Origin of the sequence: Azospirillum sp. B21 (genome assembly GCF_008364825.1) — a bacterium.
GTDB lineage: Bacteria > Pseudomonadota > Alphaproteobacteria > Azospirillales > Azospirillaceae > Azospirillum.
In genome coordinates, this window is the sequence record NZ_VTTO01000018.1 from 1 (window position 1) to 115,343 (window position 115,343).

Consider the following 115,343-nt stretch of genomic DNA (forward strand, 5'->3'; position numbering starts at 1 on the left):
CCTCGTCTTCGTCATCAGACACCTTCCCGCTCCACTCGGAGCTTAGCTGTGGTGTCCACCGAAGCAGGGCAAGATCAACCGGGCCTCAGGGTGATCTGCGGCGATTGCGTGGAACTCCTCGCTTCTGTGGCGGCGCAGCAGGGTGACGGCGTGGAGCTGGCCCAACCGCGTGGCGCCGGCTGATCGGGACCTTCTTGCGCGGCCGTGCTATCGGCCGTGGCGAGACGGTGCTGCGGTCTTCCTGCAAGCCCGTCCGCAAGGACTCCGGGGCGGCGTTCCGGAAAGCTCGGTTCGCCCTCGCGGCAGAAACGTCTCCGCGGGCACCGGTGCTCCCTGTGTAGGGGGCCGAGTAGCAGCGGAACAGAAAACCTAGGTAAGGCCGCGGCGGATGCTGGCTGACGGCGTTACCATTCAGGCGTCCTCATAGGCCAAGGCCACCGGACTGCGTAGTGGCCGCAGTTCACCCCGAGCCACCGGCTCGGGCAGGGTGAAGGCGTAACGGCCGAGCATGTTGATGTGCTCATGGGCGAGCGGCGACAGGCGGGCTACGTCCTCGTTGCGAACGTCGAAACCTTCCATTCGCAGTTGGTCAAGCGCGGCGTCCATGTAAATCGTGTTCCACAGGATGGTGGCGTTGACGACCAGACCAAGGGCGCCGAGCTGGTCCTCCTGACCTTCCCGGTAGCGCTGACGCAGTTCGCCCCGCTTGCCATGGAAGACGACGCGGGCGAGTTGGTGGCGGCCCTCGCCACGGTTGAGCTGGGTGAGGATGCGGCGGCGATAGGCTTCATCGTCGATGTAGGCCAGCAGATAGAGCGTCTTGATGATCCGGCCCAGTTCCTCCAGCGCCCGTGCCAGCCGGGTTGGCCGGTCGTTCGTCTGGAGCGTCCGCATCAGCCCGCCGGCCTGCACGAGGCCCAGCTTGAGCGAGCCGGCCAGGCGCAACAGATCGTCCCAATGCTCGGCGATGAGGCCCGTCCTCACCTTGTGCGCGGCCAGCTTGTCGAGGGGGCCGTAGTCGGCCGCCGGATCTGCCCGCCAGAATCGGGCGCCGCCGACATCGGCGATCCGCGGGCTGAACTGGTAGCCGAGCAGCCAGAAGATGCCGAAGATCACGTCCGTGTAGGCGCCGGTGTCGGTCATGATCTCGGTCGGCTCCAGCTCGGTCTCCTGTTCCAACACGACGCTCAGCAGCACCAAGCTGTCGCGCAGGATGCCGGGCACGGTGATGGCGTTCAGGCCGGTGAACTGGTCGGACACGAGGTTATAGTAGGTGACGCCGCGTTCGGAGCCGAAGTACTTCGGGTTGGGGCCGGCGTGGATGGTGCGCACCGGTACCACGAAGCGCAGCCCGTCGGCGGAGGCGACATCGCCGCCACCCCACCGCCGCGCCAGGTCGATGCCGTTCTGGGCGGCGACAAGGCGGGCATTGGCCAGGGTCAGGGTTTCTGCCCGCAGATAATTCTGCCGAACCCAGCTCAGGCGCGACCGCCGGAGCGCCGGCAGGTCCGGGCGCACCAGCGGTTCCAGGCCGGTGTTGCACGCCTCGGCCAGCAGCATGGCACACAGCGTCGTCGGCAGGTCCTGCGCCCGCGCCTCGGCTTCGCTGGCATGGGTGAAGGCGCCAGCGAAGCCGGTCCGGGCATCGATTTCCAGCAGCAATTCCGGCAGATCGACACGCGGCAGGCGCGCTGTCACGGCGTCCCGCAGAGCGACGAGGCTGGCCGGCTCGTCGAGGCGGTCGAGGCCGGTCAGCACCAGGTCCTCGTCGGTGCCATTCCGTTCGATGCGGATACCGGCATTTTGAGGAAGGTTGTCGGTCACCGTTCGGAACGCCTGATCGAGCCGCTCGGTCAGTTGACCGATCTCTTCGCCCGCATTCTGCGACTTTCCCAGCGTGCGGCAGACGGTTGGCCGCGCGGCCTCCCAAGCGGCGCCGTCGAGCAGGCCGATGCGGGGATCGGCGAAGCGCAGACTCGGCGTCGCGAACACGTCACGGCGCCGAAGCGCGCCGCGCAGTCGATCGACCAGACAGAGGGTCCAGGCGCGCCGATCGAGAACGCCGTTCCGGGTCACCCGGCGTTCCCAAGACTTCGGCACGAACTCCGTGGGCCACGGCGCAACGCGGGCGCCGCCGTCCTCAACTGTCCGGAGGTGCTGCAGGGCCTTCAGTACCGGGCGTCCGGCCGGCATGGCGCCCAGGCCGACCACGCGCACGAAATGTGGCAGGAAACGCCGGATGCGGCGGTGCTGCGCCAACAACTCGTCGAAGTAGGGATCGTCCGGCGGCTTGGTCAAGCCGTCCACCTGTGCTACGGCGGCTTCCAGGGCAGCTTGCGGGACGGCCGCGAAGACCGCGGCTCGCAGATCGGCATCGCCGACAGCATCGTCGAGCACCAAAGCACAGACCCTGCTCAGGGTGCGCGCGGCGGCGTCGAGGTCGCCCAGGCTGCGCAACCGCGCCTCCCGGCCCTTGCGGACAGCATCGACGAACATTCGGGTGACGAGCAGGTCGAACAGGTCGAGCACATCGTCCTGCGCGCTTGCCTCCAGCGCCCGGAGAAACGCCAGCAGGGTGGCGGCGCGGCGCTCGTCCGGCAACCGGGCAACCGCCTGGGCCTTGGCGACGCCGGCGAACCGCGCCAAAGCCAGGATGCGGGTTTTCGGCAGATGGTTGGTGAGCGGCAGACCAGCCACGAGGTGCCGCACCTCGTCGAGGCGCTCGATCGCGCGCACCAATTCATTGGTGCTTTGCAGGGTCGGTCCCGAGCGGAGCCGGTCCATTGGGCTCTGTCGCTCCCCCTCCGGCACCACCAGTAGGGCGTCGAGCCGCGCCTTCTGCTCGAGCGTGATCCGGGCCGCCAACAGGCGCCACAGGCGGCTATTGGCACGGGACCGTACCCGCGCGACGGTCCGTTCGAGTACGCTCGCCCCCGGCAGCAGCACCTTGTGCGTTACCAGCCAGGCCGTCGCTTGGTCGAACAGGGCCGTCGGCCGGTCGGTCCCCGTCCAGCACAGTGCGTAGAGCCAACGCTGGAGGCGCCATTGCGCGGCGGAATTCGAAAAATCGCGGTAGCCATAGCGTTTGCGGATTTCAATCGGGTGTCGCCAACGCCATTGGCTGGCCTGGTATGCGTCGAGCGCTCCGTTGACGGGCACGCCAAGTTGGTCGCCAAGGAAGCCGACCACGCCCGGCGGTACCTTGCATGGATCTTCAAGAAACGTTCCGAGAAACCGCACCGTGCCGAGTTGAACGGCGCAACCGAGCCGCATGTGGGGGCCGCGGTGCGCCAATATGAACGCGTGATCCGCGTCATCGAGGTGGAAAAACCGGGCCAGCTGCTCGGCGGACACATCGGCCGGAAACTGGCCGTACCGCCCTTCCTGTTCCGGGGTGAGAAAGCTGACCGGCATCAGGTTCGATCGGTGCCGGCGAGCACTCGATAGACGGATGCGCGCCCGATCCCGAGCCGCTGGGCGATGGCGGTTGGTCCCAGCTTCTCTTCGGTCCGCAAGCGCCAGACCTCCGCCGGGTCGATCGACGGCTTGCGGCCCTTGTAGACTCCCTTGGCCTTGGCGCGCGAGATGCCCTCCATCTGGCGCTCCCGGCGTAGGTTGGTTTCGAACTCGGCGAACACGCCGAGCATGTCGAGAAATGCCTTGCCGGCCGAGGTTGAAGTGTCGATGGGCTGTTCGGTCGCCTTCAGTGCCACGCCCTTGGCGCGCAGCTCGTACACGATGTCCTGGAGATCCTTGATCGACCGTGCCAAGCGATCGACGCGGGTGACCACCAGCGTGTCACCGGGGCGGAGGAACTGGAGGAGCAAAGCGAGTTCCGACCGGCCGGCGCGGGTCGTGCCACTCGCCTTCTCCGAGCGTATGACCTCGCACCCGGAATGGCGAAGCGCCTCTTCCTGGATTGCGACGTCCTGATCCAGCGCGGAGGCGCGGGCGTAACCGTAGACCGCCATGAATCGTCTCGTTTGCCTTTAGACCAGCAGACGGTAGCGTCTCGCTTCCACGAAATCCATCCAAATGAGACGCTGAGGATCGTCTCACGGCACCGTATCTTATGGGTATACCCTAACATTACATTGAGATGGCGATGACGCTCGCTTGCTGTACGGGTCATCTGGACACTCGGTATTCATGATATTAATGATAACAGCACCATCATATTCTTGTTGACCGCTGAATATGATATGAATTATATCATTACCGCATGGCGGTGGTAGCGCCTGGCGCGCAGCTGATAGTCGCGCAAGAAACGTCAGCAAAGAGGGCTGCCTTCACCTTGGGCGGTGACCTTTTCCCAAACGCAGGGTGAAGCGTGACAGCCCGGAAAGACGGCACCCACTCACATTCGAGGCCCCCATCATGTTCTCGTTGGATCGCTCACTCCTGCCTGCAGCCAATCAATTTCTCGCCGATCTTGATACGCAATGGCGTGCCGCGACCGGCCTCAACAGCAGGGCCGATTACTCGATCAACTATTCTCCCATTTGCCCTTGCCCTCTGATGGTCCTCGGCCTCAATCCGGGCGGCTCCGCAGACAATTTTCAATTGGTCGATGTCGCTGTGGGCGGCAGCGAGTACATCGAGGGCTATGGGCCGACTTCGCAGAACATCGGTCGCCTGCTTCAGCGAGCACTGGGTGTTTCATCGCCCGAGGGAATTCGGACCGTGCAGGGCAGCAATGTGATCTGGCGCCGGTCCCCCAACATGCAAAGCCTGGGCATCCGTGTTCCTGTAGCCGCCAAGGAAACCGCTCCGCATCTGGCTCGGCTGATCAGCTATATTGGTCCTCGCGCCATCTTGTTTGGCGGCAAGGCCGCCTACGATGCTTTCCTTGGTGCCCACAAGGCTCGTGTCGTGACACAAGGCGAAACCATCCTGGGGCCGAATGGCAGCAGCCAAGCCGTTTACTTCGGCCACAGCGCCTTGTCGCTGCCGTACCTATCAGGCAACGTCGAGGCATTCATCGTCCTTCATCCCTCCAAGGGCCTTCGAGACCCCGCCGTCAACCGTTTGAAGTTCCACTTTGCTCGCCTATTTGCCGCCTGAGGAGACAGCCGTAATGATCCGCCGCGAAGACTATGTTCGCGAGTTGCAGCAGGGAATTCTCCTGATCGCTGACCACCTCGCCCGACTGAAAGGGGAGGATGCCGCCGTTGCTTTCGCGGGCTTCCCGGCAGAAGGGGATTATGCAGACGATCAGCCGGAAAAGGTCGACCTGACCCAGTTTGGGAACGGTATGCCCCTGTTGCTCATGTACGACTTCGCCATGGGGTTGTGCGCCCTGGAGCCCAGTGGGGACTTTGAGGAATCGGCTTTGGCGTCTTTCATCGATCTGGTTCCACGGACTAATGCTTACGGCGAGCCCGCGGCCTGGCCCGAGGACCCACTGACGGCCCAAGTGCTGGACATGTTCCGGGCTCGGCAAAAGCTATCGGACCCGAACCAGCGATCAACCGCCGTGTTTTCCGTCCGAGAACTGGCGCTACTGGCCGATATGAGAGAGGGCGCCGTTCGAAATGCCCTGAGTGCCAAAGAACTGGCATCCCACCGCGAAGACGGCAAGGTGGTGGTCAATTGGGCCGAAGCTGCGGCTTGGCTACTAAAAAAGCGGGGTTTCAGACCAACGCCTGACACCACTTCCCATTATATCGAGTTCGAAACGGCTTCATCGCTCACACAGCTGCTGGCGGCTCTGGCGGCGTTCCCTGGTGCTGAAGGCAACCTGCCTACGGAGTGGCTGTCCGGACGGTGGTCTGGAAATTTGAGTGAGGTGCAGGCAGTAGCGCACGCCCTCCGCATCGACCCGGAAAAGCTGGCCATCCATATGAGCCGCCTTTGGGTGCGCGAGCAACAGTGATCGGGTGATATCAGGCGGCAGTGTAGTGGCAGAGCAAGCAAGGATCTTCGCCTAGGGCAAACTCCGACTGTGCCTCAGGGAAAAGCTCCAGATGCCAATAATACCCCTTACCTAGGTTTTCTGTTCCGCTGCTACTCGCATCCCGAAACCTACATCCGTCTTGGACTGCCCTGGTACGAGATCTACGACCGGGATGTCCCCGGAGTAAGCCCATCTCCACCTTGCGGGTCCGGAGCGGTCGACGTACCGGACGGGAAAACGCAATCCGTTTGAGAGGACGACGTCGTGCCGGATGATCCTGAAACCCAGTTGCGCCGCGTCGTGCCGGATGATCCCGAAACCCAGCTGCGCCGCGTCGCGGCGGATATGCAAAGCCGCTTCACGGTCAGCACGCTGACCGTATGGTTGCAGCAGCGCCTCGGGCAGCAGTTGGGAACGCTGACCTCGTCCGGTGATTTCGGCCAGATTTGCCTTGATGTGGTGCAGAAAGCGGAGGAGCAGAAATGGCTCGACCGCCTGCTGATGTCCCTCATCCTGGCGGCGCCGAACAGGGAGTCAGCACTTCAGGCCCTGCTCAGCGCTGTCGATTCTTTCGCCAAGGTGGATCTCATTAGGAATCTGCAGGAGGCCTTTCCCCGCGTCTGCCGGATCAAACTGTGGACCCCTGAGGGCGACGTGCACGGAACCGGCTTCCTAGTCGGCCCGGATCTGGTGCTCACCAACTACCACGTGGCACAGCCGCTGATCGAGCGCCCCGAAGACGTCGAGCCGGACGACATGGTGATCCAGTTCGACGCCGTCGAACCGAATGCCGAGAGCGCGGATATCGTCCACTGCCGGCTGCATCCGGAGGGTTGGCACGTGGACTCCAGTCGCTATCATGCGCTGGACGACCAGCCGGACGATCCCGGTGATTCCTACGAAGTGCCCGACCATACCGAATTCGCCGACCATCTCGACTATGCGCTGCTGCGCCTTGAGAAGACGGTGGGGTCCACCGTCAGCAGGCTCTTCAACAGGGAACGCGGATGGTATTCCCTGCCGGAAAAAAGGAGCGCTTCGCCGATCAGGCGACGATCATCATCGTGCAGCATCCGCAGGGAGATCCGCTCTGCATAGCGTGGAGACCAGGCGGGGTCGTCGGAGTGAACAGATCGCACACGCGGGTCGCATATGCGGTCAACACGAACAAGGGCTCTTCGGGTGCTCTGTGCTTCGACAACAACGGCGCCCTGGTCGCTTTGCACAACCTTGGCATCGAACGGCGCTACAATCGCGGCATTCCCATCAGCATCATCCGTGCATGCATGAATGGTCGGGGCAATCTGCCTGCCACGCCCTGTGTCCCGGCGACGCGGTCCGCCTCCTCCCCGCCGGCGCCGCGGCTGGATAAGTTGTCAATGGTCGGCGGGCTGCCGTTCGTCGGTCGATCCAAGCTGCGCATCATCCTGTCCGACATCCTCACCGGGAACGGACGCAACACGCTGATCGTGACCGGACTTGCCGGCAGCGGCCGCTCCTTCACGGCCAGGGCTCTGGTCCATCTTCTGCGCCCGGACAAATTCGATGTGGTCCGGCTCTCCTGCGCACCGCCGCACGGGCGCGATCCGGACAGCATCATCCAGCAAGCCGCACGCCAGATCGCCCTGCCCCTGGACGGCCTGCCGCCGGAGCCGCAAAACCGCCAGGATGCCCGCTGGCTGTCCGAACTGGCCGACTGGTTCGCAGGTCAGGTTCGGTGGCGGAATGGCCCTGAAGACAAACCGCTCTGGCTGGTCATCGACGGCTGCGACAAGGTGCAGGACAGCGACGATCTGAACGCCCTGGCCAACAGCCTCATGCAAGCGGCGATCGGACACCCGACCCTGCGCGTCGCGCTGCTCGGCTATACCGGAGACGTCAACCCGGACATCGTGGACGACGTCGAATTCGACGAGGTGCGAGTGGCCGAACGCGCCGACGTCGAGACCTTCTTTCAAAACCTGCTGGCGTTGAACGGGCGGCAGGTGACCGACGACACGCTCGCGGCCATCGTGGACAAGGTCCTGACCGCGGCTGGGAACGCCGCCATGGCAAAGCTAACGGCCGATGACATGGCTTCCGCGCAGGTGGGCGCCGTCATGGCGACGGTGCACAATCACTATTTCATGGGCGAACTTCGAAACGCCCTCACTGAAACCATACGGCTGCTGGGCATAGGAGAGGCGCGATGAGCCGCCGCACGACAACGGACCTGTCGCCGAACGATGTGGCCGTGGCACTCGCCACGCTTCCCCAGGCAATGCGCGAGAGGGACGCTAAGAAGGCCAGCGCTTATGCCGCGGCCGCAGCCGTCCTGTCCTGGTTCGATCCGGCCCGCCACGGGCAGCGGCCCCATCCACCATAGCGACCGTGGATCGCAAAACGTTCCGATTTGCTAAACCGAGCGTCTCACCGAAGCTGGGGTCGAGCCCTCCGTGGGCAGCGTCGGCGATTCCTACGATAGCGCGTTGGCCGAGACCATCAACGGTCTCTACAAGACCGAAGTGATCCGGCGCCGCGGGCCATGGCGCACCAGGGAGGCCGTCGAGTTCGCCACCCTGGACCACCCTGGAGTGGATCGACCGGTTCAACCACCGGCGCCTCCTCTGACCCATCGGCAACATTCCTCATGCCGAGGCCGAAACCCGCTACTATGTACAAACCGAGGACGTCGCTATGGCGGCGTGACTCAACACAAATGGCCTCCAGGAAACCCGGTGCGGTTCATATCTTTCACGCTGTTCGTCTGTCCACATCCACCAGCCCTCCTGTTGCCAACAACAGCAGGATCGCCATCTCGGTCAAACAGGCTTTGAACGGCTCCGTCAGTTTGGGATGACGATCCTGGCCTTGATCTCTAGACTCCCCTCATGGATCAGGCCGGGACGGATTACGGCGACGATCTTGTTCATGTTGCCCTTGACCGGAGCGCTGTAGTCGCCGACTTCGTCGAACTCTGGATTTCGGACGCTGCCAACCTCCGGCAGGATCAGTTGCAGCCTGCCCTGGGTTTGTGATTCCAGCCACGAAGCGATCCGGCGATAGAAATCCATCCCTTCCCGTTGAGGGAGATATTCCTTGACCAGCCACTCTCCAAAGCCTAGCAGGGAGTCGCCGGTCGACACCAGTTCGCGCAAGGTGATGGGATCGGCCGGCCGGCCGGTCAGTTGCGTAAGATCCGCGCTCCATTGACGCAGAAGTGCGTTTTTCCACTCTTCCCCCGGAGCGGAAGCCGGCTGAGGATGACTTGAAGGTGGGGGAGCGGACGCGGCAGGGCGGTCGACCTCCGCATTGGGCGCCACGGGAACAGCCTCGGAGGGCGACGAACGCCTCTGGACGACAATCCTGCGTTCCTGACGGGGCGCTGGCGCGGGGACGCCGGACTGAGACCTAATCAAGGCCACGAATTCTGAGGTCTTCACCTTGAGTTCATTCTGGCATTTATTGATAGCCGCCCGGTCCTCCTGGCGCTCTCGGTCGATTCGCTCTAGATTTCTCTCCAGATCGATTTGGAAGCGATCGATGGAATTCAGGGCGATCTGCATCGAGTTTCTTTCTGTAGCGACCTTTTCGAGATTATCTTTCAGTAGATCGATCTGGGACTGCATGTTTTCTATCAATAGCGTAAAGTTGTAATCAGGGGCGGCTGGCTGAATAGGAAAGGGATTTGGGACAACTTCTGAATTCAAATTGATGACACAGTCGGAGTCAGATGAGCCAGCTCTATCGCTGAAGCGACCCGTATATTTGTGGCGGATACCTTCCCTGTTGCGGATAATAATTACAACGATAAAGGAAAAAGCTCCAACAAGCAACAAAGCTACTATATAAACACCGCTTCCCCCTTTATTTCTTTCAGATATTTTTTGAGTTAGATCAACAATTTTCCTTTTCTGTTCATCAATCATGCTTTTCATGCTATAAATATCATTCCTTACTTCATAAATTTCTTTATCGATCATGAGCCTCATTTTGATTTCTGTTTGGTCTGCCTTCTGATCCGCAGTAGCTTTTGGTAGAATTCCGCGCCGCATCAAGAGAGAGGAGAATTCTCTGGAAAGAGTTTCATAATGACCAAACCTTGTGGAAGATGATTGATTCATTAGTGGAAGCGCAAACTTAAAATCGTCTTTGCAACTAGGGACTCCAATGCAGACAAAATATTTAATTGCAGCCTCTTCTTCTTGGTCGAGATTTTGGGCATTTTTGTTGGTGTCGGATAAGATCCTATCTGTCCGATATATTTTGTTACCGTCTCCAAATGCAGAAATACTTTGGTTTTTACATAAAAAATCGATTATGACTTCAATGCCAGCATCAAAGTCATCTAAATTTTGAATGTCAGAGCCGATAAACTTTAGAAATTCTACCGCTTGATCGGAAAGCTTTTTTGAGTCTGCTCCCTGAATTGTTACAATTTTTTGCTCGATCGGCAACTTATTTGGATCGATTGCCTCTTTTAGAAAATCGCTAAAGCTATTTATTTTGGCGCGATTGTTGCCCGCAACTGAATAAGAGACACCAAATGAATAGATCGTCCAAGGTTTACCATCTTCCACTGAGGTGCGCACGACCACCGTACGATAGATTCCAGCCTTTCCTGGGCCCGGGCAAACGCCCGGCTGGCCCGGCGCCGGCGGCCAATAATAGGTAAAGCTGTACAAGGTCTCCTGCGCGGCTCTGGCTGGAGCCGCGATCGGCAGCAGCAGCGCCAAGGCAAGAAGGATGCGCATCGGAAGCCACCGGCCGCAGACTGGCCACACCATCACTCGCACTCCTCCCCGGACGCACCGGCACTGCAGGCACCAGCGACAAGGGCGATGGAACCAAGCTCCACCATCTCGAAGGTTGAAGGATCGTTGACGTCTCCGTCCGGGGCGGGCCAGCCCAGGCTGACGGTCAGGCAATGCTCCCGGCGTGCTTCGATCAGCACATGCAGGTTTTCCGACTGCTGCACTGTCAGCTCAACCCGATTCGACACGACATATTCCTGGCGGAACCGGGATTCCTCAAGGTCGCCCTCCCGTGTCGCCACTCCCAGTTCGACCCGGCGATCGAGGTTGCCCGGCGGAAGCGGGCGGTGCACCGCGCAGATGCCGTCCGAAGGCGTCGGATAGCCGTCGCAGAGCTTGAGAAAACGGCGACGGCCGGATCGCAGGTCGAGGTCGCCGAGGATGCCGAACAGCGTCGACGCCTCCGAGCGGAACTGCATTCCAGTGGTGTTCAGCACAAGCTCGGCCAGATAGAGGGCGCCCAAGCTGGTGATGTTCTTCAGGAATTCGGTATCGATGAAGCGGAGGTCATGTGCCCTTTTGCCGAGGGCGGCGGCAACATGCCCGCGGATCATCTGCCTGACCAGGGGGAACAGGCTGCCGCGCCCAGAGACCAGAACATGGAGCACCTGCCCGCGCGGGCCATCCGACGGCAATACATTGCTCAGGGTCTGGCGCATCGGCGTCGCCATGCTCGCCCAGAAATCCGCAACGAATCCCGGGAGATCGAGTCCGAGACCCTCCGGCCCCCAATGGATCTCCAGGGTCTCTCCGTCGACCGTGACAAGCGCCAGCGGCGCACCGTCAAGCATTTCCGCCGCCAGGATCGAACCCTGGTATGTCGAAAGCCATTTTACGACCGCCTCGTCCGCCGGATCGATCGGGTGCCCCTCCCCGAACTGCTGGACGAATGCACTCAACATTGTCAGGAACGGCCCGCCCTTATAGCCGTTCTGAAGAGAGCGCAAAAGCCTGGCCACCGCCCGTCCATTGCGCGCCGCGGTCGCGTTCACGCCGCCAGGCGGGATTTCGTCCCATGGCAGATGAATCGGCACGCGGAAACGCTGGATGCCCCGCTTCTGAAACCAGAGGTCAAGGCTGATCGACAGATGGCGGAACAGCAGCGCCGCGATGCCGTTGCCGCACAACACAACCGAACCGTCCGTCGCAACCTCGCGGACGGCAATGCGCGACCGGTCTGCCACTTCGATGGTGAACATCGACAGGTCGGTGCTGCCACCACCGACGTCGTAGGTCAGAACATGGTGGGTCCCGACGAAAGAGGAGCCGAGTACGCTACCGTCTAGCGCATCCTTCTGCACCGCCTCCAGATGCGGCAGTGGCTGGGCCAGGATCAGCGGCGACCAGCTTTCGGATACCAGAACCTCGCGCCCACCCCCCGAGCCGATCCCCATCGGCGCCATGCCGGCCTTCCTGAAGGCGGCGAACAGGCCGGCTGTCGCCGGGCTGCTGAAGCGGGCCGGACGGGTCGGATAGGCCCGCTCGACGCTGGCGGCGATGCTGGGATGCTCCTCGATCCGCTCCTTGAGCATCTGAAGATAGTCGGCGGCGATGTCGATCCAGGACACGGAGTCCCCGTTCGGCAGCGACAGCATCTCCGCGGTGCCGATGCGCCACTTCAGGTTGTCAAGAACGATGATGGATGCGCCATTAGGCGATTCCGCACGCCGCCGCGCCTCGTTGCCGATGTAGCGCGTCAGCGTGTTGGCGTCGGCATCATAGGCGTAGGCGATGGTGGTCGGCACGAAGGCGTCCGTCGGCTCCAGCGACAGGACCCGCGGTGGCCCGGCCTCGTCATGGCGTAGATAGGCCACCGCCGTCGCGGAGGTTCCAAAATCGATGGCGATATAGCCGTTGAACGGCTGGACGGGCCGCACCTCGACCGCCACGGTTCGTTTTGGAACGGAGAATCCCTCGTCGAGAAATCCGAGTTCGACCTCGCAGAAATAGGTCCGCGGAGCGAGCATGCCGCCGTTGCCCAAGCGCAGGGACAGCGGCAGAACCACCGTGCGCTCCTCGCCGGGTTCCAACGCGGCGTCAGCACCCGTGAATTCCAGCGTGCCGGCGATGCGTTCGGATCCAGCGTTCAGCCGCGCTTCCAGCGTGTGGAGCGTGCACGCGGTGCCGCCGTGATTGGTCAGCGTGATCGGCAGCCGCGCCGTTCGCCCGTTCAATCCGGTGATGCGGTTGGGAATGCTGAACTCCGGCTTTGCCGGCGTCTTGAACCGCATCAGCAGCGGCAATCGGATCGGCTCGCCGCGGTTGCGCAGCCGGATCGCCAGCATGACCCGCATACCGCCGGGCATCAGGCGGAGCCGGCCGATGTGCGACCCTTTCAGAACCAGCGACGCCTGGAAATCGTCGCCGGCCGCCAGCCGGGAGGGTATGGGCGGCAGTTGCACGAGCGGCGGAGCGTCCCAGCCGCTGATCGCCTCCATATCGACGTCGATGTGTTCGATGGGAGCCAGTGCGCCGGCCCTCAATTGCAGCCTGATCGGAACCGTCGCCTGCTCCTGGGACAGCAGGACCGGTTCGACCGTATCCTCGGCCAGCGCCAGCATTGGATCGGACAGGCCGAAATCGAGATCGCACAAGGTACGCCGGTCGTCCCGTCCGGGGATCCGATGTTCGATGCGGCCCTTCCAGAGCGGCGTGGCGACAACGGAAGGCGGCAGTGGAATATCGCAATCCATACAGTCGCCGCGCGTCGACAGCAACCCGTCGGGCAGCTCCCTCCGGTACAACTCCTGCTCGCTTGCCCGGTCGATCAGAACAATCACCGTGCCAGCGGGATCCACGGGTCCGTCGTTGGTCAGCATAACCGTCAGCACGGATGGATGCGCATTCGGTTGGCCGGCATAGGTGTATTGCGGTGTGGCGCGGGCGGTCAGCACGATGAAGCTGCGCCCGCAGTGGCCGCAAAAGCGGTCACTGCTGTGCCTGCGCCAGCCGTGGCAATCGGGGCAGATCAGCATCGTCACACCAGCACGGTCTTGGGAACGGGAAGGCAGCGGAAGCCCGATCCCTGCGGATTTTCTTCCGACCAGTGGTTCAGCGTCTCGCCGGCCCTCTTGATGTACGGCTCGATGCCGGGGTTGGCCATCTCCTGCTCACGGGCCATGGCGTTGAGCACGGCGGCGAAGCCGGCATGGCCAACCGGGTTGTTGCGTGCGGAATAGTAGAGCAGGAAAAGCCAATGGCCGAGTTCCTCGTCGGTCAGGTCACCAAGCCGTTCCGCCGTGGCGGCGCGGATCGCGTTGGCCTGCTCGAATCCGTCCGCCGAACAGAGTTTGCGAACCGCCAGCGAGAACACGCCGAGCGGCAGCGTCTCGTTGAAGAAGCCGCGCTTGTCGGCGAAGAAGAATTCGGTGACGCCGTGGCGGCTGCCTGGCGCATTCCGCATCCGGCCGATCACGACCCCAGCGAGAATGCCAGCTCCCAGTGTTTCCAGCGCCGTCAGATAGCTGTCGACCTCCTCCTGCCTCTTGAGCAGCAGATCCTGGAACTTCTCGAAATTCACGTCGGTATGAAGCGCAAATCCCCGCTGCAGGTGAGGGAAGTAGCTGGCGTTTCGGTAGCGGTCGAGGTCCGGAATGGCCATCAGCGGGAAGGCCGCCAGTTCGCTGCTGACATAGACGCGGTCCGGGGTGCTGTCGGCGCCGGCCAGCGGCTCCTTCCACTTCTTGCCGAGCGTCCGCTCGAAATCGGTTCGAATCTGTGTCGGCGTTTTCTTGCTCAGCGCGACGATGACTTTCTCTTGCACATTCCTCATCGAGACGGTGTCGTTGATGAAATGCGTCGCGTTGTCGAGCCAGGGCTGACCGTAATCCAGCAGGCGCTGTACCATCGCAATGTATTGCGGGGAGTCGGGAGGCGATTGCCGGCTCAGCCGTTCGACGACATCGACGGTGCGGTCCTCCAGATGGCGGGTGACCGAACGGGTAAAATCCAACAGTTCCTCGATCGTCCGCCGGTTGCCTTCGGTCTGGAGCACCTGCCGCATGTCCCAAAGGCTGCGTGGGCGGCCGGGTTCGGCATCCTCGAAGAAGCGGCGATCCAGATCGGCCAGCGCTCCCCCGTCGATGCGCCGCCCGTCGGGCATCACGTAGAAATCCTGGAAATCATGCTCTTCGTAGAGGTTCTGGTAGATCGCCGAGGATTGAAGCCGCCGTAGACCATCGACGCGCGCGGCAATGGCCGCCCGCAGATCACGGTCGAGCAGCCGTTCCAGGTCAGCCAGTTGCTTCAGCAGCCCAGTCTCGATCAGTTGCTCCTGTCCCTTCGCGTCCCGTGTCAGCGTCCCGCGGCCAATCAGATCGGCCAGCCGTTCACTGATCTTCGCACCGGCGGTGCATACCTGGGCCCGCAGTTCGAACACCGCGCGTTCCTCGGCGAAATCGAGAACCACGTCGATGATCGTGCGGCGCGTGCGCTGACCGGTGCAGTCGGCTAGCCACCCCAGCCGTTCGGCAATGTCGCGCATGGCTCCGGCAGCGCGGGTGCGGGCACGTTCGGCAAGCTCCTCGAAGTCGCGCCGCTGCTCGTCGAGCAGGACGGCGACACGGCGCAGAACTTCCCGGGCGAAGGGAATGCGCTGGGCATGGGCTGACAGGATCTCCCGTACCATGCTGTCCAGTTCGCTCGATACCTTGGCGAACAGCTGATCGCTGTGCTGTTGGGTGACCAGGCGTGACAGCAAACCCCAGCGCGATGGGTCGGGATTGGCGATGTCAAGCTGCTGGACGAGAATCGTGGAGTTCAGCCAGCTCTGCAGGCGCTCGCCGATGTCCGGCTGCGCCGCCCCCTGAAGGAATGCAGCCCTCCCTGTCTGGAAGGTCTGACGTAGAGTCTCCTCGACGGTCTGGCCCTGGCCGACGCCGATCAGTTCGCGATAGAAATGACCATCTCGGCCGCGGTCGCCAAGACGAAGGCGCGGGAGATACTGACGTGTGACCAGATCGTCGAAATTATTCGGTATCTCCTTAAAATGTAACCAGTGCTGGACAAGGTCAACGGCGAGCTGGTGTCGGACCAGTGTCGCGATCCTCTGCACCGGAATGTGGAGTTTGCTCAGGCCAAGGCTGGAATAGCGGCAGGAGAACTCCTCGGTGAAGGAGCGGTCGCCCCCGCTGACGCTGGTGTACTGGTACTTCACGATACCGGTGAGATAGTCGTCGAAATTCGACCGCTTGCTTTGCCCTTCCGCCGCCAGCGGCTGGGTAGCGCCGCCATAGCGGATGAACAGGGTCTCCGCCAGCATCTCGCACAGGGAATTCTTGTCCTTCAGGGCCAGCGTGCCGCCGGAACCGCGCGGCTTATTCCCGACCAGATAGGCCGTGCTGAACGCAGGACCATCCAGGTGCTGGTTGCTCTCGTACTGCTCGCGGGTCCAGGCGACGGGGAAGCGATGCGCCCCGCCGGTGGTCTTGGCCAGATTATAGTGCTCCAGTTCCATCAGCGCGGCGTAGGAATTGCCGAAGATCCGATGCTGGAAATCGCTGCTGAACACGGAGGGCAGCAACATGATCGCCTGAAGGCCGACGTTGGGATCGGCCTCCTTCAGGGCGAAGGCCAAGTCAAGGAACATGCCGCTGCCGGTGCCGCCGGCGACCGAGAAGATCAGCCAGGTCTCTACCTTCGAGGCATCTACCTGGATGCCGTAATCGGTCATCAGGGTCGCGTGATGGGCCGCATCGCGAATCTGCGCGTACTTCTCCCGGACGCGGCTCATGATCTCCTTGTAATAGTGGAAGAAGGCGAGCTTTCCGAAGCAGCGGATGGCGCCGGCGCCGTTTTCGATCCGCCCATGCTTTTCGAGCGACGGATCGAACCATGAAAAGATGTGCGGATGGTCGCTTTTGTGTTCGTAATAGTTCTGGAGATCCGCCGGGCGCAACTCGGTGTTGACCCGCTCGGTGGCTTCGAAATCGACCTCCTTCAACAGGAAGTTCATGTCTTCGCCGTCGAGCGTCAGGTTGCTTGGATCGGTGTCGATCCAGATGTGCCCGATGTGCGGCAGCGTGGCCTTGCCGTACTGGTCAAAGAACATCCGCCGCAGATTGAGGAGCACCTGTTTGCCCGTTCCACCCACGCCGATCAGGAGGACCGGACGCTGCTGGCGCAGGCTGTTCACGGTTTCGTCAGCCATTGCGTAAGAACTCCTTCATTGCTCGCTTATGCGACACCGAAGACGGGCAGCAGGGTGAGGACCAGGACCACCAGCAGCAGCGCCGCGATCCACAGCAGCAGTGCCTGCTGCATGAGGATCGTGGCCATGCAAGCGATGAGGATCAGCGGGACGAACGTCGTGAAATAGCCGATCCCGATGGTCGGCATGGCGAAGTAGGCGGCGGCGGTCACCGTCGTCACGGTCCACAGAATCAGCGTGTTGGACAGGATCTTAGGGTGCACACCTTGCTGTACCTGGCTCTTGAGCGCCATGAAGTACAGAAGCCTGAAGAAGAAGACGGCAAAGACCGCCGCCAGGGCGAAGATCAGAAGTCGGGAGGCCACCGGCAACCCAAAGGAGAAGTCGAACCAGCGCTCCAGCCCCGATAGCCCTCGCGCGGGCAAAAGCCGGACCGTGGACCCATGGTCGCCGAAGGGGGACTGCGACGCCGCCTCCCCGATGCCGCCCCCAGTACCGACGAGGATCGCCGCAACGGAAACGAGCCATGGCTTCATGTGAAATCCTTCCATTCTCTGCGTCTCGCCTTTTTCGTTTCGGACATCCGGGGCATGGGGGCGCCGGGTTACACCGCCCTACCAATCCTGCCCGCCGTGTCGGGGTCCGTTTTTCGATCCGTTCTTTTGCTTCGTGACCTGGAAGCTGTAGGTGTCGCGCATCTCGCCGTCCCTCCAAGCGACGCGGACCATCCCGCCAGCGGCTGATCGCAGCTGCGAGCCCAGGATGCGGCCGCCCTGGGCACGGACCAGCAGAGCGCAACCCAGCCAAGTCAGAGCAAGCGAGCAGCGGCCGTCGTCGCTCTGCACCGGGCTGGTCGAAAACAGGCCAAGCGTGACCGGCTGGGGCTTCGCCATGCCGGAAGCGACCTCGAAATGGCGCGGCTTGCCGGCCTGCCGGAGCAGCCAGGCGAGCGGCAGCAGGACGAAGATGGCGGCGACGACCAGAAGTCCCAGCGCCACGGTCGAGTAACGCAGTTCGATCCACACCCGTCGGCGGACGATCTCATCATCCAGGCCGTCGGCCGGTACCATTCCCTGCACGAGTTCCTGAACGCGGTAAAGGCGCCGATGGATTTCCCGGTTGTCGCTGCCCAACCCCTCGGGCGCCCCGTTGTAGCTCCACCGCTCTGCTTCTGGACCGACGAACAGCACGCCCTGCCGGTGGACTTTCGAGTGGACGACGATCTCTCCCTGGATCGTCGTGGAGGTGCTGAAGGCCAGTTCGATCTGCCGGGCGAGTGAGACGCCGGAAAAGAACCCGATCGGCGCGATCTCGAATTCGACGTCGAATTTCCTGCCCTCCCGCGGACGAAAGTTGGCCTGTCGCGGATTGACCTTCGCGGTGATGAACTGCTGGCTCGCAAGGTCGGCATCGCTCTCCAAGGCGATGCTGGCGCTCAACTCGGCATTGCGCATTTCGAAATTCGGTCCCGGAGTCACCTCCGCCTGGAAGGACAGCTTGACGCCCTGGTTCATCTCCAGGCCGCCGATGATCAGCCCCCATTTCGGGTCCAGGCGAATGTCAGCCCCCGATCCGGATTCGATCTTCAGATCAATGGAGGGCTTGGACTTGTCCCAGCTTTCCCCGAACGGCATGATGCGGATCAGCTCATGCTCGATGTTGTGCCTTTGGAGAATTCCACTGACCATCCGTTCAAAGGCGAAACGGTCGCTTTTGTCGGCGCCCACCCTGTGAATCACGTAGAACGCGATGGCTCGCTCACCGGCATAAGTCGCTCGCGGGCTGTTCTTGGGGGCGGTCACGGTTCCCTGGAACGGCAGAACGGCCGGGATCAGCGTGACACCTGCGATCTTCTGCGTGTTGCGCAAGAGATTGTAGAAGCGCTGCTGTGCGTCCCACGATACGCTGTCGCTCGTATCGGCAACGTTGTCGGTGACCATCACCACTGCATCGCCAGTATCCGGCACGTCCAACCACTGCTGCAGCGGCACATCGAGCGCCGTGTTGTCGTAGATCGGCGTGACGTCCTTCAGCGGCCCCCTGATCTTGACCACCGAATTGCCGAACTGCCATTTTTCCGAAGCACCGCCGTCAAGTTCCTGCAGCACAGCCTTCCATGGGCTGTTGAGAAGCTTGGCGTGGTAAAAGCCAGTCATCGATTTCGATGCGTCGAGCAGCACCGCATATTTCGCCACAGGCTGCGCCGACACCGGCGACGTGCTGGCGAGCAGCAGGAATGCAACGGCAAACCGCCAGAGCCTCCGGGCCAGTCCCCATCTTCCCATTTCAGGGCTCCCCGACGGATTCGGTTTCTGCGACGCGGATAACCTGGAAGCGGTGGTCGCGCCCGGCCTTGGTCGCCACCACCATGGTGCCGGCAATCAGAAGCGGCGGCAGGCCGCGCGACGGAACGCCCTTCATGCGGACGCTGACGCTCGGCTCGATTCCGCCGTTGCCGTGAGCCGGGCGTTCGAAGAACCGCAGTTCTGCACCATGGTCCGCCGCCATCGCGCTGGCGCTCTGAAGAGGCCGGATGGCGACAAGCCAACCCTGCGCAACCAGGGGCGGGATGTCAGTCGCACCCTCCAAGACCGCCGGATTGCCACGGGGCTGACCAGCGGCGAATTCCTGGATACGGTCGCCGGTGCCGACGAAAATGCTGCCGGATTCCATGCCAGCCGTGATCCAGCCTGACCGGCTCAGGCGCGCCAATGCCCGGGACTGCACCGTATCGCCGATGCGCACATACCGGGCCACGCCACCCTCGCCGACGTCCCTCCCTTCCGACGGCACGATCAGCGCGGCTTCCGTGCGGTTGGAGACGATCGCCAGCGGATCGAACAGCCCATTCGCAAGTCTCGTCCGCCAGGGAAGGCTCACTCCCCCGAGCGGTGGCAGGGAATGGCTGGAAATCTCAATGCCGGCAGAGCGGCGGGCGAGTACGAGTGATTTGTCGGCAAGCACCCAGAGGGCGCCGTCCTCCGGGAATCCACCAATCCACGCGCCGTCATCCTCTTCCAGCCTCATTGGGATTTCCGAGACCGGACGCCAACTTTCGCCCTGGCCGTTGCCGGCGAAGGCGGTCACTTCGCCGCGCGGCCCAGAGACGACGAGCAGAATGCCCCCCTTGCCATCGACGCCGGCGCCGTGGATTCGCCCTCCCTGTACCGGCACCTGTAGCGATACGCGTTCGAACGGTTGCCGCCCGCCATGAGCACGGAAGACCTCCACGCCACTTCGGGTCACGATGAACAAGCCGTCTTCGGTCAACAGCGGTTTTGACACCCAGCCGCCGGCATCGGGAAGATCGGTCGCCAGCGTCCGGCTGCGGCCGACGAACAGCGACGAGGCCTCGATGAGGTCGAGACGAACCGGCCCTGACTCCCGCATGCTGAAAGTGAAGACGCCCGCGGTGCCGCCGCACCATAAAAACGGGCTCCAGCCGTTCGGAAGGTTCAGCAGAGAGGATAGAACGAGCGTCCGCTCGTCGGACGTTTGGAAACCGTCCCGGATCGTCTTGCGCGGCAGCAGCCTGGATGCGTATCGCGGCAGCGGCATGCGCGCGCCGCATTGAACACAGAAGCGGGCCGCAGAACGATTGCTCTGACGGCAAGCCGGGCAGCTTATGATGGGGCCGCTGCAGGTCTTGCAGATTTCGACGCTGCCGCGGATTGGTTGGAAAGCATGTCCATCAGGATCGAAAGGATGTGGGCAAGCACTCAATGACCGCCCTCCCATGTTGTCGCGAAGGGAGTGCCCCCGCGATGATCGGGCCAGTGCGCGGCGATTGGAAAAAGAATACATATAGATGATTTTATAAGCTTCATGATTCCGTCGCCATGCGCGGTCGATTTATGCTGAAACTGAATATACAGAATGGTAGGCATATGCAAGAGGAACGAGCAATGAGTACAATTGAATGCTTTAGAATATCTTGTTTGTGGACGAACTAACAAGCCAATGATCTGTGTTTTTTTAGATTTCATTTCGATTTTCCGCGGAGGATTGGATGGCAAGGCCGAAGTCTGGCTGGGAATCGGGTACGGCGATCCGCCTTCGCTGGCACCGCATCTCGGAAATTCTAGGCATTATCGCCGCGATCTTCCTGATGGTCCGCTATGACATTCTGGTCCCGGAACTGGTGACCATTTTCGCTCCATCCTGGTGGCCCGCGCTCTACGGAACCCCGGTTCCCGAGACCGTCGGCCTCAATGCCAAGATCGTGTTCACGGTAGCCAATCTCGTATTCTTCTTGCTGCTGGCAAGACGAACCGCCGGCCAGATGAAGGTTTGGCGGACGCTGCTTCATGCCAGCAAGCGGTTCATGCCGCCCGGCTGGCCCGGGGCGAGGACCGCCTCCAACACGTCGGAGCGGGTGCGGCTCGCGCAGGAGACGCTGAGCAAGGTCGAGGTTTCGTGCATCCAAGGTGGGCCGACTTCCCTGCCCTTTGCCAACAAGGTTTACGACCTGTCAGCCGCGATCGGCATGCCGCATTCGGATGCCCAACGGCCAGCACAGTCGTTGAAGAGCATCTCACCCGAGATATCGACCGTTCCGGCGCTACGTGCACTCGATCACTCGCTGGTCGTCGCTCTGCTGTTCTCAGGCATCATCGGCACTTTTTTCGGGCTGATGGAATTCTTGAAGAATCCAGAGTTGGAAGCCCTGGTCGGAAGCATGAAAGGCGCCGGCGGGGGGTTGTCCAACATCAACATCGCTCATATACTGCACGGCTTTTCTGTCGCATTCTCGGCGAACCTCGTCGCTTACTTCCTCTATGTCTTCGGACGGCTGATGCTCGATCTTTGCGAGGAGGAATTCGAAGCGGCCTGCCATGTGTTTTCCGAAACAGTCAGTGAGCCGGTGCTTCGACTGTTCCCCGAGGATAACAGCGTCGGGGTGGTGTCGCTCGATCCGGAATCGGCCGCTCGGCTTGGAGAGGCGGTCGAAGCGATCTCCGCGGTGCTCCATGCGACGAAGCCGATGATCAGCGGGATGAGCGAAGTAACCGGTGTGATCACCGCTGCCGGAGCAGCGTTGGCCGCAGCCGCAGTCGAACTGCGCAGGCTCTCGGGAGACATGGCCGAGCATGCCGAACAGACGATCGCGGCGACGAAGGAGGCGACAGAGCATTGGCGGGCCTCGACCAGCCGGTTCGACGAAAGCGCCAGTTCACTGGCCAAGGGCAACAGCCAGATGGCCGAGTCCTTCGCCGCCGCGGTGGAGCGGATGGATTCCTTCGAGAAAGCCACCGCCGGCCATGTCGAGGGCATCATCGCAGGCATGAAGGTCGCCGCCGAACGCAATGCGGAAGTGCTGGCCGAACATGCACAGCAGATCGGTCACCGGATGGAAATCGCGGCGGGCGACCTGCTGCGGCATATGGACGAGGTGGGGACGGCGCTGAAAACCCAGATCACCGATTATGCCAAAGTTGCCGCCATCCTGGATGAGACCGCGAAGCAAACCCAGGAGGGCCGCTCGTCGCTCCGCAACAGCATCACCGACCTGAGCAATCTGCTGACGACGGAGAACAAGAAGGTGGTCGCCGTCATCCAGGGCCTGGGCGCTGGCGAGACCGCGCGCACCGAGCGGCTGACCGCGGTTCTGGCCGACATCCAGCGCCAGTTGGCGGGAATGCGTAGCCATGACGACACGCTGAGACAGGTTCTGGTTGGCGCCCCGCCCGACGATCTGCCAAGCGTGCTCCTGGCACTGCGCAGGGCGCTTACCGACGTCGGACGAATGGTCGCGACAGGCAGCTGAATCGGCATAAGGAAGGCGCGATCATGCTGAAGAGACAGGGCACCCACCGTACGGACGAAATCGCCATCGTCGATGTGGCGATGGCCACACTCGGCCCGGTGGCCTTGCTGATGATGGTCTTCATGGTGCTGGCGGCAAAGACGATGGCATCATCCGTGGCCTGCGATATCCCGACGGAGCAGGAGGTTGCTGCCGCAGCCAATGCGCTGAAAGGATGGATGGGTGAATATGCCAAGGAAACCGCCGACCATAAATCCAAGCTGAGGGCCACCTGTCCGGCGATTGTCCCTGTCGAGCCGCCGGCCGTTTCCGCCGACCTCTCCGTCTCGCCGTTGAAGCCCTTTTGCGCCGCCAACCAGAATGAAATCATTTCCAGGGCAGGTCTCTCGCGCAGCGATGTCGAACATGTCCTGACGGAACGCGCAGGGGTGGACAATGCGGTGCGGCAGTGCTTCGGCAATCCGCAAAATGCGCAATGCAGGAAACCGGACGCCAGCCAGTCCAAAGCCATGGCGGCGGAAGTAACAGCGCTTCGCACCCAGGTCCGTCAGCAGACCGAGCAACTGGCACACGCCGCGCGCAACCTTTGCGGCGAGTTGCCGACACTGCGCCCGGCCGATCTGAAGCAGATCATCCTCCCCGAAAGCCTGCGTCGGCTCTGCCACTCGGAGGTGGAGCAGGTGATGACCGATGCCGGCACGACGCTCGAACAGGTCGGACGCGAACTGGCGATGCGCGATGCAATGCAGGCGGCGCTCCTGACTTGCTGGACAAGAACGCCCGGTCTGGAAAGCTGCCGCCCGATCGCCGCGGACGCTAGGTCGGGGGAGATTGACAGGCTTTCCCGTTGGGCGGAGCAGACCAGGAGCGGCAATGCCGCGCGGATCGCCCACATCCAGAGGGATTGCCCGCAGCCGATCCCGGCACCGGAAGCGGCCGGATTGCCCGGTTTCCTGCAAGCAATCTGCCCGGGGGACCTTGCCATCCTTCTGTCGCAGTCAAGGCTGACCTGGTCTGAGGTCGCACAACTGGAGGCTCAAAGCCGGCGGACGCTGGAACTCGTGGAGCAATGCACGGCACCGCAGAGCGAGAAGGTATCGGACAGATACTTCCGGTTCGAGTTTGAATCCTGCAACGATAGGCTTGCCAACGGCATTGATCCCGTTCCCCTGTTCGCCGACGAGGCGGCCGAGATCGCGAAGGCCTTCCGCAGTGGCGTCTACAATCGAATCGACATTTTCGGCCATACCGACCGCAATGCGGTCATCGGCCAGTGCAGGAACGGGGCGAAGAATAACATCGAGCTCAGCTGGACGCGCGCTCATTACTACAGAGAAGTGCTGACCTGGACGTTTCGCAACGATCCGCAATATCGGGACATCGTAGAGAGGCTGGATAGGAAAGAACTGAAGATGTACGAGATCGGCGTCGGCGAAGCGGAGCCGATCGACCAGGCTCCGACCGCGGCAGCCGACAGGCTGAACCGCCGTATCGAAATCCGGTTCGTCGCTGACCGCAGTGCGCCGTGGGCACCATGACGGCGGCAATCCTCATCCCGGTGAATGTTCCAGGCGGCTGGGCAAGGATCGAAGGGGAGGAACCCTATCCCCCTCATTGGCGGCGATGCCCCTCCTTCGCGATCTACGGGGTACGAAGCCATGCCGGGGCGCAGAATGCCCAGCCCTGGCTTACGGTCGAGCAGATGCTGACGGTCTGCGCCGATGGGCGCTACGAGATGGCGCGGCAGTGCGATCCGCATCGGCTTCGCCGTCCCGAAGATATCCTCGGGCCATCGGTGAGCGGGGCTTATGGCCGCATCCCAACGGCACTTACCGCGCAGGAGGCGGAATTGCTGTGCCGATTGGCCGGAGGAACTTTGGCGGACGAGATCCAGGCGCGCATCCTGTGCAGCCTGTACCGCCCGCTCGGCATGACCGTTCCCGCCTGGACGCGGAGTCCCTGGTCGGACTGGAGTGACCACCTGATCGCCTATGGAATGGTCGAGGGCATGACGCAACCCAGATGGTTCGCAGCCGAAGACCGCTGCCTGCCCATCGACGACCCATCGGGTTGCCGGCGGGTGATGATCGAGGCCGGAACTCCATTCAAGCGCCTGTCGGGCTGGGCCGGCGTTTCCAGCGCCGCGGGACCGGACGACCGGATGCTGGGCGCCGCGTGGCTGGTGACGAACGAATGATTCGCTTGGTTTGGACATTTTCCAGAAGGCTTTTAAACCGCCTGCAGCACCTGTTCCGGGAACAGCCCCCTCTTCCATCCATCGACGAGGCGGTCGTCTGCCCGACCTGCCTTTGTCCATCGGATCGCAGACATCTGAAGGCTCTGTGTTCGCCGGATTGCGACAGGAAGTCCGCGCAACCAGTCTTGCTGTATGAACAGCGCCTCCGCCTGACCGAACCCTGGGGCCAGTCCTCGCCATGCGATCGCGAGCACTGCCGGAGGATTCTGACGCGGGCGACCATCGGGGCGTGCGACCGGCCCCTGTCCCATCCGGCCGTGTTGCCGCGCAAGCGCCTGAAGCATGTCCTCGTGCTTGCACTTGATGGCCATGACGCCACCATGCTGGCGACGCAGGCGGCTTTGGCGGTCGCTCTGTCGAAAAGCGGACTTCAACCGGCGACCCCCGCCACGTGGTCGATGTGGCGGGAGGCACGGCTTGCGGATCGTTTCGTCATCCCGTCGCCGGAGCGGATGCCAGGCCTGCGGGAACCCATCGCTTTCGGCCAAATGCCCTCAGACACCGATGACGCTGGATTGCGGGTCTATCTGCATGGATGGTCAATGAAGGAACTGGTCGAAGAAAACGGGAACCCAACACCAGATGCCTGCACGGAAGCGTTGACCGTTCCCGCCTTGCAGCGCGCGTTGTCCGCCGACTGGATCGTATTCGCCTGTTCGAGCAACGATCTCTTCCCACTGGCTGCCCGCGAGGGACTAAAGGCGACGGTCGCCGCTTTCGGGAAGCGATTGCACGGCATCATTGGGCGGATGCCACACCAGACGCTTCCCGGACTGGCGACCATCGTGGGAGACGCCACATCGCTCTATCGCCGTCTCGGCACCGGCACCGTGCCGCTGTCGGACCTTACCCCAGCGGAATGCCCGAAGGTGATGGAGCAGTATGTCCGCCGTGCCCTGCGGATGGACGAGGTCCTGGCCCCGGTGCTGAACATCGGATGGACGGAAAAGCGCCACTTGCTGTGGAACAGTGACGCGCATGGAGTCGATAGCCTATCGCCGTGGGTTTCTGAATTGCTGGGGAGGCAGGGATGAGCGGCAAGGAAAAATTGTCCGTCAAGCGGCGCGCGCATGAGTTCATGCTGCGAACAATTGGTGGCTGCATTGCCAATGAATGGCGAAAACATGGGGACTTGGATCCAGATCATATACGGTTGAATGTATGTATATTTTTCCAAATAATCATGCCAATACCTACAGCGATATTAGCGGCAGTACTTTGTATTCTAAAGTTTGTTGATGATGGGGAGGTCATGATTTTTGGTATTGGCTTTCTAGGAGTTGTATACACAACAACATTAGCAATTTTCAAAGCAAGCATTGGCAGTGAATTAGAATTTTTAAGGTGCGGATCAATAGAACCAGATAATTCGAACTATCACATTGAAATCGTTAATGACAATCTTAGGGCAATTTGCGCAACTTTTGCGGCATCTTACTTCTTAATAATTATAGTTTTGTTCTTATTCGGTGAATTTCTTGGTTTAATCTTAAATTTATTTACTGGGCACCTCATACCAATATTCAGCATCGTTATTGTAGCCGTTGTCTTACAGCACGCTACCATGGCTTTGGTCTATTTTACCAATAATCAATTTGGATGGCGCGCTTTCGGACTGGACCGAATATTCCGCAAAATTACGGTCTGGGAGATTGCCTTCCTTTATCGTCTCGCATTTTATGGCCTGCGCTTGGTAAACATTTGGCCCACGATCCGCCATCCCACGGCGCCGAACAGTTTCGGAAATCCGTTCCGTCACGACGATCATGCCCCGCGACAATGCAGTGCCTGTAAGCAAGCCCTGGTCAGCAACTGGCCCAACCCGGATCGACCCTGGATTGAGCGTTGCGCGGCATGCGGCACGCTGCATCCCACTTGGATTCGTCTGGACGAGAACAGGACAGGAAGCCACCATCCACAGCTGCCGGTACACCTTGTCGTGCCGCAATCGATCCTGTTTCTCGTCCCGAATGCCAACGCCGGTGCGGTACTCCGGCGCCAACTCTTTGGGAACGGAGCGGAGCGGAACGGTCGGCAGAACACCTTTATGCTGCTGGCGGATGGCGGTTCGCCCAGGGGAGCGGCGGTGCAAATCCATGCAGCGGACGAGGGACTGATCTGGTCCGGCCAGTTCGATCTGATCATTGTTGTTCCTCCCAAGCCGCGGCCCGGCAACCCTCTCGCCCGGCCTGAGGACGACCTGACGGCGCTGCTGTCCTGTATCATGTTCCCTGCCGCTCCATGGTCGAAACGGCGGCCGAACGCCAGCCGCCATGTGCCGGCCACGTCGCCACCGGGCTGGCTCCGCGCTTTGTCCAGGCGTATCACGCAGCCGCCCGCGCAATACAAGCCCCATGAACTCGATTGGCTGTATGCCTCCGTGCCGATTCTTGCAGTCTGGGGCGATGCTCCAGACCAGGAGACCGTCGCCAGCCAATTCGGCCGGATCGAGCGCGTGTCCTCGCCTGCCGACATTGCTGCCCTTTTGTCCGAGGGCCGCCGAAATGCCCAAGCGACCGTCGTAGAAACGGAGAGCGTACAGGAGCCGGAGGCCGTGTCCTGATCATGAAAGTGGAGTTGGAATGGCGCCCACGCGCTGGCAATGCTGCGCTGGTGCTGAAAAAGAGCGGTCTTTCTCAGGACAAACTGACGGTCTATGTGTTGGATCCCGCCCCAGCCGATCATGACCGCCGCGATAATCACAGGCGGCTGATCGAGTCGATGATCTATAGCCATACAGACGCCGCACAGCCCGCCTGTCTGTGCCTGCTCGGCAGTGCCGGCCCGCCGCTGTTCGGCGTTCCGGGCTCCGCAGCGGTCGCTCAACGCCTTTCCCTGGAGGTGCTGCTCAGGAATCCTCCCGCCTTCGGACGCTGGTGGACCCCTACACGGGAACGGATCGAGGAATTGCAGAAGGAATTCTCAAGGTTCCGACTGATAATCCGAATATTATTGAACCACCACCAGTTGCTGCCGATCGACTGGGACGGCTTTTCGTTCCTGAATACCGACGCCGACATCGTCATCGTGGCGGATGCCGTTATCCCGGGGACCATCGGCTGCAAAGTGATCTCATGGCCCGAGTTCCACGCCTCGATGATGCGGAGCGATGTGATGCCGCCAACCGGATATGCGCCCCGTATCACGATCCACGGGTCCCCTGACACTGCGCTTGCCCTCGCGCCGGACGCGCAAGCCCTCGGATGGAGGATGGACACGGAAAATGCTCGCAAAGTCCTGCTTCATCACGATTTCCGTATGCCCCAGGGCGCAGCGTCGATCACGCTGGCGATACTGGAGGGAGGGGCCTGCGGCCCGGGGCCGTTGCCCCATGCCGTGTTCGACAGGTCGGCGGACAGGGAAAATCGGTGATGCCCTGCTGGCGTGGTCGTATCTCATGACGTGGTGTAGGAGCTGTCGGGAAGCGGCCTGCCGAAGCGCCTCCTCAGGCCCATCGGCAACATTCCTCCCGCCGAGTCCGAAGCACGCTATTATGCTCAAACCGAAGACGTCGCCATGGCGGCGTGACTCAACACAAATGGCATCCGGCAAGCCCAGTGCGGTTCATTCGGCGCCAGCATATTGAAAAGACTTGGGGTTTTTGTTGAAGCGGGGACCCGGCCGGCGCCGGGCTGGTCCCCGCGTATTGATAGAAGGTTGGTGTGTTCACCGAGGTTGCATCAGTCTTGAAAAGGGATCCCGCTTCCAAGCCGGTTGACAGGGTTCCGACCTTGGCGCTATTCGCCCGTCAAGGAGGCGCAGCACGGTTCCGACTGTCCGGCGCTGTGCCTCACTCATACACGACGCCGCGTGGGCCGGTATCTCCCAACGCCATTTTGACGAAGGCGTCTGCCGTCAGGTCTGCGTCGAGCAGCGCGCCATGATGGGCGAAGCGATCACTCCGGTCGAGCCACAGCCGATCACACAGCGCGTCGAGCGAGCCGGAAGCGCCGGGGAAGACCTCGTGCGACATCTCCTTGGTACAGATGAATCGGTCCGCTGAGAACGTGTCGCTCCCCCATGCGGCGCGTCCGCAACGCGCGAACTCGTAGTTCAGGAAGTCCATCTCGTTCTCATATGCATGCGCCACCAGAAGATCCTCGCCCAGAAAGGCGAGAAGCGCGTCGGCCACCTCGGGAAAGCGGGGCGCCGCCTTCAGGTCGGCGGGCTTGATGCCATGCACCTTGATGGCGTCGGGATGGAGAGGGGCGTCGGGGTTGACCCGCGACTCCCAGCTGCGCGCTTTCCTCCAGCCATCGCCCTCACGGATGATCTCAAGACACCCGATTTCGATGATGATGCCGGGCTGACGCAGGCCCTTGGGCGCCTTACGGATGTCCTGGAGGCTCGGCAGACGCCGTCCGGTCGTTTCGATGTCGATCGCGACCAGCCGGTCACGCCCTTCCCATGGCTGCATGCTCATTGAAATCCAATCTTTCATCGGTGGAGCCGCCTGTGGCACGGATGTGAAAACAGGACAACGCTCCGTCACGCCGCTCAGAGTAGCATGTCGAGTGCGTCGGCCGCTGATCAGCTTCGCCACGGTGAGGCAACTAACGAGCGTTGTCAGAGTTTGCAACAGAGCCCTCCCAGGTATCGGACCAGGCGATCTTCATCATCGGTGCAGCGGTGATGGCCGACGGCGGCATCCCGGTCGGGATGGGTCCCGTCCGGGCTGACCAATGCGCATTGCCGCGTTCGAGCTTGATCCCGCGCGACTTCGGAGCCGATCATGCCACGGAGAGCGCCGCGCCCAAGGCAGAGTCGGCAACGCTGCTCCCATGAACCGCGTTATGAGGAAGAGACGTGCAGCCAACGATAATCGAGATCTCCGAGCAGAACACGGCGTTAGCGGTGCCCGCCCTTCAGGTATTGTGGCCGAAATATGAAGCTGCGGAGATGATCCGCATCGTCGACACGGTGCTACGGCCGAACGGCTATCGTCTTTTCGGCATCGTTCCGGCCGAAGGCGAGCCGGCCGCCTGCATTCTGGGATACCGCCTGCAGCATTCCCTGTGGCTGGGAAAATCCTTCTACATCGTCGACATGGCCACGCTGCCGGAATGGCGCGGACACGGCTTCGCCTCCCAACTTCTGGACTGGGCGGTGGAAGAGGCCGGGCGGCTCGGTTGCGACGCGCTCCATCTCGATTCCGGGGTCGGTCCCGACCGGAGCGACGCGCATCGCCTGTACATGTCGAAGCGCTTCCAGATCGGCTGTCACCATTTCGTACGCAAACTCCGGTAGTTCCCTGGCTCCATTTCCCAACACCGCTGAATCCGCCATGCCGCCCGGCTCGACGGTGACGGTGCGTGAAATGGAGCCAAGCACCTGCCCGGCACCGATCACTCGGCCGCCATACGTTGCATCGGCGTGGAGTGGAACTGTGCCAGCAGATCGTGCAACTCCGCTTCCGCCTGTGCCATGGCCTTCTCCTTCACATGTCCATAACCGCGAATGCGCTCGGGAATGCTGGCGATCCGCACCGCCGGTTCCAGCGTCTCCGGGGCAAGGCTGGCCAGCATCCCGAGGATCGCCCGTTCATAGACATCGACCAGCCGGCGCTCGGCCCGGCGCTCGGCGGTGCGGCCGAACGGGTCGAACGGCGTTCCGCGCAATTTCCTGAGCTTCGCCAGCATCTGGAACGCGGTCAGCATCCAGGGGCCGTAAACGCTCTTCTTCAGGCGGCCGGTCTGCGGATCGCGGGCGGCGAGCATGGGAGGAGCCAGGTGGAAGCGGAGGCGGAAACCCGTCTCGAACTGCTCGCCCAGCCGCGCGAGAAAGGCGCCGTCGGTGTAGAGGCGGGCGACCTCGTACTCGTCCTTGTATGCCATCACCTTGTAGAAAGAGCGCGCCACCGCCTCGGTCAGCCGGACGTTGCCCGCGGCTGCGGCCACCTCGGCCTGGCGGACCTGATCGACCAGCCGCCGGTAGCGCTCGGCATATGCGCTGTCCTGGTAGGCGGTCAATTCCCCAACGCGGCGGGAGATCAATGCATCGAGGTCGGCGGGTGGGGCGGTTTCGGCCGGGGGTATGCCCAGGAGTTCGACTTTCTGCGCCGGCACCGCATCGGGATCGGCGGCGGCCCGCCGGCCCCAGGCGAAAGCTGCCCGGTTTGCGGCGACACCGGTGCCGTTCAGGACGATGGCCTCGTCGATGGCCGAGGCCGACAGCGGGATCAATCCCTTCTGCCAGGCATAGCCGAGCAGGAACAGGTTCGCCATGATCGCGTCGCCGAGCAGCCTGGTGGCGATGGCGGTGGCGTCCAGCGCATCGACCGCCTCCCCTCCCCCGCAGGCGTCGGCGACCCGGCGGACCAGCAGTGGCAGCGGCAGTCGTTCGTCCGGGTTGCGGGTGAAGGCGCCGGTGACGGTTTCATGGCGGTTGAGCACCGCACGGGTTCGGCCCGCCCGCATGCGGCTCAGCCCGTCCTCGCCTGCAGCGACCAGCAGATCGCAGCCTAGCACCGCATCGGCCCCGCCGGGCGCGATGCGGGCGGCGTGGATCTGATCGGCCAGGCGCGCCAGCACGATGTGCGACATCACCGCGCCGCCCTTCTGCGCCATGCCGGTCTGGTCGAGGATGGAACAGGCCATCCCCTCCAGATGCGCGGCCATGCCGAGGATCGCACCGATGGTCACCACGCCGGTGCCGCCGACCCCGGTGACGAGCAGGCGGTAGGGCTGGTCCAGGGCCGGCAGCGCCGGTTCGGGCAGGGCATCGGCAGCGGCGTCCGCACCGGCGGCGGGCGCTGGGGCCAAGGCCGGGCGTGACTTGCGCAGCGTGCCGCCTTCCACCGTCACGAAGGAGGGGCAGAAGCCGTTCACGCAGGAGAAATCCTTGTTGCAGGAGGACTGGTCGATCGTCCGCTTCGTCCCGAACTCGGTGTCGACCGGCACCACCGACAGGCAGTTCGACTGGGTCGAGCAGTCGCCGCAGCCTTCGCACACCCGCTCGTTGATGACGACCCGGCGGCCGGGGTCCGGCATCCTGCCGCGCTTGCGGCGGCGGCGCTTTTCCGCGGCGCAGGTCTGGTCGTAGATCAGCGCCGAAACGCCCGGCACCTCGCGGAACTCGCGCTGCACGGCGTCGAGTTCGTCGCGGTGATGGATGGTGACATAGGGCGGCAGGCCGGACGACGACCCGTACTTTTCCGGCTCGTCGCTGACCACGGCGATGCGCTGCACCCCCTCGGCGCGCACCTGCCAGGCGATCGCCTGCGGGGTGAGCTGGCCGTCGTGGGACTGGCCGCCGGTCATGGCGACGGCGTCGTTGAACAGGATCTTGTAGGTGATGTTGACGCCGCCGGCCACCGCCGCGCGGATGGCGAGCAGCCCGGAATGGAAGTAGGTGCCGTCACCGATGTTCTGGAAGATGTGGCGGGTCGACACGAAGGGCGCCAGTCCAACCCAGTTGGCCCCCTCCGCCCCCATATGGGTGTAGGTGGCGGTGTCGCGGTCCATCGCCTGCGACATCCAATGGCAGCCGATCCCGGCATGGGCCCGCGAGCCCTCCGGCACCCTGGTCGAGCTGTTGTGCGGGCAGCCGGAGCAGAAATAAGGCGTGCGCTTGGCCACCGAGCCGCCAGCGCGGGCGGTGCCGGGAGTTTCAAGACGCGCCAGCGCTGCGGCATCCACCTCCACGCCGCAGCGGGCCAGCCGCCGGGCGATGGCCCGGGCGATCTCGGCGACCGACAACTCGTCGTGGGAGCGCAGCATCGGCGCGCCGGAGTCGTCGCTCTTGCCGGTCACGCGCGGGCGCCTGTCGGCGGGCACGCCGTAGAGGATGTCTTTGATCTGGCCTTCGATCAGCGGCCGCTTCTCCTCGACCACCAGGATCTCGTCGAGGCCGGCCGCGAAGGCGCACAGGCCGTCGGGCTCCAACGGCCAGGGTACCGCCACCTTGAAGACGGCGATGCCGAGCGCCGCCGCCTGCCCTTCGCCGATCCCGAGTTCCGCCAGCGCCTGCCGGACGTCGAGATAGGCTTTGCCGGCGGTGACGATGCCGAAACGGGCGCCGCTCCCGCCCAGCGCCACGCGGTTCAGGCCGTTGGCGCGGACATAGGCCAGCGCCGCCGGGATCTTGTGCAGATGAAGACGGGCTTCCTGCTCCTGCGGGCTGTCCGGCCAGCGGATGTTGAGGCCGCCGGGCGGCAGGACGAGATCCGCCGGCTGGCGGATGACGGGAAAGGCCGGGTCGAGGGTCATCGAAACGCTGCGGTCGGTCAGGTCAGCCGTCACCTTCATGGCGGTCCAGCAGCCGGACAGGCGCGACAACGCCCAGCCGTGCAGCCCGTATTCGATCATCTCCGGGACGCCGGCGGGGCTGAGGATCGGCATCATCGCATCGACCAGGGCATATTCGCTCTGGTGCGAGGTGGTAGAGGATTTGCAGGTGTGGTCGTCGCCGGCCAGCACCAGCACGCCGCCCCGCGCCGCCGAACCGGCGAGGTTCGCATGGCGGAAGGCGTCGCCGGTGCGGTCCACCCCCGGCCCCTTGCCGTACCACAGGCCGAAGACGCCGTCCCACTCCGGCTGGTCCTGCAGATGGATCTGCTGGCTTCCCCACAAGGCGGTCGCGGCCAGATCCTCGTTGACGCCGGGAACGAAGCGGATGTCATGGGCCTCCAGGAAGCCCCGCGCACGGCCCATCTCCATGTCGATGGTGCCCAGCGGCGAGCCCCGGTAACCGCTGACCAGCCCGGCGGTGCGCAGGCCGGCGGCACGGTCGCGCCGCTTCTGGAGCAGCGCCATCCGCACCAGCGCCTGCGTCCCGTTCAGGAAGACGCGGCCGTGCTCGGCCCGATACTTGTCGTCCAGCGTCACCGCGCCCGTCATCGCCACGCCGTCCGGCATGTGCGCCCTCCCTCGGTGTCATTGTGCATTCTGAAGTGTACACACTTTCACGGAGGGGGCAAGTGCCGCCTGGGCCGGCTCAGCTTGCGATGCGGCCCATGTAGATCCGCGCCAGCCCTTCCTTCATGGCGGCCACGGCGTCGGCGACGCTGATGCCGATGTGGTCCGACATGCAGGACACCGCCCGGTCGCGGTCGCGGGCCTTCAGCGCCTCGGCGATCGCCAGATGCTCGTCGAAGGTGGTGGTGCGGCGCAGAGGGTTCTCGATCTCGATGCGGCGGACGAAGCGGATCCGCGCGTTGATGCTCTCCAGCATGCGGACGAGCTCGGGGTTGCCGCCCATCGCGGCGATGCGGATGTGGAACTCCTCGTCGCGGCTGGTCAGCTCCTCGGCATCCATCGCGGCGCGGTTTGCCCGCACGCCGTTCCAGAAATCCATCAGTTCGGCGATGCGGACGTCGCTGGCGCGTTCGGCCGCGAGTTCCACACTGAGCCTCTCCAACGCCGCGCGCACCTCAAACAGGCTTATGATCTGCTCGGCGTCGAAGGGGCGGCAGTAGAAGCCCTTGTTCGGCACCAGCGTGATCAGTCCTTCGATCACCAGGCGGTTCAGTGCTTCGCGCACGGGCGTCCGGCTGACGCCCAGGGTGGCGGCAAGCTCCACCTCGTTGATCCGCTGTTCAGGCCGGAACTCGAAATTCACCGCCATGCGCTGGATTGCTGCATAGACGCGGTTCACGCTGTCGGCGGCGCGGGGTGCGGGTGCCGACTTGATGGGCTTCTTGCGCGGGGTTCCCGCCATGATCGTCCTATGTGTTTCCTGCAATGCCGGTGGAACAACACCCGGATAGCGATACCGGTTTCCGACGGCGAAGTCCCGGCGACACACCTTGGCGGTGCATCGCGCGGGACCATAGCACCGACGGAATATGCAGGCCAGTATACACAGCTGCGACCAAAGCGGTTGCAGGCCGGGGGTCAGTGCACCGGGCCAGCCCCCAGATAGAGGTGCCCGACCGTCTCGTCCTCCAGGATTTCCTGGGCCGTGCCTTCCCGGTGCACCCGCCCCATGACCAGCACATAGGCGCGGTCGGAGACCTCCAGCGATTCCGCCGCGTTCTGCTCGACCATCAGGACCGAAACGCCTTCGCGGTCGCGGATGCGGCGGATATGGGCGAACAGCTCGTCCATCATCAGCGGCGACAGGCCTGCCGACGGCTCGTCGAGCAGCAGGTGACGCGGTCCCGGCATCAGCGCGCGGGCGAGCGCCAGCATCTGCCGCTCGCCGCCCGACAGGCTGTCGGCCCGCGCCCCGGCCTTGCGGCCGAGGTTGGGATAATGCTCCAGCAGTTGCTCCAGCCGGGCCTTGCGGGCGGCGGGCTCGACGAACTGGCCGCCCAGCTCCAGATTCTCGCGGATGGTGAGCGGGCCGAAGATGTTGTCGAGCTGCGGCACATAGGCGACGCCGCAGTCGCGGATGCGCCTGTGGACCGGGATTCCGGCGAGATCACGGCCGTCGGCGACGACGCGGCCGGCACGCGGGCGGAGCTGGCCGACGACGGTCTTCAGCAGCGTCGACTTGCCCGACCCGTTGGGGCCGAGGATGGTGACGATCTCCCCCGGCTCCACCGTGACGGACAGGCCGTTCAGGATGTCGGCGTCCGGCACATAGCCGGCGCGCACCTCATGCACCGAAAGCGTCATGCTCTGGCTCCGCTCGATTTGGCGCCGGCCGTTCCCCCGGCAACGACCCGCAGTGGAACGCCGGGGCGGCGGCGGCCGAGATAGGCCTCGACCACCTGCTGGTTGCCGCTCAGCTCGTCGGGCCGGCAGTTGGCGATCACCGCCCCCTTGTCCAGCGCGAGGCAGCGGTCGCACAGGTCGCCGATGAAGCCCATGTCGTGCTCGACGATGACCAGCGCGGTGCCGCCCTCGCGGATGCGGCGCAGATGGTCGGCCATGCGCCGGCGCAGCGACGGGTTGACGCCCGCCGTCGGCTCGTCGAGCAGCAGCACCGCCGGGTCGTCCATCAGCGCCGCCGCCAGCCCGAGCAGCTTCTGCTGCCCGCCGGACAGGCCGCCGGCCGGATGGTCGGCGAGGCCGGCGAGGTCGACCTCCGCCAGCAGGCCCATCGCCTTGTCGAGGAAGGCCGCCTCCTCGCGCCGCACCGCCCCCGGCGTCAGCAGCGACCGCCAGGGCGAGGCGCCGGCCGGCAGGCGTCCACCGGCCAGCATCACCTCCAGCACCGACATCCGGGCCGGGAGCTTGGGCAGCTGGAAGGTGCGACGCAGGCCGAGCCGGCTCGGCTGCCAGGCGCGGCGCGCGCTGACGGCGGTTCCGTCGAAGCGGATCTCGCCGCTGGTGGGGGCGAGGAAGCCGCTCAGCAGATTGAGCAGGGTCGTCTTGCCCGAGCCGTTGGGGCCGACCAGACCGACGATCTCGCGCGCGCCGATCTCCAGACTGACATGGTTGACCGCGGTCAGCCCGCCGAAGCTGCGGGTGACGTCATGGGCGCTGAGCATGGAGCCTCCGCAGCCGTTCGGGGACCAGCCCCTGGGGTTTCAGCATCAGGGCGGCCAGCACGATCGAGCCGATGGCGAAGACGCGCAGGCTGCCGGTCAGGTCGGACGGGAGGGCGACGATGTCCTTCAGGAACGGGATGCCGGCGTAGAGCGTGGTGACCAGCAGGGCGCCGACCACCGCCCCCGCGACATTGCCGAGCCCGCCGAGCACGACCATCGTCCAGATCAGGAAGGTCTCGAAGGGCAGCAGCTGGTCCGGTCCGATGAAGGCGAGGTAGAGGGTGTAGAGCCCGCCGGCCAGCCCGGCCATCGCCCCGCCGATCGCCAGCACCTTGACCTTGCAGGCGACGATGTCGTGGCCGAGCGCGGTGGCGAGGTCGGGGTTCTCGCGCATCAGCCGCAGCACGCGGCCGAACTGGGTTTCCCCAAGCCGCCGCGCCGTCAGCGCCGTGGCGAGCAGGAGCGCCGCCGCCAGCGCCAGGGTGGCCAGTGCTCGCGCCGGGCCGTCGAGACCGGGGAACAGGCCGGTGATGCCGCCGATGCCCTGCGGCCCGCCGGTCAGCCAATCCTCGTTGAGGGCGACCAGCCGCACCAGCTCGGCCACCGCCAGCGTCGCCAGCGCCCAGTATTCGGCGGCGAGGTCGCGCCCGAGCCGGCCGATGGCGAAGCCGCCGAGCGCCGCCGCAGCCATGCCGGCGAGCAGGGCGGCCGGCCAGGGCAGCCCGGCACGGGTCAGGATGGCGACCGCGTAGGCGCCGATGCCGAACAGCGCGATCTGGCCGAAATTCAGCAGGCCGCTGGTGCCGGCCTGGAGGTTGAGGCTGACCGCGGCGATCCCGAAGATCGCCGACATGATCAGCACATGCAGGCAGAACTCAAGCACGGCGCCCTCCCCGGCTCAGCAGCCCTTCCGGGCGGTACACGAGGGTCACGACGATCAGCGCGAAGCCGATGCCGGTCAGGTAGCCGAGCGGCAGATAGCGCGGCCCCTCGCCCGCCAGAAGTCCGAAATCGATGCGCATCACCAGCGTCTCGGCCAGCGCGATGGCGAAGGCGCCCATCACGGCGCCCGGCAGGCTGCCGAGCCCGCCGACGATGGCGGCGGCGAAGACCGGCAGCAGCAGCATCTGCCCCATGCCGATGTCGAGTTGGGTGACCAGCGCCAGCAGGATGCCGCCGGTGCCGGCCAGTGTGCCGCCGAGGAAGACGGTGACCAGCGTGACGCGCCGGGCGTCGATGCCGGACGCGGTGGCAAGCGCCGGGTTGGCTGCGATGGCGCGGATCGAACGCCCGAGCGGGGTCAGCCGCAGCATGGCGAAGAAGCCGATCAGGCAGACGGCGGTGATGACGATCGCCGCGATCTGAAGATCCGACAGGATGGCGCCCCACAGATCGTGCGGCGGGGTCAGCGGCGTGTCGAACTGCTGCGGCCGGGTGCCAAAGACGGCCTGGAGACCGGCCCGCAGCATCATGGCGATGGCGAGCGAGCCGATCAGCGCGCTGGCCGGTCCGACGGCGGCGAGCCGCTCGAAGGCGAAGCGGTGCAGCAGCATCGCCGCCAGCCCGGCGGCGAGCGCCCCGGCGATGGCGGCGCCGACCAGCCCGCCGGCGGGAAACAGGGCGGCCACGGCCAGCGCCACCGCCGCGCCGAGCGGCGCCATCTCGACATGGGCGACATTGGGGAAGCGGCTGACTCCGTAGGACAGGCTGAGGCCGAGCGCGATCAGGGCGAGGTCGCTCGTCCGGATCAGGGTGTCGATCAGTATCTGGATCACGGGCGTGTCTCCGGTCGGCCGGATCGGGGCTCCCGGCCGACCGGGAACCCCTGTTTGCGGAAGGTCCGGGCTGGAGTGGCGGCTCCTACTTGGCCGCCGTCTTCAGCTCGCCGCTCTTGTAGGAGACGACGATGTAGGGCTGGGTCTTGCGCTGACCCTGGGCGTCGAAGGCGATCGGCCCGGTCGCCCCGGCATAGTCGCCGAGCGCGGCCAGCGCGTCGCGGATCTTAGCCGGTTCGGTGCTGCCGGCCTTGTTGATCGCGGCGGCGGCCATCATCACGGCGTCGTAGGTGTAGCCGCTGAAGGTGGTGGCGAACTCCTTGCCGAATTTCTTCTGGTAAGCGTCGCGGTACCATGCGCCGTCGGGACCGACATAGTTGACCTCCATGCCCATCTGGCCCTCGACCGTTTCCGGCCGTGAGTCGGCGGTGCACATCGACAGGTAGATGCCGAACCACGGCGTCTTCGACAGGCCGAGTTCGAAGGCCTCGCGGTTGATCGTCGCCGCCTCCTGGCCGTAGCCGGAGTAGATGATGACGTCGGGCTTGGCCGCGGCGATGCGCTGCAACTCGCGCCGGTAGTTCGACTGCCCCTCGGTGTAGAGCAGGTTGGCAACCATCTGGCCGCCCAGCGCCTCGAACGCCGCCTTCGTCTCGGTGTAGACGCCCTGGCCATAGGCGTTGTTGGGGGCGAGGAAGACCGCCTTGCGGTGGCCCATGCCGTAGACGGCCTCTGCGGTGAATTTTCCGGCGACGTCGTCCAGCCCGATGGTGCTGAAGGACCGGTCGCCGATGGTCTTGATCACCGGCGAGGAGGAACCGGGATTGATGTGGACGATCCCCTCGCGCTGGAGATACTGGCCGACCGGGATGGTGTTGCCCGACGAATACTCGCCGATCACCACCGGGGTCTTCGACACGGACACCAGCTTGCGCGCCGCGTCGATGGCGCTCTGTGCCCGCCCGCCGGAATCCTCGACCGCGACCGCCAGCTTGCGGCCCAGCACGCCGCCATCGGCGTTGACCTTGTCCACCGCCAGTTCGATGCCGCGGCGCTGGTCCTCGCCGATGGTGGCGCTGGCGCCGCTCAGCGGCAGGACGGCGCCCAGGGTCACCGTGTCCTGCGCCCGCGCCGCGCCGCCACCCAGCAGCGCCAGCGCCATCGCGCCCAGCAGCGCCCCATTCGCGGAACGCCGGGTCAGGCCGCTGCTCATGACCCGGGGCAAGCCATTCATCCTCGCCATCGCACATCTCCCTGACGGTGAACGTTAATCTGAATGACAATCTGTATACACTTAAGCGTATCGCCACGCTCATTGCCCCGTCAACGGAATTGTTCGTTAGGCAATCATTTGTGCAACTGCACAAGATTTAGGCCCGATTTATAGGCGATGCAGCATCGGAGAGAATTCTGTGGACTATTCTGTATACAGTTACGTATCGTGCTTGGGAGAAGCGGTGCCGCCATCCGGTCCGCAGGCGTTATAGGAGACAATCATGAGCATCCAGCGTATCGAGGTCGGCCCGCGCATGAGCCAGGCCGTCGTCTGCGGCGGTCTTGTCTACACCGCGGGCGTGGTGGCGCTGCGGGCGCCGGGCGCCTCCGTGGCCGAGCAGACCACCGACATCCTCGGCCGGATCGACGAACTGCTGGCCGCTGCGGGCACCGACAAGACCAAGCTGCTGACCGCCACCATCTGGCTCGCCGACATCGCCGGCTTCGCCGAGATGAACGGGGTGTGGGACGCCTGGGTGGCCTCCGGCAACACGCCGGTGCGCGCCTGCGTCGAGGCCAAGCTCGCCGCCCCGCAGTTCACCGTCGAAATCCAGGTGACCGCGTCGCTGTGACCGCCCCGGCCGGGGAAGCGTGCATCCCAGGGAGGCTTTCATGAAGGTCATCGTGATGGGCAGCGGGGTCGTCGGGGTGACGACGGCCTACTGCCTTCTCAAGGACGGACACGAGGTCACCGTCGTCGAACGGCATGACGGGGCGGCCGACGAGACCAGCTTCGCCAATGCGGGGCTGGTGGCGCCCGGCCACGCCTACACCTGGGCGTCGCCGAAGGCCCCGAAAATCCTGCTGAAGTCGCTGTGGCGCAACGACCAGGCGCTGCGTTTCCGGCTGCGGTTGGATCCGGCGCTGTGGTCCTGGTCGCTGAAATTCCTCGGCAACTGCCGGGCGGATCGGGTGGCGGTCAACACCGCCCGCAAGGTGCGGCTCAGCCTCTATTCGCAGGACATGCTGCATGAGGTGGTCGAGGACACCGGGGTCGCCTTCGACGGCGCCAAGGGCGGTCTGCTCTACCTCTACCGCACCCCCGCGGCCTTCGAGGCCGGGGTCGCCAAGATGAAGATCCTGACCGACAACGGCCTGCCGCTGGAGGTGGTGGACCGCGACCGCGCCGCCGCCATTGACCCGGCCCTGCTGCCGACCAAGAACCGCATCGTCGGCGGCATCTATGCGCCGTCCGACGAGAGCGGCGACGCCCGGCTGTTCACCCGCAACCTCGCGGACTGGTGCGCGGAGCGCGGCGTGCGCTTCCTCTACGGCACGACGATCCGCGGCGTCGAGACCGCCGCCGGCGAGGTGTCCGGGCTGCTCACCGACAAGGGCAGGCTCACCGCCGACGCCTATGTGCTGGCGCTGGGCTGCCAGAGCGCGGCACTGGCGAAGCCGCTCGGCCTGTCGCTGCCGATCTACCCGATCAAGGGCTATTCGGTCACCGTGCCGGTGGCGGGGCGCAACAACACGCCGCGCATCGGCGGGGTGGACGAGGAGAACCTCGTCGCCTACGCGCCGATGGGCGACCGTCTGCGCATCACCGCGACCGCCGATTTCGCCGGCTACGACAAGCGTCACAGCCCGGCCGACTTCCAGACCATGCTGGCGGCGGCGCGCGACCTCTTCCCCGACGCGGCCGACTACAGCCGGCCCAGCTATTGGGCGGGGCTGCGGCCGATGACACCCGAAGGGACGCCGATCTTTGGACGCGGGCGCCAGCGCAACCTGTTTCTCAACACCGGGCACGGCCACATGGGCTGGACCATGTCCTGCGGGTCGGCCCGGATCACCGCCGACCTGATCGCCGGCCGCACTCCGGCCATTCCGCTCGACGGCATGCAGGCCGTCCACTGACAGACGCGCGGGCGGCGCCGCGTCCATGGCGGCGCGCCCACGCCAATGGGAGACCTCCCGAGATGGATACCAACATCACCGTTGACGAAGGCGGCGGCGTTTCCCCGGCCGCCACCCCAAACGCCGCCCCAACCGCCACCGTGGTCCTGCCCTTCGCGACCGACGGCGGCCTCGCCGCCCGCGCCGCCATCGGGCTGCTGGTGCTCGCCACCGACCAGACCATCGAGCATGAATGGCGCTTCCTGCTCGGCCAACCGGGGGTCGCCGTCTACAACGCGCGTCTGTGGAACGACAAGGAGATCGTGCCGGAAACGCTGGCCCGGATGGAGCAGGACATCGCCCCGACGACCCGCCTGATCCTGCCCGAGCTGCCGCTGGACGTGGTGGCCTTCGGCTGCACCTCGGGCAGCATGGTGATCGGTCCGGAGTGCGTGCGCGAACGGATCCGCGAGGCGCGGCCAGGCATCGCCACCACGACCCCGGTCGAGGCGGTGGATGCCGCCCTCGCCGCCCTGGGCGCGCGGCGCATCGGCCTCGTCGCGCCCTACCAGCGGAGCGTCGGCGAAGCGATGCGGGATTACTTCGTGAAGGCCGGCTATCGGGTGCCGGTTCTGGCGATCTTCGACGAGCCCGACGATACGGTCGCGGCGCGCATCGCTCCGGACTCCATCGCCGCCGCGGTCGAGCAGGCCGCCACCCACCCGGAGGTGGACGCCGTCTTCGTCTCCTGCACCAGCCTGCGCGTCGCCGAGGCGGTCGAGGCGCTGGAGGCGCGCACCGGCAAGCCGGTCACCTCAAGCAACCACGCGCTGGCCTGGCACAGCCTGCGCCTTGCCGGCGTCATGGATCCGCTGGATGACCGTGGCCGGCTTTTCCGCACACCCGCATCGGCCTCTCCGGCGGCATGAGGCATGCCTGCCCAGGCACCCCGGCGACCTACGCGACGATGCCCGCATCATGAAGGCGGCCGATCTCCGCGGAAGGCAGCCCCAGCAGATCGGCCAGCACCGCGTCGGTGTCCTGCCCCAGACGGGGGGCCGGGCGATGATCGGTGCGCCCGCCCATGCCCGGAAAGCCGAGCGGCGATCCGGGAACCAGCAGCGACCCGACGCCGGGCTGGTCGATTTCACGGAAAAGCGGGTTGGCGGTGGAGCAGCGTGCGTCCTCGGCGACGAGCTGGCCGAAATCGCGGTAGGGCCCCCAAAGCACGCCCGAGCCGGCGAACGCGCCCTCCACCTCCGCCAGCGTGCGCGCGGCGAACCAGGGGGCGAGCACGGCGGAGATCGCATCGCGGGCCTGGAAGCGTCCGCCTTCGTCATCCATGTCCACGCCCATCAGCGGGCCGATCATCGCCAACCTGTCGGCCAGCCCGGTCGCTTTGCCGAGCGCCTTCCACTGTCGGTTGGAAATGGCGACGACCATCGCGCGCCGCCCATCGGCGGTGGGGAAGTCGCGGCCATAGGCGCCGTACAGGTCGTTGCCCATCGGCTGGCGCACGGTGCCGTTCACCCGGACGTCGGCGAGGTAGCCGAGATTGCCGACGGTCGCCAGCATCACGTCGGCCAGCGCCACCGTCACCTCCTGCCCCCGGCCGGTGCGGCGTCGATGCCGTTCGGCGGCCAGCAGCCCGGTGGCGAGGTAGAGACCGGCCGCCACGTCCCAGGCCGGCAGAACATGGTTCACCGGTTCCCCTCCCCTGCCGGTCGCCATCGGGAATCCGCCGGCGCAGTTGACCGTGTAATCCACCGCGGCCGATCCGTCCGGATTGCCGGTCAGCCGCATCATGATCAGGTCGTCGCGCTTGGCGGAAAGCGCCTCGTAACCCATCCAGCCGCTGGCCGGCAGGTTGGTCAGCAGAAAACCGGCATCCTCGCCCGACGCGGTGATGATGGCCTGGGCGATCTCCCGCCCCTCCGGCTTGTCGAGCGCCAAGGTGACCGACCGCTTCGCCTTGTTCAGCGCCGTCCAATAGAGGCTGGTGCCGTTGGGCGCCAGCGGCCAGCGGCGGTGGTCGATGTTGCCGCCGATGGGGTCGATGCGGATCACCTCCGCGCCCAACTGGGCCAGGGTCATGCCGCCCAGCGGAGCCGCGACGAAGGCCGAGACTTCGACGATGCGCAGATCGGAAAGTAGCGAGGACATGGGAGACGGGTTCCGCTCGCGGTGGATGGAGAGGGGGATGGGACTGAGTCAGATCGGAGCGCGGACGCGCCCCGACCTTGCACGACCCATCCTCACACGCACCGGCCGCCGTCGATCTCCAGCACCACGCCGGTGATGAAGGCTGCCTCGTCGGAGGCGAGATACAGCGCGGCGTTGGCGACGTCGGAGGGCTGGCCCAGGCGGCCGAGCGGCACGATGCCCAGCATGCGCGCCCGCTTCTCCGGAGTGTCGCCGCCCATGAAGGTGGCGAGCAGCGGCGTTTCGGTGGCGACCGGAGCCAGCGCGCAGACGCGGATGTTGTCGGGCGCCAGTTCCAGCGCCAGCGACTGGGTGATGTTGTGTACCGCGCCCTTGGTGGCGTTGTACCAGACCAGGCCAGGACGCGGACGCAACCCGGCGGTGGAGCCGAGATTGAGGATCACGCCGGACTTCTGCGCCCGCATCGTCGCCACCACCGCCTTGGAATAGAGGTAGATCGACTTGACGTTCAGGGCGAAGACGCGGTCGAATTCCTCTTCGGTCACGGTCTCGAATGGGCCGTTGGCATGGGTGGAGCCGGCATTGTTCACCAGGATGTCGAGGCGCCCGAATTTCTCGACCGTGGCGGCGATGGTCATCTCGACATCGGCGGTTTTGGTGACGTTGGCGGCGATGCCGATGGCGGCCTCGCCCAGCCGCTCCGCCACCGCACGGGCGGCGTCGCCGTTGATGTCCACGACCGCCACGCGGGCGCCCTCGCGCACGAAGGTCTCGGCCATCGCAAGACCCAGGCCCTGCGCCGCCCCGGTGATCAGGGCAACCTTGCCGTCCAGGCGCTTCGTCATTCTCGGTTCCTTCCCCAGGGAATTATGTGGTGATGGGGGGAGGCTATCCGCGCCGAACGGGCCGTGCTATGGACCATCCGTCATAACTGCTATCAGCAACCAAAGCATAACGGGGTGGAACACGGCCCCAGGCGCCTCCAAAAGTCTCCTTCAAAGCGCGCTGTCCTCCCCCGCGCTGCCGGGAGCGACGACCTTGCCCTTCAGCACGCCGTTGGCGACGCATTTGACGACTTCGACATGGATCAGCCGCAGCAGGGCGCGAGTCGCCTTCGATACCGGCTGATGCAGCGGCGTCGCGGTGACCAGCATGGCATGCATGTCCTTAGACGTGATCTCGCGCGCGATCAGCCGGCCCTGGCGCACCTCGCGGTGGACGGCGCCGAAGGGAAGGATGGTCGATCCCATTCCCTCCTCCACCAATTGCTTGATGGCGGTGACGGAGTCGATCTCCATATCGACCTGCAGATCGATGTCGGCCCGGCGCACCGCCGCATCCACCACCCGGCGCAGGCCGTTTTCCAGGCCGGGCAGCACGAAACGCAGGTCGGCCAGCATCTCCACCTCGACCGGCCCGTCGTTGCCGGCACCGGCGTCCTTCGCCGACTGCACCAGGAGCAGGTTCTCCACCAGCAGCGGCGACGACAGCATGCTGCGCCCGCGCCGGGCGTCGTAAAGGACGGCGAGGTCGAGGCGTCCGCCCTCCACCCATTCCAGCAGCGTGCCGCTGAACACCTCGTGGATGCGCAGCGTGGCGTCGGGATAGTTCTCGTGGAACCGGCGGGCCAGCGGCGCCCCCAGCGTTGCGCAGATCGATGGGGGCAGACCCAGGGTGACGGACCCGGTCAGCCGTTCCGACTGGTCCTGGATCTCCTCCTTGATCTCCGACAGCGCGCCCAGCAGATGGCGGACCACGTCGTACAGCTTGCGCCCTTGCTGGGTCAGCGACACGCCGCGTCCATGACGGTAGAACAGGCTGGTGCGCAGCTCGTGCTCCAGCTTCTGGACCTGCCGGCTCAGCGCCGGCTGCGTGATGCCCAGCTTGACCGAGGCCTTGGAGAAGCTGCCAAGATCGGCCACCTGAACGAAATAGCGCAGTTCCAGAAGTTCCATCGCGGGCGGCCTTGTCCTTTCAGTCCTCCCCGTCGGATAGCGAATACGCCGGTATGATACAAGCGTGGTCGCGACAGGTCAGTTCCGCCCGCCCGGCACCCCTCAATTGCGGCGCGACAGCAATCCACGTGCGACCACCTGGGCCTGGATTTCCGCCGCTCCTTCGAAGATGTTCAGGATACGGGCGTCGCACAGCACCCGGCTGACCGGATATTCGACGGCGTAGCCGTTGCCGCCATGGATTTGCACCGAGTTGTCGGCGTTCGACCAGGCGACGCGCGCAGCCAGCAGCTTCGCCATGCCGGCTTCGATGTCGCAGCGACGGTCGCTGTCCTTCTCCCGCGCGGCGAAATAGGTCAGCTGGCGGGCGATCATCGTTTCCACCGCCATCCAGGCCAGCTTGCCGGCGACGCGCGGGAAGGCGGCGAGCGGACGGCCGAACTGGACGCGCTCCTGGGCATAGCGCAGGCCAAGCTCCATGGCGTTCTGCGCCACGCCGACGGCACGGGCGGCGGTCTGCACGCGGGCGGATTCGAAGGTCGCCATCAACTGCTTGAAGCCCTGGCCCTCGACGCCGCCCAGCAGGTTCTCGCGGGGGACGGCGAAGCCGTCGAAGCCGATTTCATATTCCTTCATGCCGCGATAGCCCAGCACCGGGATCTCGCCGCCGCTCATGCCCTCCGCCGGAAAGGGATCATCCTCGGTGCCGCGCGGCTTCTCGGCCAGCAGCATCGACAGGCCGCGATAGCCGGGGGCGTCCGGATCGGTGCGCACCAGCAGCGTCATCAGATCCGACCGGCTGCCATGGGTGATCCAGGTCTTCGCCCCGGTGACGCGGTAGAGGTCGCCGTCCGGCACCGCGCGGGTGCGCAGGCTGCCCAGGTCGGACCCGGTGTTGGGCTCGGTGAACACGGCGGTCGGCAGGATCTCGCCCGACGCGATGCGCGGCAGCCAGCGCGCCCGCTGTTCGGCGGTGCCGCCCATGCGGATCAGTTCGGCCGCGATCTCCGCACGGGTGCCGAGAGAACCGACGCCGATGTAGCCGCGCGACAGTTCCTCCGTCACCACGCACATGGCGAGCTTGCCCATGCCCAGCCCGCCGTCCTCCTCCGGCACGGTCAGGCCGAACACGCCCATCTCCGCCATCTGCTCGACGACGGCAAGTGGGATCAGCTCGTCCTTCAGATGCCAGTCGTGGGCATGCGGCTCCACCGCGTCGGCCACGAAGCGGCGGAACTGGTCGCGGACCATGTCCAGCGCCTCGTCCTCTAGGGCCGCGTCGCCGAAGCCGCCGCCATGCAGCGCATCGGTCAGCAGTTCGGCGATGCGCAGCCGCAGGCCGGAGGCGTTGCCGGCGGCGATCAGCCGGCGCACCGCCTCGGTGCGGAAGGCGTCCCGCTCCGCCTCGCCCAGCCCGAAATCGGCGGGCCGGACGATTTCGCCCTGGCTCATCGCCAGACCGCCGTCGAGCTGGGCCAGATACTCGCCAAACGCCGCCTGGAGCATGGCCGCTTCCAGTTCGCCCAGCCGGCCGGCGTGATCCAGCCGGTCCGCCCAGCCCCGCATCTGGCGCAATGCCGCGGCATAGGTCGCGACCCAGGCGAAGCCATGCGCCGCCACCTGATGGCGGTCGAGCAGTGCGGCGTCCACGCGCCCATCCGGCGCCACCAGCGCCGCGACGCCGCGCTCCGCCGCCTCAGCCAACTGCGCCACCGCGTCGAGCGCCGAGGCCGTGGCCTGCAGCAAGTCGGGAAGCAGATGCGGATGGGCTTCGGACGGGCTGACGGTGCTCAAGGTGGAAGACATCGGCGCGTTTCCCCGGTGTTCGTTGTACGGTGTTTGCTATCAGGTCAAACTGTCGCTGAAGACGGGCGGCTCGTCACTCCGCTGCCGCTTTTCCGCGGGACGGCAGGGAGGCCTCGATTCCGGCGGCGGCCACTCCGGCGAAGGCCTGCTCAACCAACCGGCGCTGGTCGGCGTCGTGATCGCCGTGGAAGCTGCCGGCGGGAGAGGCCGCCTCGGCACGGGCCACGCAGGCGACGCGCGGCTCGGCACAGCCGGCAGCCCCCCGCAATGCCTCCAGCCGGCGGTCGAGGTAGGTCCAGGCGCCCAGGTTTTCCGGCTCCTCCTGCACCCACAGGCAGGATGCGTCCGGCCAACGGCGGAACAGAGCCGACAGTTCGGCCTCGGGCAACGGATACAGCATCTCCAGCCGCACCACCGCCACATCCTCGACACCCAGGGCGGCGCGTTCCCGCTCCAGCTCATAAGCCAGCTTGCCGCTGCACAGCAGGATGCGACTGACGCGCTCGCCGGCGGTGACGACGACCGGCTGGAACCCGGTGCCGGACGCGAAGTCGGCCAGCGCCGACACCGCCGCCGGCAAGCGCAGCAGGGTCTTCGGGCTCAGCACCACCAGCGGCTTGCGGTCGCGCCGCAGCATCTGCCGGCGCAACAGGTGGAAGTAGTTTGCCGGGGTGGACGGATGCGCGATGCGGATGTTGTCGCGCGCCGCCATCTGGAGGAAGCGCTCCGGCCGGGCGGAGGAATGCTCCGGCCCCTGCCCTTCCAGCCCGTGCGGCAGCAGGATGACGAGGCCGGAGGGCTGGCGCCACTTGTCCTCCGCGCTGACGACGAACTGGTCGATCATGATCTGGGCGCCGTTGGCGAAATCGCCGAACTGCGCCTCCCAGATCACCAGCGCGTCGGGCCGCTCCAGGCTGTAGCCGTATTCGAAGCCGAGCACGGCATATTCCGACAGCGGGCTGTTGACCACGTCGAAGCGGGCCTGGGTGACGCCCAGATGGTTCAGGGTGACATGGCGCTTCCCGGTGACCGCATCGGTCAGGGCGAAATGCCGGTGGGAGAAGGCGCCGCGCACCACGTCCTGGCCGGTCAGCCGCACCGGCACCCCGTCGGCCAGCAGCGTGGCGAAGGCCAGCGCCTCGCCGGTCGCCCAGTCCAGCGGCTCCTCGGCGCGGCGGCGGATGACGCGCTCCACCTTGCGGTCGACCGTCAGTCCGCCGGGGATGGCGGCCAGCGCCGCCAGCAGGGCCTGCAGCCGGTCGGGACCGATGCCGGTGTCCGGTTCGACGGCAGCCGATCCGCCGGAAGCGAACGGCGCCCAGCGTCCGCCTGGGAAGCCGTCATGGTTCGGCCGGTGATCGGCGGCGGCGGCAAGCGCCTCCTGGAAGCGGGCCTTGTGCCCGGCGGCAAGCGCTTCGACGGCGCCCTCCCCGACTACCCCTTCGGCGGCCAGACGCCCGGCATAGAGCACGCGTACGGGCGGGTGGGCGTCGATCGCCGCGTAGTCCAACGGCTGGGTGAAGCGCGGCTCGTCGATCTCGTTGTGACCGTTGCGGCGGTAACCGACGAGGTCGATCACCGCATCGCGCCCGTGCGTCTGCCGGAAAGCGACCGCGAGGTCGGCAGCCTGCAGCGCCGCGTCCGGATCGTCGGCGTTGACGTGCAGGATAGGGCTGTCCACCGCCTTCCACAGCCCGGTGCAATGGAGGGAGGTCCGCGCCTCGTCGCGTTCGGTGGTGAAGCCGATCTGGTTGTTGACGATGATATGGATGGTGCCGGCAACGGTGAAGCCGGCGACGCCGGACAGTTGCAGCGCCTCGGTCACGCTGCCTTGGCCGATCACGCTCGCGTCGGTGTGCAGCAGCACGCACAACACCTGGCGAGCCTCGCCGCCCTGCTCCCGGACCAGATCCTGACGCGCCCGCGCACGGCCCAGGGTGACCGGATTGATCGCCTCCAGATGCGACGGGTTGGGGGACAGGGTCAACGCCAGTGTTCCTTCCCCGAAGGACAGGCTGCTTTCCACCCCCATGTGATAGGGGACGTCGGCGGGAACCGGCGGGTCGGCCTGGAAGGGATGCATGCCCTTGATGCCGGCAAAGAGTTCGACCAGCGGTTTGCCCAGCACATTGGCCATCAGGCTGAGCCGGCCGCGATGCATGGTTCCGACCTGCACCTCGGTGACGCCCGCAGCAGCCGCTGCCGCGAGGATGCGGTCCAGCAGCGGAATCAACGTCTCCATTCCCTCCGCGCCGAACCGCTTCTTCGTCGGGTAGCGGGTGCCGAGCAGCCTTTCGAATTCCTCCGCCGCGCTCAGCAGCGACATCGCCCGGCGACGTGCCTCCGCCGATGGGGCGGCAGCGGTCCCCTCATAGGCGTCGCGCAGCCAGGACCGCAGAGCCGGATCGTCGATATGGGCGGTTTCCAGCGTCAGCGTGCCCTGATAGAGCCGGCGCAGCCGCAAGGTCTCCGCATCCTCGGACGCCGGCCCGGCGGGAGGCGCGGTACGGCCCAGCGGATCGAGGGCGGCGGCGGCATGGCCGCGCTGGCGGATTTCCTCCTGCTGCAGCGACAGCCGATCGGTCGCCGGCCCGCCGGATGCCGGCAAGGCCGGAGTGACCGCGCCCAGTTCGTCCAGGATCTGGAAGACGGCGCGCCAGCTCACGTCCACCGACGCAGGATCGTCGCGGAAGCGCTCCTGCAACGCTTCGAGATAGGCGGCCCCGGCGGCGTTGAGCGGAGAGGACGGCCTAGACATGGCGCTTACCGTTCATGCGGTTGAACATCCGTCGTTTGAGGCGGTTGGGAACAGTTCGCCACAGACTATCGATCGGCCGCCCGTCGCGGAGCGCATGGCGTGCCTGTAACAGATATTCATTGCGGGCATAGCAAACCGTCAGCACCCACCCCGGTTTCGCAGGGCACCGCGGGGCTCGGCCGAAACAGTTTGTGTGGCTGATGGCTTGCTTGGCTTATGGCTGGTATGCCCACGAAACACATTCCTCTGTGCGGCCGCTTGCTCCACTGTCAGGGTCACCACATGGACCCGGCCGTTGTCGGCCAGTTGCCATCGTCCCCAGGAACAGACACCGCCAATTCCACGGACCCCGCGAGCAAGGAGACGTCGCCCCCGCCGTCAGTCGTTAGAAAACAGGATGTCAATCTGCTCCTTGCCGAACAGACGGATGTCTTGGCGACGACAGCGGCCGCGGAGGTTCAGCCGATATCGTGCCGTCACACAACAAGAACTTCGGGAGGAACAACAGCATGAAGCGCCGTCAATTCTTCAAGGGTGCCGCCGTCGCCGCCGGTGCCTCCACGCTTGCGGCCCCGGCCATCGCACAGTCGGAGCCGACGATCCGCTGGCGCTGCGTGTCCAGCTTCCCGAAGAACATCGACGTGCTCTATGGCAGCGCCGAGGTGATGGCGAAGAACGTCGCCGAGGCCACAGACGGCAAGTTCCAGATCCAGGTCTTCGCCGCCGGCGAGGTGGTCCCGGCGCTGCAGGCGCTGGACGCCGCCAGCAATGACACCGTCGAGATGTGCCATACCGCGTCCTACTATTATGTCGGCAAGGATCCGGCCTTCGCCTTCGGCTGCTGCCTGCCCTTCGGCCTGAACACCCGCCAGCAGAACGCTTGGTTCTATCACGGCGAAGGCGGCAAGCTGCTGGAGGAGTTCTATGCCGGCTACAACCTGAAGGCGCTTGCCGGCGGCAACACCGGCTCCCAGATGGGCGGCTGGTTCCGCAACGAGATCAAGAGTGTCGAGGACCTGAAGGGTCTGAAGTTCCGCATCTCCGGCCTGGGCGGCCAGATCCTGGCCAAGCTGGGCGTGGTGGCGCAGCAGGTCGGCGGCGGCGACATCTACCCGGCGCTGGAACGCGGCACCATCGACGCCGCGGAGTTCAACGGTCCCTACGACGACGAAAAGCTCGGGCTCTACAAGATCGCGCCCAACTATTATTATCCGGGCTGGTGGGACGGCACCTCGCTCCAGCATTTCTTCATCAACACCAACCGCTGGAACAGCCTGCCGAAACACTATCAGGCTGCCCTGACCGCGGCCGCGGCGCTGGCAAACGTCGACAGCGTCGCGCGCTACGACGTGCTGAACCCGGCGGCCCTGAAGCGCGTGGTCGCCAGCGGCGCCAAGCTGCGCGCCTTCCCGCAGGACGTGCTGCAGGCCAGCCACAAGGCGGCGATGGACCTCTATGACGAGCTGTCGGAAAAGAACCCGGCCTTCAAGAAGTTCTACGAGAGCTACCGCCGCTTCCAGAACGATTCGAACCTGTGGCTCCAGGCATCGGAATATGCCTACGACAGTGCCACCCTTCGCCTGACCCGGCGCTGATCCGCCGTCTCTCCGTGCGATATCCCAGCCATGACCGGGTGGCGGCACAGCCGCTCCCGGCCGTGGCGTCGTCGCGGCGTTCGCGACCGGTCTTCCGGGAGAAGCTGCCCCCATGACGAGACCACCCCCCTCCCCCCTGATGACGGCCCTCGTGCGGGCTTGCCAACTGGTCGACACGGTCACCGCGTGGCTGGGCAAGACGATATCCTGGCTGATCCTGCTGGCGATCCTGGTGTCGGCCGTCAACGCCGTCGTCCGCAAGCTGTTCGACGTCAGCTCCAACTCGTGGCTCGAACTGCAATGGGTGCTGTTCGCCGCCGTGTTCCTGCTCTGCTCCCCCTGGACGCTGCGGGACGACGAACACATCCGCATCGACATCGTCAACGCGATGCTGAGAAAGCGCGCGCGCGACGGCATCGACCTGTTCGGCCATATCGCCTTCCTGCTGCCTTTCAGCTTCGTGATGATGATCACCTCCTGGCCCTTCGCACTCGCCTCCTTCACTATCGAAGAGCAATCGATGAACGCGGGCGGCTTGCCGCAATGGCCGGCGAAGCTGCTGATCCCCCTGGGCTTCACCGTACTGTTCGTCCAGGGCCTGTCCGAGCTGGTCAAGCGCGCCGCGATCATGGCCGGCCATCTGGAGGATGCCAATCAGCGGGCCGGGGGTCATCAGGCGGCCGCCGAGGCCGAGGCCGAGCGGCTGCTCGCCGCCGAGCGCGAGCGAACCGCCCATCCCGACACCCTTCCCAGCCGGTAGACGCGCGATGAGCACGACCTCCCCCTCCCTTTCGACGCGCACCGCCCGGCTGTCCGTCATCTCCCTGCTGCTGCTGGCCGCCGTCGCCGTGGCGCTCTATGTGCTTCCGGTGCCGGGGGCTGGCGCGCTCGCCGAACAGGATGGCTGGCGCGGCTGGTTCGGCCACAACATGGCGCCGATCATGTTCGGCGTGCTGGTGGTCATGCTGCTGCTGGGTTATCCGGTCGCCTTCGCGCTCGCCGCCAACGGCCTGCTGTTCGGCCTGATCGGCATCGAGCTTGGCCTGTTTCGCCCCGACCTGTTCCAGGCCCTGCCGGAGCGCGTCTACGGCACGATGAACAACGACGTGCTGCTGGCGGTGCCCTTCTTCACCTTCATGGGACTGGTGCTGGAGCGCTCCGGCATGGCCGAGGATCTGCTCGACACCATCGGGCAGCTGTTCGGTTCGATCCGCGGCGGCCTGGCCTATGCCGTCATCTTCGTCGGCGCCCTGCTGGCGGCGACGACCGGCGTGGTCGCCGCCTCGGTCATCTCCATGGGGTTGATCTCGCTGCCGATTATGCTCCGCTACGGCTACGACCGCCGTCTGGCATCCGGCATCATCGCCGCGTCCGGCACGCTGGCCCAGATCATCCCGCCGTCGCTGGTGCTGATCGTCATGGCCGACCAGCTCGGCCGCTCCGTCGGCGACATGTACGAGGCCGCCTTCGTCCCTGGCCTGCTGTTGTCGAGCCTGTACGCCCTCTACGTCTTCGTCGTCTCCATGATCTGGCCCAACTCCGCGCCCGGACTCCCTCCTGAGGCCATCGCCTACCGCGAGCCCAACGGCGCGCGCGGCGTCTGGCAGCTCGGCATGCTGGCGCTGTTCTCGGGAGCCGTCGCCTATTGGGTGATGGGCCGCACCGATGTGAAATCCGGCGCCGACTATGTCGTGCTGCTGCTGTCGGTGGCTGTGACTGTGGCCTTCCTGGCCGCCACCTTCAACCGGACCTTCGGCGCGCGGCGTCTGGTGCTTCAAACCGCGGTGACGGCGGTTCTGACGGCGGGAGCGGCGTGGCTGACGCTGAACGGCTGGTCCACCCTGGCCCTGATCGGCGATTCCGTCGCAGCCGGCGCGCTCTACGCCCTGGCCGTGGCCTTGGTGGAGCGGGCCAGCGGCCGGCGGCTGATCTCCCGCATGGCGGAACAGGCGACCTTCGTCATGGTGCCGCCGCTGGCGCTGATCTTCCTGGTACTCGGCACGATCTTCATCGGCCTCGCCACCCCGACCGAGGGCGGCGCCATGGGTGCCGTCGGCGCGCTGTTGCTGGCGGCGATGAAGAAGCGGCTTAGTCTCGACATGGTGCGTCAGGCCACCTACTCGACGGCGAAGCTGGCGGCCTTCGTGCTGTTCATCCTGATCGGGGCGCGGGTGTTCTCGCTCACCTTCTACGGCGTCAACGGCCATGTCTGGGTCGAGGAGCTGATGGTCTCATTGCCGGGCGGACAGATGGGCTTCCTGATCGCCGTCAGCGTGATGGTGTTCCTGCTCGCCTTCTTCCTCGACTTCTTCGAGCTGGCCTTCATCGTCATCCCGCTTCTGGCTCCGGCGGCCGACCGGCTGGGCATCGATCTGGTGTGGTTCGGCATCATCCTGGCGGTGAACATGCAGACCAGCTTCATGCACCCGCCCTTCGGCTTCTCCTTGTTCTTCCTGCGCTCGGTGGCGCCCAAGCTGCCCTACATCGACCGGGTGACGAAGAAGGAAACCGCGCCGGTCCTGACCAGCCAGATCTATTGGGGGGCGGTGCCCTTCGTCGTCATCCAGCTGGTGATGGTGGCGCTGGTGATCGCCTTCCCGCAGATGGTCATGCATTACAAGTCCGCCGCGGTCAAACTGGACGACAAGCAGATCGAGGAGCAGTTCCAGGGGCTGGGCAACAGCCTGGACGACGACATGCCGCCGCTGGAATTCAAGTGAGACAAGGAGGAATGACACCATGCGCATCGCCGTCGTAGGAGCCGGCGCCGTGGGCGGCGCGCTGGCTGGGTATCTCGCCGCGACCGGCTGGCACCAGCTGTCGCTGCTGGCGCGCGGGGAGCATCTGACGGCGATCCGCGAGCGCGGGCTGACCGTCCAGACGCCGAAGGGAACGTTGACGTGCAGACCGCAGGCCAGCGACTCCGCCGCCGAACTGGGCCCGCAGGACGTGGTGATCGTCACGGTCAAGGGGCACGGGCTGCCGGCGCTGGCGTCGTCCTTTCCGGCGCTCTGCGGCCCGGACACGCTGGTGGTGGCGGCGCAGAACGGCGTCCCCTGGTGGTATCTGTACGGCGCCGGGGACCACGTGACGCCGGAACCGCTGGACGTGGTCGATCCCGGCGGCGCCATCTGGTCCGCGATCGGGCCGGAGCGGGTCGCCGCCTGTGTGATGGAGGTTCTCCCCGCCCGCATCGTCGAGCCGGGCATCGTCGCCCACACCGCCATGCCGGTGCTGGCCTTCGGCGCCCCCCGGCCCGGAGACCATGCCGCGAAGCTGGCGGCCCTGGTCGATTCCTTCAACGCCGCCGGCGCCACCGCCCGCCTTCCCGGCGACATCCGCGTCACGCTGTGGAACAAGCTGATGCTCAACATGGCCGTCGGCCCGACCAGTGTGCTGACCGGCGCCACCATAGGCGCCATGGAACAGGCCCCCGGCATGGCCGCCGTCCAGGGCCGGCTGATGCGCGAATGCCTGGCCGTGGCGCGTGCCTGGGGCGTCGACCTACCCGACGACATCGACGAGCGGCTCGGCCGCGGCAGCGGCGTCCCCGGCCACAAGCCGTCGATGCTGCAGGATTTCGAAGCGGGACGGAGCATGGAGATCGACCCCATCGTGACCGCCGTCCTGGACCTGGCCCGCCGCCGCGGCGTGGCGGTGCCGACCATCGAGACGCTGTGGGCGCTGACCGCCCTGAAGGAGCGGGTGGCGCGCGCCGGCTGAACCCGCCCGCCGCCCCCGCCTCGAACGAACAGATTTCCGGAGAAGACTCGACATGTCCCCCGACACCCGCCCGATCACCAACTTCATCGCCGGCAGCTGGCGGCCGGGCCGCGACCGGCTCGACATTTTCAATCCCTCGGATCTCGACGAGTTGGCCGGGTCCTATACGCTGGCCGGGGCCGACGACGTGGCGGAGGCGGTGGCCGCCGCCCGCAGCGCCCAGCCGCAGTGGCGCGCCGCCACGGTGGAGCAGCGCTCGCTGGTGCTCGACGCCATCTCCCGCGCGCTGTTCGACGGCAAGGACGAACTGGCACGGATCGCCGCCGCCGAGGGCGGCAAGACCATCCCCGATGCCCTGGGCGAGATCGTCCGCGCCGCCCATCTCGCCCGCTTCTTCTCGGCGGAGGCGTTACGGGCGCCGGGCGAGACGCTGGGCTCGGTGCGGCCGGGGGTCGAGGTGGACGTGACCCGCGAGCCGGTCGGCGTCATCGGTCTGGTGACGCCCTGGAACTTCCCGGTCGCCACGCCGATGTGGAAGATCGCCCCGGCGCTGGCCTTCGGCAATGCGGTGATCTGGAAGCCGTCGGAAAAGACCCCCGGCATCTCCATCGCCGTCACCCGCATCATCGCAGCGGCTCTCGAAGCGCACGGCATGCCGGCCGGCCTGTTCAATCTGGTGATCGGCGCCGGTCCGAATGTCGGCGCGGCGGTGGTCGATGCGGTGGACGCGGTGTCCTTCACCGGGTCCGTCAACACCGGACGGCGCATCGCCGTGCGCTGTGCCGAGCGGATGATCCGCGTCCAGCTCGAATTGGGCGGTCAGAACCCGCTGGTGGTGCTGGGCGACGCCGATCCGGAGCGCGCCGCCGAGATCGGCGTCAACAGCGCCTATTTCCATGCCGGTCAGCGCTGCACCGCCACCGGCCGCTTCATCGTCGAGGACAGCATCCACGACGCCTTCGTCGCCGCGATGGTGGAGCGGATGGCGGCTCTGCGCGTCGGCCACGCCCTGTTGCCGGAGACGCAGATCGGCCCGGTGATCGACGAGTTCCAGCTGACCAAGAACCTGCAATACATCGACACCGGCCTGAACGAGGGCGCCCGGCTGGCGTCGGGCGGCACGCGCCTGGAACGGCCGACGCGCGGCTACTTCCTGGCCCCGACCCTGTTCACCGAAACCAGCAACGCCATGACCATCAACCGCGAGGAGGTGTTCGGACCGGTCGCCAGCGTCATCCGCGTCAGGGATTACGAGGAGGCGCTGGCCGTCGCCAACGACACCGATTACGGCCTGTCGTCGGGCATCATCACCAACTCGATGAAACACGCCCGCCATTTCCAGGCGAACATCCAGGCCGGCATGACCATGCTGAACCTGCCGACGGCGGGCGTCGACTACCACGTTCCGTTCGGCGGCCGGAAGATGTCGAGCTATGGCCCGCGCGAGCAGGGACGCTCGGCCATCGAATTCTACACCATCATCAAAACGGCCTACCGCGCGCTGTGACGCGGGCCCGAAGCCCAGGGAGAGCTCCCTTGCCGAACGACATTCAGACCAGCGGGCAGACCAGCGGGCAAACCGCCCTCCGGCCGGACTTCGAGACGGCCGTACTCGCCCCGATCCGTGCCATCGTCGGCGACCGCGGCCTGATCACCGATCCCGACACCATGAAGCCCTTCATGGAATCCTGGCGCGACGGCTGGGTCGGCCGGTCGCCCGCCGTGGTGCTGCCCGACAGCACCGAGGCTCTCGCCGCCGTCGTCCGCGTCTGCGCTGAAACCCGCACCCCGATCGTGCCCCAGGGCGGCAACACCGGATTGACCGGGGCCAGCCAGCCGCATGCCGACGGATCGGAGATCGTCATCTCCACCAACCGGCTGAACCGCATCCGCGAGATCGACATCGACAACGACACGATGACGGTGGAGGCCGGCTGCATCCTCGCCAACATCCAGAACGCGGCGCGCGACGTCGGGCGGCTGTTCCCGATGAGCCTCGCCGCCGAAGGGTCGTGCCAGATCGGCGGCAACATCGCGACCAACGCCGGCGGCGTGCAGGTCGTGCGCTACGGCAACATGCGCAACCTCGTGGCCGGGCTGGAGGTGGTGCTGCCCGACGGCCGGATCTGGGACGGGCTGCGCGGCCTGCGCAAGGACAATGCCGGCTACGACCTGAAACAGATCTTCATCGGGTCGGAAGGCACGCTGGGCATCGTCACCGCCGCGGTGCTGAAGCTGTCACCGCTGCCGCGCGCCACCGCCACCGCCCTGGTGGCCGTGTCGGCCCCCAGCGACGCCGTCGATCTGCTGACCCGCGCCAAGGGCGTGGCCGGCGACCGCATCGTCACCTTCGAGCTGATCCAGCGCGCCTGCATCGACGTGGCCCGCCGCCATGTGCCGGATGTGCCCGATCCGCTGCGCGACCGCTATCCTTGGTACGTGCTGGTGGAGCTGGCCGATCAGGACTCCGGCAACCGGCTGGCCGAAATGCTGGAAAGCATCCTCGAGGCGGGGATGGAGGCCGGCGAGGTGCTGGACGGCGTGGTCGCAGCATCGAAGGCCCAGGCCGATTCGCTGTGGCGCATCCGCGAAGGCATCCCGGAAGGGCAGAAGCGTGAGGGCGTGTCCTTCAAGCACGACGTTTCGGTGCCGATCTCCCGCGTTGCGCGCTTCCTCGACCGCACCGACGCGGCGCTGGAGCGGGCCTGTCCGGGCATCCGCCCCTTCTCCTTCGGCCATCTCGGCGACGGCAACATCCATTACAACCCGATCCAGGCGGAAGACGGCGACCCGGCCGAATGGCGGGCGAAGCTGGCGACGGTCAATGCCATCGTCCACGACATCGTCGTCGATCTCGGCGGATCGATCTCGGCCGAGCATGGCATCGGCCGCCTGCGCATCGACGAGATGCCGCGCTACAAATCCCCGGTGGAATTGGAGATGATGGCGACGCTGAAGCGTGCCTTCGATCCGCACAACATCATGAATCCGGGAAAAATCCTGCATTCATCCGGAGTGGCGCCGTGACGTTTGGTCATTTGAAGGACTGGATTGGCCGGGTGGAGAGGCGGACGGACACCGCCGCCGCCGCACCGCTGGCCGGGCTGGCGGCGACGCTAGACCACGACACCCCGCCCTGGCCGGCGGGGGAGTTGCCGCCGCTCGGCCACTGGCTGCATTTCCTCCCCAACACGCCGCAGCGGGACATCGCCGAGGACGGCCACCCGCGCAAGGGCGGTTTCCTGCCGCCGGTGCCGCTGCCCCGCCGGATGTGGGCCGGCAGCGACATGCGCTTCCTAGCGCCGATCCCCATCGGTGCGGAGATGCGGCGAACCTCCACCATCGAATCGGTGGAGCACAAGGCCGGCCGGTCGGGCGAGATGGTGTTCGTCAGCGTGATGCATGAGATCGCGACCGATGCCGGCGTCGCCATCCGCGAAAAGCAGGACATCGTCTACCGCGAAGCCGCCAAGCCGGGCGAGGCGGCGCCCCCGGCATCCGCCGATCCGCTGCCCGCGGCCGACTGGACCGGCAGCGTTACCCCCGATCCGGTGCTGCTGTTCCGCTATTCGGCACTGACCTTCAACGGCCACCGCATCCATTACGACCGCCCCTACTGCCGCGAGACGGAAGGCTATCCGGGGCTGGTGGTGCATGGACCGCTGACGGCGACCCTGCTGATGGATCTGGTGCTGCGCAATCTCGGCGACCGTAGCGTCGCCGGCTTCCGCTTCCGCGCCCGCCGGCCGCTGTTCGACACCGCGCCCTTCACGCTGAACGCGGCGGAGAGGGGGGATGGCGAGATCCATGGATGGGTTGTCGGTTCGGACGGTCAGGTCGCCATGACGGCCGAATTCGCGGTCACGCCATGAGCGAAGCGGTTCGAGACGGAGAAATTGCCGGCCAGCGGCCCCGTCGCAGCTGGCTGTTCACCCCGGCGACGCGCCCGGACCGCTTCGACCGTGCCGCGCGGTCCGGCGCCGATGTCCTGATCATCGATCTGGAGGACGCCGTGCCGCCTGCCGACAAGGCGGCGGCGCGCGATGCTGCGTTGACCGCCCTGGCGGCACCTGCCGCGCCAATCCTGCGGGCGCTGCGCATCAACGCACCGGTAACGTCCGAGGGTCTCGAGGATTTGCTGGCCCTGATGCGCCGCCCGCAAAATGGCGGGCCGGATTTCGTCATCGTGCCGAAGGTCGACAGTGCCGAGATGATCCGCTGGGTCGACACGCTTCTGAGCGGAGCGGGCGGGCCCTTGCCGCTGGTGGCGCTGATCGAATCCGCCCATGGCGTCGCGGCGGTGGAGGACATCGCCTGCGCATCGCCCCGGTTGGCCGCCCTGTTCTTCGGTGCCGCCGACCTGTCCGCCGAGTTGGGCTGCGCCACCGCGTGGGAGCCGCTGCTGTCCGCGCGGTCCCGGCTGATCAATGCCGCGGCGCTGGCGGGCATCGAAGCGGTGGACTCCCCCTTCTTCGATCTGACCGATAACGCCGGGATGCAGCGGGAAGCCGCCGCCGCACTGGCACTGGGATTCGGGGCCAAGGCGGCAATCCATCCCGGCCAGATATCCACCATCAACGCGACATTCACCCCGACCGAAGCCGAGATCGCCCAGGCCCGCCGCATCGTGGCGGAAAGCGCCAAAGGCGTTTCGGTGGTCGATGGCCGCATGATCGACGAAGCGATGGCGCGCAAGGCCCGCCGCATCCTGTCCCGCGCCACATGTGCGGCCCAGCCGCAAGAGGACCGACTGCCATGAAAATTCTCGTCCCCGTCAAGCGGGTCGTCGACTACAACGTGAAGATCCGCGTCAAGGCGGATGGCAGCGGCGTCGAGACCGCCAACGTGAAGATGAGCATGAACCCCTTCGACGAGATCGCCGTCGAAGAGGCCGTCCGCCTGAAGGAGGCCGGCAAGGCGACCGAAATCGTCGTCGTGTCCGTCGGCCCGACCCAGGCGCAGGAGACGCTGCGCACCGCTCTCGCCATGGGCGCCGACCGCGCCATCCTGGTCCAGACCGACGTGACCACCGAGCCGCTCGCCGTCGCCAAGGTCCTCAAGTCCCTGGTCGAGAAGGAGGCGCCGGGACTGGTGATCCTCGGCAAGCAGGCGATCGACGACGACTGCAACCAGACCGGCCAGATGCTGGCCGCCCTGCTCGGCTGGGGCCAGGGCACCTTCGCCTCGAAGGTCGTTGCCGGCGACGGCACGGTCGCGGTTACCCGCGAGATCGACGGCGGCCTGGAGACGGTGGAGTTGAAGCTGCCGGCGGTGGTCACCGCCGACCTGCGCCTCAACGAGCCGCGCTATGCCTCACTGCCCAACATCATGAAGGCGAAGAAGAAGCCGCTGGAGACGGTTTCGCCGGATGCGCTGGGTGTCGATGTGACGCCGCGGCTGAAGACGGTAAAGGTCGCTGAGCCGGCGAAGCGTCAGGCCGGCATCAAGGTGCCGGACGTCGCCACCCTGGTCGACAAGCTGAAGAACGAGGCGCGGGTGATCTGAGGACTGGTTGCACCGGGTGCCCCCTCCCTAACCCTCCCCCGCTCTCGCGGGAGAGGGAACTCCGCCGCTTCGGCATTTACGTCACGCCGACAAGCGTCCTACCCCCTCTCCCGCAAAGCGGGGGAGGGATGGGGAGGGGGCAATCCGGAGCCCGCAGCCGATACCTCGCCACCCGCCAACCAAGGACCCGCCCCATGCCCATCCTGATCCTCGCCGACCACGACAACGCCAGCCTCAAGCCCGCCACCGCCCATGCGGTGACCGCCGCCGCCAAGCTCGGCGGCGACATCCACATCCTGGTCGCCGGCCGCAATGCCGCCCCCGCCGCGGATGCCGCCGCCAAGCTGGCCGGCGTCGCCAAGGTGCTGCTCGCCGACGACCCGGCCTACGAGCACGCTCTGGCCGAGCCGGTGGCGGCCCTGCTGGTGTCGCTGGCCCCCGGCTACAGCCATGTCCTCGCCGCCGCCACCTCCACCGGCAAGAACGTGCTGCCGCGCGTCGCCGCCTTGCTCGACGTGGCGATGATCTCCGACATCACCGCCGTGATCTCTTCGGACACCTTCGAGCGGCCGATCTACGCCGGCAACGCCATCGCCACCGTACAGTCGGCCGATGCGGTGAAGGTCGTCACCGTCCGCACCACCGCCTTCGAGGCTGCCGCCGCCACCAACGGCGCCCCGGTGGAAAGCGTCGCCGCCGTGGCCGACCCGGCCCTGTCGAGCTTCGTCTCGGCCGAGCTGTCGAAGTCGGAGCGTCCGGAGCTGACCTCCGCCCGCATCGTGATTTCCGGCGGGCGCGGCATGCAGTCGGGCGACAACTTCCACCTGCTGGAGGCCATCGCCGACAAGCTGGGCGCTGCGGTGGGCGCCAGCCGCGCCGCCGTCGATGCCGGTTTCGTGCCCAACGACTATCAGGTCGGGCAGACCGGCAAGATCGTGGCGCCGGACCTGTATGTTGCCGTCGGCATCTCAGGCGCGATCCAGCATCTGGCCGGCATGAAGGACAGCAAGGTGATCGTCGCCATCAACAAGGACGAGGAGGCGCCGATCTTCCAGGTCGCCGACTACGGCCTCGTCGCCGACCTGTTCAAGGCCCTGCCGGAGTTGCAGCAGGCGCTGTGACGCGGGACAAACGCACAAGGGCGTGCTGCCGCATGCCGGTAGGCCGGGAGGACGTCATCGGGCATCGTCACGTAGACAGCGGGGTTGGCGATCGTGACAAGGCTGATGCTGCGCGCCGTCTTCCGGCTGGCGCTACGCAGGACCGAAGGTCTGATCCCCTCCGTCCTGCAACTGCTCGGCCTCGGATGCCCGAACTCCATTCGCGTCACCTGATCGGCAGTGGGGCCGGGCGATTTCCACACCTCGACGCCTCGCTGCAAAACGCCGGGCGCTGCGTCAAAAGGCCGACAGGGATTCCTGAAGGAGAGTGCTACTAAGTGTCATCGCGCCACGGTGCGTCCTGAGTTCCTGCCCTGTCCTGGTGGGAAGGATATTGCGTGTTCAGACACTCACTGGCCCGGCTGGTGCTCGCCCTGCAATGGGCGTCTATTCTGGCATTGGGCCTGATCACCAGTCTCCTGGCGGGGCAGGAATGGCTCGCCTATCTCGACGCGCAGCGGATCGTCGGTTTGACGCATGCCGACCGCGTCCTTTTCCAGTCGATGACCGGTATCCGCTACGAGGTCGGCGTGACCGGCGTGGCGGTGCTGACGCACGACGATGCACGCGCGCTGGTCCATGAATCCTATCGGACGGTCGATGCCTACTACAGATCGGCGCTCGCCTCTATTGGCGAAACCGGCATCGAGGAACGGGATTCGATGCTCGAGGCGGCCCGGCAATCCTACGCCGCTCTCGAGCGCACGCGTGTCCTGATCGCGGAGCAGCTGCGGCATCCCCTGACGGACCGTGACATGGCCCCGGCGGAACCCTGGCGTCAGGCGATGTTCGATGTGGTCGGTCGGCTCGGCGATGCCTCCATCGCGGTCGGCAACACTGTGCGGATGCTCGACCCCACCATCGCCGAACTGGTGCAGGTGCGGCAGTCGTCCTACGTCATTCGCGAACGGTATGGACGCCCGTGTTCCACCTTCCGGCCCAACATCCAGCGCAATGTGCCGCTCGATCGCGGTCAGCTGGAGGCATGGAGGGAGGATGTCGGTGCCTACACGTCCCGCTGGCGGGATCTTGAGACCATTCTGCGACGTCCCGGAGCGCCTGCTCAGCTGATCGAGGATGTTCGGGCCGGCCGCCTCATCACGGAGGCGGTGCAGGCACGGATGGACGAGATCCTCCACGGATTGAACGGATCCGGGGGGCCGGCCATGCCGGCTGCCGAATGGTCGCAACTGTGCGTCTCCGCCTACGACGCAATCCTGACGCTCGGCGAGCATGCGCTCGACCTTGCCATCGCCCGCGCCGACGAGCGCAAGGCGGAGGCCTTCCTGATGCTGGTGGGCATGGCCGGGCTGGCGGTGACCAGCCTCCTGCTTGGAGGATTGTCGATCGTCGTGGTGCGGCGGCGTCTGTCGCAGCCGATGACGACGCTGGTCGCCACCATCGGCCGGCTGTCGCGGCAGGAGTTCGACGCACCGGTGCCCGCGACCGGCTATCCGGACGAGACGGGGGTGATGGCGGGCGCGCTGGAGGAATTGCGGATCGGCGCACTGCGGGCGCAGCATCTGCATCGCCTGCTCGACGAGGCGCGGGACGGTGAGATCAGGCAGGCGAACGAACTCAACCGCGCCAAGACCGCCTTCCTTGCCACCATGAGCCACGAGGTGCGGACTCCCCTGAACGGCATCCTGGGCATGGTTCAGTTGCTCGAGGACAGCCCGCTGACGGACCGGCAGAGGCAATGGCTCGACGCGATCTCGAAGTCCGGCTCCCTTCTGCTGGCCGTCCTCAACGATGTCCTCGATTTCTCGAAGATCGAGGCCGGGCGGATGGAGTTGGAAGCCATTCCCTTCAGCCCGGAAAGCCTCCTGCAGACCGTCACCGCGACCATGAAGCCCCAGGCCGCTGCCAAGGGCCTGTCCTTCCATTGCGAGCATCCGCCCCTGCCTGCCTCGCTGCTGGGCGATCCGGCGAAGCTCGGTCAGGTGCTGCTGAACCTTGTCAGCAACGCCGTGAAGTTCACGCACGCCGGCGGCGTCACCCTGAGCGCCCGGTGCCTGGAAGAGGCTGCCGGATCGGGTCGGGTTCGCCTGGAATTCAAGGTTGTCGACACCGGCATCGGTATGACGCCGGAGGCGGTCGGCCATGTGTTCGACGCCTTCGCGCAAGGCGATTCGTCGATCACACGGCGCTTCGGCGGCACGGGGCTGGGCCTTGCCATCTGCAAGCGCATCGTCGGGATGATGGGCGGCGACATCGCCGTGACCAGCGTTCCAGGCCGCGGCAGCACCTTCACGGTCGTGCTGGAGGTCCCGGAAGCGGTAACGGGCCCCGGTGTTGCAGGCCTTCCCGCCCTTGCCGAGCCGCTGCCCAGCCTGTCGATCCTGCTGGCCGAGGACAACGAGGTGAACGCCGCCGTTGCCGTCACGATGCTGGAGCGGATGGGGCACACGGTCACCCATGCCGCGGACGGCTGTACCGCGGCGAAGCTGGCGGCTGAGACCGACTATGATGTCGTGATCACCGATCTCGCCATGCCGGGTCTGGATGGCGTCGGGTTGACGCGCTGCATCCGTGCCCTGCCGCACGTGACGCGTCGTGAGGTGCCCGTCGTGGCGCTCACCGCCGACGTGGCGACCGACCGCCTGCAGCATTGCCTCGCCGCGGGCATGACCGGCTATCTGGAAAAGCCGTTCCGCCGGGATGACATCGAACGGGTACTGGCGGAGTCCATCGGCGCCCTGGAGGCGATCTGCCGGCCACCGTCCGAGACCACCCTGACGCTGCTGGAAGAGCGCGCGAACGATCTTGGCGAAGAGCTTGCGGGCCGGATCGTCGAACTGTTTGCGACAACCGCTCCGGCCCTGTCCGCCGAGGCGGCGGAAGCCGCCAGGATCGGCGATGCCGGGGCGTTCGGCGACGCGGTGCACAGGCTGAAGGGAGCGGCCGGTCAGGTCGGCCTGCGGACACTGGCGCAGTTGGCACGGCAGGCGGAACAGGCGGCGGCCAGCCATCCGGAGCGCATTCGCGACTGTGCCGAGGCGATCACGGCGGAGGTTCCGCTGGCCGTGAGGGCGCTGCACGATGCCTGGGTCGACGTGCTCAGCGAACGGGCCCGGCGAACCGGTAGCCCACCCCGTGTTCCGTGACGATCAGGTGCGGATCGGCCGGATCGGCTTCGATCTTCCGGCGCAGGCGTGCGATCAGGACATCCACCGTTCGGTCGTTCGGCGGTCCGTCGCGATGGCTGATCTGGTCCAGCAGGGTGTCGCGCGACAGCACCTGTCCGGGATGGCGGATCAGCGCGGCGAGCAGTTCGAACTCGCCACGGGTGAGCCGGACCTCGTGCCCATCGGTGGTGGTCAGGATGCGTTGGGACAGGTCGAAGGTCCAGTTGGCGAAGCACCGCGTGAGGTTGTGCCGCTCCGGCCGGAAACCGTCCGTGCTGCGCCGCAGGACGGTGCGGACCCGCGCCAGCAGTTCGCGCGGTGAAAAGGGCTTGGTGATGTAATCGTCCGCCCCCAGTTCCAGCCCGAGGACGCGGTCGATTTCGTCCGACCGGCTGGTCACGAAAATGACCGGCAGACCCGAGCGACTGCGCAGTTCCCGGATGATGCTCAGCCCATCCTCGCCGGGCAGGCGGATGTCCAGCAGAACCAGATCCACCCGTTCCCGGCTAAGGACGCCATGAAGACCACGTGCATCCTCCACCGCGGTGATCCGGTAACCCTCCCGTTCAAGATACCCGGCAAGGGTTTCACGGGCGACCGGCTCGTCCTCCACAACAACGAGATGAAAATCATTCATACTCAACATCCCTGGTGCGCCGTCTGCGACATATCGTCCTGTTAATATCCTGTTCGCAACCTGACGAACGCGTATTCATACCAGCCGGATATCTCCTGATCCAAGTATTCCGCAACTGGCGGACGGAACAGGAGAGCCGAAATGTTTGGTCGGACCTCACGACTACGGAAATGGCTGAAGAAGCCTGTCGGCGTCGGAGCGATGGTTGCGGTGGCGGTGCTGTCTGCCGGCGGCGCCTTGGCGGCGTGGGGGACCTTCTCGGTCGTCATCGAAAAAACCAACTCGCTGGAGTTCTGCGTTTCCTGCCACTCGATGCAGGCGACCGTCTATCAGGAGTATCAGAACTCCCCCCATTTCAAGAACGCGTCGGGCGTGCGCGCCATCTGTTCCGACTGCCATGTGCCCAAGCCCTTCATCGACAAGATGATCGCCAAGGTCACCGCGGCGAAGGACGTCTATCACACGGTGCTCGGCACGATCGATACGCCGGAGAAGTTTGAGAAGAACCGGCTGCACATGGCGAAGACGGTGTGGGCCAAGATGGAGGCCACGGATTCGCGCGAATGCCGGTCGTGCCATTCCCAGGACGCCATGGACGTCCATAAGCAGCGCCCGAAGGCCCAGAGCCTCATGGCGAAGGGGATGGAGCAGGGACAGACCTGCATCACCTGCCACAAGGGCATCGCCCACAAGCTTCCCGACATGTCGAGCGGCTACCGGGCGATGCTGACCGAGTTGAAGGACGCAGCCCCGGCCAAAAGCGGCTCCGCCGGCACGCTCTATGCCTTCGAGAGCACCGAACTCTACAGCGAACGGCCCGAAGGGACCCCCGGCAAGGGTGACGGCACCGTCTTCCCGCTGACGGAGGCCAAGGTTCTGGAGCGCCAGGGCGACTTCGCCAGGGTGGAGGTCCAGGGCTGGCTGCAGGAAGGCGCCGGCCGCCTGCTGGTGGCAGCCAAGGCCCGGCGCATCTTCCAGATCACGATGACGCCGAAACTGGCCGACAGCGTCGCCAGACAGGGCGAGGCGGAAAGCGATCCCGACACCGGCCTGTCCTGGCAGCAGGCCAGCGTGACCGGCTGGGTGAAGAGCGCGGCCTTCACCGCCGACCGCACGGCACTCGATGCCTATGGCGCGGAGATGGCCGGCGCGGCTTGCGGCTCCTGCCACAGCCAGCCCCATGCCGACCATTTCCCGGCCAACCAATGGATCGGGATCATCAAGGACATGAAGGACAGCACCGCGCTCAGCGCCGAAGACGTGCGGTACCTCCAGTCCTACCTCCAGCGCCAGGCAAAGGACATGGCGAAGCACGGCTCCTGAGCCTGGGCTGCGCCAAACCCACCCATCAAGACGGAGACAGACGCCATGTCCGCCCGGTCCCTTTCCGCCACCGAACTCGCCGACATCTGCGGCGAACTTGCCGGCATCTTCGGGGCGCCTCTCGAACTCGAAGACATCCGCGCCCTGCGCCGGCACGGCAGCTTCGGGCCGCTCCAAGCGCTTGGCGCAGACCCGCTCTACGCGATCGATCTCCGGCGCGCGCTGGCCGCGGTGCTGGCCCCGGCTTCCGACGAGGAGGCGGTTTCGCTGCTCAACAGCAGCTACTGCCAGCTGTTTCTCGGCATCGGCGGAGCCGCCGGCGCTCCTCCCTTCGAATCTGCCTATCGCGGTACCGGGCGCCTGTTCCAGGGGCCGGCGGACAGCATGGCGGAGCTTCTCGCATCCTGCGGGCTGCAGCCGGCGGACGGCTTCGCCGAGCCGACCGATCATGTCGCCATCGAACTGTCCGCCTTGGCCCTGCTGATACGGCCCGGCGCCGGCATGCCCGATATCGCCGACGGGCAGGCCGTTGCCTTGCGCGAGCGTCTGGTCGAATGGGTCCCCACCCTCGCCCGGGCCTGTGCCCGGTTCGATCGTTCCGGCTTTTACGCGCCGCTGGCGGCCCTGCTCACGAACCTGCTCGAAGACGGCACCCTGGCTCTGGCCACCTGACCAGCCGGCCTTCCGACCGAGTCTTTTGAAAAGGAAAATCTCTCATGATGGAACAAGACACACTGCGCATCTCCCGGCGCCGGTTCCTGCAGACGACGTCGGCGGCCGCGGCACTCGGCAGCCTGTCGGGAATGCCCTTCGGGCTGTCGAAGGCCTTTGCGGCGCCCGCGAGTGCGGCCGTGGCGGACGGCGAGTATCTCCAGGCTTCGCACTGGGGCGCCTTCTGGGCCAAGATCGAGAAGGGCCGCTTCGTTTCGTTGCGCCCGTGGGAGAAGGACCCGCACCCCAGCCCGCAGCTGCTGGGCGCCTGGGATCAGGTCTATTCGCCGACGCGGATCCGCTATCCGATGGTCCGCCGCGCCTGGCTGGAAAAGGGGCCGGGGGCCGCGCCGGAGACCCGCGGCGCCGGTGATTTCGTCCGCGTGAGCTGGGAGAAGGCGCTCGACCTCGTCGCGGGCGAGATCAAGCGGGTGCAGACCGATTTCGGTCCCTGGGGCATCTACACCGGCTCCTACGGCTGGGGTCCGATCGGCCGCGTCGGCAACCCGCAAACGATGCTGAAGCGCCTGATGAACCTGACCGGCGGCAGCGTGGTGTCGTCCAGCAATTACTCGAAGGCCGGGATCGAAGCGATCATGCCTTATGTGGTGGGCTCGATCGACGCCGAGGGGCCGCAAACCAGCCACCAGACCATTCTCGACAACACCGACCTGATCGTCTTCTGGGCCTGCGATCCGCTGAAGAACAACCAGATCTCGGCGGCCATTCCCGACCATGGCGAATATGGCTGGTTCGAAGCCATGAAGAAGGCCGGGAAGAAGGCCGTCTTCATCGATCCGGTGCGGACCGAAGGCTGCAAGATGCTGGGGGCCGAATGGCTGCCGGTGCGGCCGCATTCCGACGTCGCCCTGGCGCTGGGCATGGCGCACACGCTGCTGGTCGAGAACCTGCACGACAAGGAGTTCCTGGAGAACTACACCTTCGGCTTCGATCAGTTCGCCCAGTATCTGCGCGGCGAGAAGGACGGCACGCCGAAGACCGCGGATTGGGCCGCCTCCCTGTGCGAGCTGCCGGCGGACACGATCCGCGACCTCGCCCGCCGCCTGACCAAAGGACGGTCGATGCTGGTCAGCGGCTGGACGCCGCAGCGTCAGCAGTATGGCGAGCAGTTCCCCTGGGCCTTCGTGACGCTGGCCGCCATGGTCGGGCAGATCGGCCTGCCGGGCGGCGGCTTCTGCCAGCGCTACCACCTGGACAATGCCGGCACACCCAGCGCCAACGCACCGGGTCTTGCCGGTTCGCTGCAGATCGGCAAGCGCAAGGAGATCAAGCCCTGGCCGAAGGAAAAGGGCACCACCAGCATTCCCTGCGCCCGCGTCGTCGACATGCTGCTGAATCCGGGAACGACCTACCAGCACAATGGCGGCACCCACATCTATCCTGAGATCAAGCTCTGCTATTGGGCGGGCGGCAATCCGTTCCACCACCATCAGGACCGCAACCGCATGGTCGAAGCCTGGGCGAAGATCCAGACCTTCATCGTGCAGGACTTCCAGTGGACGGCGACCGCGCGGCATGCCGACATCGTGCTGCCGGCCACCACCAGCGTCGAGCGCAACGACATCGAGCGGGTGGGCGTGGTCGCACGCAAGGCCGTCGTCGCGATGAAGCAGCTGATCGACCCGGTCTTCGAATCGCGCAACGACTACGACATCTTCGTCGAACTCGCCAAGCGGCTGGGCGTCGAGCCCGAATTCTCCGAAGGCAAGACGGAGCTGGAGCGCGTCCGCGAGATCTATGAGGACGCGCTGAAGCAGGCGACCGCCAAGAAGATCCCGATGCCGGATTTCGACACCTTCTGGAACAAGACCGGCGTGGTCGAATTCTCGACGCCGGATTCGGCGGTGCGGCGCACCAAATACGCCGATTTCCGTGAAGACCCGGTCATCAACGCATTGCCGACGGCGACCGGCCGCATCGAGATCTACTGCAAGGCCATCGAGAAGATGGGCTATGACGACTGCCCACCGCACCCGACATGGCTCGAACCCAGCGAATGGCTGGGCCAGCGGGAGCGGAAATACCCGCTGCACGTCAACTCCAGCCATCCGCAGTTCCGTCTGCACTCGCAGCTGAACGGCACGAAGGTGAGGGAGCTGTATGCCGTCGGCGGGCGCGAACCCTGCCGGATCAACAGTGCCGACGCTGCAGCCCGCGGCATCAAGTCCGGTGACGTCGTACGGGTCTTCAACGGCCGCGGCCAGTGTCTGGCCGGCGCGGTGGTCTCGGACGATATCCGGCCGGGCGTGATCGAACTGCAGGAGGGCGCCTGGTACGATCCGGCCGAGGGCGGCAAGCCCGGCACCCTGTGCAAGTACGGCGATCCGAACGTACTGACGCCGGACATCCCGACGTCCAAGCTGGGACAGGCCACCTCTGCGCACACCTGTCTGGCCGAAGTCGAGCTCTACAAGGGCACGCCTCCGGCGGTCACGGTGTTCGACACGCCGAAGGACGCGTAATCACCGTCCGGCAGCTGGCAGTCCCATTTCGCAAAGGGCTGCCGGCTGCCGGACGGACCATTCCAGGGGCCATCCAGGCCGAGGGCCCTACCATGGCGCGTATGGTATTTCTCAGCGATACGGAACGCTGCATCGAATGCAACGCCTGTGTCACCGCCTGCAAGAACGAGCATGATCTGCCCTGGGGCATGAACCGCCGCCGCGTCGTGACGACCAGGGACGGCAAGCCGGGCGAGCGGTCCATTTCGATATCTGCATGCACTGTTCCGATCCGCCCTGCCTCGCGGCTTGCCCAGTGAACAGCATCTATCGAACCGTCGACGGGGTGGTTCTGCACGACAAGGACCGATGCATCGGCTGCACACCGGCCGAGCGTCGCCGCCTGGCCGACTGCGGAGCGCTCACCCGCGGCGATCACGTGCTGCGTCACCGCGCCGTCCTCACCCGTCACCTCCACCATTAACCCGCCACTTCATCGCACACCCGGTTCGCTGCCTGCCGGACGCGCCGTATCATCCTCCCCCCAGGTTTGCGACGGTCTCTTGGGGAATTGCCGCCCTTCAGCGGAAGACGCGCGACAATGCGCCGTCGATGGCCGCGACGATGCGGTCGATGTCATCGGCGGTGGCGATCAACGCCGGGCTCAGGCACAGCGTGTTGTTCAGGCCGGGAAGCGAGCGGTTGGTGGCGCCGATGATGACGCCGTTCGCCATGCAGTCGGCGACCACCGCCTGCACCAGCCTCTCCTCCGCCGGTTCCTTCGTCGCCCGGTCCTGGACCAGTTCGACGCCGCAGAACAGCCCCTTGCCGCGCACGTCGCCCACGGCCTGGTGGCGCTCCGACAGCTCCCACAGGCCGGACATCAGCCGCTCCCCCATCGCCTGGGTGTTGGCGAGGAGATTTTCGTTTTCGATGATGCGCATGTTCTCCAGCGCCGCCGCCGGCCCGGCGACGCAGCCGCCGAAGGTCGAGATGTCGCGGAAGAAGGACATCGGGTCGGAGGGTTCGTCCTTGAACAGCTCGAAAATCCGCTCGGTCGTTACGGTGCAGGAAATCGCCGCATAGCCGGAAGCCACGCCCTTCGCCATGGTGACGAAGTCCGGCTGCACGCCGTAATGCTGGTAACCAAACCACGTGCCGGTGCGCCCGAGACCGCATACAACCTCGTCGATGTGCAGAAGCACCTCGTGGCGGCGGCAGATGTCCTGCACCTTCTCCCAATAGCCCTTGGGCGGGGTGATGACGCCGCCGCCTGCGGTGATCGGCTCCAGGCACAGCGCGCCGACCGTGTCGGGTCCCTCCCGCAGGATCACCGCTTCGATGGCGTCGGCGGCCAGCTCGCCGTAATTCTCCACCGCGCCGTACTGGCTGCGGTATTCCAGGCAATGTGGCACCTCGACGAAGCCCTCGGGGAAGGGACCGAACTGGGCGCGGCGCTGTGCCTGCCCCGCCGCCGCCAGCGTGCCGAGCGTGGTGCCGTGATAGTCGCGCTCGCGGTAGAGGATCTTGGATTTGCGGCCGCCATGGTGCCGGTGCGCGATCTGGCGCACCATCTTGAACACCTTCTCGTTCGCCTCCGAACCGGAGTTCGAGTAATAGACCCGGCTCATCCCCGGCATCTTGCCGATCAGCTTTTCGGCGAAGCGGGCGCCGGCGATAGATCCGGCAGAGTTGGCGAAATAGTTCAGCTTGACCAGCTGGTCGCGCACCGCGTCGGCGATGCTGGCCCGGCCATAGCCGACATTCACCGTCCACACGCCGCCGGACACGGCATCGAGATATTCACGCCCGGCGGCATCCCACACCCGCATTCCCTTGCCTTCGACAAAGATGCGCGGGTCGGCTGTTTCGAAGCCCTTGTGCTGGGTCAGATGGTGCCAGACATGGGCACGGTCGGCCTCGATCACATGTCGGATGTCGTTGACGCGTGACACGTCGTTCCGAAGGACGTCATCCATCGGTCATCTCCTAGGGGTCGGATGCGGTGCCGGTTACGGCGGGATTAGGAAAGCGCGTCGCGGTGGATCTTGAACGGCGCCCAGGACTGGCTCACCGGCATGATCTCCACGCTGTTGATGTTGACATGCGGCGGTAGCGAGACCACCCAGCGCACCGTCTCGGCGATGTCCTCCGGCTGCAGCGGGTTGGCGCCGCCATAGAGCGCGTCATAGGCCGCCTTGTCGCCGCCGGTGCGCACCAGGGTGAATTCGCTTTCCGACAGACCCGGCTCGATGGAGGTCACGCGCACGCCCTGCGCCGACAGGTCGCAGCGCAGGCCCAGCGAGAACTGCTTCACGAAGGCCTTGGTGCCGCCATAGACGTTGCCGCCGGGATAGGGCCAGTTGGAGGCGACTGACGCGAGGTTGACGATCAGCCCGCGCCGGGCGATCAGCCGGTCCAGCAGCAGCCGGGTGATCGTCACCAGTCCGGTGACGTTGGTGTCGATCATGGTGCGCCACTGGTCCAGGTCGCAGTCCTGCGCCGCCCCGGTGCCGAGCGCCAGCCCGGCATTGTTGACCAGGACGGAGATGTCGGCGAAGGCGTCGGGCAGGGTGGCCAGCGCGGCGCGCGTCGCCTCCTCGTCCCGGATGTCGAAGCACAGCGGATGGACGACATCCGGGCCGCCCAGCGCCTCGACCAGGGCGTCCAGCCGGTCCCGGCGCCGGCCGGTGGCGACGATCCGCCAGCCTTCCGCCACCAGCCGCCGGGCGATGGCATCGCCGAAACCGGAAGTGGCGCCGGTGACGATCGCCGTTCCGGCCGTGGCGGTTTTCGGGGCGTTGTTCGACATCGTGTGATCTTTCCTCATGACGGAGTGGTGAAGCTCAGGCCAAGGGTGACGGCGGTTTGGATCAGGCCGGCCACCGCCACGGCGAACAGGCCCCCGGAGGCCAGCCGCCGCCAGCCGTCGAAGCTGAGGCGGGCGGACAGCAGCCGGCCGGCGGCGAACCCGGCAAGCGTGGGACCGATGAAGGTCGCCAGCAGCCCGACGACGCCGGGGTCGATGGCGCCCACCATGGCGCGCCCGGCGAGGCTCAGCGCGTCGACCGCGCCGAAGAAAACCGCCAGCGTGCCCTTGATGGTCCGCCGGTCCCGCCCGCCGGCCAGCAGCCATGCCGCGATCAGCGGCCCGCCGACGGCGAAGGCGGCAAGCAGTACGCCGACAACGAAGGCGATGCCGGCCCCGATCACCCGGTGCCGCAGCCAGCGCGGCGGCTCGCGAACCAGGGCGACGCAGGCCGCCGCGAAGATCGTCACCGCGACCAGCACCCGCGAGGTTCCCTCATCGAGGCCGGCGGCGATCAGGCTGCCGCACAGCGCGCCGGCGAATCCCATCGCCAGCAGCAGCCCCGCCACCGTCCAATCCACCCTCCCCTGGTCGCGGTCCAGCAGCAGGAAGCAGGTCAGCAGCAGGTCGCTGACCAGGATGAAGGGGATGCCGGCGGCGGGCGAGGGCAGGAACAGCAGCCCCAGCGCCGCGATCAGGGCGTATCCGAACCCCGTCACCCCGCGGAAGGCGGCGGCGAGGAAGGTCACGCCCCCGAAGAGGAGCATCGACATCGGACCCGATACCTTCCCTCAGTGGCTCAGACCTTGCCCTTCCAGGGCACCAGACGGCGTTCCAGCCAGCGCATGCCGAATTCGAACAGGGCGGCGAAGGCGCCGATGACGAAGATCCCCATCAGCACGATGTCGGTGCGCAGGAAGTTGGAGGCATTCAGCACCATCTGTCCGATCCCGGTGGAGGCGGCGACCATCTCCGCGGCGACCAGCGTCGTCCAGCCCACCCCCATGCCGATCCGAAGGCCGACCAGGATGTCGGGCAAGGCCGCCGGCAGCACCACATGCACCACCACCTGCCAGCGGCTGGCGCCCAGCGCACGGGCGGCGTTGACCTGATCGGCCGCCGCCGCCGACACGCCGGCCCGGGCAGCCAACGCCACCGGGGCGAAGCAGGCGAAGAAGATCAGCAGGACCTTCGAGGTCTCGCCGATGCCGAACCAGATGATGACCAGCGGCAGATAGGCCAGCGGCGGCAGCGGCCGGTAGAATTCGATGAAGGGGTCGAGCGCGGCGCGCAAGGCGGGGCTCAGGCCCGTCGCCAGCCCCACCGGAATGCCAATCAGCGCCGCCAGCAGAAAGGCGCTGACCACACGCACCAGACTCATGGCGATGTGCTCGGCCAGAGGCGCGCCGTCGATCCGCCCGTCCACCGCATCGAGGAAGGCCTGGAAGACCGTCCCGATCTTCGGCAGGAACAGCGGCTTGACCACGCCCTGGCCGGTCAGTGCCGCCCACAGCGCCAACGCCGCCAGGATGGCCGCCATGCTGATCAGCGCCGGCTGCGACCGGAATCCCTGCATCCGGCGGCGCAGCCGGTTCAACGGCACCATACCGGCCGGAATGCCGGCCAGACCGTCGGAGGACTTCGGCCGATCCGGGAGGATGGTTTCCGTGACGGTGGGTTTCATGCGGCCTCTCCTGTGGCGGCGTCGCTGTGGCGGTCGCTGCGCTCGTGAATGAAGCCCAGGACCCGTTCGCGCATCGCGATGAAATCGGGGGAGGATTTGACCGACCGGGCATCCTGCCCGGCCAGAAAGCGTTGGCTGAAATCCAACGGGATCGTCTCGGCGATCCGGCCGGGGCGCGGGGTCATGATAATCAGCTTGGTGGCGAGGAAGATCGCCTCCTCCACCTCGTGGGTGATGAAGAAGGCCATCTTGCGCGTCTCCGCCCACACCCGCAGGATCAGCTCCTGGATCTGCTCGCGCGTGAAGGCATCGAGCGCGCCCAGCGGTTCGTCCATCAGCAGCATGCGCGGATCGGCGGCCAGCGCGCGGGCGATGCCGACGCGCTGCTGCATGCCGCCCGACAGCTCGTAGATCCGCTTGTCGGCAAAGGACGCAAGTCCGACCAGCTCCAGCATGCTGCGGGCGCGCCGGCCGCGTTCCGCCTTGCCCATGCCCTGCATCTTCAGTCCGAAGGCGACATTGTCGGCCACGCTCAGCCAGGGCATCAGGGCGTGGCGCTGGAACACCACGCCGCGGTCGGCCCCCGGCCCGGTGACCGGCTTGCCATCCAACAGGATTTCTCCGTCCGTCGGCGGCAGGAAGCCGGCGATGCAGGACAGCAGGGTGGTCTTGCCGCAGCCCGACGCGCCGAGCGCCACCACGAATTCCCCCGGTTCGATGGTCAGATCGACCCAGGACAAGGCGACGGTAGCGCTTTCCCCGCCGCCATACTGGACGCTGACATTGCGGACTTCGAGCATGGTTGGTTTCCCGGCTTGAGGGAGGGATGGAGCTGCGGGCCGGATCGTTACTTGGCCGCCGCCTTGACCACGTCGGCGGTCACGAAGGGGCCGTAATCGGGGGCCAGTTCGGTGACGCGGCCCTGGCTCTTCAGGAACTCGGCGGTCGATTTCAGCGCCTCCGCGGCGCCTCCGCCCAGCCACTCCTTCGACGCCTGCTCTTGCACGGTCAGGAAGCGGTAGGCGGCCAGCCCATCCGGCACGTCGGCCGGGGCCGCACCCGTCCATTTGGCGACGGCCGCCACCTGCGGCGACCCGACGGTCCAGCTGTCCCCGGTCTTGGCGTAATCGGCATCGGCGGCGGCCAGCAGCTTGACGAAGGTCGTCATGAAGTCGGGGTTGGCGGCCATGAAGGCCTTGGTGGCAACGATGCCGTCGAAGGTCGCCTTGCCCTTCTTGGCGAAGTCGCCGGCACTGGCGATGACGGTACCGTTCTTCTTCGCGGCGGTCAGGACCGGCGCCCAGATGAAGGTGGCGTCGATGTCGCCGCGCTCCCACGCCGCGGCGATTTCCGGCGGACGCATGTTCAGCAGCTTGACGTCCTTGCCCGACAACCCAGCCTCCTGCAGCGCGTACATCAGCTGGTAGTGGGAAGTCGAAACGAAGGGTACGGCCACCGTCTTGCCTTTCAGGTCGGCGATGGACCTGATGCCGCTGCCGTTGCGGGCGACCAGTTGTTCGGCGTTGGCGATGTCGTCAAGGATCCAGAACAGCGTGATGGGAAGACCCTGCGAGGCCGCCGCGGCGATGGGGGAGGAGCCGGCTTCGCCGATATCGACGTTGCCGGACGACATGGCGCGGATCACGTCGCCGCCGCCGCCGAACTTCACCCATTTCACGGCATAGCCGGTCTTCTTCTCCAGCTCTCCGCTTTCCATCAGGACGCGGATGGGCGTCATCATGTCCTGATAGGCGAAGGTGACGGTCTTCTCCGCGGCCACGGCCGGGGCGGAGGCCCCGAACAGCGCGCCGATAGCGACGAAGGCGGTGGCGAGCAGGGTCTTGCTGAAGGTCATGGCGGGGTCTCCGTCGAGGCCGGTCAATCCGATGCGACCATTAGGACCCAGCCGCCGCCTCCGCCGAAAGGTCCAGATCCTCCCGGTTTGCGGCAGTGACTGGTCCGGCGCCCGAACTGCTGCCCCATCCCGCGCCATGTGGCGCCTCTTTGGGCAGACGCCCGTCCGGTAACCATCCCGGCTGCCGCAACCAACGCCTTTCGGCCCTTCACCGGCCGGCACCCTTCTTGCTTTTCCGCATACCGGGGCACGCAGCCCGACGTTATGCCCTGGGAAAGAAGGACGGTTGCACCATGCAGATCGACACCGCCTGGCGGCTTCTTTTCGGCGGGATGGAGCGAGACCCGCAGGGATTGAGCGCGCGCGTGAGGGGGATCATCGCGGACGCCATTGAGACCGGCCTGCTGGCACCCGACATGCGGGTTCCCTCCAGCCGCAGCCTTGCCGAGGCGCTGGGAATCTCGCGCAACACCGTCAACGCCGCCTATCAGCATCTGATCGACGATGGGCTGCTGGTCGCGCGGGAGCGCAGCGGATGCTTCGTCGCCTCGTCGGACGACCGGCGGGGGGCGGAGCACACGGACGCCGGCATCGCGGCCGACAAGGCCGGCGGCTGGGCAGCGCGCTTCGCCATTCGGCCATCGCGTCTGCCGCAGATCACCAAGCCGCGCAACTGGATGGACTATCCCTATCCCTTTCTCTTCGGGCAGTTCGATCCCAGCCTGTTCCCGACCAACCCGTGGCGGGAGAGCGTGAAGGCGGCGTCCAGCGTGCAGGAGATCACCCGCTGGGCCCGCGACATGATCGATGACGACGACCCCGACCTGCTGGACCAGCTGCGCCACAAGGTTCTGCCCCGCCGCGGCATCTTCGCCGGTCCGGGGGAGATCATCATCACCATCGGTTCCCAACATGCGCTGTCGATGCTGGTCCAACTGCTGGTCGGCCGTGACACGCCGGTTGGAATCGAGAATCCGGGCTATCCCGACGTGCGCCACATGGTCGGCATCGCGACGGCGGACATGCGGCCGCTGACCTGCGACGGCTTCGGCGTCGTGCCGGATGCAGTTTTCGCAAGCCGCCGGGTCGCCTTCGTGACGGTGGGGCACCAGTGTCCGACCACCGCCGTCATGCCGATCGGGCGGCGGCGCGCCCTGCTGGACGCCGCCGCCCGCCACGACGTCGTCCTGATCGAGGACGATTACGAATCCGACTTGTCGGTGGAAGGGGATGCCGATCTCCCCTGCCTGAAGAGCCTCGACCGGGTGGACCGGGTGATCTACACCGGCAGCTTCTCCAAGATTCTGGCACCGGGACTCCGCATCGGCTACGTCGTGGCGCCAAAGCCGGTGATTGACGAGTTGCGCGTCCTGCGACGCCTGATGCTGCGCCATCCGCCGACCAACAACCAGCGCAGCCTCGCCACCTTCATCCAGCTCGGCCATTACCGGCAGCATCTGCGCCGGACCGCGACCGTGCTGGAGGAGCGGGCCGCGCGGATTGCCGACCTGCTGCCGGAGCTTCTGCCCGGCTGCCGCTTCCGCCGCGATTTCGGCGCGAAAAGCTTTTGGGTTGAGGGTCCTCCCGACCTGGACAGCCGCGATCTGGTTCGCAGGGCGCGCGACCAGGGCGTTCTGATCGAGGCCGGTGACATCTTCTTCCTCGATCCGGCAGAGGGCCGCCGCTTTTTCCGGCTCGGCTTCACCTCCATCGCCACGCACCGGATCGAACCGGGACTGCGCCGTCTGAGCGCCCTGCTGCGGAACGAGGCTGTCTAGCAGGCTGCTGAGAAACGCCCTTCCCGTCGCGGCTTGGTTGTGATTCGCTGGCCTGACGGCGGTCAGGCGAGGCATCCGCTGCGGGCGATCCGGTTTGGCACCCGACGGTGTTCACCAGGAACCGCGATCGCTTGTTCGCTGGCGAGGTGGCCGGAGCCTTTCAGAGCTTCCGGCCCAAAGACGGGGCGACCCGGACCAGAAAGCTGGTGCACATTCTTGCGGCCGAATCCGCCCCGCTGCAACAAGGTCCCCATAAATATCATCTCGCGCCTGCCGGCAAACTTTGCAGCAGAGCCCCTGACGGAACCCGCGCTCCTCTGCTGGCTACGTTTGATGATGAGGGGCAGACGTCATTACGCCTGGGTAGGCTCCCCTCCGCTGAGCACGGCCATGCGGATCCGGTCCGCCAGACGCTGGAGCGCTTCGTCGCCTCCGGTCAGCCCTTCGAAGGCATAGGGATTGAGGAATTGCCGCCCCATGAACAGCCGACGGTCCGTCTCGGTCACCTCGGCCTCGTCGCACGTTTCGGTCCAGAAACGGGCGATGCGCATGAGTTGATGCTCGACCACTTCCACCGCCTGCTTCCGCGACAGACCAAAGATCGGCGCAGCGTCAAGGCATACGGCAATCCGGCTGTGGTTTTCTTCGCCGGCGATCAGCATCGCCTGCGAGGCTTCCCGCCCGCTGCGCGCTTGCGGGCAGATGTCGTAAGCAGGGGTCAGCGTCAGCGCCGTGCCATCCCAGAAAGCGGCGTGGTTGCGGGCATGGTCGTCGGTGTTGCCGGCGAGGATGTTGAACACGATGCGGCCGAAGAGTTCGCGCCGTGTCGCTCCAGCGTTCGTGAAGCGCTGATTGACGACCTCCACGAGCTGGTCATAGGCCGCGTAGCGGGCCAGCATCTCGTCCAACTCAAGGATGGTCAGCGCCGACACCAGGGCTCGCCGTTCCCAGCCCGTGCCGCTCAGCACGCGGTCGAAGCGCTCGATGAGGAGCACGTCCTTGTGGGCGGCGCGCGCCATGCGCACCGGTGCGACGTCGAGGCCCGCGTGCATCGCCAGCCGCATGGCCACATATTCGCCCTTCACCATGCTGTAGGTGTCGTTGGAGGCCGAGAATTTGGCGATGAGCTTTTTGGCCCCGTCCTCGACCAGCGCCTTGGGGCGAGCCCCGCCGATCGACGTGCCGTGATTGAGTGCCTGTTCCAGATCGGGTGTCAGCGTCCGGCCCGCTTCGACGCGCTCGGCGGCCTCGATCAGTTCCTCAAGGGGAACATTCGCGCCCAGGCGCGGGACGTATTCCGTCGCCGAGGCTTGAAAATCCAGCGCGCCAATCCGGTCCGAGCCCGATTCCATCAGGTAGGTCAGTTCGTCCAGCGTGACCGTGTCGGCGTCCTTCCCCTTGGCCCCGACCAGCCGATTGATGATCACCCGCCGCCCCCAAGCGTCGGGCGATCCATCACGGATGCAGCTGGGCATCGTCAACAGCCCCTTGGGCACCTGCTGACCTCGCTCAAGCGGCAGTTCGGGAGCGTAGATCGGGATGGCGTCCCTGCGCCCGAGATAGCTTTGACCGTAGGCAAACTGCAGTCGCCCGTCAGCCCCGGTCAATAGGCGCCCGGCCACCACCGGGTCCGTCCGGCCCGGCAGCCAGATCCACACGTAGGCATCGTTCGGGCGGCGTTTAGAAATCATCCACGGGGTCCTCAGATCGCGCAGCCCGTATGCGCTTCGGCTGAGCTGCAAGCTCCAGTTGCGTCCGCTCCAGAAGATCCGCAACGCCCGTCGTGCCGAACAGCGGCACGCCAACGACGCTGCACACCTCGAGGACGAGCCCGAGCGTCACGCCAGGACTGCCGCGCTCAATTTTCTGCAGCGTCGCGCGCGACACCCGGGCGCGTTCTGCAGCCTCGACCTCCGACCAACGCTTTTTTCGCCGCGCCAGACGCACCTGCGCGCCCAGAAGGCGCCCGAGCAGCACGGCGTTGCGCGAGAACGCCCGGGCAGACTCCGTGCTCGGCGAGGCTTGCCTCGGTTGGGTTGACAACGTCATTTGTCTGCCATCCTAGGCATTAGAGCTATAACGCCTACAATAATAGGCATTATCGCGCCGCTCGTCAATGTCTGGAAATTCAATGAGGCTCTCGTTTGTGCCTGCTTAAGCAGTCATTGAAGGCATAACGCTTTGTATAGCAGTCATTAGGTGCCAAAGCCTGCGTTGCGAACGGTTCCGTCGAGTGTCAGGCCAAGCCTGAGCTGACGACGCCGAGGGTCGCCGGGTGGGCGTCATGAATTACGCGCTGGAGAGCATGTCGCGCAGCGCAGCGAGTCCGTGAATGGCACCGTCAAGTTCGGGCTGGCAGGGGCGCCTGGGTGATCTTCGAGTCGAGCGGAGGCTACGACCGTGTCCTTCGCGAGGCTTTGGAGACGGCGAATGTTCTATTCAGCCGCGTAAACCCACGGCAGGCCCGTGACTTCGCCCGGGCCATGGGCGACATTGGCAAGACTGACCGGGTGGATGCCCGGATGCTTTCGGAGCTTTGTACTCGCCTCCGCCCGGCAGTAACGGAGCCGCTGGCGGCGGCGCGGCGCGCCCTCCAAGCGCAGGCGACCCGTCTCCAGCAGACGGTGGACACAGCGAGTTTGCGTGTTGAGCTGGAGGAAAGGCTGCCTTCGCCCTCTTCATCGAACCGGCCATGGCCGCCCTCAAGGGCGGAGTTGGGTGACGCGATACGCCGCGATTCAAACCTGATCGCTTGGGAATTCCGGCGGGCCGGGAACACTGTCCGTCCCGCCCTACTTGACAACGTCCAGCAGAGGCATCTGCCCATCGCCGGCACTCGGCAGCGCCGCCCGACGGCGCCGACGGCTCTGGCTGGCCGTTTCGGGAGTAACGGGCACGAACCGCTTGGGGCGCCCGGCCTCGTCGAGATCCTCGTTGTTGACCACCAGGGAGAGTTCCCGCTCGTTGACGACGCGCTCCGCCACCGCCCGCCGGATCTGGTCGAGGAAGGATTGGGAGGGAGAGAGGGTATACTCGACGTCGACGTATTTCCGTCCTTCCTTGATCTCCTCGATCTCGATGCGGTCGAGTGCCCCGATCTGGACATCAGCAAGCGCTTTCACGACATCGTGAATCCGCAGCCGCATGTCGCGGAACCGCGACCACTCCGACATGCCCGAGTCACGGATGATGTCGCGGGCGGTGATGTGCACGACCGACTGCGAGGGATCCTGCCTCAGCGTTTCGGCGATGCGCTTGAAGAGCCAGCGCGAGAACGGGTTGCGGATCTTCATCAACGCTTCGTAGGAGATCGAATGCCAGTCGACCCGGCGGATCGCCTCGCGAAGCATCATGTTGAACTGCACGAAGGTCTCGGCATCGCCGCTCTCGTCATCGAGGATCGAGGCGTCATCGGCATCGTCCACCTCGCTGGGACGCTGACGCAGCCCGAGACCGGCGAAGATGCCGGAGTCCATCATGACCTTGCGGCGGCCCCGGCGCTCGATCTGGATCGTACAGCGCCGCATCACCATCAGCGCTTCCTTGATTTCCGGAATGCTCAGGGTATGGCGGACGGAGCGCAGTTCCTGCCAGACCTCGTACAGCGAGAAGCGCAGGATCGCCTCGCCGTTGTCCACCGACAGACGCGACGGATCCGAGGCCAGCTTGCGGATCACATCCTCGATGATCTGTTCGCGCTCGCCCGGATAGGCGTCGATTTCCTCCACCACATGAGTTCCATCGGCGTCGCGGACGAAACGGCCGTCCTTGCCCTTCACCCGGCGCTGAATGCGGGCGGGCACCACCGTGAGATGGTAGATCTGATCGGCAAAGGAGAATTGGCGGTGGATCATCGGAAGCCGGTCGTCCTGAACGGCGGCATCCTTCGGTTCCAGGCCGTGCGCAGACTGTCCGTTGGCCTTCGATTCCGGGCTGTCGAAAACATACTTTGGAGCCAGATCGTACAGGGAGACCATGTTGACGTTGTGCCGCCGGCCAGTGGCGGCGTCGATGTGTTCGAACAACGTGCCTTGCAGGGTCTGCCCCTGCGTCTCCGTACGGCGCTGCCTGACGACGATCTGCCCCGACATCTGGTGCCTCTCCGCAATCCCGAACACCGAGCCTATGCCGCCAGCCCTCTCCGGCGCAACGGCCTCGCATACGCCGCCGCAGGTGACAGGCGCGGCGTCGGTAGGTGGCAGGCGCGGTTCCGGTAGGCAGCGGACGCGCAAGCGGTAGGTCACAGGCGCATTTGGCGGATCGCCGGCCGACACGGAGCCGAATCGGACCGGTCCCCTCCCGCAGGACAGCCGATTGCCTCAGCGGCGGCGACACGCCCGGGCATCGGCAGGGGGCCTCCCCGCTTCACATCCCGACACCGCCACCCGGCGTCGGAACGCGCCTGTAACCTGCCGGTTTGCCGCAGACCGCGCTTTCCCCAAAAGGTGGACGGAACGAAGCGCGCCTGCGACCTGCATAAGCCGCGGAGATCCGAACGCGCCTGTGTCCTACAGCATGGGGCCGGAACCGCGCCTGATCCCTACAGGAGGCAGCGTCTCTGCCGTCGTCGGTGGAGTTCCCATAGGTCACAGACGCGCTTCGGGCCATTCCCCGAGTCGCGGCGCCGGCCGCGTCTGCCACCTCCATCTCCGCGTCTGCCACCTGCATGATCCGCGCCTGCGGCCTTTGCAAGTGCGCCTGTGACCTGCCCCGAGCGCGCCTGCCGCCTGTCGGTAGGAGACAGGCGCGCTTTGGCGACTCCGGCTCAACCGGGGAATCCTGCCAGCAAGACCGCCGGCCCACGCCGGTTCCATGATTTCGCGGGAGCACCGGATGACCACCACGACCGACACCAACAGCCGCTGGGGCAAAATCCCCGCTTGGTGGCTCGATCATCCCGATCTTGACGCCGACGGTTTCGCCGTCCTGGCGGCACTGGCCACCTTCGCCGACGAAACCGGGGTTTGCTGGCCGTCGCAATCCACACTGGCCGCGAAACTCAAGCGTTCGCGCCCCACCGTCAATCGCATCCTGCAGCGCCTTGACGACATCGGTCTGGTCGGCATCGAGCACCGCCGCGGCCGCGACGGCGCACGGCTATCCTGCCGGTACCGACTGCGCCTCGACCGGGACGAGGAGACCGTCGCCGGGACGGCTGTCTGCCCTGTTCGGGAAGACGACAGGGATGACTCGGACACGGACGCCCCCTGTCCGGCACCGAGTCAGGAACAGCTCCAATCCGAACAGATTCTGGACTCGCACGCTCCGGGCGTGCGCGAGCCAGTCCGTGATGTGCCTGCCGATTGGATGCCGACCGCTGACGACCTGGCCTGGGCCGGAAGCCGCTTTGGCACGGTCGATCTCGGTCGCCATGTCGAGGGTTTCGTGCTGCGCTGCCAGGCGCACGGTTACCGCTACCGCGACATTTCCGCCGCGTGGCGGGCGTGGCTGGCTCAGGATGCGGCGGCCGGCAAGGCGCCGTCACGGAACGCTGCCATCTTCGCCGACCCAGCCGGTGCCGCCGCCGGCCACAGCCGCCGAAGTGCTGGCGAACAACGCGCCGATGCCTGGATGTCCGTGGCCGCCCGGTTGAAAGCCACGCAGTCCAACGCGCGCTCCTGAGGAGGGTTCGATGTCCGCTGCCGTCATGCCCCTGCCGGACCGTTTGCCGCTGCCCTTCGATCCCGCGATGGCGCCGGCTGAACGGTCCGGACTCCTCGTCGCCGCCTTTCCGGACACGGTGCGGCAGGTCCTGGCCGCCGGTCGTCTGGAGCAGCAGCCGCGTTTCGGCGAGAACGGCTTCGAGGGGCTTCAGGAAATCTGGTCGCCGCCGCCGACCGTTTCGGCCCGTCAGGCCGCCATGGCGCAGCGGGTGCTGTACGAACTGGACACCACCGTTCTGGCGCCGGCCGACCCCGAGCATGTGCTCGGCCGCGTGTTGGCGCTGCTGTCCCATTTCGCCGCCAAGGGGTTGACGCCAGAGGTTGAGCAGATGGTGGCGATGGACTGGGTGGAGGACCTCGGCGAGTTCCCGGCTTGGGCCATCGACACCGCCGCGCGCAATTGGCGCCGGACGCGGAAGTGGCGGCCGAGCATCGCCGAGATGCGGGCTCTGTGCGAGGAGGCCTGCGCCGCCGAACGCGCCGTGGCGCAGCGGCTTCGGCAGATCGCCCGCGCGGTCGCGGGCACCAGCCCAGGGACGGGACTGTCAGCGGTGCGCCGGTTTCCATAGCCAGGCCGCACCAGCTGCGGTGCGCGGCCAGAATGCGCCACCCCGGGACCGGGTCGGCTGTTGATGCAAACCGGGTGCTGTCTGTCTGAAATGCCATCAACAGAACTTGTTCCACATACGCAACAAGATTGAAAACTGGGCAGTTCGAGGGTTGATGGCTGTTGATGCACCAGGGCTGGCATCGGCGAGACTTGACGGCATGATCGGCGGCCCCCTATGAGGAAGGGATGTCGATTGTCGGAGGGGGATCATGCGCGGCGAGGGTATGAAGGCATTCCGGGAGCGGCGCGAACTGACACAGCCCGATTTTGCGCTGTGGCTGAACGAACGCCTGCAGCGTCGTTACGACCGTTCCAAGATCAGCCGCTGGGAAAGCAACAGCGAAAAGATCCCCGAGCAGGTGGCGCGCTTCCTCCTTCAGGAGTTGGCTGGCCCGGAGGTGGACCACGGGCCGGCGCTGACCCTTGTCTTTGCCAACCGGAAGGGAGGCGTCGGAAAAACGGTGTCGAGCGTCAACGTCGCGGCCGGACTGGCGCAGCGCGGCTGTTCGGTCCTGTTCGTCGACTCCGACCCGCAAGCAAACGCCACGATGCATTTCGGCCTCAACCCCATCCACCAGGACAAGATCAACCAGACGCTCTATACGCCGTTGCGCGCGGCGATGCTGGACTCGCCGGGCGCGGCCACTTTGGCCGAATGCACGGTGCAAACCGGCGAGGGCAGCCTTCACGTCGTTCCGTCTGGCATGCGGCTTGGCGACGCCGAAACCGAGTTGCTCGGCAAGCCGGGCAGCGACTTCACGTTGCGCGAGATCCTGACGGATGCGCGACGGACATACGACTTCATCGTCATCGACACCCCGCCCCATTTCGGCGCCCTCACCATCAACGCGCTCACCGCTGGCGACGGCATCATCGTCCCGTGCCAGACGGAAGCCTTTTCGGTGACCGGCGTGGAGTTCCTGCTGAAGAACATCGATGCCATCCAGCGGCGCTCCAATCCGCGCCTGTCGGTCATCGGGCTGCTGCCGACGATGTACGATCACCGGCTCGTCCAGGACCGCGCCTCACTCGAGGACATGCACCGTATCTTTGGCAAGATGCTGCGGATCTTCCCGCCCATGCCTCGGGCGACCGTCTACGCTCAGGCCGCCGCCGCGGGGCGCACCGTGGCCGAAGCCCTGCCGGACGCGCCGGGCATGGCGGTCTACGAGGAGGTGGTGGCCGCAGTCGTGGAAAAGCGCAACCAGATGACGGAGGCCGCAAATGTCGTCGCGTAAGTTCGGCCGGCAGGGGGTGACGGCGGTGCTCGCCTCCGCCGAAGAAGACCGTGTGGCGCAAACCTTCGGCCTCGACAGCCCGGCCGGCCGGCGCGTGGTCGAGGTGCCTCTCGGGCGCATCGTTCCCAATCCGAGTCAGCCGCGGCGGCATTTCGACGCCGAGGATCTTGAAGGCTTGGCCAGTTCCATGCGCGAAAAGGGGCTGGTCCAGCCGATCGGCATCAAGCCGCTTGACGACGGCCGCTTCCAGCTGGTCTACGGCGAACGGCGTCTGCGTGCCGCCAAGATCATCGGGCTGGACAAGATCGTGGCGGTCACCGTCAGCGGTGACGACGACGAGCTCGCTCTCCTGGAAAACGTCCAGCGCAGCGACCTCGACCCGTTCGAGGAGGCCGATGCCATCGAGCGCCTGCGGCGGAAGTTCGACTACTCCTATGCCGTCCTCGGCCGAATTCTCGGCAAGAGCAAGTCGGAGATTTCGCGGGCTCTCCTGCTGCTGAAGCTGCCGCGGGCGGTGCGGGACGAGTACCATCTGCACAAGCCGACAAAGAAGCAATTGTGGGCCATCGCCGAGATCGAAGACGTCGATGCGCAGATCAGGACGTGGAACGCCGTCAAGTCCGCCAATGGCGGTCCGGCCTTGCCTCCGCTCCCCACTACGGCCACCGGCGATGCGGGAAGCGATCACGACTCCGCCACCCCGGCCGGAGCTCGGGCGGAGAGCCCGGATGTCGCGCTCAGCGCCCTGCCGAAACGGCTCGCCCGGCGCATTCAGCAGGCGCGCGAGGTTCTGAGTGCCCTGCGCGTCGAACCGAGGCCGCTGTGGGACAGCGACCTTGAGCTGCTCACACGAATGCGGGACGATCTCAACGCGGTGATCGACGGTGCCACCAGGGGGTAGCGTTCCACAGTGGAACGCTGTTCCCATCTGGATATAGCGTTCCACTGTGGAACGACGGCGACGCCTGTCCTGACGCGCGGAAGCAAAGTCGGATTGGCCGGCACCTCCAACCCATCGGCGACCGGCCAACTGGCTCCCTCTCCAACCGAACGATGGGATGCACCTCATCCGCTGAGGTTTGGCTGATCCGGGAGAGCATCAGCACCACGATGTACTTGTCCGGCGGCCGCGCGGGCGTATAGCCTACGGCGCCGGCGTCGGGGAGATCGAGCTGCACACCGGTGAGCCACTCGCGGAAGAACCAGGCGCGCCGGGCGAAGGTCCCGTTCGGCTCGTAGCGGAGGGCGAACTTCAGGTTCGTCTCCGACGTGTCGCCGCTGGCCGAAGCCGCCGGGGATTCCTCGCCGGCAGCGATGCAGGAATCCTTGGCCCAGACCCATTGGGATGCCGACGCCGTGCTGATCCTAGATGAGACCGGCTTCGTCAAGAAGGGTGATCGCTCGGTCGGCGGCTTCCTCGGTTACGCCAGCCGACGCGGCCGGGTGCTGCTCGACCGCGCGCTCTATCTGCCCAAGGAGTGGGCTGGCAACGACGAACGCCGACGGTGTCCCCGGTACGGCCGAGTTTGCCACAACCGACGCTGGAGCGGGCGATGCTGGAGCGCGCCGTGGCCGCCGGCCTGCCCTGCCGCTGGGTGGCCGCCGACTCCGTCTACGGCTGGGACTACGCGCTGCGGCTCTGGCTGGAGAGCCAACCGCTGGGCTACGTGCTGGCGGTCACCAGCAAAAAGCGCGCGCCCATGGGTTTCGACACGGTCAAGGAGCGGGCCGCCAGCCTCACCGCCACCGACTGGCAGCGGATGAGTGCTGGCGACGGGGTCAAAGGGCCGCGCCTCTACGACTTGGCGCAGAAAACCTACAAGCGTTTCTGGTGGCCGAGCTCAACCGGGTCTGCCTTGTCGACATCACCTACCTGCCCACCGCTGAAGGCGGGCTGTATCTGGCGGCTGTCGCCGACTTGGCAACCCGGAAGATCGTTGGCTGGGTGAACCGCTCTGGTTTTTCCGGAGGCCATTTGTTTTGAGTCACGCCGCCATGGCGACGTCCTCGGTTTGGGCATGATAGCCTGCTTCGGCCTCGGCGGGCGGAATGTTGCCGATGGGTTCGAGCAGGCGTCGGTGGTTGAACCAGTCGACCCACTCCAGGGTGGCGAATTCAACGGCCTCCAGGGTGCGCCATGGTCCGGGGCGGCGGATCACCTCGGTTTTGTAGAGGCCGTTGATCGTCTCTGCCAAGGCGTTGTCGTAGGAATCGCCGACGCTGCCCACGGAGGGCTCGACACCGGCGTCGGTCAGGCGCTCGGTATACTTGATGGCAACGTATTGCGAGCCGCGGTCGGAGTGATGGATGAGGCCGCTGCCCTGTGCCGGTCGGCGATCGTGGAGCGCCTGCTCCAAGGCGTCCAGAACGAAGCTGGCGTGGGCGGTGCGCGACACCCGCCAACCGACGATGCGGCGGGCGAAGGCGTCAATGACGAAGGCGACGTAAACGAAGCCCTGCCATGTGGCCACATACGTGAAATCTGCCAGCCACACGGCATTCGGGCGAGACGCCTGGAACTGGCGGTTCACTCGATCCTGCGGACAGGGTGCTCGGTCGCTGATCGTGGTGCGCACCGCCTTGCCGCGTGTCGCGCCCTTCAGGCCCATCTGCTTCATCAGTTGGGCCACCGTGCAGCGCGCCACGTCGAGGCCCTCCCGCCGCAGCTGCCGCCAAACCTTCCGTGCCCCATAGACCCCGAAGTTTTCATCCCAGACCCGCCGGATAGCCAAACTCAGTTCCGCGTCACTTCGCAAACGGGCCGGCGCCTTGGCCGGATCGGCCGTCCGGGCGGCATGGGCGCGGTAGGTCGACGGGGCGATCGGCAGCACTTTGCAGATCGGCTCGACCCCGTGAACGGCGCGGTGCGCGTCGATGAAGGCGATCATTTCCGAAACGGGCGGTCGAGCTCCGCCTGGGCGAAATACGCCGACGCCTTGCGTAGGATCTCGTTGGCTTGGCGCAGTTCCCGGACTTCGCGTTCTAGCGCCTTGATCCGCTCCTGCTCGTCCGTCGTCGGCCCCGGCCGCTTGCCCTGGTCACGGTCGGCCTGCCGGACCCAGCCGCGCAACGTCTCCGCCGTGCAGCCGATCTTCCCCGCGATCGAGCTGATCGCCGCCCACTGCGAGCAGTACTCGCCAGCGTGATCGAACACCATCCGCACCGCGCGCTCGCGGACTTCAGGGGCGTATTTGGGTGATGCCTGTTTCGTCATGATGACCCCCATCCTCTCAGATGATGGGGCCTCCGACAAACCCGGAGCGGTTCAGAGTGATTTGAAGGGCGTGCTGGGTGGTCGCTCGACAAGAGGGACCACCTCACAGTCACGTCTGCGGCAAAAAGGGGCATCGCTTTTGAGTGAATGCCTTGCCTACCCTGAACCGTCCTTTGGCAAGCTGGCCGTGTTCGTTAGTGGTCACAGTAGCCCTGCTGGTACGCGAACATGACCAAGACTTCATGAGTTTGATCTAATGTGCTCCCCCTATGAGATGAAGCTTTGGCTGTTTGCAGTCATGGGTCATCGCATTTTTGGAAATGCCAAACGTAGCAATGTGCCAGTGCCGTTGATCTGCTTCGCGTTATACAATTCTTAATATTTCAAAAGTTGTTTAATGTCACGAAATCGGAGGGTTGCTCTAAACCAAAGGGTGAGAAACCGAAGCAAAAATTCGAAGCAGCTGCGTGTCAGGCGCGCCGGACCGATCTACGGGACCGCACCTCAATCGGCGTGACCGCCGCGTCACCCGAAGCAAGGTCAGAACGGCGCGTGTCGCCCGCTCCCTGGGCCGGAGCGGGCAGACGAATTCGCAGATTCTGGTCAACAACTTTCATCCGTGCCGTCGCCACCATTCCGGGCCGCGGCAGCGAGGGCCATTGATTGAGGAATCCGCCATGATCGCTGGACGTCATCTCCGCCCAACACTTATGTCCGTCCTTGTTTTCCTCGTCGCCCTTGGTTGGAGCGCGGAAGGGGCACGTGCGGCCGAAGAAGAATGGCGGTCCGCTTTCCAGGCGGCCGACGCCTATTACCGGATGAGCATCGAGCTGGAAGGGGATGTCCGTTCGCTCGCCAAGGCGGTCCGTCTCGCGGAGCGGGCGGCCAGCCTTGCCCCGGCCACGCACAAGGCAACCGTCGAAGCGCTGCAGCAGTCGATCTCCGTCCAGCAGGAAATGGCGGCGGAGTCATTTCAGGGCGTTTTCCCGCTGGCGCGCCTGCTGGCCGGTGCCGCTCCCGAGGTTCCTCTGGAACTCCACGACCCGCCGGAATGGCTGGCCGCGACGACCGCCGTGCGGACTCTGCTGAACGACCTGTCACGGGGCGAGCGGGGGCGGACGCAGCTGCACGCCGTGATCGCGTCGCCACCGAACCATCGGCATCTCGACGGCGAGGTGACGGCCACGGCCCGTACCATTCCGGGTGTGCTTCTCCACCCGCGCCATGTGGTCGCGGAAGCGCTCGGTCATTCCCAGGCCGCGCTGGCGGAGCTGGATGAGGGCCGGCCGGGCAAGGACACGCTGCAGCGGCTGAAGACCGCGCTGGGCGCGCCCGACCTTCTGGTCGGCTCGCTGCGCGTGGTGCCGCTGGAGGATGGCGACGCGATGGTCGAGGCGCGCGGCACACTCGTCCGCGCCGGTTCCGACGTGGATGATCTGGCGGTCGCCTGGGGTTTCAACCGCGATCGCCGCCAGCTCTGGCTTCCCACGTTGGCCATGAACGCGGCCCTGGGGTTTGGGATCGTCCTGGTCGGCGTCGCGTTCCTCAGACGGTCCAACGCCGGGCACGGGGGGACGCCGGACGAAGGGCAAGAATGGGTCTCCCGGCTGCAGTCCGCCATCTTTCTGGCCAGCGCCTTCCTGGCCGGCCGGCTGCTGCCAATGGTGCTGTTCAAGGCCATGGGGGCCGCAGTGCCGCTGCCGGATGCGGGGGCCGACCTAGAAAGTGTGAAGTGGTGGCCGGCCGTCGCCGGCATCACGCTGTTCGCCGTGCCGCTTCTCGTCTGGCGCGCTGTGTCATTCCGCGCGGCCGCCGTGCTGCGCGAAATGGTCATCCACGGGCGTCTCGGCTGGGCCGGCGCCGCGCTGAGCCTGGGGGCCGCGGCCTACGGCGGCGGCCTGCTGCTGCGTTACTGGGGGCTGGACGCCGTGCCGGCCGCCATAGTGTTCGCCATCGGCGCGGCGGTGGCGGGCGGGCTCCTCGGCAGTTGCCTGGACCGCTTCGACGCGCTGCACCCGGCCTTCGCGGCGGCAGCGCTGGGACTGATGGCGCTGCTCGGCACCACCCTCTGCCTTGCCGAACCCGTCTACATCGAGGCGGCGGCGCTTCCCACGGCGTTCATCCTCGCCGGACAGCTATGGTCCTTCTTCCGCCAACCCGGAGAGATTACGGCATCGTTCCCGGACGCCGCCGGGCGGGGCGGGAAATGGGCCAACCCGGTCGTCGGCCGCGTGTGGGACGACATCGGCCGGCGGCAACCGGATGTCCCCTTGTGGTTGGGCATCCTGGGGCCGGAGACCTGCGGCAAATCGACGGTGGTCGATGAGCTCGTCAAGCGCATGCACGGTGACGGCCCGCTGACAGTGCTGCGCGGCAGTTGCGACCCGATTTCAGGATTGAGCGCGGCACCCACATACGGACCGTTCGAAAAGGCACTCAAGGGGCACCTTCAAGGGAGCCTGTCCTCCAACGGCTTGGACGCCGCGCTCGACGCCACGACGACGATCCTGCTGGCCCCGGTCACGTCAATGTTGGGCAGCGGGGCGGGCGAGCAGAATGTCCATGTCTACGTCACCAATCAAATTCAGCAGATGGCCGACGGCGCGCATGTCGTCCTGGTCATTGAGGGCGTACAGTGCCTGGACGGCGCCTCGCGCTCGCTGCTCGCCCACCTGCGCAAGAATTTCCGTACGGTTCCAGGGCGCCGCCTCACGGTCATCCTCGAGGGGCGCGACGAACCGTCCGTCGAGGAGCTTTGCTCCTATCTGGAGGTGACGCGCTACGACGTGCAACCGCTCGACCCCAAGGAACAGCACGCGCTCCTGAAATCGGAGGGGCTGACGCCGGAGGCGGTGGCTTGGGTGATTGCCTGGAACACCGGCGAGGGAACCCCACAAACACCCCAGGCCCTGCGCGAAGTCATCGATCACCTGCGCGACCACAAGCGGCTCATCCCAGGGAGTGCCAACGGGGGGCTGCGTCTGAACGACCAGACGAAAGAGGTGCCGGTCCTCGCCAGCATGGCCGAAAGCGTGCGGGACACGCTGAAGGCCGTGCCTACGGCCCGCGCGTTGCTGACGGCGGCGGCCTGCGCGGCGGTCAGCACCCGGTTCGACCTGGCCCTTGTGGCCGAGGCGCTCGGGCGCACGACAGCCAGCGTGACCGAGCTTCTGGACGAGCTGTGGCGCCGGCCTCGCCCCTTGATCGAGGAGGATGACGGCCGACACTACCGTTTCGTCTCGCAGCATGCCTTGGACGCCGTCCGTCGTGAGCTGAAAGCGGAACCCCTGGGACCGCACGCCGACCTTCCGCCACGGGTGCGCACCATCTATGGCCGGCTGGCCGACGTCATGCGCGGGCAACCCAAGACCAGCATTGAGGACGTGGAGCGGCTGGCCCTCTACAGCTATGCTGCCGGCCTGCAGCATGCCGACAAGGCAGTGGATGCGGCTTTCACCGCCGCTGAAGTGCTGATGCGTAGCGCCAACCAGTTCGACAAGGCCGCCGGCCTGATGGCCAAAGCGGACGAGATCACCGTAGCCGCTCCGCATTTGCGGGCGCTCGTGCAGCGCGAGCGGCAGAGAATGCGTCTGCTGGAAAGCCACCTGACCAACAACCCGAAGATGGCCGCAGAGCAGGCGCGCGAAGCCCTGAAGGTGCTGACCGACAATCTCGCCGACCCGCTGCTGCCGGCCGCCGCCCAGGGATGCTTCGACGGTATGGGAGCGGACCGCGCTCTGCGCGAGGAGGCCATCCGCCTTGCGGAACGGCTGGCCGGGTCCGACACGCCCCACGCGGTGGAAGGTCTTCACATCCAGGCGCTTTGCCACGAGGGCCGCTCCCCGGAACGGCGGGAATTGCTGCGCCGTGCCCTGGACATGGCACGCGGCCTGAAAAACCGCGAGGCGGAGGCGCGCATCACCAACTCCCTGGCGGAAGCGCTAAGCCTCAGCGAAGCGGCCGCCGACCGCGCCGAAGCGGAGCGTCTGTTCAACAGCAGCATCGCGCTGAAGCGCACCCTCCCCATCCCCGACGGTCGGGGCGAAGCGCGCTCCCGCGGCGGCCTGGGCCGCCTCGCCTACTTCGGCACACCGCGGAACGTGAACGCTGCCCAGAAGCATTTCGAGGAGGATCTCAGGCTGTCCATCGATTTCGGCGACCTCCGCGGCCAATCGCAGATGTACAGCCTGCTCGGTGCCTGCGCATTCGATAACGGAGATTGGGCGAAGGCGATCGAGATGCATGGCAAAACGATCGCGCTGAACGTTCATGCCTTCGATGTCTTCATGTCCTACGCCGGCCTGATGCAGGCCCACCGCGCCAACAAGGATGAGCGCGGCTTCCGCAACGCATGCGCCGCGTTCGAGGCGGCCGGGGGCTTCGACGCGGCTCCCGAGGGCACGCACAGGACGCTTCGCGCCGCACTCGCGGAAGCGGCGGTCGAGACGGCATGACTGGAATGGCCCCCCCCACATTCCGGCACCGCTTCGTAACGGCCGGGACCGCGGCCCCGCACTCGGTCCCGGCCGGCGAACTATGGCTCGACGTCGGAAACGCGGCGGCCGAGGGTGTCTACGATCACCATCAGGGCGGCGCCTCCAGCACGGCGGCCTTGGTGATGGACCGGGCCACGGAGATCATCGCGCGGACGGCGGGGAGTAGGGAGCTTACCCTGGTCAGCCATACCGCTCCGGATTTGGACGCCGTGACGGCCGCTTGGCTGGTTTCCGGCTTGGCGGGCGCCCGCCGTTCGCCACCGGAAGCCGCCCTGCACCGCATCGTCACGGCCGTGGCCGAGCACGATCAGGGTCATGAGGATGACGGCCCACTCGACCAGAATCTGGGCATGGTTTTCAATCTGCTGCTGCTCGATGCGGCAGATGACACCGACCGGATGGCGCGGGGCATGGCGCTGCTCGACAACATCGGACGGCGCATGGCCGGCGGCTGCGGGCTGGCTCAGGCGGTCGCCGCGGAAGGGCTTGGCCCGCGCATCGCGGCCGAGGCTGCGGCCTACGCCATTGACAGGGCCGAAGCCGAGTGTTTTCCCGTTCTCCTGCCGACGCGCACCGGCGGTGCGCGGGCCTGCGACGTGCTGGCCTTCGTGGACCCGCGCTGCGCGCTGCTGAAGCACTTTGCGCGCCGGAGCCACGACGGTGCCCTGCTGGTGTCTTGGGAGCTCGGCGGCTCTCCCCCCGAGTGGCGTCACATCGTCAGCGTCGACCCCGACAGCGGCCTGACGCTGGAACGACTTGGCGACGCGCTGGAGCGCGCCGAACGCGCCGTGGAGGCCGCTTCGACCGTCCCGCTCCGGCCTGGACGCCATCCGGTGGCGCCGGGACGGGGGCGGTTCGGCGGCGATCTGCCGTCGCCCTGGTATGACGGGCGGGGCCACCGCCACAGCATCGTCGACTCACCGAGCATAGCCGATCCGGCGCGCCCGCGCTGCGCCTCGCTCCTGTCCCCTGCCTCAATCCGCGAAACCATGCGCCGGATCTACCCACGCACGCCGGAGACCACCGCCCGATGACCGTTTCGACCGACGCACTGCTCGCCGAAGTCGGCCGCATCCTGCCGGCGCTTCTCGACCTCATCGGCGAAAAGGCCGACAGCGCCGGTCCCGAGCAGGCTTACCACCTGACGAAGCGGGCCAAGAGCCGGCTGGGCACCGAGAAGCTGGGCCATGCGCTGGCGCTCGATCCCCGCAGCGAGCTGGGCATGTTCGAGGGCGTGTTGAAGGATCTCGCCAACCGCGTCGGGCGCCCGACCCCGACCCTGGCCGAGCAGCGCAATCTCCAGATCGCGGCGTTGCGCATGCTCGACTTCTGCGCCCTGATCGCGCAGCGCCTGGGCCGCGACGACCTCGGTCCCAAATACCAGCCGGGGGTGGATGAGGATCTGGGACGGCGCCAGCTGCGCGCGTTGGAGCTGTTGGTGCGCAGTCTGGTCGACGAGGCGTCCGGCGGGCAGGAACACCTGCGCCGCCGCCTGGAATCCGCGTTCGGCCCCGACAAGGTGCAGACGTGGCTGAAGACCGCCGATCCGAACGACCTGCTGTCCGGCACGACGTTCAGCGAGCTCGTCAGCATCTTCGTCGACAAGCAGACCTTCAAGACGCACCACGGGCCGCTGTTCGAGGACACCGCGTTCCTGCGCTTCCTGCGCGACCAGCGCGAGACGATCCGCAGCTTCCTCGACGATGTCCGGCGCTTGCGCAACATCGTTGCACACAACCGGCGTATCACGCCGATCCAGCTGGCGCTGCTCGACCTCTATTACGGTGAGCTGGCAAAGCCGGTCGGCGACGCGCACCAGAAGCGGAAGACCGCCGTCGATCCCGACGCCTACCTTGAGGTCAGCAACGCCCAGCTGGACGCTTGGTTCGGCGCGCTGCAGGAGGATGTCGGCGCGATCCGGGACGATCTCAGGGGCATCGCCGATACGACCCGAACCATCGACCGGCGCACCGTTGTCATCGCGGCCGGCGTCAAGGCGCTGCTCGCGGCGGCGGTCATCAGCTCCCTGCTCGCTGGTTGGGAGGTGGTGCTCTACATCGCCCACCGTTGGGAAAGCCGCACCCTCGCCAACCGATATGCCGACGTGGCCGACGAGATCTACCACCACCAGAACAATCCGGAGGTGGCGCTGGCCCTGATCGAGCGGGCGATCGCTCTGGACGGTGACAATCCGCGCTTCCAGACCAGCAAGGCCTACATGGACGGCATGTCGGCGGTGCGGGAGCTTCTGAACCTCGATCGTCCGCTGTTCAAGGAGGAGCTCGACCGCGCCCACCACGCGCTGGCCAGCGCCCTCTGGCTGGAACGGCTCGACGAGCGCCAGCCGGCGCCGAACATCCTGCGCGGGCAGATCTACATGGCCCTGGAGCAGGACGATCTGGCGCAGGCGGCCTTCGAACGGGCCATCGCGCTCGCTCCGACGAACAGCTTCGCGCTGATGCGCCTAGCCGTCTTGAAGCAGCGGGTCGGCGACGCCAGCGGCGCGCTGGAACTGCTGGACCGAGCGCTGGCCGTGGATCACCGCGACAAATGGGCTTGGCTGTGGAAGGGCGTCGTGCACGCCGAGAATTTGCAGCAATGGGACAAGGCGCGCGGCTTCTATGCCGAGGCATTGAAGATCGACCCGCGCTTCGACCTTGCCCACTACAACATCGGCTGGACCTGGGTGAACCAGAAGCCGGTCGACTATGCGATGGCCCGCGCCGCCTTTGAGCAGGTGCTGAAGATCAACCCCAATTACAAGGAAGCCTATCACGCGCTGGGCTTCACCTTCGGGCTTCAGAACCAGTACGAGATCGCCAAGCGCCACTACGACCGCGCGCTCAAAATCGACCCGAACTTCGTCACCGCCTGGAAGGGGCGTGGACTGATCAACCAGGAACTGGGGCTGATGGACGAAGCACTGGCCGATTACGGCCGAGCTTTGGAACTGTCGCCCCGCGACGTGGACCTCCACGTCCGCCGCGCCCGCGCCTACCTGCTGGTGGAGAAGGACACCCAAGCCATCGCCGATCTAACCTTCGCCAGCCAGCTCCGCCCCGACCACGCGCGCACCTGGACGACGCTGGGCGACATCTATCGTCGCACCGGCCAGCACACGGTTGCCATCGAGAGCTACAGCCGCGCCCTGGCGATCAATCCCAAGGACGAGGTGGCGCTGGCCGGCCGGGGCGATTCCCGTTGGGCCACCGGCGACAAGGCGGGCGCCCGGGAGGATTACGATCTGGCGTTGGCCGCTGTCAGCTATCGGCCGGAGCGCATCTGGCTGCGGCGGGGCCGCCTGAACGAATGGGGGGGAAACCGCGAGGACGCGCTCCGCGATTTCCGGGAGGCACGCCGCGTTGCGCCGAAGGATTTCGAAATCTGCCAGGCAGAGGCGAGCCTGCTGGTCGATTTGCGTCGTGCCAAGGAAGCCGCCGTCGCCATTGCCGCTTGTCGTCAAATGCGGCCCAAGGACGCGGCGGTGACGGATCTGCAACGGCGCCTCCAGGCCCTTTCCGACACCGACGCCAACCCATAAGAGGAAAACGGATGGCATCCTTGAGAACAGCCCTATGCGCCGGAGCCTGCCTGTTGGCAACCGCCTGCGTTCCGACAATGGATAAGCTGCGCGAAATGGCCGGCAAGCCGGTCGTCCATGAGTCCAACATCAACCTTCAGCAGCCGGCTTTCGTCGCCTGCCGCGACCTCGCGCTCCATCAGACGCCCGACCGCTGGGCGGTTCGTCAGGCAACATTGCCCTTCGGCAGCGCCGTGATGCCGATCGATTACGCCGGTTACTATACGCTTCCCCAATCGCAGCAGGACAGGTTTTCGGGGCGCGACCTGCCGCCAGAGCCGAAGATGGGCGCATCATGGGTCAAAGTCCGCGCTCCCGGCGCCGAAGGTTGGGTCGCGGGGGCCTGTTTGGTCGACGGCCGTCTGATGGAGCGCCAGGACCCCAACAGCCGGCTCCGCACCGTCTACAGCACCAAAATGCGGAAATTCAGCGAGGACGAGCATGCCGACCTGACGACCATGCGTGGCGGGGTCGGCGAGGCGAAGCTCGTATCCTGCAAAACCGGCTGCAACGGTCAGGACCTCGTCGACCGCCTGATCATCGACAGCGCCGTCAAGGATTCGCTGGAATCCACACGAACGTTCCGGTCGGAAGGCCGGCTGGGAGAGTACAAATGACCACTCGCCGTCGTTTCCTCGCATCGGCCGTTGCCTATGCTGCCGTCGCGCCGACCGCCGCGATGGCCAAGGGCCTGACGTTGGAAGACGTCATGCGCGACGCCGAAGCCGCGCGCATGGGGCCGGTCGACCACTTCATGATGGGCCGCAAGGCCGCCGTGGAACTGTTGCAGGGGCAGAAGCTGTTGCCCGCCTCCTCCACCCCGGCGGTCTATGTCCGCAAGGTTCTGGACACGTTGATGCTGGGTTCCAACCAGCCCTATTCCTATCGCGGGCCGGTGTTCGGCGTAATCGACAGCCACGAGCTGAACGCCTACGCGGCGCCGGGGCCGTTCATCTTCGTCACGACGGGGATGCTGCGCTTCCTGCAGGACGAGGAGGAACTGGGCGCGATCCTGGGGCATGAACTGGCGCACGCGGAATTGCGCCACGCCGTCTATGAATATCAAAATGCCCTTGCGGGACGTACCTTCGCCAGAGCGACGGACGGCGGCTTCAACGACATGATGCAGAAGATGATGCCAACCATCCGCCAAGGATATTCGGTGGAGATCGAGGCGGAAGCAGATGCCCGCGCCATCGATTTGGTCGCGGCCGCCGGCTACCGCCCATCCGCGCTGATCAATGTGTTGGACCGCTTCAAGGCCCAGACCAACAGCTACGGCGGCGCCAAGTATCCGATCCAGCGCACCCACCTGCTCCAGCAAAAAGTCGGACAGTTGGCGGAGCCGGCCGCGACCGCCGTGGAGGTGCGCGCGAAGCGCTTCCAGAAGGCTATGACCGGATTGCCTAAATCGGCCTGACGCCGAACCGCCCCGTCATCGGCAGCGGGGCGGTGCCCCCCGCAAGCAATCACGTTTCCAATTCAGAAAAAAGGCCCAGGGACCATGTCCACGATCCTCGACGACGCAGCACACCGCAAGCCTTCACCTTCGCAAACGGTGTCGGACAGTTTACCGGTTCGTCTCATCGAAATGGCTCTGATCGGTTCGCGCTGGCTCGTCGTACCCCTTTTGTTCGGCCTGATGACCATTCTGGTAGCCTTTGCCTACAAGATGGTTCAGGAACTCATCCATGTTTTCTCGCATCTGGCGGCGACGACGGAGGCCGATCTCGTGATCGTGGCCCTGAACCTGATGGACCTCGTGCTCGTCGCCAATCTCGTCACCATGGTCGCTCTCAGCGGCTACGAAACGACGGTGTCGCGCCTGCAAGGTGCCGGTGAAATGCCATCCTGGCTCGGCAAAATCGATGCGGCGGCGCTGAAAGTAAAGCTGGCAGCTTCGGTAGTTGCGATTTCCTCCATCCATTTGTTGCGGGCATTTTTGAACAGTGCGGAAGTGTCGGATCGACAGATGTCGTGGATGGTCGGCATTCACGCGCTGTTCACGCTCGCGGCTCTGGCGATGGCCTTCGTGGACCGTGTCGCTTTCGCAGGGCATCGCGATCACTGAGCGGAGGGAAATGCCTGGAGCCATTCCGCCCATCGCTGACCGACGGTCCGACATTCCCGGACCGCTGTGTTCCCGCGCCCCGCTGGTTTCGCGCCTTTCGGAAGGCACGCCATGGAGACTGAACCGTCATGAAGCACCCAAGGGGGCCGGGTATTGGTTTGGTGCACGAACGCGGCGGTTGCCCAGTCCGATGAGGTCGGGATGAAAGGCGGGGCCATTGCTGATCTCCCCGCCCGAGCCTAACCGTTCAAGCACAATGCCGATCGCCGGCACCGGATTCCGAAAGGCCGCTACAGGGTGACGAACTGGGCTGCCTATGAGGCCGGGCTGCGTCAGCGCGGCTCCCTGACGATCAAGGAACCACGGCTGCGCTCCTCCCTTGCGCATCCGTGCAACAGAGATGCGTGTTGGGCCTTAATAGAATTGCAAGAAATTTGAAAATAAACCCGACCACAGAATGCTCGCTTCAGGCTTTTCTGCGCTTGGCGCTTTAAGGCCAATTTATGAGACACATTGCACGTCACCAAATTCTGCAATATCGGAGCGTCAATGGGCAGCCTTGGTCAAGCCTTCGAAACCGCTCTCAGAAATGCCGGCCTTGAGCAGCTTCTCGAACGGTTGACCGCAATGGCCGCCGCGGGTGCAGTGATCGATCCGGCAGATAGGCGGGCGGCGATCATCAGCGGAAAGGGCTGGATGCTCGTCGGTCTTGGTATCGGCGACCAGGATCACGCGGCGCTCCTGGCCGCCGTCGACAGCATGCAGACATCCCAATTCTCGGCCGTCGACGCCTTATCCGTCGCCTCGCGCAGCCGGTGTCTTGCGGACACCCCCACTCATCCCTGGATAGAGGCCGTCGAGACACGCTGGCCAGCGCCGGTCGCACACGAATACCGCCATCTGCGTGAACTTCTGGCGGAAGGGCAGATCATAGGCGCCTTGTGGCAGTTCAAGGACGCCGCCGAGATGCTCGTCAAGTTCCCAGCGGTGGCGATGCTCCGGGACATCCAGCGGCACGCCGACCGATCGACGCCCGCGGCGCACGACGCCGTTGTGGCCGCGGACGCGGAACTGCGCCGACTGCTGCTGGCGAAGCCCCCCGCGCTGGGCGATTGGATCATGATCGCTGACCGGGCCGCCCGGTTCGTCCTCGAACGGTCAAGCGGCCTGCTTGTGCCTGAATTGGCAAGCCTGTTCCGGAAATCCACCGGAAGACATGACGGGCAAGCCTCGCCTTTTGCACGGTGGCTTTCCAAAATCGCGGCGCAAGGTCGTGTCCCAAGCTGCCGAAGCTGGCTGCCCTGCTCGACGAGGCCGAGGAGGACGTGCTGGCCTTCATGACCTTTCCCAAGGAGCACCCCGCCAAGATCCTCACGTTGCCCGCTGCGGCCGCGTGACCGTCCCGGCCAGACCTACCTGAGACCAGATGAGCGCCCCGGCTCCTACACCACGCTTCGGGACACGATCCGACTGCTTCCTAGGTGAGCCAGAAAGTCGTCCCTGGCACGCTCCCACAAAGCCTTGATCTTCTCGACGGTGTGCGTCCGCGATTGGAAGGTGATGGCCTCCTGCAGCCGACCGGCACCGTCATCTGCAAACAGACCGGCGTATCGGTCCGGGGTAGGGCGGGGCAGCTTGACCTTTCCGTCCAGCTTCACTGTTTCACTCCCAGAACGTCGGCGATGAACCGCCAGTTTTCCCACCACATGTCAGCCGTCTTGGCACCGCGCAACTCCACGACACCGATGCCGACATCATAGGTCCGATGCACCTCAGCCAGATCCGGGATGAGGGCAGGCGCCACCGTGACACCGACGGCCAAGCCACGATAGGCGGCGCTCATTCGAAAGTACAAACGCGCGGTCGCAACGGTACAAGCCCGACCTGTGGAGAACCGATGCGGTCGCGAAAATACAAGGGTGCGGGACTGCGAATCGGACCGAATCAGGATACAGCCGGCATTGGCGCAAAAATGGGGTTCCGTTGCATAGTTCGACGGCAAGCGCGAAGATCGGCGGATGCTGCGTCCTCAGGCGGCCAACCCGAAGAGGTTTGCGATGAAGGTCGTCTGGTCAGGCATGTCGTTGGCGGGAATGGCGGCGACATGCCCTTTGCGGACCATCGCCAGGATCACGAAGCCGGCGATCGTCTGGCGCGCAGTGTGGAATGTCTTTTGATGCCGAGCCCCGGTCGAATGAACTGCGGCCCGGAAATGAGACACCCGTCTGGGCTTGTTCAGGCGGCCAAGGGTAGCTCGGCCATGGGTGTCTGATCAACCCGGCGTTGGTCAGCGCGCACCTGGTCTGGGGTGCGGTGGCCATGCCGGGCGACGAGCCAGGTTTTGTTGCAGTGGTGGGCGAACTCGACCACAGCGCGGCGCAGGTCCTCAATCGTCTCGTAGGTGTGAACCCACAGCAGGTTCTCTTTCAGCGTCCGGATGAAGCGCTCGGCCACGCCGTGGCCCTCCGGTTCGTGCACGAAGGAGGGCGAACTGGTGATGCCCAGGCACTTGATCTCGGCCTGGAAGTCGCCGGACATGTAATTGGAGCCATGATCGTGGCGCAGTTTCAGCCCGGCGGCGATGCCCGGGCCGATAGCGCCGAAGTGGCGCAGCACGCCTTGGCGGACTGGTTCCCGGGCTTCGAAGCGGTTGCCGCTCTTGGAGGCGTGAATGCCCACCACCTCGGAGTTGGCGTGGTCTACGGCCACGAAGACGCGCGCCACGCCCTCGGCCGCGGTGATCGTCTCGGTCATGTCGGTCCCCCACATCACGTTCACCGTCTCAGTTGCGATGGTGCCGTCGTGCGCTCGTGTGCGGGGCCGCCCGACCCGGTGCGGCGCCAGCAGCCCGTGCGCGCCCATCAGCCGCCGCACCCGGCGGGCCGAGGTGCGAATGCCCGCATGCCGCAGACGCGCCAAGATCTTGCGGTAGCCCTCGCCATGGAAGCGCGAGACGAGGATCTGCTGGCGGATGTGCTCGACCAACTCGCCATCCGAGCAGGGGCCAAGCGGGCCTCGGCGCCCGGGCATCGGTGCCGGGCCGACCGTCCGGTGACGGTAGATGGTGGCGCGCGACACGTGCCAGGTTCGGGCAACGCGGGCCAGACCGTAAGGGCGACCGGTGGAGGTCGAGGTGGTCCGGCTCATCGTCTCGACCTCCGCCGGGCCAAAGGGCGTTTGCCCTCCAGCGCGCTGATCTTCTCGCGCAGCAATTCGTTGTCCATGGTGATCTCGTCCAGCTTGGCCTTGAGGCGGGCGATCTTCGCATCGCGCTCGTTGCGTTCGCGCTCCATCATCGCCGACGCCGCGGCCGCCAGAGCGCGCTCGCGCGACTCCGATAGGCGCGCCACCGTGACGTTCAGCTCACGGGCGACGACCTCCAGCGACTCCTCCCGGAGCAGGCGCGCGACCGCCGCCACCTCGCGTGCCGCGGAGAACCGTTGGGGCATGCTCGCGTCCGCGTCCGGGGGGCGCCTGCGCCAGCGTGTTGGGCGCGCTCCGGCGCCCCCTCGGGCTTACGCCCTTGTTCTTCATCCATCGTTCAGACCTCCGGTTGCGGTTCAATCTACCGCAGTCGGGTGTCTCACCGCACCGTGCCGCGCCCCAGCCTGCTCGTCCGACAGACCGTATAGCGCCTGCAGCACAAGGATCTTGAACATCATCACCGCGTCCGGCGGCGGCCGACCACCCCGGGAGCGATCCTTGCGTCCCAAGGCAGCGTCCAACGTCGCACGGAAAATCTCCAAGTCCACAACCGACAGAAGACATTCCAGCGGATCGCCGCTCTTGCTCAGCTCCGCGTAACGGTCCTGAAGATCGAATAGACCAGCTTGATTGGCCATTGCTTTCTCCCCATCGCCCGTCGGGGCAAGAGAATCACGACAGCGCCAGCAGCACTATGGTTTTTCGGGGCGCTCAATAGCTAATCTTGGTTCCCGTATGTCAGTTTGTTAATACCGCAGCAGATAATTGACTAAAAGCAAATGCAAACGTCTTTTAACACCGCGCTTAGAGGTGGTCATACAATAGTATGTAATCCCGGCATGTTCTTCTGGGCATATCCTTTGTGCGCATATTGCAATCACAAAAAATCATCGTATCGCTGGAGCCTCATTGACATAGTTAATCTTAAAGATACCCGATATAGTTATTTGCTTTTCTTGTGTTAAGCATATAACATTATAGCCGTTTTTACGTTTTGCTAATATATAGAAGGAAAAAGCAATTCTATGTGCCATCTTAAATAGGTATGGCTCCAGTGTTGCCATGATTGCTGGATGTGATTGTGTGAAGCAGAATTTTCAAGTAAAAGAACTGGCAACTTTCTTTGCGGCATTCATTTCAATGTCATGAAATTTAGTCATTTTTCACTTATTCGTGCGGTGTCGGTGATGGTGATGTCACCTATTTCATTGAGAGTTTGGGAATTCATTGGATTTGCTTCTTGTATATTATAGGTGAGTTTTAGATCGGCGTACATCCTGAGCGGTTATGATGGCGGGGAAACGGAACAATCCGTTCTGATGCTGCGCTCGCACTTTTCGGATCAGTCTAAGGCACTCCATTTTCTCAAAGAGTAGTTAGAAAATATTTTCCTCTGATTTTATTCACAAAGCTTTTCCTGATCTATTCACCTGCGAACACCCTGGCAGTCGTACCAGCCCGTTTCCAGCGAGTTCTTTCCACTCCCAGCCAAGGAGGGGCCAATGAGACCAGGGTGCGGCGCGAGCGAACCTGCCGGAGCAATCGAGGCATTCGACCGCGAACATGGCTTGGAGACTGCACCCGCGTCAGGCCCGGCGGTTTCACGCCGGGTGATCCTCAGCGGACTCGCGCTGATGGCGTCACCGGTTTCCCTTGGTCTCGCACTGGATAAGGGCGACCTGCACGTTACCCGGGATTTGGACGGTTTGCTCGTATACGCCTCTGGGTCGGTACTGCGGTTGTCGAGCGCAAGATTCGGATCGGCCGACGCTTTATCAGCACCACGCCGAACCGGCAATGTGTGGACGGTCGAGGTTGCTCCATTCCTCTTGCCGGGCGCCAACCCGTTGCGCGGCACGCTGACGTTCCGGCGGCTGCCGGACGACAAGGGCGGAGAGTGGGTCGTGGAATTGCGGATCCACAACTTGATCCGTTTTCAACCTGTCTCTTACCACGAGTGGAGTGTTGGTAAGGCTCAGCTGGAAAATCGTATGTCAGGCGCTGGCGGTCGGACGTTCCTACGCCGTTTGCTGGGAGGGGCGTTCACGGTTCGGGGAGCGGCCACCGTTACGCTCGGTCCGGATCTGCTGTGGAAGATCGCGTCCCCTGCCGGCATCGTTGCAGCGGACGCTGCGGTGACGATGCCTGCCATTGCCTTTGGCATCGTTCCACTCGACCGGGAACCAAACATCGACGGTCTTCCCATCGGGCCGGGCATCGCGTCACAGATCGGTTCGTTCAAGGCCGAAGTCTCAGCTGCCGAGGTCCGGTCCAAGGATATGATAACTCTGACCGCGCCAGATCGCGCCCAAGTGGCGATAGAGGCGCGCGGATCTGGTGGATTCCTGTGGTCCTGCTGGCGTCGGGAGACCGACCGATCGATTGTTTGCCTGTCAGAAGTGAAGGCGCCCATGGCGGCACGATTCGTCGTGCGTGGTGGTGACGAAGGGCCATTCCCCGGTGACCGTTCGACGTCGTGGGTTGTACGCATCGGTCAGCGAACCTACCGTCGCATTGACATTCCAGTTCCATCGAAGGTCATCCGCATTACAACCGCGGCGGGAAGCCTCGCGATCAGCGGTGAACTGGTCGGCGAAGCGGAGCAGGGAAGGCACGTAGATCGACTTCGGTTGCTCGCGATGGGCGATCTGCTGACCGGCTGCGACGGCCGCGTCTTGGTATCGCAGGTGCCCTTGGAGATCGGCGGCGCTGACTTCAGTCGTCTCGATATGGGCATGATGCCCGTTGCGCTGGAGATGAGCGCGTTTCCCGGTCCGCAGCCATCCGCGGCGCTGGGCCGGCTCGTCCTGGGTCGCAAGCGGCGGGGCAAGGATGTCGAGCCCGATCTGGTTGTCCCGCTGGACCGCTCCAGTTTACGTCTGTCGCGGGCTGTCGACTTGGTGCGGCTGACCTGCCGTTTCCGCGGGGTATCCCTGCATGTCGGCGGCGGGGCTCCGCGACTGCGTATCACCGCCGATACGACGGACCCACTGATGGCCGTCGAGTTCCCGCCCCAGCACGTTGCCGAGCGTACCTTCTTCCGACAGATCCACCAGGAACCCGAGGTGCTGCTGTCGGAAAACGAGATCGCGTCGATCCCCGAAATGACTCCCGCGCTCCGCGCCGACCGTCTTGAGGCGCTGAAGGAGCAAAAGGACCTCGACTATAAGGCATTCCGTGCCCGCTTTGCGGAAGCCCAAGCGGAGAAGCGGCCGGAGCTGTCCCGCTATTACGGTCCCCTTAACCGCGAAGCCCATCTGTCGCCGGAGACTGCCAAGGCGATCGGGGACTGCGCTCTCGCGCTACTCGCGGTTTCGAATCCCGAGGAGGGCGAAGCTCTTCCTGACATCGTCGAGGCGCGGCTGTCGGGCCCGTCGCGCATAGTGTTCCAATTGCGATGCCTTGCCTCCGCGGGGCCGGGGGGAGGCGCGATCCCACTGACGATTGAGGCACTCACCCGCTGGAACGCCTTCGACCTTGCGGTCGTCCGGCGGGCATCCCGGTCACCGGTGAGGATGATCGATTCCGACAACGGAACGACGATTCCCGAGCTAGGCGACGATCTGGTGGTCAGGATGCTCGACCACTATGGAGTGGCGCCGAACAATGGCACGCCGGAGGAGAATTGGGCTGCACGTTTGCGGGACCTCGAGAAACAGACGCGGCCCCCGTCCGCCTTCGAAACATCCATAGAGTTACCGTCCCGCCTGATGCTGTCTCCAGCCGACGACGCCCGCTTCTGGACTCCCGACTGGAGCTTGGCCTCCGATCCCTGGTTGGGGCCGCAGGGGACGGGTACTGTCTGGCGCACTCGCCATGTTCCGCTCTGGCGGGCCGAACTGGACGAAAGCGTGGGCGGGGCCGGAACACGCGCCGTATGGTCACCCGACTTGCGCCCGGCCCTGTTTGAACCCACACCGCTGGCGGCGGATCCTCCGCCCCGCGGCCCTTGCGTGCCCTGGGAAACACGTAAGGGTGGCAGCGACTGCACGCCCGGCCAAATCGGCCGCTTTCGCATGCCGATGGACGCTTACGATCGGCACGAAATCGTCCTGCTCTCGTCAGTCCACGGCATGCCGGTGCGCCGCTCCCAGACCTCCCCGACGGAAAAATCGTGGCGGCCGGCCGGCTGGCAGATTCCTGCACCCGCATCCTACGCCTTATCGGTGTCCGATCACGCATCCGACGGCGGCAAGAGCAAGACGACGGAAACCGCCATCTATGTGCCGCCGCCGTTTCACATGCGCGAGCTGTCTTTGAGTTCACTCGGCGGGTCCATAGACTTGGACGCGCGCTTCGAACCGCCGACCCTTCTGCGCGAAGGCATGAACGCAATCTCCTTCTCGGTGGAGCGTTGGCGCCAGCGCAGCGTGCTCGGGCGCGACATCTTCGTCGAGGTGGTCTACAAGGGTTTTCTGTTCCCGCTTGGTATGCGCTGCTCGCTGGTGAAGCAAACGGAACGGCGGATTCTCGCCCACCCCTTCGGCGGCTATCCGGTCGCCTACCTCGTGCAGCGTATGTTCCTGCGCGTCGGCAACCCTGAAAAAAACTTTCCTCCGGTCGGGCAACCTTTCGGGGGGCGGCGCTGGCCGGTGTCCAACCTCCGCCTGCTCACCACCCGCACGCCCGATATCGAGGATCCAATGCCGGGCGATGGCGTCGCGTCCACTGCCGACGCCCGTGTGCAGGGCAACGGCCGAATCCGCCTGCCCGGAGGTGCCGATCGAGGGCTCATCTTCCTGCCCCGGACACAGGCGGAGAAGGGCGCTGAGGTGTGCTTCTCCATCCTGGTAGAGCGTACCGACACCGTGTCCATGCCGCTGATCTTCGTCGACAACGTCGCGGCAAACAATCAAGCGGCAATGCGGGAGTTGTGTGTCTACTACAACAAGCTGGCCGGTGCCGGGCAGGAAGCGAAGGGGCCGTCGCGCGTCATGCGGTACGGTGGGCGCAGCCGCCGCTATGCCGAGGCGACGAAACCCGGCGAAACCACCTTCGAGACTGAATCCTGGACCCTGCTGGCAGAGGGGCGTACGGCCAAGGGCACCGCCGCGCCTATGGAGGTCATCGGCGCCAACGTCGACTTCTCCATCGACGCCATCATGGAGGGTGCCGACCAGCCCCCCTTCTATCCCGGCATCCACACGGCGCGGATTCGGATCGGTCAGATCGAGAGATTCTCAGGGCAGCCCACTGGAGTCACGACAGTCGGCTTTCCGGACGATTACCTGGAGCACGGCCTGGACAGAACCAGGAATCCCGCCGAGATTTTTCTGCATCTCGACACAACGGTTGCGCTCGATCTTTCGCAGGGAGGCGACCGCTCCGGCGGCGTGGCGCAGCCCAACGCGCCCGTTGTGTTCCTGTCGCGCAGCATCGGTCCGGTCGGCGACACGAAACTCCACTCCACCCCCAACCTGGAGCGTTTCCAGAATTTCCAGCCCGCGTCGTTCTTCGCCGGCGCCGGCGGTGGTATCGGTGAGGCCAAGCTGCTCGGTCTGATCCCGCTGAGCAAGGCGATCGCCACCATCACCAACCTGCCCATGTCGAAGACCGCTCCCAAGCTGAAGGAGGTGGTGGACCGCTGGATCGATCGGGATCAGGTCGAAGCTCTCGTGCGTATCCTGACGAAGAACGTTGTCCAGCCGTTGCGTGAAGTGAACAGAATCAAGTTGCCCGGCGAGGTCTCCGCGGTCGGACAGCCGCTCTATCCCGACCTCGACCGGGTGCTCACGGGATTGGACGACGCGCTGAAACTCTTCGCCGCCTGGCCACCGGCGGATGGCAGCGCCCTCGACGCGCCGTCTCGGCTCTACGAAGCCGGTGGGCAACTCGTCGCCGTGCTGAACCGGATCGCCGCCGATCCGGGCGGCCCGATCAAGGATCGGACACGCGCCGTGCTGGGCCGCATCCCCGCAATGGTGGAGGGCTTTACCGTCAAACTGCTCGACCCGACCGGTACCGCCGGGGAGTTGGTCCGGATCCGGGAGACGGTCCGGCGGGGGGTGCGCAATCTGTTCTGCGAACCGGCGACGCTGGACTGGGCACGTCGCGTCGTGACGCTTCCGATGCCGGTTGACACGAACGTGTTCCAGCGGGCCGGGCTGACCCCACCGGATGTTCCCGGGATCATTGCGCGGGCCTGCGAGACGGCCATGCTGAAAGCAACGTTGCCGGAATTCCTCAATGCGTTGCACGACGACGTGAATGCGGGGCTGACCGTTGAGATACAGCGGCTGCGCAGCGAACTCGGCAACGCACCCGCGAATGTCCAGCGCGCGGTCCGCCGGGAAATCGCCCGGCTCGAAGGCGAACTGCGTGCTGGCGCACGCGGATTCCTGTACGACCGTGTCGAGCCTCTGCTGCGGAGGATTGAGGTCGAGGCCGACCGGCTGCAGGCGGTGGTCCAGGGGCGTGCCGAGAACATTCTGAACAGTCTGTTGGTACCCGTCAGCGGCTTCATCGATGCCCTGACGGTCCTGATTGCCGAAACCGCCTCGGCCGGAGGGATCAGGCGGGCCGAGGCGGCCTGCGCCTCCGTTGCCGAAGCAATGGAGCGGGCCGTCCTCGTGATGGTGCCGGAAGCCGGCGAGGCCCTGTGCCTCGACCTTGCGGAGGCCGAAACCCTTCCGGCCGCCACGGCGTGCCCGGTTCCTCCCGCGGGCGGCAGCACGGCGCTGGCACGTTCGTGCGGGCGGCTGCTCGACGGCCTCAACGCCCTGGTCTGCGCCGAACAGGACATCCGGGCCTACGCCGCGATGCACGCCACGCCGGAGCCACTGCGCGTCCTGCTGGCCAAACCAGCGGCGGCGCTGGGGAACGCCAGAATATCACTCGCCAGGAGCGCTGACGTATTCGGCGATTCCCTCGAACGGCTGATCCAGGCGCGGGGAGCCTTCGTATCCGCTGCCGACCGCCGGGAGGTGTGCCGGCCGGGCGGGAGCGCCGACGTCGCCCTCGGCGCACTCGCCACCGTCGTCCACGCCCGCGCCGCCGCGTTGGAAGCGTTGGCCGCTCTAGGTGCGCAGACCGCGACGGCGGGCCAGCTGATCGTCGACGCCATTCCGCCGGAGGAGCACGTGTTCCTGACCTTGGCTGAGGTTTCCGAGCAAGCCCGCTCCCGGATCACTGGCGAGGTGGAGGACCGGATGCGGCAGGGGCTCGCGGCGCTGGCTCCGGTGATTGCCGCAATCGGACACACGCTTGATGACCTGACCAGCCTTGCCCGCGCCATCGACCGGGAAGACAGCCTGCTCCCGTTGCCCGACCCGCTCGACAGCCTGCTGAAACGGCTACAGGACGCCGAAGATGCATTGCGATCCCTTCCCGGCATGGCCGGATCGGCTGACGGCGTTGCCGAGGTTCGCCAGCGACTGACCAGCGTGGACGGACAGGTCAGGAAGGAAAAGGAGCGGCTCGATCAGCAGGTCGCGGCCATTGAGCGGGAGCTCTCGAGGGGAACGGCCGGGTTGGAATCGCTCGCCCGGATTGTGCGAGACCGGCGCGGCCACGTGCTGGCTGCCTTGCAGGCGATACAGGAACGGTGGATCAAGGGCGTCGAGGCGGCCCTTCTCGACCAGCTCACGCGGCTTCTGGCATTCGGACCCGATGTGGCGCAACGCCTGACCGCGGAGCTTCGCGAGCCGTTAGCCGCCATCCTCAGCGTTGTCGCACGGTTGTACACCGCCGTTGCCGACGAGCGCGACAAGATCGTGCGTCAGATGGCAAAGGACAACGACCCTTCGAACATCGATGCGCGGCTCTTCGGACTTTTCTGGCGGCTGTTCATCATCGCCGGTCCCGGCGAAACGATACCGAACGAGCCGGAGCCAGCGCTCGAAGACCGGTTGCGCCGCGACGCCACTCGTCTGACGGTCCTTGCCGGCAAGACCGGGCGGGGCGAGCCGCTCGATACGGCTGACCAGGCCGACCTCCGCCGCTTCGTGGACGAGGTGAACCGGAGGAACGGGCAAACGACGTCGGTCGAGGCCCTTGTTGACACGATCGGCACGGCCTTCGAGCAGACTTGGCGCGGTGACTTCTCGCGGCTAATCGATATCGGCGCCCTGCTGCGGCAACTGGAGCAGGAACTGCTGAAGCTCCTGCCGTCGAAGGCGACGCTCAGCTACGACTTTGATACCGACATCGCAGTGCCCGACGAATTGAATGACATCTTCGTCATCAATCCCGCAGACCGGACGGACGGCAGGAAGGATCTGTCCTTGCAGACCCGGGTCACCATCGACCTGCTGGATCCGACACGGCGCCGGATCAGCACCACCGGACGCCTGGGGCCGTTCAGTGTCCGGCTCTTCGGGAGCAGCATGTTCGCCGTGCAACTCGACTTCACGGAGGCGGTCTTCCGCAGCGGCGGCGGTCGTGACACATTCGACGTGCGGGTCCGGAACGTCGTGCTCGGCCCCCTGGTCCAGTTCATCAAGCCGCTGGAGGCCTATTGCTCGCCCCGGGGCAAGAATGGCTTCTTCCTGAACCCGCGCGTCGAGCGCCCCGGCGTGGAGGCGGGATATCAGCTGAACCTGGGCACCATCTCCATCGGCACGTTGGCCTTCCTCAACGTCAGCTTGAACGCGTCCTGCACGCTGCCGTTCGACAACGCCCCGGCAACCTTCAGCATCGCGCTTTCGCGTCGCGACGCGCCGTTCCTGATCTCGGCGGCGCCCTATGGCGGCGGCGGCTTCTTCCGCCTTGAGGCGACCTCCGACGGCATCGTCGGCTTCGAGGCCTCGTTCGAGTATGGAGGCGTCGGCGCCTTCGCCTTCGGTCCGTTGGAAGGGCAGGGGAGGCTGACGCTGGGCATTTACGTTCGTAAGGCGCCCGGCGGCGCCACCATAGACGGGTTCTTCTTCTGCGGCGGCTCCGCACATATCGCCTGCTTCGGGGTCGCGGCTTCCCTCACGGTGCGGATTTCGCAGCGGGAAGGCGGGAGCATGGCGGGCAGCGCGGAGTTCACCTACTCCTTCTCTCTCGGTTTCACCGACATCGACTTCACCGTGACGGTATGGCGACAGCAGGGGCAGGGATTCCAGGACGACACCGTGAACCAGCAGCAGTCCGCCCTCGACGACAGCCGCGGGCGCGATTTCGCCAACCTGCCGGACCGGATCCGGGTGGCCGCGCTCGAAGCGCCGTTCGCGCTTGCGGCGGCGGTTGCGGCGAACTCCGACCCGGTCGCCGAACGGCGCCGCAAGCGCAAAGAGATCAAGAAATACAACGCCGTCGTGGAAACCAGGACCGCGTCGCCGGAGGCGGACTGGCTGACCTACCGAAGCTACTTCGACGATGATCTCGTGTTCAATGAGGAACGGCCATGACGGTGGGGAACGGGAAGTGGGAGGTGCGGGAACCCGGCACCGAAGATGGACGGCTTTCCGACACCGTGGGTGTCGCCGCGCGGGTCGTGGCCGCCGGCGTGCCGAAGCAACACCGCGACGGCCGGCGTCGCCTGCAGGCGACGCTCGTGCTCGTTCCGATCGCCAACCCGGGCAGGCACGACCACCGGATCGCACTTTCTGACTGGCCAGCCGAAATCGAGCGGCTCATCGCGCGCGACGGGATCGACGTCGCGGTCTCCGGCGCCCGTTCGCAAGGGAACGAGCGGCCCGCACCGAGCAGGGCCGACCTAGACAAACGAGTGCGCGCCACCCGCATGGCGCATCATCCGCTTTCGGTGCCAAGCTGGCCGGACGCCGGCGACCTGCCCCTGGTCGGACGCTACGGGGAGTCCCGTCAGCGCCGGCCCGCCGCCCCACCGAAGGGCAGCGATCTCGCGGCGGTCACGGATCTGTGGCGCCGCCTCATGGGGCCCCGGCTCTCCCCCGACATGCGGATCGACATCAGTTCCAGGGACGACCCGGACCCGGACCCCTGGCGGGAGCTGGTTGACGTACTCGCATCGGCGGGTGCCGCGGCAACTGTTCCGCAGGCACCGCTCGTGGTGGTGCCGAGCAGCGACATCGCACTGACCGTGGCCCTGTGGCGGGCCCGCGTCGTGCTTGCCGCGCTGGGGCGCGATTGCGGCGACCCGATCTGCGATCCGCTTTGCGACGGTACACCGCCCGCCCGGCCATGGCTCGTCGATCCCACGGCCCTCGACCGCATCAGCCAGCGCTACGCCGGCTGCGTGCAGGATACGGCGGAGTACAAGGAGCTCATCGCCCGCGTCCGCGCCGGTGCAGAAGAGCAGATGCAGGCGGTCCGCAACGTCCTGTGCGCGTCCGACCTGCGGACGGCCGTCGACGGCATCCGCGCCTTCGCGGGCGAGCACCTCAAGGCCTGCCGCGCGCCGGTCAGCATCGCCGAAGCGCTGGCGGCCGATGGCAGCCCCGCGCACAGGGATCTCGTCCGGGACCTGACCGGCCTGTATATGGCCTCCCTCGCCCCCGACCCTCAACGCATCGGATCGGCGGACCAAGCCGCGCCAAAGCCGCCGCCGTTCGATGCACCGGCGTTGTCGCTGTCAGGGGTGGCGGCGCGCCGGCTGTTCGCTTTGCAGGCGCACCCTCTGCTCGGCCGGCTGTTCAACATGGTCCTAGACGTGATGATCGACGTCGATCCGCCGGACGCCGCCCCGCCGGGTCCGGGAGCTGTCCGCTGCCTCGCCGAATGCGCGGGCTTTGTCGAAGCCACCCGTTTTCACGAGACGGATGTCGTCGACGCCGACCTGGCGGACGACGGCGACATCGCGGCGGTGGAGTGCCGCGATGTCCGCTTCCTGTTCCTGTCGTCGGCGTTTGGGCGCCGCGACCCGGCGGCGGCGCAAGGCCGCTCGCCCATCTGGACCACGGCGAAGCTGCGCCTCCACGATGCGCCCTGGCGGGACGTTGGGCGGGACGCTCATTTCTGGCCCTGCGCACGGGCAGAGATCGACTTGGCCGCGGCGCGGGGCCATGCTGGACTGGACGACGCGCTCGACCTCTACGATGGAGTGCTCAACCTTGGGGTCGGCCAGGGCACCCGGCAGCCCCGCTACGACATTGTCTCGCTCGACACCAACTGCGCCATCGAGAGCGAGATCCAGAAGATCCGGTCGGAGAACAGCGCCCGCCTCACGAATGAAAAAGGCCAGCGGCGTATCCTCGATTCATCGCCCCCTGTGCTGCAGCCGGACGAAAAGGGACAGGGCTGTGCGGTTGCCGAGGCCGACAGGCCCCAGGCCGATGCGGTGGAAGACGCGAAGGTCAGGGCGTGGTTCGCCAACCCGGAACGCCGGGCCGTCATGCGGCCGACCCTGCGCACCGCTGGACTGACCGTGGTCGACCGCTGGCGCCAATGCACTTTGACCGGTCGGCGGGAGACCCGGCAGCGGCACCGCTCGCTCTGCGCGCAGACGGATTCTGCCGCTGACGCGATCGTCGAGGACGCCGAGGATCTCAATCTCGGCTTCAGGCTGGACGTGGGAATCCACGTCGCACGCGCCGGGCGCCATCTCTGGCGCAGCCTGACCAACAGGACGGTGGAGTTCAGCGATCCCATTGAGCCGAAGAACCGGTGGATCGACGACCTGCTCCGTCGGATCGTTCCCGATCAGGAGGAGCGCACGCGGCTGGCATCGACGCAAGAGTTGGGCGGCCTGTTCGTCCGTAAGACCGAAGGGGGGCCGGCGGGTGTGGAGCGTCTCGACTTCGGCCAGGATGTCATCGCCGTGTGGCGGGGTGATCCCCTCGGGGCGCCACTGGGTGTTGCGGAGCTTTACGCCAACCCCGGCGCCGACTTGGCCATCGGGCAATCCTATGGCCTCTTGGGTGGGAACCGGCACGACGCATACCGACCGCCACCGCTCGTCTTCGGCTGGCGCTACCGCTTGGGCATCCGGGCCGTTTTCGTGGGCGGGGGATCGCTTCCACTCGAACGGGCCGCCGGGCGCTACGAACGCGAGCATGGCGGGACGCTGGCCCTGCCCACCCCGCCCCGAAGCCCGGGGTCGGCCGTTGTCGCCGGGCCGGACCACGAGACGGGACACCGCTTCCTGCGCCACGAGCGGATTGATGCGCCGATGTTGGCCATCAGTGCGCGGAACGTCAAAGCCCGGTGGCGGGGCGGGGTCGATTCCACGCGCAAGGTGCCGTTGGATCCTGCATCCCGGATGGTGCTGCGCGCGGTCGAAGCGGAGCATGAGCGCGGTTTCGGAACGACGACGGCGCGCCGTGTGCTCTTTGTGCCAGTGGTAGCGCAGTCCTTCGCGACAGCGCACCGGGCGTTCGACGGTGTGCCCGTCGTCTCGATGAACGGCATGAACCGGCCGCGCGACGGCCTGGTCAACGTGCGCTTCAACGCAGAGGACGGTGGCCTCCCGTACCGCGGCAGGGATGACCGGATCGTGACGGCCAGCGTGAAGCACGAGCCGGCAACGCCGTACCTGTCGGAGGATCGACGCGAACCGCTGGATCCGGTCTTCCAGGTCGGGTGGGAGGCCGATCCGACCGCCCTTCGGCGGCGGCTCCCCTACTATCCCGACCCCGGGGCGATGGCCATGGCTGTCGCCGTGCGCCGCCGTCCGGCCGACGGCACGCCGGTGAGGAACCACCATTATCTCGACGGCACCGTCCTTGTGCTTCCGCTGTACGGACTCGGCCGACGCTACCCCGACGCGGTCCCCATTATATTGGACCTGGAGCATGACCCCGACGAATCGGCAGCCGATCCGCGCTCCAATCCCCCCGGCGGCCCGGAACGGCGGATGCGGCCGGCAACGCAGGAGAGCGTCGTGCAGCACGATGCGTTTGCCGACGTCGGCGTTCTCGACGGGCTCGAGCGCTTCTCTCCGCGTGCCGCGTCCGACCTTGCCCGCTGGGACGGCGGCGACGCCACTGTTCCCGTCCGGCGCGTCCGGATCCGGCTGGCACCGGGAGAGGACTTCGACATCGATGTCTGGTGCCTGCCAGGTGACAGGAATGTGGGAGATTGGCGCGAGCGGACAATCGGCCACAGTGATTTGGTGCGGCATGCGCGCGTCTTTGCCCGGACCTTCGACCTGGTCGAAAGCGCCGCCATGCTGGCGGTGATCAAGGGCGGGCAGGTGTCTGGCGTCGATCAGGCGTGTGCGGCCGGGTTGGGAGCTCTTACCGGCT

The 115,343-nt window shown here is 65.8% G+C and carries 78 protein-coding genes, 5 pseudogenes and 1 other annotated feature (1 of these 84 running past the window's edge); of the genes and pseudogenes, 47 read left to right on the forward strand and 36 right to left on the reverse strand.

Annotated elements, in window-relative coordinates:
* Nucleotides 1–411: 411 nt before the first annotated feature.
* Both FZ983_RS27720 and FZ983_RS27725 read right to left on the reverse strand, forming a co-directional pair.
* Entirely contained in the window at nucleotides 412–3,414 is a 3,003-nt protein-coding gene (locus FZ983_RS27720; RefSeq protein ID WP_149227502.1) for a Tn3 family transposase, read from the reverse strand.
* Nucleotides 3,414–3,971 (reverse strand): recombinase family protein, encoded by a 558-nt coding sequence (locus tag FZ983_RS27725; protein WP_149227504.1) that lies wholly within the window; start codon nucleotides 3,969–3,971, stop codon nucleotides 3,414–3,416. Before FZ983_RS27725 ends, FZ983_RS27720 begins: the two co-directional genes overlap by 1 nt.
* 406 nt (nucleotides 3,972–4,377) lie before the next feature.
* On the opposite strand from FZ983_RS27725, the gene FZ983_RS27730 reads away from it, so the two are divergent.
* The 5 genes and pseudogenes from FZ983_RS27730 to FZ983_RS27750 all read left to right on the forward strand — a co-directional run.
* Nucleotides 4,378–5,064 (forward strand): hypothetical protein, encoded by a 687-nt coding sequence (locus FZ983_RS27730; RefSeq protein ID WP_149227506.1) that lies wholly within the window; start codon nucleotides 4,378–4,380, stop codon nucleotides 5,062–5,064.
* Between the two features lie 13 nt (nucleotides 5,065–5,077).
* The gene (locus tag FZ983_RS27735; RefSeq protein WP_149227508.1) at nucleotides 5,078–5,875 is read left to right on the forward strand and encodes a hypothetical protein; all 798 of its coding nucleotides are present in this window, start codon (nucleotides 5,078–5,080) and stop codon (nucleotides 5,873–5,875) included.
* A 285-nt stretch (nucleotides 5,876–6,160) separates the two neighbouring features.
* Entirely contained in the window at nucleotides 6,161–6,994 is an 834-nt protein-coding gene (locus FZ983_RS27740; RefSeq protein WP_149227510.1) for a trypsin-like peptidase domain-containing protein, read from the forward strand.
* Entirely contained in the window at nucleotides 6,904–8,088 is a 1,185-nt protein-coding gene (locus FZ983_RS27745; RefSeq protein ID WP_149227512.1) for an AAA family ATPase, read from the forward strand. Before FZ983_RS27740 ends, FZ983_RS27745 begins: the two co-directional genes overlap by 91 nt.
* A 162-nt stretch (nucleotides 8,089–8,250) precedes the next feature.
* Nucleotides 8,251–8,584, forward strand: a pseudogene (locus tag FZ983_RS27750) (IS3 family transposase); the annotation flags it as partial.
* A gap of 137 nt (nucleotides 8,585–8,721) precedes the next feature.
* Here the strand turns inward: FZ983_RS27750 and FZ983_RS27755 are convergent.
* From FZ983_RS27755 to FZ983_RS27780, 6 genes are all read right to left on the reverse strand, one after another.
* Nucleotides 8,722–10,629, reverse strand: a complete 1,908-nt coding sequence (locus tag FZ983_RS27755; protein WP_149227514.1) for a hypothetical protein — start codon at nucleotides 10,627–10,629, stop codon at nucleotides 8,722–8,724.
* 32 nt (nucleotides 10,630–10,661) lie between these two features.
* Nucleotides 10,662–13,670 (reverse strand): hypothetical protein, encoded by a 3,009-nt coding sequence (locus FZ983_RS27760; RefSeq protein ID WP_149227516.1) that lies wholly within the window; start codon nucleotides 13,668–13,670, stop codon nucleotides 10,662–10,664.
* Entirely contained in the window at nucleotides 13,667–16,837 is a 3,171-nt protein-coding gene (locus FZ983_RS27765; protein ID WP_149227518.1) for a tubulin-like doman-containing protein, read from the reverse strand. The genes FZ983_RS27760 and FZ983_RS27765 overlap by 4 nt, the downstream gene beginning before the upstream one ends.
* A gap of 26 nt (nucleotides 16,838–16,863) precedes the next feature.
* Nucleotides 16,864–17,373 carry a hypothetical protein gene (locus FZ983_RS27770; protein ID WP_149227520.1) on the reverse strand — a complete coding sequence of 170 codons (510 nt, stop codon included), beginning with the start codon at nucleotides 17,371–17,373 and terminating at the stop codon, nucleotides 16,864–16,866.
* Nucleotides 17,374–17,451: 78 nt separating this feature from the next.
* Nucleotides 17,452–19,122, reverse strand: coding sequence for a hypothetical protein (locus FZ983_RS27775; RefSeq protein ID WP_149227521.1), 1,671 nt, complete (start codon nucleotides 19,120–19,122; stop codon nucleotides 17,452–17,454).
* A 1-nt stretch (nucleotide 19,123) separates the two neighbouring features.
* Nucleotides 19,124–20,395, reverse strand: coding sequence for a hypothetical protein (locus FZ983_RS27780; RefSeq protein ID WP_149227523.1), 1,272 nt, complete (start codon nucleotides 20,393–20,395; stop codon nucleotides 19,124–19,126).
* A 451-nt stretch (nucleotides 20,396–20,846) separates the two neighbouring features.
* Here FZ983_RS27780 and FZ983_RS27785 point away from each other — a divergent pair, with 451 nt between their 5' ends.
* Genes FZ983_RS27785 through FZ983_RS27810 form a run of 6 tightly spaced genes read left to right on the forward strand, consistent with a single transcriptional unit; the run spans nucleotide 20,847 to nucleotide 28,233 of the window.
* On the forward strand, nucleotides 20,847–22,604 hold the full coding sequence (locus FZ983_RS27785) for a hypothetical protein (RefSeq protein ID WP_149227525.1): 1,758 nt from the start codon (nucleotides 20,847–20,849) through the stop codon (nucleotides 22,602–22,604).
* 23 nt (nucleotides 22,605–22,627) lie between these two features.
* Nucleotides 22,628–24,142, forward strand: a complete 1,515-nt coding sequence (locus FZ983_RS27790) for a hypothetical protein (protein ID WP_149227527.1) — start codon at nucleotides 22,628–22,630, stop codon at nucleotides 24,140–24,142.
* The gene (locus tag FZ983_RS27795) at nucleotides 24,139–24,801 is read left to right on the forward strand and encodes a hypothetical protein (protein WP_149227529.1); all 663 of its coding nucleotides are present in this window, start codon (nucleotides 24,139–24,141) and stop codon (nucleotides 24,799–24,801) included. Before FZ983_RS27790 ends, FZ983_RS27795 begins: the two co-directional genes overlap by 4 nt.
* Nucleotides 24,798–25,895 carry a hypothetical protein gene (locus tag FZ983_RS27800; RefSeq protein WP_149227531.1) on the forward strand — a complete coding sequence of 366 codons (1,098 nt, stop codon included), beginning with the start codon at nucleotides 24,798–24,800 and terminating at the stop codon, nucleotides 25,893–25,895. The genes FZ983_RS27795 and FZ983_RS27800 overlap by 4 nt, the downstream gene beginning before the upstream one ends.
* On the forward strand, nucleotides 25,892–27,424 hold the full coding sequence (locus FZ983_RS27805) for a hypothetical protein (RefSeq protein ID WP_149227533.1): 1,533 nt from the start codon (nucleotides 25,892–25,894) through the stop codon (nucleotides 27,422–27,424). The genes FZ983_RS27800 and FZ983_RS27805 overlap by 4 nt, the downstream gene beginning before the upstream one ends.
* Before the next feature lie 2 nt (nucleotides 27,425–27,426).
* Nucleotides 27,427–28,233: a hypothetical protein gene (locus FZ983_RS27810; protein WP_149227535.1), complete on the forward strand. Its 807-nt coding sequence runs from the start codon at nucleotides 27,427–27,429 to the stop codon at nucleotides 28,231–28,233.
* A 418-nt stretch (nucleotides 28,234–28,651) separates the two neighbouring features.
* Here FZ983_RS27810 and FZ983_RS27815 read toward each other — a convergent pair whose 3' ends face one another.
* Nucleotides 28,652–29,284, reverse strand: a complete 633-nt coding sequence (locus FZ983_RS27815) for an exonuclease domain-containing protein (RefSeq protein ID WP_149227537.1) — start codon at nucleotides 29,282–29,284, stop codon at nucleotides 28,652–28,654.
* A 431-nt stretch (nucleotides 29,285–29,715) separates the two neighbouring features.
* On the opposite strand from FZ983_RS27815, the gene FZ983_RS27820 reads away from it, so the two are divergent.
* Nucleotides 29,716–30,108: a GNAT family N-acetyltransferase gene (locus tag FZ983_RS27820; RefSeq protein ID WP_348771087.1), complete on the forward strand. Its 393-nt coding sequence runs from the start codon at nucleotides 29,716–29,718 to the stop codon at nucleotides 30,106–30,108.
* A gap of 98 nt (nucleotides 30,109–30,206) precedes the next feature.
* On the opposite strand, the gene FZ983_RS27825 is transcribed toward FZ983_RS27820, so the two are convergent.
* The 7 genes from FZ983_RS27825 to FZ983_RS27855 all read right to left on the reverse strand — a co-directional run bounded on the left by FZ983_RS27825 (nucleotide 30,207) and on the right by FZ983_RS27855 (nucleotide 39,256).
* Entirely contained in the window at nucleotides 30,207–33,716 is a 3,510-nt protein-coding gene (locus tag FZ983_RS27825; RefSeq protein ID WP_247884009.1) for an indolepyruvate ferredoxin oxidoreductase family protein, read from the reverse strand.
* A 79-nt stretch (nucleotides 33,717–33,795) separates the two neighbouring features.
* On the reverse strand, nucleotides 33,796–34,518 hold the full coding sequence (locus tag FZ983_RS27830; protein WP_149227541.1) for a GntR family transcriptional regulator: 723 nt from the start codon (nucleotides 34,516–34,518) through the stop codon (nucleotides 33,796–33,798).
* 176 nt (nucleotides 34,519–34,694) lie between these two features.
* Nucleotides 34,695–35,420, reverse strand: a complete 726-nt coding sequence (locus FZ983_RS27835) for an ABC transporter ATP-binding protein (protein WP_111069668.1) — start codon at nucleotides 35,418–35,420, stop codon at nucleotides 34,695–34,697.
* Complete coding sequence (locus tag FZ983_RS27840; RefSeq protein WP_149227543.1) at nucleotides 35,417–36,238, reverse strand: ABC transporter ATP-binding protein; 822 nt, start codon at nucleotides 36,236–36,238, stop codon at nucleotides 35,417–35,419. The genes FZ983_RS27835 and FZ983_RS27840 overlap by 4 nt, the downstream gene beginning before the upstream one ends.
* A complete protein-coding gene (locus FZ983_RS27845) occupies nucleotides 36,222–37,121 on the reverse strand; it encodes a branched-chain amino acid ABC transporter permease (protein ID WP_211103003.1) in 900 nt (299 codons plus the stop codon). The genes FZ983_RS27840 and FZ983_RS27845 overlap by 17 nt, the downstream gene beginning before the upstream one ends.
* The gene (locus FZ983_RS27850) at nucleotides 37,114–38,013 is read right to left on the reverse strand and encodes a branched-chain amino acid ABC transporter permease (RefSeq protein WP_188092553.1); all 900 of its coding nucleotides are present in this window, start codon (nucleotides 38,011–38,013) and stop codon (nucleotides 37,114–37,116) included. The genes FZ983_RS27845 and FZ983_RS27850 overlap by 8 nt, the downstream gene beginning before the upstream one ends.
* Nucleotides 38,014–38,098: 85 nt before the next feature.
* Nucleotides 38,099–39,256 (reverse strand): ABC transporter substrate-binding protein, encoded by a 1,158-nt coding sequence (locus FZ983_RS27855; protein ID WP_211103004.1) that lies wholly within the window; start codon nucleotides 39,254–39,256, stop codon nucleotides 38,099–38,101.
* A 253-nt stretch (nucleotides 39,257–39,509) separates the two neighbouring features.
* Here FZ983_RS27855 and FZ983_RS27860 point away from each other — a divergent pair, with 253 nt between their 5' ends.
* The 3 genes from FZ983_RS27860 to FZ983_RS27870 all read left to right on the forward strand — a co-directional run bounded on the left by FZ983_RS27860 (nucleotide 39,510) and on the right by FZ983_RS27870 (nucleotide 42,056).
* Nucleotides 39,510–39,860, forward strand: coding sequence for a RidA family protein (locus FZ983_RS27860; RefSeq protein WP_149227547.1), 351 nt, complete (start codon nucleotides 39,510–39,512; stop codon nucleotides 39,858–39,860).
* Nucleotides 39,861–39,900: 40 nt separating this feature from the next.
* A complete protein-coding gene (locus tag FZ983_RS27865; RefSeq protein WP_149227549.1) occupies nucleotides 39,901–41,148 on the forward strand; it encodes a D-amino acid dehydrogenase in 1,248 nt (415 codons plus the stop codon).
* 62 nt (nucleotides 41,149–41,210) lie between these two features.
* Entirely contained in the window at nucleotides 41,211–42,056 is an 846-nt protein-coding gene (locus FZ983_RS27870) for an aspartate/glutamate racemase family protein (RefSeq protein WP_188092554.1), read from the forward strand.
* 28 nt (nucleotides 42,057–42,084) lie between these two features.
* Here the strand turns inward: FZ983_RS27870 and FZ983_RS27875 are convergent, their stop codons facing one another.
* The 5 genes from FZ983_RS27875 to FZ983_RS27895 all read right to left on the reverse strand — a co-directional run bounded on the left by FZ983_RS27875 (nucleotide 42,085) and on the right by FZ983_RS27895 (nucleotide 49,809).
* Nucleotides 42,085–43,290, reverse strand: coding sequence for a CoA transferase (locus tag FZ983_RS27875; RefSeq protein ID WP_149227551.1), 1,206 nt, complete (start codon nucleotides 43,288–43,290; stop codon nucleotides 42,085–42,087).
* A 92-nt stretch (nucleotides 43,291–43,382) separates the two neighbouring features.
* On the reverse strand, nucleotides 43,383–44,135 hold the full coding sequence (locus FZ983_RS27880; RefSeq protein WP_149227553.1) for a glucose 1-dehydrogenase: 753 nt from the start codon (nucleotides 44,133–44,135) through the stop codon (nucleotides 43,383–43,385).
* Between the two features lie 150 nt (nucleotides 44,136–44,285).
* Nucleotides 44,286–45,245, reverse strand: a complete 960-nt coding sequence (locus FZ983_RS27885) for a LysR substrate-binding domain-containing protein (RefSeq protein WP_149227555.1) — start codon at nucleotides 45,243–45,245, stop codon at nucleotides 44,286–44,288.
* Between the two features lie 102 nt (nucleotides 45,246–45,347).
* Nucleotides 45,348–47,051 (reverse strand): acyl-CoA dehydrogenase family protein, encoded by a 1,704-nt coding sequence (locus FZ983_RS27890; protein ID WP_149227557.1) that lies wholly within the window; start codon nucleotides 47,049–47,051, stop codon nucleotides 45,348–45,350.
* Between the two features lie 73 nt (nucleotides 47,052–47,124).
* A complete protein-coding gene (locus tag FZ983_RS27895) occupies nucleotides 47,125–49,809 on the reverse strand; it encodes a 2-oxoglutarate dehydrogenase E1 component (protein WP_149227559.1) in 2,685 nt (894 codons plus the stop codon).
* A 509-nt stretch (nucleotides 49,810–50,318) separates the two neighbouring features.
* Between FZ983_RS27895 and FZ983_RS27900 the strand changes: the two genes are divergently transcribed.
* The 12 genes from FZ983_RS27900 (at nucleotide 50,319) to FZ983_RS27955 (ending at nucleotide 64,899) form a co-directional block, all read left to right on the forward strand.
* Nucleotides 50,319–51,404: a TRAP transporter substrate-binding protein gene (locus FZ983_RS27900; RefSeq protein WP_149227561.1), complete on the forward strand. Its 1,086-nt coding sequence runs from the start codon at nucleotides 50,319–50,321 to the stop codon at nucleotides 51,402–51,404.
* A 112-nt stretch (nucleotides 51,405–51,516) separates the two neighbouring features.
* The gene (locus FZ983_RS27905) at nucleotides 51,517–52,164 is read left to right on the forward strand and encodes a TRAP transporter small permease subunit (protein WP_247884010.1); all 648 of its coding nucleotides are present in this window, start codon (nucleotides 51,517–51,519) and stop codon (nucleotides 52,162–52,164) included.
* A 169-nt stretch (nucleotides 52,165–52,333) separates the two neighbouring features.
* Entirely contained in the window at nucleotides 52,334–54,124 is a 1,791-nt protein-coding gene (locus FZ983_RS27910) for a TRAP transporter large permease subunit (protein ID WP_149227648.1), read from the forward strand.
* A gap of 19 nt (nucleotides 54,125–54,143) precedes the next feature.
* On the forward strand, nucleotides 54,144–55,127 hold the full coding sequence (locus FZ983_RS27915; protein WP_149227563.1) for a 2-dehydropantoate 2-reductase: 984 nt from the start codon (nucleotides 54,144–54,146) through the stop codon (nucleotides 55,125–55,127).
* A 52-nt stretch (nucleotides 55,128–55,179) separates the two neighbouring features.
* Entirely contained in the window at nucleotides 55,180–56,634 is a 1,455-nt protein-coding gene (locus FZ983_RS27920; protein WP_149227565.1) for an aldehyde dehydrogenase family protein, read from the forward strand.
* Between the two features lie 29 nt (nucleotides 56,635–56,663).
* Nucleotides 56,664–58,154: an FAD-binding oxidoreductase gene (locus FZ983_RS27925; RefSeq protein WP_247884011.1), complete on the forward strand. Its 1,491-nt coding sequence runs from the start codon at nucleotides 56,664–56,666 to the stop codon at nucleotides 58,152–58,154.
* The gene (locus FZ983_RS27930) at nucleotides 58,151–58,999 is read left to right on the forward strand and encodes a MaoC family dehydratase N-terminal domain-containing protein (RefSeq protein ID WP_149227567.1); all 849 of its coding nucleotides are present in this window, start codon (nucleotides 58,151–58,153) and stop codon (nucleotides 58,997–58,999) included. Before FZ983_RS27925 ends, FZ983_RS27930 begins: the two co-directional genes overlap by 4 nt.
* Complete coding sequence (locus tag FZ983_RS27935; RefSeq protein ID WP_149227569.1) at nucleotides 58,996–59,886, forward strand: aldolase/citrate lyase family protein; 891 nt, start codon at nucleotides 58,996–58,998, stop codon at nucleotides 59,884–59,886. Before FZ983_RS27930 ends, FZ983_RS27935 begins: the two co-directional genes overlap by 4 nt.
* Complete coding sequence (locus FZ983_RS27940) at nucleotides 59,883–60,632, forward strand: electron transfer flavoprotein subunit beta/FixA family protein (protein ID WP_149227571.1); 750 nt, start codon at nucleotides 59,883–59,885, stop codon at nucleotides 60,630–60,632. Before FZ983_RS27935 ends, FZ983_RS27940 begins: the two co-directional genes overlap by 4 nt.
* A 194-nt stretch (nucleotides 60,633–60,826) precedes the next feature.
* A complete protein-coding gene (locus FZ983_RS27945; protein WP_149221812.1) occupies nucleotides 60,827–61,753 on the forward strand; it encodes an FAD-binding protein in 927 nt (308 codons plus the stop codon).
* A 93-nt stretch (nucleotides 61,754–61,846) separates the two neighbouring features.
* Nucleotides 61,847–61,966, forward strand: a complete 120-nt coding sequence (locus FZ983_RS27950) for a hypothetical protein (protein ID WP_247884012.1) — start codon at nucleotides 61,847–61,849, stop codon at nucleotides 61,964–61,966.
* A gap of 164 nt (nucleotides 61,967–62,130) precedes the next feature.
* Nucleotides 62,131–64,899, forward strand: a complete 2,769-nt coding sequence (locus tag FZ983_RS27955; protein WP_149227573.1) for an ATP-binding protein — start codon at nucleotides 62,131–62,133, stop codon at nucleotides 64,897–64,899.
* Here the strand turns inward: FZ983_RS27955 and FZ983_RS27960 are convergent.
* The gene (locus FZ983_RS27960) at nucleotides 64,853–65,557 is read right to left on the reverse strand and encodes a response regulator (protein ID WP_149227575.1); all 705 of its coding nucleotides are present in this window, start codon (nucleotides 65,555–65,557) and stop codon (nucleotides 64,853–64,855) included. The two genes, FZ983_RS27955 and FZ983_RS27960, sit on opposite strands and share 47 nt — an antisense overlap.
* A gap of 141 nt (nucleotides 65,558–65,698) precedes the next feature.
* On the opposite strand from FZ983_RS27960, the gene FZ983_RS27965 reads away from it, so the two are divergent.
* The 4 genes and pseudogenes from FZ983_RS27965 to FZ983_RS27980 all read left to right on the forward strand — a co-directional run.
* Nucleotides 65,699–66,880, forward strand: coding sequence for a NapC/NirT family cytochrome c (locus FZ983_RS27965; protein ID WP_149227577.1), 1,182 nt, complete (start codon nucleotides 65,699–65,701; stop codon nucleotides 66,878–66,880).
* Between the two features lie 45 nt (nucleotides 66,881–66,925).
* Nucleotides 66,926–67,552 (forward strand): molecular chaperone TorD family protein, encoded by a 627-nt coding sequence (locus FZ983_RS27970; RefSeq protein ID WP_149227579.1) that lies wholly within the window; start codon nucleotides 66,926–66,928, stop codon nucleotides 67,550–67,552.
* 44 nt (nucleotides 67,553–67,596) lie between these two features.
* Entirely contained in the window at nucleotides 67,597–70,074 is a 2,478-nt protein-coding gene (gene torA / locus FZ983_RS27975; RefSeq protein WP_149227582.1) for a trimethylamine-N-oxide reductase TorA, read from the forward strand.
* A 92-nt stretch (nucleotides 70,075–70,166) separates the two neighbouring features.
* Nucleotides 70,167–70,435: pseudogene (locus tag FZ983_RS27980) on the forward strand (4Fe-4S dicluster domain-containing protein); the annotation flags it as partial.
* A 199-nt stretch (nucleotides 70,436–70,634) separates the two neighbouring features.
* On the opposite strand, the gene FZ983_RS27985 reads toward FZ983_RS27980, so the two are convergent.
* Genes FZ983_RS27985 through tauA form a run of 6 tightly spaced genes read right to left on the reverse strand, consistent with a single transcriptional unit; the run spans nucleotide 70,635 to nucleotide 76,401 of the window.
* Nucleotides 70,635–72,032 (reverse strand): aminotransferase class III-fold pyridoxal phosphate-dependent enzyme, encoded by a 1,398-nt coding sequence (locus FZ983_RS27985; protein ID WP_149227584.1) that lies wholly within the window; start codon nucleotides 72,030–72,032, stop codon nucleotides 70,635–70,637.
* A gap of 44 nt (nucleotides 72,033–72,076) precedes the next feature.
* A complete protein-coding gene (locus FZ983_RS27990) occupies nucleotides 72,077–72,865 on the reverse strand; it encodes an SDR family NAD(P)-dependent oxidoreductase (RefSeq protein ID WP_149227586.1) in 789 nt (262 codons plus the stop codon).
* Nucleotides 72,866–72,879: 14 nt separating this feature from the next.
* The gene (locus FZ983_RS27995) at nucleotides 72,880–73,635 is read right to left on the reverse strand and encodes a sulfite exporter TauE/SafE family protein (RefSeq protein ID WP_149227588.1); all 756 of its coding nucleotides are present in this window, start codon (nucleotides 73,633–73,635) and stop codon (nucleotides 72,880–72,882) included.
* 26 nt (nucleotides 73,636–73,661) lie between these two features.
* The gene (locus FZ983_RS28000; RefSeq protein ID WP_188092555.1) at nucleotides 73,662–74,546 is read right to left on the reverse strand and encodes an ABC transporter permease subunit; all 885 of its coding nucleotides are present in this window, start codon (nucleotides 74,544–74,546) and stop codon (nucleotides 73,662–73,664) included.
* Nucleotides 74,543–75,346 (reverse strand): taurine ABC transporter ATP-binding subunit, encoded by an 804-nt coding sequence (gene tauB, locus FZ983_RS28005; RefSeq protein ID WP_149227590.1) that lies wholly within the window; start codon nucleotides 75,344–75,346, stop codon nucleotides 74,543–74,545. Before tauB ends, FZ983_RS28000 begins: the two co-directional genes overlap by 4 nt.
* 47 nt (nucleotides 75,347–75,393) lie before the next feature.
* On the reverse strand, nucleotides 75,394–76,401 hold the full coding sequence (tauA, locus tag FZ983_RS28010; protein ID WP_149227592.1) for a taurine ABC transporter substrate-binding protein: 1,008 nt from the start codon (nucleotides 76,399–76,401) through the stop codon (nucleotides 75,394–75,396).
* 293 nt (nucleotides 76,402–76,694) lie between these two features.
* Here tauA and FZ983_RS28015 point away from each other — a divergent pair, with 293 nt between their 5' ends.
* Nucleotides 76,695–78,179: a PLP-dependent aminotransferase family protein gene (locus FZ983_RS28015; protein ID WP_149227594.1), complete on the forward strand. Its 1,485-nt coding sequence runs from the start codon at nucleotides 76,695–76,697 to the stop codon at nucleotides 78,177–78,179.
* A 353-nt stretch (nucleotides 78,180–78,532) separates the two neighbouring features.
* On the opposite strand, the gene FZ983_RS28020 is transcribed toward FZ983_RS28015, so the two are convergent.
* Both FZ983_RS28020 and FZ983_RS28025 read right to left on the reverse strand, forming a co-directional pair.
* Complete coding sequence (locus tag FZ983_RS28020) at nucleotides 78,533–79,870, reverse strand: type II toxin-antitoxin system HipA family toxin (protein ID WP_149227596.1); 1,338 nt, start codon at nucleotides 79,868–79,870, stop codon at nucleotides 78,533–78,535.
* Nucleotides 79,860–80,228 carry a helix-turn-helix transcriptional regulator gene (locus tag FZ983_RS28025; RefSeq protein WP_149227598.1) on the reverse strand — a complete coding sequence of 123 codons (369 nt, stop codon included), beginning with the start codon at nucleotides 80,226–80,228 and terminating at the stop codon, nucleotides 79,860–79,862. Before FZ983_RS28025 ends, FZ983_RS28020 begins: the two co-directional genes overlap by 11 nt.
* Before the next feature lie 398 nt (nucleotides 80,229–80,626).
* On the opposite strand from FZ983_RS28025, the pseudogene FZ983_RS34920 reads away from it, so the two are divergent.
* Nucleotides 80,627–80,716, forward strand: a pseudogene (locus tag FZ983_RS34920) (IS110 family transposase); the annotation flags it as partial.
* Nucleotides 80,717–80,971: 255 nt separating this feature from the next.
* Here FZ983_RS34920 and FZ983_RS28030 read toward each other — a convergent pair.
* Entirely contained in the window at nucleotides 80,972–82,270 is a 1,299-nt protein-coding gene (locus FZ983_RS28030; RefSeq protein WP_149227599.1) for a plasmid replication protein, read from the reverse strand.
* A gap of 742 nt (nucleotides 82,271–83,012) precedes the next feature.
* On the opposite strand from FZ983_RS28030, the gene FZ983_RS28035 reads away from it, so the two are divergent.
* The 5 genes and pseudogenes from FZ983_RS28035 to FZ983_RS28055 all read left to right on the forward strand — a co-directional run.
* Entirely contained in the window at nucleotides 83,013–83,801 is a 789-nt protein-coding gene (locus FZ983_RS28035; protein WP_149227601.1) for a helix-turn-helix domain-containing protein, read from the forward strand.
* A 10-nt stretch (nucleotides 83,802–83,811) separates the two neighbouring features.
* Nucleotides 83,812–84,411 carry a hypothetical protein gene (locus FZ983_RS28040; protein ID WP_149227603.1) on the forward strand — a complete coding sequence of 200 codons (600 nt, stop codon included), beginning with the start codon at nucleotides 83,812–83,814 and terminating at the stop codon, nucleotides 84,409–84,411.
* A 250-nt stretch (nucleotides 84,412–84,661) separates the two neighbouring features.
* Nucleotides 84,662–85,690 carry an AAA family ATPase gene (locus tag FZ983_RS28045; protein ID WP_149227604.1) on the forward strand — a complete coding sequence of 343 codons (1,029 nt, stop codon included), beginning with the start codon at nucleotides 84,662–84,664 and terminating at the stop codon, nucleotides 85,688–85,690.
* Nucleotides 85,677–86,591, forward strand: coding sequence for a ParB/RepB/Spo0J family partition protein (locus tag FZ983_RS28050; protein WP_149227606.1), 915 nt, complete (start codon nucleotides 85,677–85,679; stop codon nucleotides 86,589–86,591). Before FZ983_RS28045 ends, FZ983_RS28050 begins: the two co-directional genes overlap by 14 nt.
* A gap of 377 nt (nucleotides 86,592–86,968) precedes the next feature.
* Nucleotides 86,969–87,510, forward strand: a pseudogene (locus FZ983_RS28055) (transposase); the annotation flags it as partial.
* A gap of 165 nt (nucleotides 87,511–87,675) precedes the next feature.
* Here the strand turns inward: FZ983_RS28055 and FZ983_RS28060 are convergent.
* Nucleotides 87,676–88,904 (reverse strand): IS3 family transposase gene (locus FZ983_RS28060; RefSeq protein ID WP_149227608.1). Its coding sequence is split into 2 segments (ribosomal slippage): nucleotides 87,676–88,610 and nucleotides 88,610–88,904, totalling 1,230 coding nucleotides; the frame shifts between segments, so codons are not numbered across the junction.
* Nucleotides 88,504–88,620, reverse strand: a sequence feature (AL1L pseudoknot). (Overlaps the previous gene by 117 nt.)
* Before the next feature lie 659 nt (nucleotides 88,905–89,563).
* On the opposite strand from FZ983_RS28060, the gene FZ983_RS28065 reads away from it, so the two are divergent.
* The 7 genes from FZ983_RS28065 (at nucleotide 89,564) to FZ983_RS34390 (ending at nucleotide 100,392) form a co-directional block, all read left to right on the forward strand.
* Entirely contained in the window at nucleotides 89,564–93,358 is a 3,795-nt protein-coding gene (locus tag FZ983_RS28065) for an ATP-binding protein (RefSeq protein ID WP_149227610.1), read from the forward strand.
* 5 nt (nucleotides 93,359–93,363) lie between these two features.
* Nucleotides 93,364–94,434, forward strand: a complete 1,071-nt coding sequence (locus FZ983_RS28070) for a hypothetical protein (protein ID WP_149227612.1) — start codon at nucleotides 93,364–93,366, stop codon at nucleotides 94,432–94,434.
* Nucleotides 94,431–96,941: a tetratricopeptide repeat protein gene (locus FZ983_RS28075; RefSeq protein ID WP_149227614.1), complete on the forward strand. Its 2,511-nt coding sequence runs from the start codon at nucleotides 94,431–94,433 to the stop codon at nucleotides 96,939–96,941. The genes FZ983_RS28070 and FZ983_RS28075 overlap by 4 nt, the downstream gene beginning before the upstream one ends.
* Nucleotides 96,942–96,994: 53 nt before the next feature.
* Nucleotides 96,995–97,597: a hypothetical protein gene (locus FZ983_RS34385; protein ID WP_188092556.1), complete on the forward strand. Its 603-nt coding sequence runs from the start codon at nucleotides 96,995–96,997 to the stop codon at nucleotides 97,595–97,597.
* A complete protein-coding gene (locus FZ983_RS28080) occupies nucleotides 97,594–98,400 on the forward strand; it encodes a M48 family metallopeptidase (protein ID WP_188092557.1) in 807 nt (268 codons plus the stop codon). The genes FZ983_RS34385 and FZ983_RS28080 overlap by 4 nt, the downstream gene beginning before the upstream one ends.
* An 84-nt stretch (nucleotides 98,401–98,484) precedes the next feature.
* Entirely contained in the window at nucleotides 98,485–99,051 is a 567-nt protein-coding gene (locus FZ983_RS28085) for a TIGR00645 family protein (protein ID WP_149227618.1), read from the forward strand.
* A gap of 549 nt (nucleotides 99,052–99,600) precedes the next feature.
* Entirely contained in the window at nucleotides 99,601–100,392 is a 792-nt protein-coding gene (locus FZ983_RS34390) for a hypothetical protein (RefSeq protein WP_188092560.1), read from the forward strand.
* Nucleotides 100,393–100,705: 313 nt separating this feature from the next.
* Here the strand turns inward: FZ983_RS34390 and FZ983_RS28100 are convergent, their stop codons facing one another.
* The 4 genes and pseudogenes from FZ983_RS28100 to FZ983_RS28115 form a co-directional block, all read right to left on the reverse strand.
* Nucleotides 100,706–100,894 carry a hypothetical protein gene (locus tag FZ983_RS28100; protein WP_149227622.1) on the reverse strand — a complete coding sequence of 63 codons (189 nt, stop codon included), beginning with the start codon at nucleotides 100,892–100,894 and terminating at the stop codon, nucleotides 100,706–100,708.
* 392 nt (nucleotides 100,895–101,286) lie between these two features.
* The gene (locus FZ983_RS28105; RefSeq protein ID WP_149227624.1) at nucleotides 101,287–102,198 is read right to left on the reverse strand and encodes an IS3 family transposase; all 912 of its coding nucleotides are present in this window, start codon (nucleotides 102,196–102,198) and stop codon (nucleotides 101,287–101,289) included.
* Complete coding sequence (locus tag FZ983_RS28110) at nucleotides 102,195–102,500, reverse strand: helix-turn-helix domain-containing protein (protein ID WP_149227626.1); 306 nt, start codon at nucleotides 102,498–102,500, stop codon at nucleotides 102,195–102,197. The genes FZ983_RS28105 and FZ983_RS28110 overlap by 4 nt, the downstream gene beginning before the upstream one ends.
* A 162-nt stretch (nucleotides 102,501–102,662) precedes the next feature.
* A pseudogene (locus FZ983_RS28115) lies at nucleotides 102,663–102,893 on the reverse strand (transposase); the annotation flags it as partial.
* Between the two features lie 996 nt (nucleotides 102,894–103,889).
* Here FZ983_RS28115 and FZ983_RS28120 point away from each other — a divergent pair.
* Entirely contained in the window at nucleotides 103,890–111,587 is a 7,698-nt protein-coding gene (locus FZ983_RS28120) for a hypothetical protein (RefSeq protein WP_149227628.1), read from the forward strand.
* Nucleotides 111,584–115,343, forward strand: the 5' portion of a protein-coding gene (locus FZ983_RS28125; protein ID WP_149227630.1) for a hypothetical protein. It continues 2,231 nt past the right edge of the window; the window shows 3,760 of its 5,991 coding nt (coding positions 1–3,760); the start codon lies at nucleotides 111,584–111,586; the stop codon falls past the right edge of the window. The genes FZ983_RS28120 and FZ983_RS28125 overlap by 4 nt, the downstream gene beginning before the upstream one ends.

Coding starts and splice junctions, on each gene's coding strand:
- FZ983_RS28100 (WP_149227622.1), bottom strand. CDS start 100,894: ATGAGCGCCGCCTATCGTGGCTTGGCCGTCGGTGTCACGGTGGCGCCT.
- FZ983_RS27910 (WP_149227648.1), top strand. CDS start 52,334: ATGGCGCCGATCATGTTCGGCGTGCTGGTGGTCATGCTGCTGCTGGGT.
- FZ983_RS27725 (WP_149227504.1), bottom strand. CDS start 3,971: ATGGCGGTCTACGGTTACGCCCGCGCCTCCGCGCTGGATCAGGACGTC.
- FZ983_RS27895 (WP_149227559.1), bottom strand. CDS start 49,809: ATGTCTAGGCCGTCCTCTCCGCTCAACGCCGCCGGGGCCGCCTATCTC.
- FZ983_RS27965 (WP_149227577.1), top strand. CDS start 65,699: ATGTTTGGTCGGACCTCACGACTACGGAAATGGCTGAAGAAGCCTGTC.
- tauA (WP_149227592.1), bottom strand. CDS start 76,401: ATGACCTTCAGCAAGACCCTGCTCGCCACCGCCTTCGTCGCTATCGGC.
- FZ983_RS27890 (WP_149227557.1), bottom strand. CDS start 47,051: ATGTCTTCCACCTTGAGCACCGTCAGCCCGTCCGAAGCCCATCCGCAT.
- FZ983_RS28080 (WP_188092557.1), top strand. CDS start 97,594: ATGACCACTCGCCGTCGTTTCCTCGCATCGGCCGTTGCCTATGCTGCC.
- FZ983_RS27905 (WP_247884010.1), top strand. CDS start 51,517: ATGACGAGACCACCCCCCTCCCCCCTGATGACGGCCCTCGTGCGGGCT.
- FZ983_RS27985 (WP_149227584.1), bottom strand. CDS start 72,032: ATGGATGACGTCCTTCGGAACGACGTGTCACGCGTCAACGACATCCGA.
- FZ983_RS27995 (WP_149227588.1), bottom strand. CDS start 73,635: ATGTCGATGCTCCTCTTCGGGGGCGTGACCTTCCTCGCCGCCGCCTTC.
- FZ983_RS27915 (WP_149227563.1), top strand. CDS start 54,144: ATGCGCATCGCCGTCGTAGGAGCCGGCGCCGTGGGCGGCGCGCTGGCT.
- FZ983_RS28040 (WP_149227603.1), top strand. CDS start 83,812: ATGTCCGCTGCCGTCATGCCCCTGCCGGACCGTTTGCCGCTGCCCTTC.
- FZ983_RS27830 (WP_149227541.1), bottom strand. CDS start 34,518: ATGGCGGGAACCCCGCGCAAGAAGCCCATCAAGTCGGCACCCGCACCC.
- FZ983_RS28105 (WP_149227624.1), bottom strand. CDS start 102,198: ATGAGCCGGACCACCTCGACCTCCACCGGTCGCCCTTACGGTCTGGCC.
- FZ983_RS28025 (WP_149227598.1), bottom strand. CDS start 80,228: ATGACGTTGTCAACCCAACCGAGGCAAGCCTCGCCGAGCACGGAGTCT.
- FZ983_RS27735 (WP_149227508.1), top strand. CDS start 5,078: ATGATCCGCCGCGAAGACTATGTTCGCGAGTTGCAGCAGGGAATTCTC.
- FZ983_RS27825 (WP_247884009.1), bottom strand. CDS start 33,716: ATGCCGGACGGCGTGGCGATGACGGGCGCGGTGACGCTGGACGACAAG.
- FZ983_RS28120 (WP_149227628.1), top strand. CDS start 103,890: ATGGCGTCACCGGTTTCCCTTGGTCTCGCACTGGATAAGGGCGACCTG.
- FZ983_RS28030 (WP_149227599.1), bottom strand. CDS start 82,270: ATGTCGGGGCAGATCGTCGTCAGGCAGCGCCGTACGGAGACGCAGGGG.
- FZ983_RS28110 (WP_149227626.1), bottom strand. CDS start 102,500: ATGCCCCAACGGTTCTCCGCGGCACGCGAGGTGGCGGCGGTCGCGCGC.
- FZ983_RS27785 (WP_149227525.1), top strand. CDS start 20,847: ATGGCAAGGCCGAAGTCTGGCTGGGAATCGGGTACGGCGATCCGCCTT.
- FZ983_RS27805 (WP_149227533.1), top strand. CDS start 25,892: ATGAGCGGCAAGGAAAAATTGTCCGTCAAGCGGCGCGCGCATGAGTTC.
- FZ983_RS28000 (WP_188092555.1), bottom strand. CDS start 74,546: ATGAAACCCACCGTCACGGAAACCATCCTCCCGGATCGGCCGAAGTCC.
- FZ983_RS27870 (WP_188092554.1), top strand. CDS start 41,211: ATGGATACCAACATCACCGTTGACGAAGGCGGCGGCGTTTCCCCGGCC.
- FZ983_RS27945 (WP_149221812.1), top strand. CDS start 60,827: ATGCCCATCCTGATCCTCGCCGACCACGACAACGCCAGCCTCAAGCCC.
- FZ983_RS27900 (WP_149227561.1), top strand. CDS start 50,319: ATGAAGCGCCGTCAATTCTTCAAGGGTGCCGCCGTCGCCGCCGGTGCC.
- FZ983_RS27775 (WP_149227521.1), bottom strand. CDS start 19,122: ATGGGAAGATGGGGACTGGCCCGGAGGCTCTGGCGGTTTGCCGTTGCA.
- FZ983_RS27935 (WP_149227569.1), top strand. CDS start 58,996: ATGAGCGAAGCGGTTCGAGACGGAGAAATTGCCGGCCAGCGGCCCCGT.
- FZ983_RS28075 (WP_149227614.1), top strand. CDS start 94,431: ATGACCGTTTCGACCGACGCACTGCTCGCCGAAGTCGGCCGCATCCTG.
- FZ983_RS27840 (WP_149227543.1), bottom strand. CDS start 36,238: ATGCTCAGCGCCCATGACGTCACCCGCAGCTTCGGCGGGCTGACCGCG.
- FZ983_RS28020 (WP_149227596.1), bottom strand. CDS start 79,870: ATGATTTCTAAACGCCGCCCGAACGATGCCTACGTGTGGATCTGGCTG.
- FZ983_RS27865 (WP_149227549.1), top strand. CDS start 39,901: ATGAAGGTCATCGTGATGGGCAGCGGGGTCGTCGGGGTGACGACGGCC.
- torA (WP_149227582.1), top strand. CDS start 67,597: ATGATGGAACAAGACACACTGCGCATCTCCCGGCGCCGGTTCCTGCAG.
- FZ983_RS27810 (WP_149227535.1), top strand. CDS start 27,427: ATGAAAGTGGAGTTGGAATGGCGCCCACGCGCTGGCAATGCTGCGCTG.
- FZ983_RS27815 (WP_149227537.1), bottom strand. CDS start 29,284: ATGAGCATGCAGCCATGGGAAGGGCGTGACCGGCTGGTCGCGATCGAC.
- FZ983_RS27835 (WP_111069668.1), bottom strand. CDS start 35,420: ATGACGCTTTCGGTGCATGAGGTGCGCGCCGGCTATGTGCCGGACGCC.
- FZ983_RS27800 (WP_149227531.1), top strand. CDS start 24,798: ATGATTCGCTTGGTTTGGACATTTTCCAGAAGGCTTTTAAACCGCCTG.
- FZ983_RS27780 (WP_149227523.1), bottom strand. CDS start 20,395: ATGCCGCTGCCGCGATACGCATCCAGGCTGCTGCCGCGCAAGACGATC.
- FZ983_RS27855 (WP_211103004.1), bottom strand. CDS start 39,256: ATGGCGAGGATGAATGGCTTGCCCCGGGTCATGAGCAGCGGCCTGACC.
- tauB (WP_149227590.1), bottom strand. CDS start 75,346: ATGCTCGAAGTCCGCAATGTCAGCGTCCAGTATGGCGGCGGGGAAAGC.
- FZ983_RS27885 (WP_149227555.1), bottom strand. CDS start 45,245: ATGGAACTTCTGGAACTGCGCTATTTCGTTCAGGTGGCCGATCTTGGC.
- FZ983_RS28045 (WP_149227604.1), top strand. CDS start 84,662: ATGCGCGGCGAGGGTATGAAGGCATTCCGGGAGCGGCGCGAACTGACA.
- FZ983_RS27920 (WP_149227565.1), top strand. CDS start 55,180: ATGTCCCCCGACACCCGCCCGATCACCAACTTCATCGCCGGCAGCTGG.
- FZ983_RS27795 (WP_149227529.1), top strand. CDS start 24,139: ATGACGGCGGCAATCCTCATCCCGGTGAATGTTCCAGGCGGCTGGGCA.
- FZ983_RS27875 (WP_149227551.1), bottom strand. CDS start 43,290: ATGTCCTCGCTACTTTCCGATCTGCGCATCGTCGAAGTCTCGGCCTTC.
- FZ983_RS28035 (WP_149227601.1), top strand. CDS start 83,013: ATGACCACCACGACCGACACCAACAGCCGCTGGGGCAAAATCCCCGCT.
- FZ983_RS27790 (WP_149227527.1), top strand. CDS start 22,628: ATGCTGAAGAGACAGGGCACCCACCGTACGGACGAAATCGCCATCGTC.
- FZ983_RS28085 (WP_149227618.1), top strand. CDS start 98,485: ATGTCCACGATCCTCGACGACGCAGCACACCGCAAGCCTTCACCTTCG.
- FZ983_RS28070 (WP_149227612.1), top strand. CDS start 93,364: ATGGCCCCCCCCACATTCCGGCACCGCTTCGTAACGGCCGGGACCGCG.
- FZ983_RS28050 (WP_149227606.1), top strand. CDS start 85,677: ATGTCGTCGCGTAAGTTCGGCCGGCAGGGGGTGACGGCGGTGCTCGCC.
- FZ983_RS27720 (WP_149227502.1), bottom strand. CDS start 3,414: ATGCCGGTCAGCTTTCTCACCCCGGAACAGGAAGGGCGGTACGGCCAG.
- FZ983_RS27765 (WP_149227518.1), bottom strand. CDS start 16,837: ATGGCTGACGAAACCGTGAACAGCCTGCGCCAGCAGCGTCCGGTCCTC.
- FZ983_RS27880 (WP_149227553.1), bottom strand. CDS start 44,135: ATGACGAAGCGCCTGGACGGCAAGGTTGCCCTGATCACCGGGGCGGCG.
- FZ983_RS27940 (WP_149227571.1), top strand. CDS start 59,883: ATGAAAATTCTCGTCCCCGTCAAGCGGGTCGTCGACTACAACGTGAAG.
- FZ983_RS27770 (WP_149227520.1), bottom strand. CDS start 17,373: ATGAAGCCATGGCTCGTTTCCGTTGCGGCGATCCTCGTCGGTACTGGG.
- FZ983_RS27970 (WP_149227579.1), top strand. CDS start 66,926: ATGTCCGCCCGGTCCCTTTCCGCCACCGAACTCGCCGACATCTGCGGC.
- FZ983_RS27990 (WP_149227586.1), bottom strand. CDS start 72,865: ATGTCGAACAACGCCCCGAAAACCGCCACGGCCGGAACGGCGATCGTC.
- FZ983_RS27860 (WP_149227547.1), top strand. CDS start 39,510: ATGAGCATCCAGCGTATCGAGGTCGGCCCGCGCATGAGCCAGGCCGTC.
- FZ983_RS27730 (WP_149227506.1), top strand. CDS start 4,378: ATGTTCTCGTTGGATCGCTCACTCCTGCCTGCAGCCAATCAATTTCTC.
- FZ983_RS34390 (WP_188092560.1), top strand. CDS start 99,601: ATGGGCAGCCTTGGTCAAGCCTTCGAAACCGCTCTCAGAAATGCCGGC.
- FZ983_RS27960 (WP_149227575.1), bottom strand. CDS start 65,557: ATGAATGATTTTCATCTCGTTGTTGTGGAGGACGAGCCGGTCGCCCGT.
- FZ983_RS27745 (WP_149227512.1), top strand. CDS start 6,904: ATGGTATTCCCTGCCGGAAAAAAGGAGCGCTTCGCCGATCAGGCGACG.
- FZ983_RS28015 (WP_149227594.1), top strand. CDS start 76,695: ATGCAGATCGACACCGCCTGGCGGCTTCTTTTCGGCGGGATGGAGCGA.
- FZ983_RS27755 (WP_149227514.1), bottom strand. CDS start 10,629: ATGCGCATCCTTCTTGCCTTGGCGCTGCTGCTGCCGATCGCGGCTCCA.